The 115,343-nt window shown below is 56.0% G+C and carries 115 protein-coding genes and 1 tRNA gene; 23 read left to right on the top strand and 93 right to left on the bottom strand.

Translation table 11 applies throughout. The features are described from left to right. Positions 1-21: 21 nt before the first annotated feature. A complete protein-coding gene (locus tag HMPREF9238_RS00560) occupies positions 22-837 on the bottom strand; it encodes a lysophospholipid acyltransferase family protein (RefSeq protein WP_016443489.1) in 816 nt (271 codons plus the stop codon). A gap of 156 nt (positions 838-993) precedes the next feature. Here HMPREF9238_RS00560 and HMPREF9238_RS00555 point away from each other — a divergent pair, with 156 nt between their 5' ends. Further along, entirely contained in the window at positions 994-1,704 is a 711-nt protein-coding gene (locus tag HMPREF9238_RS00555; RefSeq protein ID WP_051109740.1) for a 3'-5' exonuclease, read from the top strand. A gap of 60 nt (positions 1,705-1,764) precedes the next feature. Here the strand turns inward: HMPREF9238_RS00555 and HMPREF9238_RS00550 are convergent, their stop codons facing one another. The 5 genes from HMPREF9238_RS00550 to HMPREF9238_RS00530 form a co-directional block, all read right to left on the bottom strand. Next, complete coding sequence (locus HMPREF9238_RS00550) at positions 1,765-2,160, bottom strand: hypothetical protein (RefSeq protein ID WP_016443487.1); 396 nt, start codon at positions 2,158-2,160, stop codon at positions 1,765-1,767. Between the two features lie 82 nt (positions 2,161-2,242). After that, positions 2,243-3,235: an FKBP-type peptidyl-prolyl cis-trans isomerase gene (locus HMPREF9238_RS00545; protein WP_016443486.1), complete on the bottom strand. Its 993-nt coding sequence runs from the start codon at positions 3,233-3,235 to the stop codon at positions 2,243-2,245. Between the two features lie 21 nt (positions 3,236-3,256). Continuing rightward, positions 3,257-3,601 (bottom strand): iron-sulfur cluster insertion protein ErpA, encoded by a 345-nt coding sequence (gene erpA / locus HMPREF9238_RS00540; RefSeq protein WP_016443485.1) that lies wholly within the window; start codon positions 3,599-3,601, stop codon positions 3,257-3,259. Between the two features lie 77 nt (positions 3,602-3,678). After that, positions 3,679-4,728: a glycerate kinase gene (locus HMPREF9238_RS00535; protein ID WP_016443484.1), complete on the bottom strand. Its 1,050-nt coding sequence runs from the start codon at positions 4,726-4,728 to the stop codon at positions 3,679-3,681. Continuing rightward, positions 4,725-6,071, bottom strand: a complete 1,347-nt coding sequence (locus HMPREF9238_RS00530) for a dipeptidase (protein WP_016443483.1) — start codon at positions 6,069-6,071, stop codon at positions 4,725-4,727. The genes HMPREF9238_RS00535 and HMPREF9238_RS00530 overlap by 4 nt, the downstream gene beginning before the upstream one ends. Before the next feature lie 95 nt (positions 6,072-6,166). On the opposite strand from HMPREF9238_RS00530, the gene HMPREF9238_RS00525 reads away from it, so the two are divergent. Next, complete coding sequence (locus HMPREF9238_RS00525) at positions 6,167-6,769, top strand: DUF3043 domain-containing protein (RefSeq protein WP_040316548.1); 603 nt, start codon at positions 6,167-6,169, stop codon at positions 6,767-6,769. Positions 6,770-6,803: 34 nt separating this feature from the next. Here the strand turns inward: HMPREF9238_RS00525 and HMPREF9238_RS00520 are convergent, their stop codons facing one another. Together HMPREF9238_RS00520 and HMPREF9238_RS00515 are read right to left on the bottom strand one after the other, a co-directional pair. Continuing rightward, entirely contained in the window at positions 6,804-7,850 is a 1,047-nt protein-coding gene (locus HMPREF9238_RS00520; protein ID WP_016443481.1) for a quinone-dependent dihydroorotate dehydrogenase, read from the bottom strand. A gap of 86 nt (positions 7,851-7,936) precedes the next feature. Then, entirely contained in the window at positions 7,937-8,443 is a 507-nt protein-coding gene (locus tag HMPREF9238_RS00515; protein WP_016443480.1) for a hypothetical protein, read from the bottom strand. 87 nt (positions 8,444-8,530) lie between these two features. Here HMPREF9238_RS00515 and HMPREF9238_RS00510 point away from each other — a divergent pair, with 87 nt between their 5' ends. Continuing rightward, complete coding sequence (locus tag HMPREF9238_RS00510) at positions 8,531-9,400, top strand: TrmH family RNA methyltransferase (protein ID WP_016443479.1); 870 nt, start codon at positions 8,531-8,533, stop codon at positions 9,398-9,400. Here HMPREF9238_RS00510 and HMPREF9238_RS00505 read toward each other — a convergent pair. The 3 genes from HMPREF9238_RS00505 to HMPREF9238_RS00500 are packed head-to-tail and all read right to left on the bottom strand — an operon-like array spanning position 9,397 to position 11,922. Next, positions 9,397-10,194: an HAD-IIB family hydrolase gene (locus tag HMPREF9238_RS00505; RefSeq protein WP_016443478.1), complete on the bottom strand. Its 798-nt coding sequence runs from the start codon at positions 10,192-10,194 to the stop codon at positions 9,397-9,399. The two genes, HMPREF9238_RS00510 and HMPREF9238_RS00505, sit on opposite strands and share 4 nt — an antisense overlap. Before the next feature lie 28 nt (positions 10,195-10,222). Beyond that, on the bottom strand, positions 10,223-10,366 hold the full coding sequence (locus tag HMPREF9238_RS08725; protein ID WP_016443477.1) for a methionine/alanine import family NSS transporter small subunit: 144 nt from the start codon (positions 10,364-10,366) through the stop codon (positions 10,223-10,225). 2 nt (positions 10,367-10,368) lie between these two features. After that, on the bottom strand, positions 10,369-11,922 hold the full coding sequence (locus HMPREF9238_RS00500; protein WP_016443476.1) for a sodium-dependent transporter: 1,554 nt from the start codon (positions 11,920-11,922) through the stop codon (positions 10,369-10,371). A 158-nt stretch (positions 11,923-12,080) separates the two neighbouring features. On the opposite strand from HMPREF9238_RS00500, the gene deoD reads away from it, so the two are divergent. Both deoD and HMPREF9238_RS08505 read left to right on the top strand, forming a co-directional pair. Next, positions 12,081-12,788 (top strand): purine-nucleoside phosphorylase, encoded by a 708-nt coding sequence (gene deoD / locus HMPREF9238_RS00495; protein WP_016443475.1) that lies wholly within the window; start codon positions 12,081-12,083, stop codon positions 12,786-12,788. 142 nt (positions 12,789-12,930) lie between these two features. Continuing rightward, positions 12,931-13,527 (top strand): DNA-3-methyladenine glycosylase I, encoded by a 597-nt coding sequence (locus HMPREF9238_RS08505; protein WP_016443474.1) that lies wholly within the window; start codon positions 12,931-12,933, stop codon positions 13,525-13,527. Here HMPREF9238_RS08505 and udk read toward each other — a convergent pair. After that, positions 13,480-14,097, bottom strand: a complete 618-nt coding sequence (gene udk, locus HMPREF9238_RS00485) for a uridine kinase (RefSeq protein ID WP_040316410.1) — start codon at positions 14,095-14,097, stop codon at positions 13,480-13,482. The genes HMPREF9238_RS08505 and udk overlap by 48 nt on opposite strands. A gap of 282 nt (positions 14,098-14,379) precedes the next feature. Between udk and HMPREF9238_RS00480 the strand changes: the two genes are divergently transcribed. Continuing rightward, positions 14,380-16,302: an FAD-dependent monooxygenase gene (locus HMPREF9238_RS00480; RefSeq protein WP_016443472.1), complete on the top strand. Its 1,923-nt coding sequence runs from the start codon at positions 14,380-14,382 to the stop codon at positions 16,300-16,302. A 63-nt stretch (positions 16,303-16,365) separates the two neighbouring features. Here the strand turns inward: HMPREF9238_RS00480 and HMPREF9238_RS00475 are convergent, their stop codons facing one another. The 7 genes from HMPREF9238_RS00475 to pdxS form a co-directional block, all read right to left on the bottom strand. Further along, the gene (locus HMPREF9238_RS00475; RefSeq protein ID WP_016443471.1) at positions 16,366-16,890 is read right to left on the bottom strand and encodes a hypothetical protein; all 525 of its coding nucleotides are present in this window, start codon (positions 16,888-16,890) and stop codon (positions 16,366-16,368) included. A gap of 38 nt (positions 16,891-16,928) precedes the next feature. After that, positions 16,929-17,903: an aldo/keto reductase gene (locus tag HMPREF9238_RS00470; protein WP_198009449.1), complete on the bottom strand. Its 975-nt coding sequence runs from the start codon at positions 17,901-17,903 to the stop codon at positions 16,929-16,931. 66 nt (positions 17,904-17,969) lie between these two features. Beyond that, positions 17,970-18,395: a TM2 domain-containing protein gene (locus HMPREF9238_RS09005; RefSeq protein ID WP_016443469.1), complete on the bottom strand. Its 426-nt coding sequence runs from the start codon at positions 18,393-18,395 to the stop codon at positions 17,970-17,972. A gap of 151 nt (positions 18,396-18,546) precedes the next feature. After that, complete coding sequence (locus HMPREF9238_RS00460) at positions 18,547-18,867, bottom strand: branched-chain amino acid transporter permease (RefSeq protein WP_016443468.1); 321 nt, start codon at positions 18,865-18,867, stop codon at positions 18,547-18,549. Next, positions 18,864-19,121, bottom strand: a complete 258-nt coding sequence (locus HMPREF9238_RS08500) for a hypothetical protein (RefSeq protein WP_016443467.1) — start codon at positions 19,119-19,121, stop codon at positions 18,864-18,866. Before HMPREF9238_RS08500 ends, HMPREF9238_RS00460 begins: the two co-directional genes overlap by 4 nt. 11 nt (positions 19,122-19,132) lie before the next feature. Then, a complete protein-coding gene (locus HMPREF9238_RS00455) occupies positions 19,133-19,585 on the bottom strand; it encodes an AzlC family ABC transporter permease (RefSeq protein WP_016443466.1) in 453 nt (150 codons plus the stop codon). A gap of 213 nt (positions 19,586-19,798) precedes the next feature. Then, on the bottom strand, positions 19,799-20,680 hold the full coding sequence (gene pdxS, locus HMPREF9238_RS00450) for a pyridoxal 5'-phosphate synthase lyase subunit PdxS (RefSeq protein WP_016443465.1): 882 nt from the start codon (positions 20,678-20,680) through the stop codon (positions 19,799-19,801). Between the two features lie 90 nt (positions 20,681-20,770). On the opposite strand from pdxS, the gene HMPREF9238_RS00445 reads away from it, so the two are divergent. Then, positions 20,771-22,126, top strand: coding sequence for an aminotransferase-like domain-containing protein (locus HMPREF9238_RS00445; protein WP_016443464.1), 1,356 nt, complete (start codon positions 20,771-20,773; stop codon positions 22,124-22,126). A 531-nt stretch (positions 22,127-22,657) separates the two neighbouring features. Here HMPREF9238_RS00445 and HMPREF9238_RS00440 read toward each other — a convergent pair. The 10 genes from HMPREF9238_RS00440 to HMPREF9238_RS00395 all read right to left on the bottom strand — a co-directional run bounded on the left by HMPREF9238_RS00440 (position 22,658) and on the right by HMPREF9238_RS00395 (position 31,389). Next, positions 22,658-23,404: a hypothetical protein gene (locus HMPREF9238_RS00440; protein WP_016443463.1), complete on the bottom strand. Its 747-nt coding sequence runs from the start codon at positions 23,402-23,404 to the stop codon at positions 22,658-22,660. Further along, positions 23,388-24,083, bottom strand: coding sequence for an ATP-binding cassette domain-containing protein (locus HMPREF9238_RS00435; protein ID WP_016443462.1), 696 nt, complete (start codon positions 24,081-24,083; stop codon positions 23,388-23,390). Before HMPREF9238_RS00435 ends, HMPREF9238_RS00440 begins: the two co-directional genes overlap by 17 nt. A gap of 452 nt (positions 24,084-24,535) precedes the next feature. Beyond that, positions 24,536-24,608: transfer RNA gene (locus HMPREF9238_RS00430), tRNA-Ala, on the bottom strand. Positions 24,609-24,702: 94 nt separating this feature from the next. Then, positions 24,703-25,323: a histidine phosphatase family protein gene (locus HMPREF9238_RS00425; protein ID WP_016443461.1), complete on the bottom strand. Its 621-nt coding sequence runs from the start codon at positions 25,321-25,323 to the stop codon at positions 24,703-24,705. Between the two features lie 17 nt (positions 25,324-25,340). After that, a complete protein-coding gene (rsfS, locus tag HMPREF9238_RS00420) occupies positions 25,341-25,691 on the bottom strand; it encodes a ribosome silencing factor (protein ID WP_016443460.1) in 351 nt (116 codons plus the stop codon). Positions 25,692-25,715: 24 nt separating this feature from the next. Then, positions 25,716-26,330 (bottom strand): nicotinate-nucleotide adenylyltransferase, encoded by a 615-nt coding sequence (nadD, locus tag HMPREF9238_RS00415; protein WP_016443459.1) that lies wholly within the window; start codon positions 26,328-26,330, stop codon positions 25,716-25,718. 74 nt (positions 26,331-26,404) lie between these two features. Next, a complete protein-coding gene (gene obgE / locus HMPREF9238_RS00410; protein ID WP_016443458.1) occupies positions 26,405-27,931 on the bottom strand; it encodes a GTPase ObgE in 1,527 nt (508 codons plus the stop codon). 94 nt (positions 27,932-28,025) lie between these two features. Then, positions 28,026-28,286, bottom strand: coding sequence for a 50S ribosomal protein L27 (gene rpmA, locus HMPREF9238_RS00405; protein ID WP_016443457.1), 261 nt, complete (start codon positions 28,284-28,286; stop codon positions 28,026-28,028). Between the two features lie 47 nt (positions 28,287-28,333). After that, positions 28,334-28,654 (bottom strand): 50S ribosomal protein L21, encoded by a 321-nt coding sequence (rplU, locus tag HMPREF9238_RS00400; RefSeq protein ID WP_040316408.1) that lies wholly within the window; start codon positions 28,652-28,654, stop codon positions 28,334-28,336. 155 nt (positions 28,655-28,809) lie between these two features. After that, complete coding sequence (locus HMPREF9238_RS00395) at positions 28,810-31,389, bottom strand: Rne/Rng family ribonuclease (RefSeq protein WP_016443455.1); 2,580 nt, start codon at positions 31,387-31,389, stop codon at positions 28,810-28,812. Between the two features lie 493 nt (positions 31,390-31,882). Here HMPREF9238_RS00395 and HMPREF9238_RS00390 point away from each other — a divergent pair, with 493 nt between their 5' ends. The 5 genes from HMPREF9238_RS00390 to HMPREF9238_RS00370 all read left to right on the top strand — a co-directional run bounded on the left by HMPREF9238_RS00390 (position 31,883) and on the right by HMPREF9238_RS00370 (position 39,845). Next, positions 31,883-33,424 (top strand): cytochrome ubiquinol oxidase subunit I, encoded by a 1,542-nt coding sequence (locus HMPREF9238_RS00390; protein ID WP_016443454.1) that lies wholly within the window; start codon positions 31,883-31,885, stop codon positions 33,422-33,424. Between the two features lie 19 nt (positions 33,425-33,443). Continuing rightward, complete coding sequence (gene cydB, locus HMPREF9238_RS00385; protein WP_016443453.1) at positions 33,444-34,568, top strand: cytochrome d ubiquinol oxidase subunit II; 1,125 nt, start codon at positions 33,444-33,446, stop codon at positions 34,566-34,568. 107 nt (positions 34,569-34,675) lie between these two features. Next, a complete protein-coding gene (cydD, locus tag HMPREF9238_RS00380; protein ID WP_016443452.1) occupies positions 34,676-36,409 on the top strand; it encodes a thiol reductant ABC exporter subunit CydD in 1,734 nt (577 codons plus the stop codon). Further along, positions 36,406-38,184: a thiol reductant ABC exporter subunit CydC gene (cydC, locus tag HMPREF9238_RS00375; RefSeq protein ID WP_016443451.1), complete on the top strand. Its 1,779-nt coding sequence runs from the start codon at positions 36,406-36,408 to the stop codon at positions 38,182-38,184. The genes cydD and cydC overlap by 4 nt, the downstream gene beginning before the upstream one ends. 11 nt (positions 38,185-38,195) lie before the next feature. Further along, the gene (locus HMPREF9238_RS00370) at positions 38,196-39,845 is read left to right on the top strand and encodes a sensor histidine kinase (protein ID WP_016443450.1); all 1,650 of its coding nucleotides are present in this window, start codon (positions 38,196-38,198) and stop codon (positions 39,843-39,845) included. 25 nt (positions 39,846-39,870) lie between these two features. Here the strand turns inward: HMPREF9238_RS00370 and HMPREF9238_RS00365 are convergent, their stop codons facing one another. From HMPREF9238_RS00365 to HMPREF9238_RS00325, 9 genes are all read right to left on the bottom strand, one after another. Further along, positions 39,871-40,539: a response regulator gene (locus HMPREF9238_RS00365; RefSeq protein WP_016443449.1), complete on the bottom strand. Its 669-nt coding sequence runs from the start codon at positions 40,537-40,539 to the stop codon at positions 39,871-39,873. A 39-nt stretch (positions 40,540-40,578) separates the two neighbouring features. After that, on the bottom strand, positions 40,579-41,487 hold the full coding sequence (mutM, locus tag HMPREF9238_RS00360; RefSeq protein ID WP_016443448.1) for a bifunctional DNA-formamidopyrimidine glycosylase/DNA-(apurinic or apyrimidinic site) lyase: 909 nt from the start codon (positions 41,485-41,487) through the stop codon (positions 40,579-40,581). Positions 41,488-41,499: 12 nt separating this feature from the next. Continuing rightward, positions 41,500-42,234 (bottom strand): ribonuclease III, encoded by a 735-nt coding sequence (gene rnc, locus HMPREF9238_RS00355; protein ID WP_016443447.1) that lies wholly within the window; start codon positions 42,232-42,234, stop codon positions 41,500-41,502. Then, entirely contained in the window at positions 42,231-42,794 is a 564-nt protein-coding gene (locus tag HMPREF9238_RS00350) for a YceD family protein (protein ID WP_016443446.1), read from the bottom strand. Before HMPREF9238_RS00350 ends, rnc begins: the two co-directional genes overlap by 4 nt. A 74-nt stretch (positions 42,795-42,868) precedes the next feature. Then, positions 42,869-43,573: a hypothetical protein gene (locus tag HMPREF9238_RS00345; protein WP_016443445.1), complete on the bottom strand. Its 705-nt coding sequence runs from the start codon at positions 43,571-43,573 to the stop codon at positions 42,869-42,871. A gap of 12 nt (positions 43,574-43,585) precedes the next feature. Then, the gene (gene coaD / locus HMPREF9238_RS00340) at positions 43,586-44,062 is read right to left on the bottom strand and encodes a pantetheine-phosphate adenylyltransferase (protein ID WP_016443444.1); all 477 of its coding nucleotides are present in this window, start codon (positions 44,060-44,062) and stop codon (positions 43,586-43,588) included. Continuing rightward, a complete protein-coding gene (gene rsmD, locus HMPREF9238_RS00335) occupies positions 44,059-44,622 on the bottom strand; it encodes a 16S rRNA (guanine(966)-N(2))-methyltransferase RsmD (protein WP_016443443.1) in 564 nt (187 codons plus the stop codon). Before rsmD ends, coaD begins: the two co-directional genes overlap by 4 nt. 19 nt (positions 44,623-44,641) lie before the next feature. Continuing rightward, positions 44,642-46,750, bottom strand: coding sequence for an ATP-dependent DNA helicase RecG (locus HMPREF9238_RS00330; protein ID WP_016443442.1), 2,109 nt, complete (start codon positions 46,748-46,750; stop codon positions 44,642-44,644). Continuing rightward, on the bottom strand, positions 46,747-48,336 hold the full coding sequence (locus tag HMPREF9238_RS00325; RefSeq protein ID WP_016443441.1) for a hypothetical protein: 1,590 nt from the start codon (positions 48,334-48,336) through the stop codon (positions 46,747-46,749). The genes HMPREF9238_RS00330 and HMPREF9238_RS00325 overlap by 4 nt, the downstream gene beginning before the upstream one ends. Positions 48,337-48,557: 221 nt before the next feature. Here HMPREF9238_RS00325 and rpmB point away from each other — a divergent pair, with 221 nt between their 5' ends. From rpmB to HMPREF9238_RS00315, 3 genes are all read left to right on the top strand, one after another. After that, on the top strand, positions 48,558-48,749 hold the full coding sequence (rpmB, locus tag HMPREF9238_RS08720; RefSeq protein ID WP_072341093.1) for a 50S ribosomal protein L28: 192 nt from the start codon (positions 48,558-48,560) through the stop codon (positions 48,747-48,749). 230 nt (positions 48,750-48,979) lie between these two features. Further along, a complete protein-coding gene (locus HMPREF9238_RS00320; protein WP_016443439.1) occupies positions 48,980-50,506 on the top strand; it encodes a peptide MFS transporter in 1,527 nt (508 codons plus the stop codon). 14 nt (positions 50,507-50,520) lie between these two features. Next, the gene (locus tag HMPREF9238_RS00315) at positions 50,521-52,578 is read left to right on the top strand and encodes a CocE/NonD family hydrolase (protein ID WP_016443438.1); all 2,058 of its coding nucleotides are present in this window, start codon (positions 50,521-50,523) and stop codon (positions 52,576-52,578) included. Positions 52,579-52,708: 130 nt separating this feature from the next. Here HMPREF9238_RS00315 and thiL read toward each other — a convergent pair whose 3' ends face one another. The 11 genes from thiL to hisD all read right to left on the bottom strand — a co-directional run bounded on the left by thiL (position 52,709) and on the right by hisD (position 61,178). Further along, the gene (thiL, locus tag HMPREF9238_RS00310; RefSeq protein ID WP_016443437.1) at positions 52,709-53,707 is read right to left on the bottom strand and encodes a thiamine-phosphate kinase; all 999 of its coding nucleotides are present in this window, start codon (positions 53,705-53,707) and stop codon (positions 52,709-52,711) included. Next, positions 53,704-54,552, bottom strand: a complete 849-nt coding sequence (locus HMPREF9238_RS00305; RefSeq protein ID WP_016443436.1) for a TrmH family RNA methyltransferase — start codon at positions 54,550-54,552, stop codon at positions 53,704-53,706. The genes thiL and HMPREF9238_RS00305 overlap by 4 nt, the downstream gene beginning before the upstream one ends. Positions 54,553-54,554: 2 nt before the next feature. Beyond that, entirely contained in the window at positions 54,555-54,935 is a 381-nt protein-coding gene (gene rplT, locus HMPREF9238_RS00300; protein ID WP_016443435.1) for a 50S ribosomal protein L20, read from the bottom strand. Positions 54,936-54,966: 31 nt separating this feature from the next. Beyond that, positions 54,967-55,161, bottom strand: a complete 195-nt coding sequence (rpmI, locus tag HMPREF9238_RS00295; protein WP_016443434.1) for a 50S ribosomal protein L35 — start codon at positions 55,159-55,161, stop codon at positions 54,967-54,969. Between the two features lie 37 nt (positions 55,162-55,198). Then, complete coding sequence (gene infC, locus HMPREF9238_RS00290; protein WP_040316407.1) at positions 55,199-55,819, bottom strand: translation initiation factor IF-3; 621 nt, start codon at positions 55,817-55,819, stop codon at positions 55,199-55,201. Positions 55,820-56,077: 258 nt separating this feature from the next. Continuing rightward, a complete protein-coding gene (locus HMPREF9238_RS00285; protein WP_016443432.1) occupies positions 56,078-56,749 on the bottom strand; it encodes an SseB family protein in 672 nt (223 codons plus the stop codon). After that, complete coding sequence (gene priA, locus HMPREF9238_RS00280) at positions 56,742-57,458, bottom strand: bifunctional 1-(5-phosphoribosyl)-5-((5-phosphoribosylamino)methylideneamino)imidazole-4-carboxamide isomerase/phosphoribosylanthranilate isomerase PriA (protein WP_016443431.1); 717 nt, start codon at positions 57,456-57,458, stop codon at positions 56,742-56,744. The genes HMPREF9238_RS00285 and priA overlap by 8 nt, the downstream gene beginning before the upstream one ends. Positions 57,459-57,467: 9 nt before the next feature. Beyond that, positions 57,468-58,133, bottom strand: a complete 666-nt coding sequence (locus tag HMPREF9238_RS00275; protein ID WP_016443430.1) for a hypothetical protein — start codon at positions 58,131-58,133, stop codon at positions 57,468-57,470. Then, complete coding sequence (gene hisB / locus HMPREF9238_RS00270) at positions 58,130-58,741, bottom strand: imidazoleglycerol-phosphate dehydratase HisB (RefSeq protein ID WP_016443429.1); 612 nt, start codon at positions 58,739-58,741, stop codon at positions 58,130-58,132. The genes HMPREF9238_RS00275 and hisB overlap by 4 nt, the downstream gene beginning before the upstream one ends. Next, positions 58,738-59,847 (bottom strand): histidinol-phosphate transaminase, encoded by a 1,110-nt coding sequence (locus tag HMPREF9238_RS00265; RefSeq protein WP_016443428.1) that lies wholly within the window; start codon positions 59,845-59,847, stop codon positions 58,738-58,740. The genes hisB and HMPREF9238_RS00265 overlap by 4 nt, the downstream gene beginning before the upstream one ends. 5 nt (positions 59,848-59,852) lie before the next feature. Next, a complete protein-coding gene (hisD, locus tag HMPREF9238_RS00260; RefSeq protein WP_040316406.1) occupies positions 59,853-61,178 on the bottom strand; it encodes a histidinol dehydrogenase in 1,326 nt (441 codons plus the stop codon). Between the two features lie 90 nt (positions 61,179-61,268). Between hisD and HMPREF9238_RS00255 the strand changes: the two genes are divergently transcribed. Beyond that, complete coding sequence (locus tag HMPREF9238_RS00255; RefSeq protein ID WP_016443426.1) at positions 61,269-61,712, top strand: VanZ family protein; 444 nt, start codon at positions 61,269-61,271, stop codon at positions 61,710-61,712. Further along, on the top strand, positions 61,705-61,938 hold the full coding sequence (locus tag HMPREF9238_RS00250) for an RNA-binding S4 domain-containing protein (RefSeq protein ID WP_016443425.1): 234 nt from the start codon (positions 61,705-61,707) through the stop codon (positions 61,936-61,938). The genes HMPREF9238_RS00255 and HMPREF9238_RS00250 overlap by 8 nt, the downstream gene beginning before the upstream one ends. A gap of 48 nt (positions 61,939-61,986) precedes the next feature. Here the strand turns inward: HMPREF9238_RS00250 and dnaE are convergent, their stop codons facing one another. The 25 genes from dnaE to HMPREF9238_RS08490 form a co-directional block, all read right to left on the bottom strand. Then, positions 61,987-65,520 (bottom strand): DNA polymerase III subunit alpha, encoded by a 3,534-nt coding sequence (dnaE, locus tag HMPREF9238_RS00245; RefSeq protein WP_040316405.1) that lies wholly within the window; start codon positions 65,518-65,520, stop codon positions 61,987-61,989. Between the two features lie 37 nt (positions 65,521-65,557). Continuing rightward, entirely contained in the window at positions 65,558-66,475 is a 918-nt protein-coding gene (locus tag HMPREF9238_RS00240; RefSeq protein WP_016443423.1) for an RluA family pseudouridine synthase, read from the bottom strand. Continuing rightward, positions 66,472-66,981, bottom strand: coding sequence for a signal peptidase II (gene lspA / locus HMPREF9238_RS00235; protein WP_051109739.1), 510 nt, complete (start codon positions 66,979-66,981; stop codon positions 66,472-66,474). The genes HMPREF9238_RS00240 and lspA overlap by 4 nt, the downstream gene beginning before the upstream one ends. Before the next feature lie 72 nt (positions 66,982-67,053). Further along, positions 67,054-67,665 (bottom strand): DivIVA domain-containing protein, encoded by a 612-nt coding sequence (locus HMPREF9238_RS00230; protein WP_016443421.1) that lies wholly within the window; start codon positions 67,663-67,665, stop codon positions 67,054-67,056. Between the two features lie 126 nt (positions 67,666-67,791). After that, the gene (locus tag HMPREF9238_RS00225; protein WP_016443420.1) at positions 67,792-68,082 is read right to left on the bottom strand and encodes a YggT family protein; all 291 of its coding nucleotides are present in this window, start codon (positions 68,080-68,082) and stop codon (positions 67,792-67,794) included. A 16-nt stretch (positions 68,083-68,098) separates the two neighbouring features. Then, the gene (locus tag HMPREF9238_RS00220; RefSeq protein WP_016443419.1) at positions 68,099-68,569 is read right to left on the bottom strand and encodes a cell division protein SepF; all 471 of its coding nucleotides are present in this window, start codon (positions 68,567-68,569) and stop codon (positions 68,099-68,101) included. Positions 68,570-68,715: 146 nt separating this feature from the next. Then, entirely contained in the window at positions 68,716-69,426 is a 711-nt protein-coding gene (locus HMPREF9238_RS00215) for a purine nucleoside phosphorylase YfiH/LACC1 family protein (RefSeq protein ID WP_016443418.1), read from the bottom strand. After that, a complete protein-coding gene (gene ftsZ, locus HMPREF9238_RS00210) occupies positions 69,426-70,652 on the bottom strand; it encodes a cell division protein FtsZ (RefSeq protein WP_016443417.1) in 1,227 nt (408 codons plus the stop codon). Before ftsZ ends, HMPREF9238_RS00215 begins: the two co-directional genes overlap by 1 nt. A gap of 238 nt (positions 70,653-70,890) precedes the next feature. Then, on the bottom strand, positions 70,891-71,937 hold the full coding sequence (locus HMPREF9238_RS00205) for a cell division protein FtsQ/DivIB (protein WP_040316404.1): 1,047 nt from the start codon (positions 71,935-71,937) through the stop codon (positions 70,891-70,893). 20 nt (positions 71,938-71,957) lie between these two features. After that, positions 71,958-73,337, bottom strand: a complete 1,380-nt coding sequence (murC, locus tag HMPREF9238_RS00200; RefSeq protein ID WP_016443415.1) for a UDP-N-acetylmuramate--L-alanine ligase — start codon at positions 73,335-73,337, stop codon at positions 71,958-71,960. Then, complete coding sequence (gene murG, locus HMPREF9238_RS00195) at positions 73,337-74,485, bottom strand: undecaprenyldiphospho-muramoylpentapeptide beta-N-acetylglucosaminyltransferase (RefSeq protein WP_016443414.1); 1,149 nt, start codon at positions 74,483-74,485, stop codon at positions 73,337-73,339. Before murG ends, murC begins: the two co-directional genes overlap by 1 nt. An 8-nt stretch (positions 74,486-74,493) precedes the next feature. Continuing rightward, positions 74,494-75,720 (bottom strand): FtsW/RodA/SpoVE family cell cycle protein, encoded by a 1,227-nt coding sequence (locus tag HMPREF9238_RS00190; protein WP_016443413.1) that lies wholly within the window; start codon positions 75,718-75,720, stop codon positions 74,494-74,496. Further along, entirely contained in the window at positions 75,713-77,212 is a 1,500-nt protein-coding gene (gene murD, locus HMPREF9238_RS00185; protein ID WP_016443412.1) for a UDP-N-acetylmuramoyl-L-alanine--D-glutamate ligase, read from the bottom strand. The genes HMPREF9238_RS00190 and murD overlap by 8 nt, the downstream gene beginning before the upstream one ends. Beyond that, complete coding sequence (gene mraY / locus HMPREF9238_RS00180) at positions 77,194-78,282, bottom strand: phospho-N-acetylmuramoyl-pentapeptide-transferase (RefSeq protein ID WP_016443411.1); 1,089 nt, start codon at positions 78,280-78,282, stop codon at positions 77,194-77,196. The genes murD and mraY overlap by 19 nt, the downstream gene beginning before the upstream one ends. Positions 78,283-78,303: 21 nt before the next feature. Continuing rightward, positions 78,304-79,683 carry a UDP-N-acetylmuramoyl-tripeptide--D-alanyl-D-alanine ligase gene (locus tag HMPREF9238_RS00175; RefSeq protein WP_016443410.1) on the bottom strand — a complete coding sequence of 460 codons (1,380 nt, stop codon included), beginning with the start codon at positions 79,681-79,683 and terminating at the stop codon, positions 78,304-78,306. 43 nt (positions 79,684-79,726) lie between these two features. Next, entirely contained in the window at positions 79,727-81,346 is a 1,620-nt protein-coding gene (locus HMPREF9238_RS00170; RefSeq protein ID WP_016443409.1) for a UDP-N-acetylmuramoyl-L-alanyl-D-glutamate--2,6-diaminopimelate ligase, read from the bottom strand. Positions 81,347-81,353: 7 nt separating this feature from the next. Continuing rightward, positions 81,354-83,108, bottom strand: coding sequence for a peptidoglycan D,D-transpeptidase FtsI family protein (locus HMPREF9238_RS00165; RefSeq protein ID WP_016443408.1), 1,755 nt, complete (start codon positions 83,106-83,108; stop codon positions 81,354-81,356). 12 nt (positions 83,109-83,120) lie between these two features. After that, a complete protein-coding gene (gene ftsL, locus HMPREF9238_RS00160; RefSeq protein ID WP_016443407.1) occupies positions 83,121-83,510 on the bottom strand; it encodes a cell division protein FtsL in 390 nt (129 codons plus the stop codon). Then, a complete protein-coding gene (gene rsmH, locus HMPREF9238_RS00155) occupies positions 83,507-84,505 on the bottom strand; it encodes a 16S rRNA (cytosine(1402)-N(4))-methyltransferase RsmH (protein WP_016443406.1) in 999 nt (332 codons plus the stop codon). Before rsmH ends, ftsL begins: the two co-directional genes overlap by 4 nt. Before the next feature lie 96 nt (positions 84,506-84,601). Next, positions 84,602-85,033, bottom strand: a complete 432-nt coding sequence (gene mraZ / locus HMPREF9238_RS00150) for a division/cell wall cluster transcriptional repressor MraZ (protein WP_016443405.1) — start codon at positions 85,031-85,033, stop codon at positions 84,602-84,604. A 263-nt stretch (positions 85,034-85,296) separates the two neighbouring features. Continuing rightward, positions 85,297-85,914 carry a response regulator transcription factor gene (locus HMPREF9238_RS00145; protein WP_016443404.1) on the bottom strand — a complete coding sequence of 206 codons (618 nt, stop codon included), beginning with the start codon at positions 85,912-85,914 and terminating at the stop codon, positions 85,297-85,299. A 2-nt stretch (positions 85,915-85,916) separates the two neighbouring features. Then, positions 85,917-87,023 carry a sensor histidine kinase gene (locus HMPREF9238_RS08495; RefSeq protein WP_016443403.1) on the bottom strand — a complete coding sequence of 369 codons (1,107 nt, stop codon included), beginning with the start codon at positions 87,021-87,023 and terminating at the stop codon, positions 85,917-85,919. Continuing rightward, positions 87,020-87,805: an ABC transporter permease gene (locus HMPREF9238_RS00135; protein ID WP_016443402.1), complete on the bottom strand. Its 786-nt coding sequence runs from the start codon at positions 87,803-87,805 to the stop codon at positions 87,020-87,022. Before HMPREF9238_RS00135 ends, HMPREF9238_RS08495 begins: the two co-directional genes overlap by 4 nt. Then, a complete protein-coding gene (locus HMPREF9238_RS00130; protein ID WP_016443401.1) occupies positions 87,802-88,704 on the bottom strand; it encodes an ABC transporter ATP-binding protein in 903 nt (300 codons plus the stop codon). Before HMPREF9238_RS00130 ends, HMPREF9238_RS00135 begins: the two co-directional genes overlap by 4 nt. A 68-nt stretch (positions 88,705-88,772) precedes the next feature. Continuing rightward, entirely contained in the window at positions 88,773-89,252 is a 480-nt protein-coding gene (locus HMPREF9238_RS08490; RefSeq protein ID WP_016443400.1) for a SixA phosphatase family protein, read from the bottom strand. 77 nt (positions 89,253-89,329) lie between these two features. Between HMPREF9238_RS08490 and HMPREF9238_RS00120 the strand changes: the two genes are divergently transcribed. Then, a complete protein-coding gene (locus tag HMPREF9238_RS00120; protein WP_198009448.1) occupies positions 89,330-89,620 on the top strand; it encodes a hypothetical protein in 291 nt (96 codons plus the stop codon). On the opposite strand, the gene HMPREF9238_RS00115 is transcribed toward HMPREF9238_RS00120, so the two are convergent. After that, positions 89,617-91,227, bottom strand: a complete 1,611-nt coding sequence (locus HMPREF9238_RS00115) for an ABC-F family ATP-binding cassette domain-containing protein (protein ID WP_016443399.1) — start codon at positions 91,225-91,227, stop codon at positions 89,617-89,619. The two genes, HMPREF9238_RS00120 and HMPREF9238_RS00115, sit on opposite strands and share 4 nt — an antisense overlap. 61 nt (positions 91,228-91,288) lie before the next feature. Here HMPREF9238_RS00115 and HMPREF9238_RS00110 point away from each other — a divergent pair, with 61 nt between their 5' ends. The 4 genes from HMPREF9238_RS00110 to HMPREF9238_RS00095 all read left to right on the top strand — a co-directional run bounded on the left by HMPREF9238_RS00110 (position 91,289) and on the right by HMPREF9238_RS00095 (position 96,226). After that, positions 91,289-91,960 carry a queuosine precursor transporter gene (locus tag HMPREF9238_RS00110; RefSeq protein ID WP_016443398.1) on the top strand — a complete coding sequence of 224 codons (672 nt, stop codon included), beginning with the start codon at positions 91,289-91,291 and terminating at the stop codon, positions 91,958-91,960. Further along, entirely contained in the window at positions 91,953-93,281 is a 1,329-nt protein-coding gene (gene tgt, locus HMPREF9238_RS00105; protein WP_016443397.1) for a tRNA guanosine(34) transglycosylase Tgt, read from the top strand. Before HMPREF9238_RS00110 ends, tgt begins: the two co-directional genes overlap by 8 nt. A gap of 9 nt (positions 93,282-93,290) precedes the next feature. Continuing rightward, entirely contained in the window at positions 93,291-94,385 is a 1,095-nt protein-coding gene (locus tag HMPREF9238_RS08485; RefSeq protein ID WP_016443396.1) for a CPBP family intramembrane glutamic endopeptidase, read from the top strand. 146 nt (positions 94,386-94,531) lie between these two features. Continuing rightward, a complete protein-coding gene (locus HMPREF9238_RS00095; protein WP_016443395.1) occupies positions 94,532-96,226 on the top strand; it encodes an AMP-binding protein in 1,695 nt (564 codons plus the stop codon). 59 nt (positions 96,227-96,285) lie between these two features. On the opposite strand, the gene HMPREF9238_RS00090 is transcribed toward HMPREF9238_RS00095, so the two are convergent. From HMPREF9238_RS00090 to HMPREF9238_RS00055, 8 genes are read right to left on the bottom strand one after another with little or no spacing between them, the layout of a single operon-like run. Then, the gene (locus HMPREF9238_RS00090; RefSeq protein ID WP_016443394.1) at positions 96,286-96,693 is read right to left on the bottom strand and encodes a metal-sulfur cluster assembly factor; all 408 of its coding nucleotides are present in this window, start codon (positions 96,691-96,693) and stop codon (positions 96,286-96,288) included. Continuing rightward, a complete protein-coding gene (gene sufU, locus HMPREF9238_RS00085; protein WP_016443393.1) occupies positions 96,690-97,154 on the bottom strand; it encodes a Fe-S cluster assembly sulfur transfer protein SufU in 465 nt (154 codons plus the stop codon). The genes HMPREF9238_RS00090 and sufU overlap by 4 nt, the downstream gene beginning before the upstream one ends. Then, positions 97,155-98,450 carry a SufS family cysteine desulfurase gene (locus HMPREF9238_RS00080; RefSeq protein WP_016443392.1) on the bottom strand — a complete coding sequence of 432 codons (1,296 nt, stop codon included), beginning with the start codon at positions 98,448-98,450 and terminating at the stop codon, positions 97,155-97,157. 13 nt (positions 98,451-98,463) lie between these two features. Next, the gene (gene sufC, locus HMPREF9238_RS00075) at positions 98,464-99,216 is read right to left on the bottom strand and encodes a Fe-S cluster assembly ATPase SufC (RefSeq protein ID WP_016443391.1); all 753 of its coding nucleotides are present in this window, start codon (positions 99,214-99,216) and stop codon (positions 98,464-98,466) included. Positions 99,217-99,227: 11 nt separating this feature from the next. Then, positions 99,228-99,554: a Rieske (2Fe-2S) protein gene (locus tag HMPREF9238_RS00070; protein ID WP_016443390.1), complete on the bottom strand. Its 327-nt coding sequence runs from the start codon at positions 99,552-99,554 to the stop codon at positions 99,228-99,230. Then, positions 99,551-100,726: a Fe-S cluster assembly protein SufD gene (gene sufD, locus HMPREF9238_RS00065; RefSeq protein WP_040316527.1), complete on the bottom strand. Its 1,176-nt coding sequence runs from the start codon at positions 100,724-100,726 to the stop codon at positions 99,551-99,553. Before sufD ends, HMPREF9238_RS00070 begins: the two co-directional genes overlap by 4 nt. Before the next feature lie 12 nt (positions 100,727-100,738). Further along, positions 100,739-102,187: a Fe-S cluster assembly protein SufB gene (sufB, locus tag HMPREF9238_RS00060; protein ID WP_016443388.1), complete on the bottom strand. Its 1,449-nt coding sequence runs from the start codon at positions 102,185-102,187 to the stop codon at positions 100,739-100,741. A gap of 10 nt (positions 102,188-102,197) precedes the next feature. Then, positions 102,198-102,911: a helix-turn-helix transcriptional regulator gene (locus HMPREF9238_RS00055; RefSeq protein ID WP_016443387.1), complete on the bottom strand. Its 714-nt coding sequence runs from the start codon at positions 102,909-102,911 to the stop codon at positions 102,198-102,200. A gap of 317 nt (positions 102,912-103,228) precedes the next feature. Between HMPREF9238_RS00055 and HMPREF9238_RS09110 the strand changes: the two genes are divergently transcribed. Further along, positions 103,229-103,351 (top strand): DUF8730 family Cys-rich protein, encoded by a 123-nt coding sequence (locus HMPREF9238_RS09110; protein ID WP_016443386.1) that lies wholly within the window; start codon positions 103,229-103,231, stop codon positions 103,349-103,351. Between the two features lie 83 nt (positions 103,352-103,434). Here HMPREF9238_RS09110 and HMPREF9238_RS00050 read toward each other — a convergent pair whose 3' ends face one another. The 10 genes from HMPREF9238_RS00050 to HMPREF9238_RS00010 are packed head-to-tail and all read right to left on the bottom strand — an operon-like array spanning position 103,435 to position 114,976. Further along, entirely contained in the window at positions 103,435-104,079 is a 645-nt protein-coding gene (locus HMPREF9238_RS00050; RefSeq protein ID WP_016443385.1) for an NUDIX domain-containing protein, read from the bottom strand. Between the two features lie 9 nt (positions 104,080-104,088). Then, positions 104,089-105,711, bottom strand: a complete 1,623-nt coding sequence (gene murJ / locus HMPREF9238_RS00045) for a murein biosynthesis integral membrane protein MurJ (protein ID WP_016443384.1) — start codon at positions 105,709-105,711, stop codon at positions 104,089-104,091. Beyond that, complete coding sequence (locus HMPREF9238_RS00040; protein ID WP_016443383.1) at positions 105,712-106,524, bottom strand: hypothetical protein; 813 nt, start codon at positions 106,522-106,524, stop codon at positions 105,712-105,714. After that, complete coding sequence (locus tag HMPREF9238_RS00035) at positions 106,517-107,524, bottom strand: copper transporter (protein WP_016443382.1); 1,008 nt, start codon at positions 107,522-107,524, stop codon at positions 106,517-106,519. The genes HMPREF9238_RS00040 and HMPREF9238_RS00035 overlap by 8 nt, the downstream gene beginning before the upstream one ends. A gap of 11 nt (positions 107,525-107,535) precedes the next feature. Next, positions 107,536-108,738 carry a putative cytokinetic ring protein SteA gene (gene steA / locus HMPREF9238_RS00030; protein WP_016443381.1) on the bottom strand — a complete coding sequence of 401 codons (1,203 nt, stop codon included), beginning with the start codon at positions 108,736-108,738 and terminating at the stop codon, positions 107,536-107,538. After that, the gene (gene recN / locus HMPREF9238_RS00025) at positions 108,735-110,402 is read right to left on the bottom strand and encodes a DNA repair protein RecN (protein WP_016443380.1); all 1,668 of its coding nucleotides are present in this window, start codon (positions 110,400-110,402) and stop codon (positions 108,735-108,737) included. The genes steA and recN overlap by 4 nt, the downstream gene beginning before the upstream one ends. Beyond that, positions 110,399-111,238, bottom strand: a complete 840-nt coding sequence (locus HMPREF9238_RS00020; RefSeq protein ID WP_016443379.1) for an NAD kinase — start codon at positions 111,236-111,238, stop codon at positions 110,399-110,401. Before HMPREF9238_RS00020 ends, recN begins: the two co-directional genes overlap by 4 nt. A gap of 8 nt (positions 111,239-111,246) precedes the next feature. Beyond that, positions 111,247-112,080, bottom strand: a complete 834-nt coding sequence (locus HMPREF9238_RS00015; protein WP_016443378.1) for a TlyA family RNA methyltransferase — start codon at positions 112,078-112,080, stop codon at positions 111,247-111,249. Beyond that, on the bottom strand, positions 112,068-112,205 hold the full coding sequence (locus HMPREF9238_RS08835) for a hypothetical protein (RefSeq protein WP_016443377.1): 138 nt from the start codon (positions 112,203-112,205) through the stop codon (positions 112,068-112,070). Before HMPREF9238_RS08835 ends, HMPREF9238_RS00015 begins: the two co-directional genes overlap by 13 nt. Beyond that, entirely contained in the window at positions 112,202-114,976 is a 2,775-nt protein-coding gene (locus HMPREF9238_RS00010) for an HAD-IIA family hydrolase (protein ID WP_016443376.1), read from the bottom strand. Before HMPREF9238_RS00010 ends, HMPREF9238_RS08835 begins: the two co-directional genes overlap by 4 nt. Positions 114,977-115,343: the final 367 nt, after the last annotated feature.

The following is a 115,343-nucleotide window of genomic DNA, read 5'->3' as shown; positions in this document are numbered from 1 at the left end:
TAGGGCCGCTTTCCCTATCGCTTAGTCTTTCTCTTCTTTTAGTTTCTTGGAAAGATCAACAACCTCATCGGCTTCAGTGGGTTCAGGAACGCTCACATCTGGCACTTCGCGTCCACCTGGAGCCTTAGCGCCGGCGGGGACAGGACCGGCAAACTTACCTTCCTTGGCCAGCTGCGCCTTGACATCAGCGGCGTAAAGATCCACGTATTCCTGCCCGGACAGCGTCATAAGGTTATACATGATTTCGTCGGTGACAGCGCGGAGCGTGTATCGATCTTTAGCGAGGCCGCGGTAGCGGGAGAAATCCAGAGGTTCACCAATCACTATGCCCACGCGGTGACGACTGGGGATCTTCTGCCCAATCGGTTGGGCGATGTTTGTTCCGATCATCGCGACCGGGATAACGGGCGCTCCAGATTCGAGGGCGAGTCGGGCAACGCCCACCTTGCCGCGGTAAAGTTTACCGTCAGGGCTACGCGTGCCCTCAGGGTAAATGCCGAACAGCTCATTTTCCTGCAGGCGCGCCAACCCGGTGTGCAAAGCCGCCTCCGCGGCCTTGCCAGAGGAGCGGTCAACCGGAATAGTGCCAACTGCCCGCATGAACTTAGCAGTTGCCTTACCTTTGAGTCCCTTACCGGTAAAGTAGTCGGACTTGCCCATGAATACGACCTCACGGTCGATCATGAGCGGCAAAAACACCGAGTCGAATACGGCCAGGTGGTTTGAAGCGAGAATGGCAGCTCCGGTAGCGGGGATATTCTCTTTCCCACGAATCCAGGGGCGATAGAAAGCCTTCAATAAAGGTCCAAACCCTGTTTTGAGTACCTGGTAAAGCACGCTTTCCTCCTGGTTGGCTTCGAGATGCGACACTAATTGTTCAGTCTAGTACTCGCTTTCACAGTTTATGACGCCTTGGTACCTTCCACTCCATAGTGTCATCTTGCGCCCACCATCCGATACGCTTAGAAGGTTGGTTTTTCAAAGGGATTGGTGATGATGAGGCGCGTATCTGGAAACCGTATAAATCTCGACACGCCACACTTAGCCGAGCCGGCCCTATTCGCTCGAGACGAAGGCAGTGCAAACGATTTCGAGGGCGATGTTTGGAGGCGCGAGTACGTGGTGGTGGACCTCGAAACCACCGGACTTGGAGCCGACTCGCAGATGACTGAAATCGGTGCTGTCAGACTCAAAAACGGCGAGATCGTAGACACTTTTACTACCCTGGTTAATCCGCAAATGCAGATTCCTCCCCAAATCACCGCACTGACGGGAATCACCGATCTAATGGTGGCGGATGCGCCGCATCCAGATGAGGCGATTCGCCAGTTTCTTCACTTCGCACAGCTCGAAAGTAGCATTTTGATTGCGCACAATGCCTCATTCGACTGTGGTTTCTTAACGCGAGCAGCTACCGCCGCTAACGTTGAGTGGCCCTGCCCAAGCGTGGTGGACACCCTCGCACTCGCCCGCGCGCTCCTCCCCCGCCCTCTAGTATCGAATCACCGGCTTGGCACCCTGATGCGCCATTTCAAGATTTCTAACGATTGCGCGCACCGCGCCCTTGCGGACGCTACTGCCACCGCGCAAGTGTTTGCTGGTTTAGTCGCTGAGCTTAGGAAACTTGGCGGAACCGACTTTGCGGATCTGAAAGAGTTACCCTGCTTCGACAACATCTCTCGCTCCCGCACCGATCGCCTCTGAATAACTCTCCTGTATATGACTTGTGGGCGACTGTTTCCAGCCGCCCACAATCAAAATCCGTTACGAAAGTAGTTGCGTTACCGTCTGTTGCAACTCGATTGGGTCAATCGGGTAGTACAGCATCTTTGTGGTGCCCGAGAATTTTGCGATCCACGAATCCTGCTGGCGCGCAAGAATCGTAATCGAGGGAGGCAGGGTGTCGAACTCCACCTCCAAGCGGCGTAAAAGCGCCATTGCGCCGACCTTTTGCGTTTCACCGTCGAGGATGAGGAGGTCGAATTCGCCCTCTTTGTACTTCATTACAGCGCCCTCTTCGGTGGCAGACTCTACCCACTCCACCTTTGGCATGCCTGCACCAGGGCGAATGCCAACCGCTTCGATGACGTTAGCGCGGAACTCGGAATTGTCGCTGTAGAGGAGGATCTTGTTCGTGTCCTTCTCATCCGTTTGAGACATGTCTTTCTCCTATGAAACTAAACTCTGCGCGAGCTACCTAATACTTTATTGTATTGGCCCAGGGAACGGTTACAAACCGACGCTATTGAACGGGGGAAACGTCCATGGCCCCCGTGATATCAACTACGAAGACCATCGCATTTTCTGGATTTTGGGTATCGGGATGGATAACCAGAACGCGGCTTCCAACGTTCATGTTTTCAAACCCCAGCGTGTTCCCAACCGCTCGCTGGGAATAATCCGCTACCCCCATGTCCCAAGTTGAATCTGCCTCATCTCCCTTACCCCACTGAGAGCCAGTGATGTGGTAGCTTACCGCATCGTTCTTGCCGATTTTTGGTCCGTTACCCGCTGCCAGTTCGATGGCCGTGGCCTCGATGGGAGCTTTCACGTCATGGTCAAATGCAATAGTTGGTTTCATTCCCAGCGGACCATCGATTGAAAGCCCCGCAGGTGGCTTGTTATCCGTCACTTTCGCATCTTTGAGGGCGGAGGTGTTGGTGGGATCAAGTTTTCCCACCAGATCAACCACGAATACCAGGGTAGCGCCGCCGGGAATCTTATCTCCTGCACCGGCTTCGCCGTAGCCATAGGCGGCGGGAATGACGAGCTCAACACGGTCGCCCACCCGCTGGCCCGCGAGGCCATGTTTCCAGCCCTTAATGACCTGATTGAGGCTAAATACCAAAGGCTCAGAGTTCTTCCCCTCGGGGGCGCGGTCAAACGTCGAATCAAATACCGTGCCATCCCACAGCATGCCGTGATAGTGCGCAGCAACTACGTCATCAAGGCCAACTTCGTCGCCAGAACCCTCGATGAGTGTTTTTGCAACAACTACGTTAGGTTCTTCGCCTTTGGCGGCTGTGAAAGTTACGCTCTTACCCCACTCGCCACCGATTTCAGGGATCTCCCCATCGTAGTTACGATCAACAGGTACGTCGTCGGCAACGTTGGTGGTGGCCGTAGTCTCACCGGTTTCGCTAGGTTTCGTCTTGTCGGCTTCGTCCGAACAGGCGGAGAGCATGCCTGCAGTGAGGGTGGTGGCCAGGGCTAGGGATACGAGTTTACGTTTCACAATTAATTCCTAAGTAAAGATTTAGTGGAAAGACTCACCGCACGCACAGGTGCCGGTTGCATTCGGATTTTCGATGGTGAACCCCTGCCGCTCAATGGTGTCATAAAAGTCGATGGTTGAGCCGTTAAGGTAGGGCACGGACATCCGGTCTACAATCACCTCAACGCCGTCAAAATCGCGAATGTGATCGCCATCTAGGATTCGCTCATCAAAGTAAAGTGAGTAGATGAGGCCGGAGCAGCCACCAGGAGAGACGGAAACGCGCAGACGCAGATCATCGCGGCCTTCCTGCTCTAGTAGACTCTTCACCTTTGCGGCGGCATTCTCGGTTAGCTCAATCTCATGAGTTGGAAATTCGTCAGACATTTTCTTCCTATCGCTTGTGCGTATCAGTGCTTACTCTAATCTGAACCGTACTGGACTGGCATCTTGCACCACTTGCTTCACCGCTTTCTGATCCACGTTCCGGCCAATATGCGGCTAACGTCACTGTTTGCTTTACTCCTATCAATCACATACGCCTGGTGGATGCCCCACTCGGACAGCTCGTGCTTGGACAAGGAGCTTTCGTGCGTGAACAGGATGCACGGTAACGCGTACTCGGCAGCCAGTGCTGTCAACATTCGAATCGGTGAATCCGCGATGGTTTGCGGATGAAGGGTATCGATAATCCCGACTACGAGGTCGGCCGCAGCAACGTGCTGGCGCAGATTGAAAGCATCTGCCAATACTTCGGGAAGGCCGGTTAGCTGTCCGCGCAGTCCAAGCGCCAGCGCTCCGATTCCAAGCCCTGCACCTGAGCCAACGGCGCGCGCAAAAGAAGTAGAGGCAGGCGCTAACTGTTCCGCCTGGGCAATATCGCTGAACTGCTGGTAAAACTGCGTCAATGCACGCACGGCGTGTTGCCCAACCACATTCAAAGCGTTCCCACCGTAGCCCTGAGCCAGCGTTGAGTCCAACCCCAGTAGCGGGCGTTCGGTAGCACTTGCAACTGCTAGGCTACGATTCCCAATCTTGTCCAGCGCACGTCCGCGCACCTGAGCCAGGAGGTCACGGTTTTCGAACCAGGCAGTGTTCGCTCCGCCCAGGTTTTCCGTTCCGATGGCCGTGTTAACCTCAGCCACGGATGCGAATGCGCACTCAGCAGGTATGCCGGCCAGTTGCATTAGGGTTCCGATTGCACCTATTTCAGGATTATTCGTCAGGCTTTGCGGCAACGTCGTGACCGGATTGGCGGCCGGCTCATCGTGGCCCGCCACCACCCAGGTGGTTTTACCTTCGGGCGCCCAAGCTTCGATGTTGCCCAACTGCTGCCTCGCGCAAACATGCATTCCCCTACTGTCAAGGTTGGTAGCCGCGTGAGCCGGCTCCAGGTCAACCTCTTCCACGGCTATAGCGCCCTGGAAAATGGTAGCGATGATGCTCGCTACATCCTTACTTTCGAGGGTAGCCCGCTCACCGGCAACCGCTACGCGGTTGAAGGTGTAGGTCACGCTTTCTCCGCAAACTTTTGCAGCATTAATGCTTCAGCCAAAATGGCGTTTTTCAGATCGCCCAAATCCTGCGACTCATTTTCAGAGTGCGCGTTAGTAAGGGGATCTTCAACACCTGTGACGATTACCTGCGCGCTAGGAAATTGCTCTTGGAACGTAGAAATGAACGGGATGGAACCACCCACGCCAATGTTTACCGAAGGTACTCCCCACGCCTGCGACAGAGCCTCGTGCGCGATTTTTGCCGCATCCGACTCCAGATCCGCCTGATAGCCGGGGCCAATCTCACCGGGTTCAAACTCCACGACTGCCCCGAACGGACGGTTTTCCATGATGTGGCGCTCAAGTGCCGCCATGGCTTCCCTACCGTCAGTACCTGGCACGGTACGTACCGAAACCTTGAACTTCGTCTCCGGCCAAATGGTGTTTGACGAGTGCGCAACGGAGGTCGCATCGAGGCCAATGATAGACACTGCAGGCTGGGTCCACATGCGCGATGCGAGGTCACCAGATCCGGCAATCTGCACTCCTTCTAGCAGGCCGGCCTCGGCCCTAAACTCTGCCTCGTCGTACACCACATCCGCATCTTTAGAACCGGCAAGACCGGCAATCGCAACCTCACCCATCTCGTTATGGAACGTGGAAATTAGGTGTGACGCCGCAGTAACAGAATCGAGGACTGGGCCGCCCCACATGCCCGAATGCATCGCATGATCGGTCATGCGAACCGTTACGGTTGCATCGATTACTCCACGCAGTGAGGAGGTCAGCGCGGGCTTGCCTGGCTTCCAGTTATCGGAATCAGTAACGATGATGTAGTCCGCTTCGAGCTGCTTGTGGTACTTGGTGAGGAAGTTTTCAAACGAAGGGGAACCAACCTCTTCTTCGCCCTCAATGTAAACCGTTACATTTACGGGGAGTTGATCGCCAAGCAGGCTCAGCGAGCCGAAGTGAACGACAATTCCGGCACCGTCATCGGAAGAGCCACGACCATACAGGCGCCCATCCCGCATTTGCGGCTCAAATGGGTTTCCAATCCACTTTTGTAGGTCCCCGCCCGGTTGAACGTCGTGGTGGGCGTACAGCAGAACGGTTGGGGCTGCCTTGATCATCGGGGTCTTCGCCACAACTGCAGGGGCACCGTCCGTTCCATCGGGGCGCGGTGCGCGCAAGATTTGTGTTTCAAGGCCGAGGCTTTCGAACCTCGACGCCACGTGTTTAGCCGAACGCTCAACCTCTGACTGGTCAAAGGAGGCTGAGGAAACGGAGGGGATACGGATAATATCTTCGAGTTCGCGTACAAACTGGTCGAACTGCTCTTCAAGTCGCTGTCTAATGTTCACCCTCCTTACGTTAAACACCTTGGAACCATTCGGCAATACTGCTATGATCGGCCTGTTATTTAGGCCTTCCGATGCCCTCAGGTAAAGTTGGAATCGTGTTTGGAAAAGAAAAGTCTAAGGATAAGTCCGACGAACAGGCTCACGAAGTAGTTGGCAAGGGGCGCCCTACTAGGACTCGCAAAGAGGCTGAGGCGGCGAACCGTCGCCCCATGATCCCCAAGGATCGGCGCGAAGCTAAGCGCCGGAGGCGCGAGCGCGAAAACGCTATTTGGGAGCGCCAGCAGCGCGCAATGGAAACCGGTGACGAACGCTATATGCCGGCGCGAGACAAGGGCAAGATCCGCCGGTTCACACGCGATTACGTGGATGCGCGTTGGACTCTGGCCGAGTTCGTACTTCCCTCCATGTTAGTTTTGATCATCGCCATGTTCTCGATGATTTTCCTGGCCAGACTAACCACTCCCGAAACCGCCGCACTGGTTGTCCAGGTGGTCACTTACGTCACCTACGGCCTGCTGATTTTCTCGGTGTTCGAATCGATTCTTATCAACCTGCAGATCAAGAAGATCGTGACGCAGAAGTGGCCCAATGAACCGTGGATTCGCAACTGGTTCTACACGTTCTCCCGCATGATCATGCTGCGCAGGTGGCGCCAGCCTCGACCGCAAGTCAAGCGCGGCGAGCACCCAGAAAAGTAGACAGTAATACGAAGCTAGCCCGTTCGTCGCGCACCTAGTTGGCGTAGGCGCCTTCCGCACGGGATTTCGCTATTGCGCGGTTGATTTTTCCCGGCCATGCCGGTCCCTCGTAGATGTACGCGGTAAACGCTTCCAGCAGGTCAGCTCCCGCGTCGAGGTACGCCAAAGCATCTTCAGCGGTTGAGATTCCACCTACCGCGATGATTGTTTGTGTCGGATCTAGCCGTTCGCGTAGCATCCTCACAATCTCTAGGCCGCGCTGCAACAATCTGGGGCCAGAAACCCCGCCCTCTCCCAGCTTGTGGTTTATCGTCGTGTTGGCAGCCACTATGCCGGCGAGGCCAAGTTCTTTAGCAAGATCTGCAACTTCGAGGATGTCTTCGTTGGCAAGATCAGGCGCAATCTTCACAAACACAGGAACGTCCCTACCCGCAGCTTTACGCGCGGCCCGCAAGGTGGTCTCGATGATCGGCTGCAAGGTCTTAGCAGATTGCAGGCTCCGCAGCCCGGGCGTATTGGGCGAGGACACGTTAATGACTAGGAAATCAACTAAACGCGCCAACTCACGAGCGCATATCTCGTAATCAAGCGCCGCGTCCTCATTAGGCGTTACCTTGTTCTTGCCAATGTTTGCGCCCACAACAATCTGCCTACCAAAAGGCGTTGAACGCAGCTTCTTCAGCCGCTGCTTTACAACCTCTACCCCATCGTTATTGAAACCCATCCGATTGCGGATCTCGCGGGATTCGGGAAGGCGCCAAAGCCTTGGTTTGTCGTTTCCTGGCTGCGGGCGGGGTGTTACCGTTCCGATTTCCAAGAAACCGAATCCCATAGCCGCCATGCCTTCAACCGCGCATGCGTTCTTATCCATGCCGGCAGCTAGTCCAAGCCTGCCCTTTAGTCTGCGCGGCAGGAATGTTGCGCCCGCCGGTACGGAGGTGTCGGCGCTGTCAAACACCATACTCATGCCGGCTCTCGTAACCGGGTTTGAGCCGGCAAGTTCAATCGCCTTGATTGCTACTTCGTGTGCTATCTCCGGGTCCGTGTGAACCAGACCGTAATCAAAAATCCACCTGTACACGCCCTTAGCTTACATTGGCGCAACGAGGCGAATGCACAGCGAAGCACTAATGGACATTTACCCCGCGCGCCTGTGACTGGTGGCGATTAATCCCACCAGACCCACCAGCCTTCCCGACCCGGATTCCAAGACGGTCTTATCTTTCTTATTTCGTCGGGGCGGTCAAGCGCGGAGTCTAAGACGAGCTTTTGCTCAAGATGTTCCCACAGGGCATCGCACTCACAGGTGAGTTCATGAAATGGCTCAACGTGAAAATCGGGCGCCCCGTAGTAGACAAATCCCTCGATGCTAACCCGTTCATCGGGGCGGGCGGGACCAATCGCATATCCCACCAGTTCCACTTCGCCCGGATGGGTGGTCGCCGCTTCAAGTAGTTGGAGTGTGGTTGGCCCGTAGTTTTGTCGGCCTTGCAACTGCTGACTGGGCAAGAGTTTCAAAAGCGTCTGTGCGGCCGGCGCGCCAAGACCATGAAATGGCGTAAAGCTTTCGAGCTCCTCGTCTGCCTGATTACTATCCATGCAAGCCATGTATGGCTCCAGAATTCGCTTAATCCCAATTTCGGTAGTCCATCCCCGTTTTTCCTCAACCAACATTTGGTGCTCCTTTCATATGCACGTGTCAATGCTGGCCGCAATTGCCTTGCCCACAGCTTCTAATGCGGGACAAGTGTGGATACGCGGATGCTGGACACCCTGGGGATAAAGCACAGGTGCGATAATGACCAGGTGATTATTCAAGTAAAAGACCTAAGCGATCAGCGGCTTTTGGATTACACGTCGCTCACGGACGTGAAGTTGCGTTCGCGTTTAGAGCCAGAACGTGGTCTTTTCATGGCCGAGTCCAAGAACGTTATTGAGCGTGCCCTGGAAGCCGGATATAAGCCGCGCTCTTTTCTAATTCCGCAAAAGTGGCTTGCTTCAATGCAAGGCGTCCTGGCGGGTTTGGGGCCTGAGGGAGCAGACATTCCCGTTTTTGTAGCCAGTGAGGACGTATTGGAACAAATCACCGGGTTCCACTTGCATCGTAGCGCTATGGCGGCCATGTATAGGCGTGAGTTGGCTCCGGTCCAGGAGGTAATCGCACACGCCCGCCGCATCGCCATCATTGAGGACATTGTTGACCACAAGAATGTGGGAGCTATTTTCCGTTCGGCGGCGGCTCTCGATGTTGATGCGGTGCTAGTGACGCCAAGTTGTGCCGATCCTCTGTACCGACGGTCGGTAAGGGTATCCATGGGATCAGTGTTTCAAGTGCCGTGGACTCGCCTCGAAACGTGGCCAGACATGGGCCCGCTCCACGACCTCGGATTCCACGTTGTAGCGCTCGCACTGGGGGAAAACACGATTCGCCTGGACGATTTTGAGCGTCGCGTTAAGGACAACCCGAACATGAAGGTTGCGTGGGTTCTTGGTTCGGAAGGCTATGGCTTAAAGGAACGTACGATTCGCGCGGCAGACAGTTCCGTCATGATCCCCATGAGTCACGGCGTAGATTCGCTTAACGTTGCAGCGGCCAGCGCGGTGGCCTTTTGGGCGACGCGTCGCCGCTAGGCTAGTTGCGTGTCAATCAGATGCGCGATGACACCCACCGTGTCTTGCCATCCCCCTACCGAAATGGTTTCAAATCCGGCTTTTTTGACGGGATAATCATTGCCCTGCGGGTCAAGGCGATCGCCAACAAAAACGATCTGGTCTTTCGTGAAGCCGGTTTGTTCCATGATTTTAGCCATCCCGTAGGCTTTGTCTACGCCTTTCATGGTGATGTCCACCGAGGTTGATCCGCCCGACCTCACTTCAAGGTCCGGTACTAGCGGGGCAACCGCGTCACGCAGTTTCGCTTTTTTCTGCCCGGTTGGATCCCATGCTCGCTTTGCTTCCAACGCCGCCTGCTGGCCAAGGGCTGAATACGTGATCTGACTGCCACGATCTTCGATGATTTCGCCCGCCGGGTTTTCTTCCCACAAACCTAGCTCTTTCGCGCACTTTTCCAACGTGGCGATAGCGCCCTGTTTTGCCGCTTCGTCGAGGTCGTGGGCGTAGCGCGCTTGCCATCTTCCATCTTCACGCTGGTAGTAGCGCGTTCCGCAGGTTGGCATGAGGTGGAGGCGGCGCAACTGCTCCTCACTTGCATTCAGGTTCGCGAGTAGTTGCGTTTGGAATTGCTCCAGGGTGCCTCCAGAAATCACCAGTACTTCCGCCCTGTCAAGGAGGCGGCGCAACTGCTTACCGACCTCGCTGGGTAAACTAGATTTCGAAGGCGCGAGCGTGTCATCCAGATCGAACACTACGAGCTTTAGTTGCACGACTCCCCCAAATGCAAAAGATGGTGGCAAAACTGCCACCATCTTAAGCGACTAATCGCGAAGCGAAAAACTAGTCGGTTAGCGCACCCGTAGGCTCGCCTTCGATCTGTGGTTCTGGAATATCAGATTTTTGTAGTGCCACCACGGAGGCAACGAGGCCGCCCCACACTACGAGGATGGTTAGAACCATAAGGATGATCGATGCCGGTTCCATGATTAGTCTTCCTCTCCCTTGAACTTGATGACATCTTCGTGCTTGGCCTCACGCCAGGGCAGTTTGGTGAAAACTATCGCCCCTATGACGGCCACTACGATTGTTCCCCAACCAAATATGAGGACGTTGGGGCTTGTTGCGCTCCAATCCCCATATCCTTCCGTAACGTAGCCGATGAGAGCCTGGAACAGCATCACTGCGAGTAGCGCGGGTGTTACGAGGCCAACGATCCAGTCCCACGCCGCGGGGACAGGAACGGACGAGGCAAGGTTCAGGTGCTTGCGCAGTGCCCGCACCTTCGGAACTGCGAAGTAGGCAAGTAGTGTCATCAGGATCGCCGAGAACACGACACCTACGTTATTGATGAATGCGTCCACCACGTCGAGCGTGTTCAGGCCGGTGGTGGTAGAGAATAGGACCACCGAAACTACCCCCGCGACCGCGCCCACAGTAACTGCAGCTTTTCGGGCCGAGTATCCGAACTTGTCCTGGAATGCACCCGACACCACTTGGAGTAGCGACAAAAGTGAAGTGATACCAGCTAGGACGAGCGAGATGAAGAACAAGACGCCAAACAGTGGACCACCAGGCATCTGGTTAATGATTGCGGGGAAGGTCATGAAGGAAAGACCAACGCCCGTAATACCTTCAAGCTCGTTCAGTCCAACGCCCTGCTGATTCGCCATGAAACCGAGGGTTGCAAACACGCCGATACCCGCAAGGATCTCAAACGAGGAGTTAGCAAATCCAGCAACAAGGCCCGTGCCAGCCAGGTTTGCCTTACGCGGCAGATAGGAGGCGTAGGTAAGCATGATGCCAAAAGCGATGGACAATGAGAAGAAAATCTGACTTACTGCTGCAAGCCAAACGTTGGCATCAAAGAGTGCGGACCAGTCCGGAGTGAAGAACGCGTTCAAGCCCTCCAGAGCGCCCGGCAAGAACAGAGCACGCACCACCATAATGAGGAACAGGACTACCAAAAGTGGGAGGAAAACCCTATTCAAACGCTCAACGCCCTTCGAGACACCGCGTCCGAGAATAAAGAGGACGAAGAACCAAAGAACAACCAGTGGGATAAGTATGCTCAGAACCGGCTTAAAGCTGATGAGGTCACCACTTGCCTGCAAAAAGTCCGAAACGAAGAAGCTGGTAGTGTCTTCCCCCCACGCGAGGCGAACCGAATAGATGGCGTACATCATCGCCCACGCCACGATCACTGCGTAGTAGACGGTAATAATGAACGAAACCATTACCTGGAACCAGCCGAGGCTTTCCGCCTTGGAGTTCAGACGTTTAAACGTAAGCGGTGCGGAGCCGCGGTACTTGTGCCCCAGGCTGTAATCGAGAAACAGCACGGGAATACCCACGAATAGCAGCGCGATTAGATACGGGAGGATGAACGCCCCTCCACCGTTTGAATAGGCTACTCCGGGAAAGCGCCAAATATTGCCCAGGCCGATTGCAGAACCAATTGCGGCCATCAAGAAACCATATTGACCAGTCCAGTGATCACGCGAAGCGCTATTTGTCTCGACAGGTCCAGTATTTTCAGACATTTTATCTCCTTGCACTTAATGAGATAAGCAAAACATAGCGCCATACTCGCATTTTTCAACACTCTGTCTCTAAGTGTGAACACTGGCAATCGAAACTGTAATGAGCAACACTATATGAAGGCACTTTTCCATACAGTTAATAAAGAAAGGCAAAACTAATGGCAACACCCCACATCGCCGCAGAAAAGGGAGATTTCGCGCCAGCAGTTCTCTTCCCCGGCGATCCGAAGCGCGCCGAACGCATCGCCCACATGCTTATGGACGATGCCCGCCTGGTTACGGACGTGCGCGGGATGCTTGGATTTACCGGCACAGTTGACGGCAAGCCTCTTTCGGTTATGGGCTCAGGAATGGGACAACCTTCGGCAACCATCTACGCAACGGAGCTCTTTCGCGAATATGGTGTTGAGAGAATCATCCGCGTTGGAACCTGCGGCGGCATCGCTCACAACGTTGCAGTTGGCGACGTTGTGGTTGCTCTAGGCGCGCACACTGACTCTGCAATGAACACCTACCGCCTGCCTGGTCTTCACTTCTGCCCGGTTGCCTCGTACGACCTGATCCGCGCAGCTGTTGACGCGGCGAGCGAAACCGACAACGTTCACGTTGGCACCATCATTTCTCGCGACCACTTTTACCTAACGCCCGAAGGCCAGGTTGAACGCCTGGCAAACTATGGAGTTTTGGGCGTAGACATGGAAGCCGCCGCACTCTATGGAGTGGCCGCCGAGTTCGGCAAACAGGCCCTTACGGTCCTAACGGTTTCCGACCACCTACTCGATCACTCTGGCGACATGAGCGCCGAAGAGCGTGAGACTAAGTTCCAGGGCGCGCTAAAGCTCGCGGTAGCGGCAGCATTTGCTTAAACCTGAACCATAGGGGGGGGCGCCAGGCGGCGCTCCCCTTTTTTGTCCCCACAAGGCTCAAACCCGTCCCCGTCCACACCACCGCCCCCATGCCTTCGTCTGGCTTCCTCGTAGGCTTACTTTTTGCTTGAGAGGAGAAATAATGACTATTCCAAAATGGGCAGATGCCAACGAAGAGACAAGAAGGTACTACACCGACGAGTGGGGACGCCTTCCAGAAAACGACGACGCCGCATTTGAAATGTTAAGCCTGTTAACTTTCCAAGCCGGATTAACTTGGGCGACTGTGCTTTCCAAACGAGAAGCACTTCGCTCAGCGTTTAGCAACTTCAAGGTCGAAGCGGTGGCGAAAATGAAAGATGAGGATGTCGCCAGATTGCTAAAAGGCGATAGCCCAATTAAGAACGAGCGCAAAATTCGGGCGGTTATCCAAAACGCTGGAGCCATCCAGGAGTATCGCAGCACTGTACAACACGAGAAGCGAAAGAACGCCTTTCTAGCCGTGCTCGAAAACTCCGCGGGGAAACCTGGGGGTTGGCCGGTCTACGGCGAGGAGCAAATGACACTGCTTCGCCACTTTTTTAACGACTGGGGGTTTACTTTTACAGGCCCAAAGCTGATTCGAGCTCTAGTGGAATCATTCGATCTCGCCCTTCCCTGGCTACAGGAAGAGCCAATAATCGAGAGCGGTTTAAACACTATGCAGATAGTTGTTGATCCTGTTAATAATCATGTCTAGTGCAACCAAATTCTGCACTCCATCAGGAATAATGATGTCGGCTTTGCGTTTAGAAGGCTCCACGTAGAGGTCGTGCATCGGCTTTACAGTTTCCAAGTACTGCTTTTCGATTGAGTCAATCGTGCGGCCACGCTCAACCATGTCGCGACGTACGCGGCGCAAGATGCGTTCATCGGCATCCGTGTCCACGAACAGTTTGATGTCAAACAGCTCGCAAAGCTGGGGAAACACGAAAAGCAAAATCCCTTCTACAATTACAACGGGTTGAGGCGCGATTTCCTGAACCTCTTCACTGCGGTTATGAATGGTGTAGTCATACACCGGGCATTCGATGGGATTTCCGTCGATCAACTGACGGAGCTGTTCGATCATCAGATCAATGTCGAATGCCGTGGGCGCGTCATAATTTAGGGCTGCGCGCTGCTCATAGGTGAGGCCGGTATGCGACTTGTAGTAGTTATCGAGGTAGACAACCGCAGTGTTACCTTTAAATTCCTTCACAAGCGCCTTAGTCAAAGACGTCTTACCGCTTGCTGTTCCGCCTGCAATACCAATGACGAGCGAACGCACGTTGCTACCCCGATCTGCGAGATTTTTTCTAAGTCTAGTGGATAGTGGCGAAAACGCCCGCATTCACAAACTGCAACTAGAGCATCCATGCACGTGCGCTTGCCTTTAGAAACCAATCTGTGAGACCCAAGCGCCTGCCCCTCCACACAAACTGCCACTATTATGTGAGTTGAATCACACTCGTGCCCGTTAGTCGGCCACTCTTGCCATAATCGTATACGAATATATGTACGACCGGTTCGGCGGAACGGTCCGCCGCCCACAAAGTAGTGAGGAATCATCGTGCAATTTCACCACCATGGTTACGTCTCTGAAAACCCCCGAGTTAAAGTTGCTCAGGGCCTCGGAATCGACCGCCCCGCAGAACTCCCCGATGAAGTTGATGTTCTGATTGTTGGCGCCGGTCCTGCGGGCATGCTGATGGCTGCCCAGATGTCAGTTTTCCCCGACATCTCTACCGCGATTATTGATAAACGTGCCGGCAGGCTCCCTCTTGGACACGCCGATGGAATTCAGGCACGTTCGGTTGAGACCTTCCAGGCATTCGGTTTTGCGCCGGAGATCACCGCAGAGGCCTATAAGATTGTTGAGACTGCATTTTGGCAGCCGGATCCGGAAAACCCGGATCATATTAAGCGTATGCACCGCACCGAAGACGATCCTCATCGCATTTCTGAGTTCCCGCACCTGATCGTGAACCAGGCCCGCGTGCTCGACTACTTCCGCGAGTTTGCCTATAATTCCCCCTCGCGACTCGTCCCAAACTGGGGCTGGTCGTTTACGGGCCTAGAGTTCCACTACGAAGATGAGTACCCGGTTACAGTACACCTAGTTGGCACCGGCCCGGACAACGAGGGGGAAACTCGCACGGTTGCTGCGAAGTACGTGCACGGCGCGGATGGCGCTCACTCCCAGGTTCGCAAAGCCATCGGGGCGCGCCACCTGGGTAACGTTCAATACCAAGCCTGGGGCGTTATGGACGTCCTCGCGAATTCTGACTTCCCAGATATTCGTCTCAAATCCATCATCCAGTCCAAGCACGGATCGATCCTACACATTCCCCGTGAAGGCGGTTACCTGTTCCGCACGTACGTGGATCTTGGCATCGTTGACGAGAATGACAACCACGCGGTGCGCAAGACGCCGGTGGAAGAGATCATCCGCCGGATGAACGAAATCGTTTCCCCATACTCGATTGACGTGAAGAACGTAGCCTGGTGGTCCGTCTACGAGGTGGGCCACCGCGTAACAGACAGATTCGATGAAATCCCCACCGAAGAGGTTGGAACTCGTGATCCGCACGTGTTCATTTCGGGTGACGCTTGCCACACGCACTCGGCTAAGGCCGGCCAGGGTATGAACGTATCGATGCAGGATGCGTTCAACCTCGGCTGGAAGGTCGCGCACGTTTTGCAGGGGCTGGCCCCCGCTTCCTTATTGCAAACCTACACGCAAGAGCGCCAGGTCATTGCACAAAACCTAATCGATTTTGATTCCGAATGGTCAGCGCGTGTTGCGGGCACCTACAAGGGTCCGGGCGCTGATATTCCGATCGAGGACTTCTACTTAGAGACCGGTGAGTTTTCGAACGGTTTCCGCACCGAGTACCCCGAGGGACTTCTGGTTGGTTCGAATACCTACCAGGACTTGGCAAAGGGCTACACGCTTGGCAAGCGGTTCAAGTCCGCGAAGGTTGTGCGCCGGTCGGATTCAAATCCGATTCACTTGGGCCACACGCACGAGGCTGATGGTCGCTGGCGCATATACGTATTCGCTGACAAGGAGCGCGCCGCGCCTTCGGGTACTAAGGTCGCCGAGTGGGCTAAGTGGATGGACGAGTCAGCTGACTCCCCCATTAATAAGTTCACTCCAAAGGATAGCGATCGCGACGCCCTCTTTGACGTTAAGATCATCTACCAGCAGGATCACCGCGATATTTGCCCGGGCGATGTTCCCGCAATCTTCAAGCCCGAAAATGGTCCGTTTGGACTACAAAACCTGGAGAAGATTTTCGGCAAGCTTCCGAAGGGCCTATGGCACGGATTCGATATGCCCGACACTGATATCTGGGAAGAGCGCAAGCTTTCCGAAGACGGTGTGGTAGTGGTTGTGCGCCCAGACATGTACGTGGCTCAAGTTGTGCCACTGGACAAGCCCGAAGAGATCGGTGAATTCTTCTCGAAGATCTACATCGAACAGAATTGAGCGGCATAGTTTTTGGGGGAAGCGCGTTTGTGCTTCCCCCAAACCATTTGGGTAGCATTCCTATTAGCGGAAAGTGATTGAGTTTTGTCCCTTGAGGTCAAGACTGACATTTACATCGTCAATGTCTACGACTTCGCAACCCAGGTCTAGCGTGACCTGTTGGCCGGGTAGTACGGGCGTGGGTGGAAGCTGTATGGCTGCGGACTCCTGTGAGCCAACTATTGGCGCGCTAACCCCGCCAGAGACAACAGAAACCGTGACGTGGTCGGTCCAAAACTCTTCCTCGCTTACGTTTTCTACTGTGATTGGAAGGGTTACAGGCTGGCCGTGATCGCCCATATAGGTACCAAGCGGCTGGGGTTTGCCAACACTAACCCGCACGCCGGCCTCGACTTCTACGAGCTCACCAAACGAAGCTGCCTTTGAGACTGCTCCCCCAGACTGTAGCGGCGATAGCGTCTGTGAAGATGCGGTCGTATTTTGAGTTGAGCCTTTGAGGTTGGAGTCTTGCCCACCACAACCGGCAAGTGCCAGTGCGAGTGAGACCGTGCTTGCTAAAGCCAGTGCGATTTTGCTCGTTGAACCCATAGTCTCCTCTGGTTGGCGCCCACCACGCTTTGCGGGCTCTACGCGAAAAGATGGTCCAGCTTGTCCTTGAGCTCGGGAGTTAGACGCTCCAGAGCAGTTAGTGCACCAAGGTTTTCCTCTAGCTGTTTTGCAGACGAGGCGCCAAGGATCACCGTAGAAACGTGTGGATTTGCCGCAACCCAGGCGAGTGCCAGTTGCGCTGGGGACACCTCGAGTTCATTCGCCATAGCTACCAGAGCACGAACGCCCTTTTCGTGCTTGCGGGCCTCCTCTGCGATCGATTCACGCCCCTTCAGGGTGGCCCGCGACCCCTCGGGAACACCGTCAAGGTATTTACCGGTCAAGATTCCAGAGGCCAGCGGGCTCCAAGTAGTGAGGCCCAGGCCTATGTCCTCATATAGGCGAGCGAACTCGCTTTCTACTTTATGCCTATGGAGCAGGTTGTATTGCGGCTGCTCCATGACGGGTTTACGCAAGTTCCTGCGATCAGCAATTTCGTAGGCCGCGCGAATCTCATCGGCAGACCATTCAGAAGTGCCCCAGTAGAGGGCCTTGCCCTGACTGATCATGTCTGAAAATGCGTAAACAGTTTCTTCAATGGGCGTGTTCGGATCGGGCCTGTGCGCATAAACCAGGTCCACATAGTCCAAACCAAGACGCTCCAAGGAGCCATCAATTGCCTGCATCAAATACTTACGGTTAAGCGTGTTCTTCATGTTCACCATGTCGTGAATTCCCCAGAACAGCTTTGTGGAGATGATGTACTCGTGGCGCTTCCAACCGAGCTCGCGGATAGCCTGGCCCATTATTTCTTCAGATTTACCGAACGCGTAGGATTCTGCGTTGTCAAAGAAGTTCACGCCCGCTTCGGCGGCAATCTGAAGCTGTTCCTTGGCGATACCCGTGTCAACTTGGCTTCCAAACGTAACCCAGGAGCCAAAGCTGAACTGCGAGACCTGTAGGCCCGAGGATCCTAAACGGTTGTACGGCATTGAAGGCAGAGATTTGTTCATACAGCCAATATAACGCGTAAAAGACGGGGGCACCCCAGCTGCACTCCCCGTCTGTTGTGGTTTCTATTAGCGGATGTATGCTCCGGTGGGATCGAAAACAATCTCTTCGGAGGTGCCGAATGCTTCCCCATAGGCCTTGACTGCGGCAATAATCCAGTCCACCAGACCCCAAATGCCAAGCGTCATCCAGTTGCAGAAGAACTTGACGAGACCGAGCCCCACCTGTCCGCGCATGAAACGGTCAACACCAAACCCGCCCAGCAGGAATGCTCCAAGCCAAACGAAGAGGTGCTTGTTCACGCGCTTGTATCCGGCCGCCACGTACGGATCGGCGTACATGTTGGGATATGTCTCGTGGTTTTGCTGACCGGCATACTGCCCGCCAGGCTGCTGGGAGTATGAGGGAGGCGGCGCCTGGTACTGGTTAGAGTAATAGTTCTCGCCCGGGCCGGGCACCTGCCCCTGGTTGCTGTTGTTTTCCGGATAGCTCATTGGAAACCCTCCTCATCTATTCTGCTGCACACCAAGATATAACACTCTTTGAGGTTCTTAGCTCTGCGTGTCTCTCACGCCAGATTGTTGCGTTCAGTTTTGCTGCGCGCTTTGCTCGCATTTACTTGAAGTCGGTCGGCGCGAAAGCTGGTTAGCTAACGAGAGCGAGCACAATCGCGAACACTCCTGTACCCGCTAGGAGCGACCAAAGCACCTTGCGGAAAGTCAGGTGAATACCAAGGGTGGTTATCACGCCTGCAGCCGGAGGCAACCACGATTCCACGCTGGTGAACGTTACATCCTGGAGGGTGAAAATCACGAGGATGAGCATGACTCCTGCCGGCATGGCTGCGCCCAGGTAGACAAGCGTTTGAGAATCACGCACGCGAGTTAAGAAAACGAAAGGCGCCGCGCGCAACGAAAACGTTATGACAAAGACGGTAGCGACAATGCCGATAATATAGCCGGTCATGGCATTCCATCCTTTCTTCCGCCGTCCGACATCGCGGTGACTGGCTTCAGGCGCGAGACAATAAGCAGAGCCACTGTGAGAGTGGCGAGAGCAACGGGCAAGTAGATCGATCCCGGCAGCACGAGCAGGGCCACACCGATCACTGCCGCCAGCGCGAAATCGAAGCGCGCCCGGTTAGCGAGGTAGGCCTCGAGCATTAACACGACGAACAGCGAGGTCAATACGAAGCTGAGAATGCGCGCGTCAATCGGCACAGCCAGTCCGATTAGCGCGCCAAGCGTACATCCAATAGTCCAGGTGGCGTGAGCGAAAACTTGCGTCCACAGCATCCTCTCTCTCCCGTCAGTTCGGCCTTTGGTTTCGAAGCGATGACAGCATAGACCTCATCGGTAAGAGCATGAATCGAATAAATTCTCGCTACCTTGTTTTTAACGAGGTCAAGCGGGAAACTGATCCCGTAAAAAACGTGCCGGAATTGGATCAGGAGGGTCGCAAGCGCTATCGCCGCGATCGGTTCACGCGCCGCGATCATCGGCACTACGAGATATTGCATCGAGCCGGCGTACATGAACAGTGAGAATATGGGAGCCCACCACCAGTCCAGACCCGCGCCCGTGAGAGTCATGCCCATCCCCATGCCGAGGGGAATGTAACCCAGGGTTACGGGGAGGGCGTCTCGGGCCCCCAAAACCAGTGGAGAGTGCGTGGCTGCGGACATACAAAAAACCTATGGTGGCTCTTGCGGCCGGGCAAAACCAGTCCACCACGTGGGCAACGCCACCATGAAACTGCTCACACACATGGAGGGCAAGGCTCCACACCTATCGAATAACGAACAAAAAGTGTGGGGACCAGTTCAGTTACGAACTAGTCCCCGCACCGCTCAACATTCACAATGGGTAATCAAGTTTCAGCAATCACGCCTATCGCGTTACCAGCCGCGTTCGGCAAGGCGGTGCGGCGCAGGTAGATCAGCCACGTTGATCCCAACCATGGCCTCTCCCAGACCGCGAGAGACATCGGCAATGACCTGCGGATCGTCGTAGGAGGCGGTCGCCTTGACAATAGCCACAGCCCGCGCCTTCGGATCGCCCGACTTGAAAATACCGGAACCCACAAACACGCCATCGGCGCCGAGCTGCATCATCATCGCCGCATCAGCCGGGGTAGCCACGCCTCCGGCCACGAAGAGCGGCACTGGAAGCTTGCCCTCGCGAGCTACCTGAGCCACCAGGTCATATGGGGCAGCAAGCTCCTTGGCAGCCACATACAGTTCATCCTCAGTCAGGTTCACCAGCGCCGCGATCTCCTTCTTGATCTTCCGAATGTGCTTGGTGGCCTCCGAGACATCACCGGTGCCGGCCTCACCCTTTGAACGGATCATCGCAGCGCCTTCGTTGATGCGACGCAAAGCCTCACCGAGGTTAGTGGCACCGCACACGAACGGCACGGCGTACTCGCGCTTGCTGATGTGGTTGACGTAGTCAGCGGGGGAAAGCACCTCGGACTCATCCACCCAATCAACCCCGAGCGTCTGCAGCACCTGGGCCTCCACGAAGTGGCCGATGCGAGCCTTAGCCATTACGGGGATAGACACGGCGTTAATGATCCCCTCGATGAGATCCGGGTCCGACATGCGCGCCACGCCGCCTTCAGCACGAATGTCCGCAGGAACACGTTCAAGTGCCATGACGGCCACAGCACCAGCATCTTCAGCAATCTTGGCCTGTTCGGCCGTTACGACGTCCATAATGACGCCGCCCTTCAGGCCGTCAGCAAGCACGAGCTTTTCGGGTTCAATCATGTAACTCATAGTTCCTATTCTCACCCACCTGTGGACTATTGTTAATACCAGTTTTAAGTTAGTTTTTTAGACCACAATGCGAATGCGTCGGAGGATTCCGTGCCATCAATTCCTGCTTCTATCGTTGCAGATATTCGTAAACGCTTGGAAGACGGCTCGCTCACACCCGGTGACCGACTTCCCTCAACGCGCGCGTTAGCTAACGAACTCGGGGTGTCGCGAGGCTCGGTTGTTAGTGCGTATGAGCAACTTTCTGGCGAAGGCATCTTGCTATCCACACCTTCGGGCAGTCGCATTCACCCGGACCTTGCGATCACTGTGCGGACGAGACATTCGCGACTATCTAAGCACGGTGCTACGCCGGTTGTGCCGACCCCGAGTTTGCTTCGTCCCGGCGCTCCTTTGGAAGCTCTCACTACTTCCACTTGGCGCGGGGCCTGGCGCATGGCCGTTGCTGAGCCGCATGCGTACCCAAGCCCGGGTTCGGACCGCCTGCGTTACCTACTTGCCGAGCATTTCCGGCTCACGCGGGCCGTGTCCATCGACCCGCAATCCATACTCATCACCGCCGGCGCCCGTGATGGGCTGCGCGCTACCCTTGCCGCGCTCGCAGCCATGCGTCATTCCAACCAAGCCTCCCCGTTAGAGATGCGCGCGGCCACTTTGCATACACCACCTCAAGGCAACTGCCTCGCTGTAGAAAATCCGGGGTTCGGTTCTCTTCGCGCAGTGCCAGCTTCGATCGGCTGGGAAACAACGTTTCTGCCGACCAGTGGTGACGGCTTGTTACCTAAAGCGTTGCGCGACCTGTCCCCCGACGCCGTTCTCACTACCCCTAATCACCAATTTCCATACGGTTTACAAATGTCGGCCAAGAGGCGGCGCGAGCTCGTGGAGTGGCGCCGCGCCACCCCGGGCGCGTTCCTCATTGAGGACGACTACGACTCTGAGCTACGCGCTACTCACCCCGCCCTCGTGGCGCTGGATCCTGCTGGTACGGTACTGCTTGGCTCATTTGCGAAAACGCTCACTCCTGCCTTGGGATTGGGATACGTCATCGTGCCTCAAGCGCTACGCGAGGGCATCGCGGCCAGGCTCACCCCCGTCTGTGGAATAGCACAAGATGCGCTCGCCAACTTCCTCGCTGCTGACGGTCTGCGCCTGCACACCGCTCGTATGCGCCGCGAATACAAATTCCGTCGCGGCGTTTTTGAACGGATTTTCCCTCAAGGCCGCACCATGGATGGGAGTCTAGGAGCGATCATCGAGCTTTCCCCGAACGTCGAAGAGGAGGTTTTAGCGGACGCTCACGAGGCCGGACTAGCTGTAGAATCACTGGGCAAATACTGGTCGGGGCGAGCTGGCACGCCTGGAATAGTTGTTGGCCTGGGCGCAGGAAGTCGCGAAAAACTAACCACGGCACTAAAGAATCTACGCCAGATCGTGCCCAAGTGAACAACGTGAGTCCTTTCCAAGCAGACTCCAACATGTACTTGGTGTATCGCCCGCGGCAATATGTGGAAAGTACACCTTTGATGCTCACTATCAGGCCAGACCCGGCGTAACGCTTTTTCAAACCTGCCGCCCTCCCGCAATCGCCGTCAACTAATCACGAGACGCAACACTGCCATCACTTGATCTTCCATGAGAAAATGATCGAGTGGACAACGAAGACGATTTCACTGAAACACTACTCCCCACTAGTCGGTAACTGATTTCTCAGTCCAACTAATGGGGAGCAGTACAACGAAACCACGTGTACCTCATTCTTAGGCCACTCCACAAGCCCTGACGCTCACGCATCTCCGCTCTCGATGGTGACCGGTAGCGAAATGGCAGGTCAGCCAAACGCGAGCATCTTGGGCAGGGCCGGTCGAATTTCTACGGCATGATGCACTGGACAACAGGCGGGACTCCTCGCGTGCAAAATCTTGGAATCAACCTGTAAGTCTTGCAGAGCGGAGTATTAACCGTCTACTAGCTTGTCTATAGCCGTATGAAGTTGTTTTTTCGACGGGAGAGCATGAACGCGCTCAACCAGACAATGATTCCCAGGAGCATATTCGCCACGATGAAGAAGAAAGCATTGTTCACTTGATCCCCGAGCCCGATAACAGTGACGGGGATACTAGCTGAATACAGGTTGACTATCGAGTCGCTCGAGGTCACTCCTAATAGCCATTGAGCCTCTGGCGCAACCTTTTTAAGCATCTGCACACAAGCAATCACTGCGAGCAGTATGGTAACCGAAAAAACAAACCAAGCCGATAACAGATAAGGAAAACGGGTGCGAATATTTTTCAATGTGTACGATACGAGCAGCATCAAACCAAGGCCAGTGAATATCGAGACGATATATCCGAGAAGATTAGCTAACTGCACCATCCCATCAACCGATGAGGACTTTGCTAATGGTAGGAGCGTAGCACCATAGCTGCATAGGAGGTAGAAGCAGAGTACGAGCATATTGCAAACAGCTAAACGCCAGCGCGACAAAGAAGAAAGCAAGAGCAAACGATCATCACAAGTGCCAGTGAGCCGAAGCACGGCATCTAACGCATACAGCGTTATCGCAATTTCGAGAAGCATAACGCCAATACCGTATATTTGCTGCACCACTAGCTCATCTGACACAACCCGAACGATTGCTAGAGCGATAATGACCATGATTAACGGAATCATGACCCGCCCATGTTTGGCTGCCAAAAGACGAAAATCAGTCATTCTTAACATGGCCCGATACGCTCCTCTTGTAAGCCAGCTCTAAATCGCCATCGCCGAAATCTCGCAGATGGCTAGCAGTATCATAAGTCAACAGTTTCCCATCTGAAATAAGAACAATCTCATCGAAAATAGAATCCACGCCATTGATCAGGTGAGTACTAAGCAACAGCGGAGCGCTAGGAATACGATATTTCTTGATCAGAGCAAGAAGATGATCTCTCGTGAGCGGATCAACCCCTGCCAGCGGCTCGTCCAACACATAAAGCTTAGGAGCCCTAGACATAATCAACGCAAGATGAAGGCGTTCACTCATCCCTTTTGATAGCTCACTCACTCGGGCTGATGACAAGAAAGAAGCCCCCTCAAGAAACTCTTCAAAAGCACCAGTCCTGAAATCATCGTATCGGCTACGAAACAAATCAACGCATTGCGATACTCGCAACCACGGATACAAAAAAGGTTCATCGGGAAGATAGCTCACCGCTACACGATGAGGAGCCACGATTCTCCCTTGGACCCTAGCAATATCCCCCACAATCGTGCGAAGCAACGTGCTTTTACCGGCTCCATTCGGACCAAAAAGCCCCACCACTCCTGCCTCAGCGCCAATGCGAAAATCATCCAAACGTAGCGCAAGATGCTTGCCATAGCTCACAACCAAGTTCTGCGCTTTAACCACAGCATCCATTGACCTCACCCAACTCGAAACAGTAAAAGCAGACTGAAACAAAAACGAAGAACAATTGCCCCAGCAGCAACAATTGATTTTAAGTGAATTGTTTTGGGCAAACTACCTGCATGAAGCGTCATCTTCGCATTGCAAATAAGGCAAGAAGGAATACTCATGCACACGAACACAACACGAGCAACTCAAAACGCGACTTTCTCGCGCCGTAACAGGCAAAAACCTGCCCTCTACCAACACATCCTGTCCGACCTCGCAGTTAAAGCAAACCAACTCAAAACCCCAGTTTCGCCCACCACAGCAACCAAAACTCGGAATAAAAGCAACACCAAATGTCCTATAGCCCAACTATTACGCGCAATCCCGATATTGAGGCAGAATCAGAGATTTCGGTGCAACCAATGCAAAACAAAACCTGCTGGCGCGTCGACGTATCAACACCAGCGGGCGGTTAGTGGAGCTAAGGGGATTCGAACCCCTGACCTCTTCCATGCCATGGAAGCGCGCTACCAACTGCGCCATAGCCCCTTAAACAAGTAACAACTATACAGAACAACTCTGCCCTAGCCAAACCGGCACCTGTGCGACCGCTCACGAGCACGCCGCTACCGATAAGCGGCGATCACGCCCCTATGTTGTGGCCTACCAAGCGCCAGTACGGGGACCTATCTGCCTGCTCAAGAATCGACCAGTGACAGTTGTCGAGGCCGCGCAAGCCAGACCAGGAACCCGGCGCGATCCCGAGCATGTGGGTAATCCCCTGCGTAATAGCCGAACCGTGCGACACAAACACGTACGTGCCCGGCCCGGTGGACACCACTTCTTTCACCGCTTCGGCGAAGCGCTCCCCCACGTCCTCGCGCGATTCAACTTGCGCTTGCGCGCAATCCCCACTCGAACGCCAGTCGCGATACCACTTCGGGTGCTGGGCCAGCATCTCATCGCGGGTCATCCCTTCAAACGCGCCGAAGTTGCGCTCGCGAATGCGCGGGTCCGCAACCACCTCCAGCCCCACGTGTCTCGAGATCTCCAGCGCCGTATCCATTGCGCGCGAGAGGTCAGATGAAACAATCACATCGGGCTGTAGCGCCGCCACCAAAGGCCCCATCGAGGCCGCCTGCGCCCGCCCCGCCTCATTTAGCTCAATATCAATCACGCCCTGAACGCGACCTCCAATATTAAAGTCCGTCTGGCCGTGCCGCACAAAAATCACGCGAGACTTAGCAAGCGATGCGCCACTCATGGAAGCAACTCAACTCCTCAAAGCTCAAGAACCGGGCAGTCTGCCCACAAACGCTCCAACGCGTAAAACTCGCGCTGCTCTTCCAACTGAACGTGAACCACGAAATCGCCGAAGTCCATAAGTACCCAGGAAAGCTCCTCGCCACTTTCCACGCGTGGGCGCCTTCCCCCAGCTTCTAACACCTTATCGGTGACCTCGTTTGCAATAGCCTGCACCTGGCGACCACTCGACGCAGAAACGATCAAGAACACGTCCGTAAACGGAGTGCGCTCGCCAACCAGGATCGCAACCGGGTTAATACCTGACTTATCCTGTGCGGCCCTAACCGCAACCTGCAGGTACTGCCTCGTCGAATCACTAAGTTCCAAAATCTACCTTCCGGAAATAAACAACTATTGCCGATATAAACCGTACTTATCTATGTACTGCACAACCCCGTCCGGCACCAAATACCACACCGGCTTGCCAGCCTTCACGCGCGCGCGACAATCCGTAGACGAAATTGCCATCGCGGGCACCTCCAGCAAAGACACTGACGCCGGAGGAAGCCCCTTCGCGTTCAGCTCGTGGCCCGGCCTTGTCACGCCAATAAAATGTGCCATCTCAAAAAGCTTGTCTGAATCCTTCCACGTGAGGATCTGTTCCAGCGCATCCGCGCCGGTAATAAAGAAGAGGTCAGCATCCGGCCTCATTGCATGAATATCGCTCAACGTATCAATCGTGTATGTGGTGCCCCCGCGGTCAATATCAACGCGTGAAACCGTGAAGCGATTATTCGAGGCCGTTGCAATCACCGTCATCAAATAGCGATGCTCCGCAGACGTAACCCTGCGGCCCTCCTTGAACGGTTGCATCTGAGTGGGAACGAAAACCACCTGATCCAGATTGAACACGTCCATTACTTCCGAGGCCGCAACGAGGTGCCCATGGTGAATCGGGTCAAACGTACCGCCCATCACCCCAATGGACGGCCTATGATTCAATACCTCGCCCTTCACGTGCCTCACATTCAATCCAAATACCGGCCGCTAACTACTTCCCTATCCTACGGGTTTGAAAGGATGCCGGAAGCGTATACGCATTACTCGTCCGGATCGGTCCAAACTCCGGCTTCACGGTCCATCCAAAGCTCGTCGCGAGCCGCCTGCTTTGCATCCATACGCTCGTGGAAACGCGCCTTGCGTTCGCGCCTGGTCAGGCGCTCGCCGCCCTCAAACCGCATGTCTGAACCGCGTGGGCCAAGCAACTCGGCACCTGTCTCCATGGTCGGCTCCCAATCGAAAATGACACCATCCTCAATGGATCCAATCACCACGGGATCACCAGGCAACGCACCCGCCTGTGCCAAGAGGTCTTCCACTCCCGCCAAACTCAAACGATCTGCCAGGTAGCCAACCGCTTCATCATTTGCGAAATCAGTCTGCAAAATCCAACGCTCGGGCTTGCGGCCTCGAACCTGGAACAAGTCCTGCCCAGCGTGAGAGACCTTGCGAACCGTAATGACCTCATCACGTTCGCGTCCGCCAATCGCCTGCGGACGCAATACCGTGGGTGCGGGCTCGATCTCGGGCATCGAGTCACGATGATCCTGCACCATCTTCGCAAGCGCGAAAGACAGCTCCTTCAAGCCCTCGTGCGTTACCGCAGAAACCTCAAAAACCGGCCAGCCAAAAGCATGTAGCTCCTCGCTTTGCATATGTGCCATATCGCGACCATCGGGGATGTCGATCTTATTCACCACAATCGCGCGCGGACGCTCCCCCAAAGGCACATAGCCTTCCAACTCGCCCAAATCGGAACGATACTGAGCTAGCTCCTCTTCAATCGTCTTGAGGTCCGAAACCGGATCGCGCTCAGGCTCAAACGTTGCCGCGTCCAAAACGTGCACAATCACAGACGAGCGTTCAATATGACGCAAAAACTCGAGACCAAGTCCCTTACCCTCCGAAGCTCCTGGAATCAGGCCCGGCACATCCGCAATGGTGTAGCGAATCTCGCCCGCCTGCACAACCCCCAGATTAGGAACCAGTGTTGTAAACGGGTAATCCGCAATCTTCGGACGGGCAGCCGACATGGCGGCGATAAGCGAAGATTTACCCGCGGATGGGAAACCAACCAGCGCAACGTCAGCAACCGACTTCAGTTCCAGAATGACCGTGCGTTCCTCGCCCGGCTCACCCTTCAACGCAAAACCCGGAGCCTTGCGTTTACGAGAAGCCAATGCCGCGTTGCCAAGGCCTCCTCTACCACCCTCAGCGATGACCACGCGTGTCCCCACCTCGGTCAGGTCAGCAATGAGGGAGCCATCCGCCTCCTTAACCACAGTGCCGATGGGAACGGGAAGCACAACGTCTTCCCCATTGCGTCCCTCTCCGTCTCCCCCAAGACCCGGCGTGCCATTTTCAGCTTTACGGTGCGGAAGATGATGGTAGTCCAGCAGTGACGTGGTTTGATCCGAAACCTCGAGAATCACGTTTCCACCATCTCCACCATTTCCCCCGTCAGGGCCGCCAAGTGGCTTGTACTTCTCCCGGCGGATTGATGCGGCGCCGTGGCCACCATTGCCACCGGTCACGTACAAGGTCACCCTGTCAACAAATGACGCCATAGCTACTCCCCTACACGGCAAGCTTCACAACTTCGGATAATAAAACTATGAGGGTGATGGGAAACCCCGATCACCCTCAAAGTGTTAAGACTAGTTAGGCAGATACTGCCTCAACCACGTTAACGACGCGACGATTGCGCTTGTTCGCGAACTCAACATCACCTGCAACCAAGGCGAAAAGCGTGTCATCCTTGCCGCGACCTACGTTTTCACCAGCGTGGTAACGAGTCCCGCGCTGACGAACTAGGATCTCGCCGGCCTGCACAAACTGGCCTCCGAAGCGCTTGATGCCGAGACGCTGGGCATTAGAGTCGCGACCGTTCTTGGAAGAACCGAGTCCCTTCTTACTTGCCATCTTTCAGCTTCTTTCTGTCAGTCCTAAACCGAGTTTAGGAACACCAACTACTTGATGCCAGTTACCTTGATCTTCGTCATGGGCTGACGATGACCTTGGCGCTTGCGGTAGCCAGTCTTGTTCTTGAACTTGATAATAGAAATCTTCGGCCCCTTGGTGGGCTCAACGATTTCAGCGGTTACCTTAACCTTGTCGAGCTTCGACACGTCCGCGGTTACCTTGTCACCGTCGACCACCATTAGGGGCTGGAGTTCGACAGTATCGCCGGGTTCTCCTGCCAACTTGTCGACGACGACGACATCACCGACGGACACCTTCTCCTGTCGGCCGCCGGCCTTGACGATCGCGTAGACCACGTTGCTACTCATCTCTTAATAGATTACGAATTAATTATGCGTTCGAAGAAACGCACCGACGATCAAGACTACTGCAAACGCGCGTAGCAATCAAACGAATTTGCTCGTTTTGCCACTCACAGGCATGTGGGATTCACCACCGGCGCCACGCGCGTGTCGCCTTGAGTTCAGTTATCCTCTTCTCTACCCGCATTCGGCTGCGCCATTACCGCCCTCCGGGACTTCTTTGCCGGGCGAGCAGAAGCATCTGGCAGCTGAATGTCGTCGAGGCTCACAGCTGCGGGCCTTCCAATCTTTCCGGTCTTCACCGGTTCGGGTAGGTCGAGCTTCACCTTCGGGTTTCCAACCTCCATGGTGACTGCTCGCCGTGGCCGTTTGCGCACCACTACTGCGCCCTCCCCCGAATGCTTTGGAGCTTCCAGAAGTTTCGCGACCTTCGGCCCTGCAGTCAGTTCTTTAGGCTGACTATCCCCGGACGCACTCTTGTACCGCTCTCCTTCCTGCTTAGGGGTATCCTCACCCGCAGACTTTGCGCCAGTCGCCGTCTCGCTAGCATGCTTAGAACCGCGCCTGTTGCCCGACCGGTTGCCAGACTTCTTCGACTTGGTCGCCTCGTCGCTACTCTCTTGCTCCGCAGAAGCATTTGGCTCACTAGCCTCCCTGGCGGCAGACTCAGCGGATCCGCTTCCCAAGTTCTTGTCATCGCGACGCTTACGGTTTCTTTGTCCCCGCCTGCGATCAGACTTCTTCGAGTTCTTCTCCGCCTCTTCCTCGTCATCATGATGCTTCGAGGCAGCCGAGGCCGCGATAGCCGAAAGCGCGGCTTTCACTTCCTCGTGCTTTTGGTCAGATTCCGGTTCTTGTACCGGTTCCGCCTTCTGTTTCTTCGGCGCGATCGGATGGCCAGACTTGTCTTTTTCTACCGGGTTCGAATGGACGATGAAGCCCCGTCCCTCACAGCACTCACAAGGGGTAGAGAATGCCTCCACCAGCCCCTCGCCAACCCGTTTTCGCGTCATTTGCACGAGTCCGAGGGCAGTAATCTCCGTAACCTGGTGGCGCGTGCGGTCACGCCCCAAACACTCCACGAGCCGGCGAAGCACAAGGTCACGGTTAGACTCGAGCACCATGTCAACGAAGTCGATGACGATAATTCCACCGATGTCGCGAAGCCTGAGCTGACGCACGATCTCTTCAGCCGCCTCCAGGTTATTCATAGTGACTGTCTCTTCAAGCGTGCCGCCCGAACCAATGAACTTACCCGTGTTCACGTCAATCACAGTCATCGCTTCCGTGCGGTCGATAATCAGTGAACCACCCGAGGGGAGCCAGACCTTATTATCCATTCCCTTCGCAAGCTGCTCATCAACCCGATGCGAGTGGAACACGTCCTCTCGCTTCGTCCAATGAACCAGGCGATCTTCCAAATCCGGCGACAGCTTCGACACGTACTCGCTGATGGTCTTCCACGTACCAGCGCCCTGCACCGTCAGCGAAGCAAAATCCTCGTTAAAGACATCGCGTACCACGCGAACAGCCAGTTCCGGCTCCGACCGCAGCATTACAGGAGCTTTTTGCCCCTTCTTCTGCTTCTGAACAACCTCGTCCCACTGCGACCGCAGGCGATTCACATCATCGCGCAACTGTTCTTCCGTAGCACCTTCCGCAGCGGTCCGGACGATTACTCCCGAATCCTTCGGCACGATCTTAGACAGCAGCTTTTTCAGACGCGCCCGCTCCTTCTCAGGCAATTTGCGAGAAATGCCCGTCATCTGCCCATCCGGCACCAGCACTAGAAAACGACCCGCCAACGTGACCTGCGAAGTCAGACGCGCCCCCTTATGCCCAATCGGGTCCTTCGTTACCTGCACCAACACGGTGTCGCCAGATTTTAGAGCCTGCTCGATGCGACGCGGCCTGCCCTGAAATCCAAGGGCCTCCCAGTTCACCTCACCGGCATACAAAACGGCGTTACGACCCTTACCAAGATCAACGAATGCAGCCTCCATCGACGGCAAGACGTTTTGTACCCGACCGAGGTAAATGTTGCCCACCATCGTCTGTTGCGTGCGCCGCGCAACGTAGTGCTCAACCAGCAGGCCATCTTCCAGGACGGCGATCTGGTTCAAACCGTTCTTTTCCCGCACGATCATCTCGCGCTTCACCGACTCGCGACGCGCCAAGAATTCCGATTCGGTTACCACCTGGCGACGACGATTCTCCAGGCGCCCTTCCCGCCTTCGCTGGCGTTTTGCCTCTAGACGCGTGGAACCTTTTACGCCCTCAACCTCGTTAGACAGTTCAGAAGCCGAGTCGTCTTCTGCCGAGGTACGCCTGCGCCGACGCCGACGCACCGCCGTGACTTGTTCTTCGTTAGATTCCTGCCCCAAGCGTTGCGAGCGATCATCACCGTTCTCATCGTCATCGAGCGTGGACGAGGCGTCCGACTCTTCTTCCAGCTCTTCTCGGCGCCTGCGCGAGTTGCGGTTACGAGCGGGACGCTCGTCGTCACCCTCACTTTGGATGGGGTGAGAAATGGTCGGGGCCTGAAACAGTAGCGTAGCCGCAGCAGCCACAGGGACCTTTGGCCCTTGCGGAGCGTCCTCATTTACTCCTTGCGCACCCGAGAAAACGGGAGCGCTTCCGCCGTGCGAAAACGGTTCCGATGCGAACCCTTTTTCGGCCCGGTCAGCCTCATTATTATTTTCTGTTGTCACAAGTCTTCTCCAGTTAGCGCAGGGCTCCATACCAAACTCCTGCGGCAGCCGTCTTACACAGACGGAAACCTAAACGGTGCGGCCACGACGGCCTGCACAGGCACTAAACAGGGAGAAAACATCACCTGCACGCGCCACTTTCACGGTATGGTGAAAGCATCTACAAAAGGAATTATCGCACAATATATAAAGTTCGGCCGAATACAGGCGGGCGAGAAACGAAAATGCGCTTTTAAACACCATTTTCACGATCGCAAATTCGCCCCGAGGAACAACGAACGCTTCACGAAAACATTTTTAAGAAACAACAATATTTTCTAATTATTTTTTTGTATACCGTTTTGTTACCTAAAAATGTCGCTGTGAGCCGTTTAACAGGCGCGTTATTGCACGCTTTGTCATATAGAATCTCGATTTGAAGACATTTTCTCTTCACGCACCTTGTTTTCATGCTTAAAGTGGTGTTTAAGACGGGTCGTCGAAAATCGTCGGCCTTAACCTATCAACTCGGAAAGGCGGAAACATGACCGTCCTCCCAGCAGCACTCGATGCAGTGTTTCTGGCGCGGTGGCAGTTTGCAATCACAACTGTCTACCACTTCCTACAGGTACCCCTAACTATCGGTCTGGGCCTGCTGGTTGCAATCATGCAAACCAAGTGGCACAGAAGCGGTAATGAGGTCTGGCTGCAGGCAACGCGATTCTTTGGAAAACTCTTCCTGATTAACTTCGCGCTCGGCGTCGCCACCGGTATTGTGCAGGAGTTCCAGTTCGGCATGAACTGGTCTGAATACTCCCGCTTTGTCGGCGACATCTTTGGCGCACCGCTTGCAGTTGAAGCACTGCTTGCATTCTTCATGGAATCGACCTTCCTTGGCCTATGGATCTTCGGATGGGGCCGCATCTCAAAGCGGATGCACCTCGTTGCGATCTGGCTCGTGGCTATTGGCTCCACACTGTCAGCCGTATGGATCCTCGCTGCAAACTCCTGGATGCAGCACCCTGTAGGCGCCTTCTACAACCCGGCCACCGGCCGTGCAGAACTTGACGGAGCTGGCGGCTTCTTCAAGGTCATCTCCAACCCCGTGCTCTTCCTCGGTTTCACGCACGTTCTTTTCACCTCCCTGTTCGTAGCTGGCACCTTCGTTGCCGGCATCGCGGTGTGGTGGACGGTGCGAGCCGCGAACGCTGGCGAACACGGCGAACAGGAGGCACGCGAGATCTGGAAACCGATCGCAAAGTTCGGTGCCTGGGCCCTAATCATTGCGGGTATCGGCACCATTGCTACCGGCCACTTCCAGGGCGTAGAAATGGTCAAGCTCCAGCCAATGAAGATGGCGGTTGCTGAAGGTATCTGTATGGATACCGAAGGCGCTGCCTTCACCGTCGCAGGCTTTGGGGAATGCCCGCTCGACGACTCGGGAGACATGACCCGCTTCATTACCGTTCCTGGTCTTGCCTCGTTCCTTTCGCATAACTCGTTCAATGCGGAAGTAGAAGGCGTGCGCGACATCCAAGACCGTATGGTAGAGATGCTCAACGCCAACGAGTCGTTCACATCGCGCTACGGGGACGCATCGCAGTACGACTTCCGTCCCCCGTCGATGCCCGTGTTCTACTCGTTCCGCGTGATGGTTACGCTCGGCCTCATTTCGATGCTTCTGGGCCTGGGCATCCTCTACTGGTACCGCGGTGAAAACCTCGCCCGCTCCAAGTGGATGGCGAACTTCGCCCTCTTCTGCCTGCCGTGGCCGTTTATCGGCGCATCCGCAGGTTGGATCTTCACCGAAATCGGCCGCCAGCCATGGGTGGTATACCCGAACATCGCTGGCGCGCTGAACCAGGATCCAGTAGGTGGCGTGCTGCAACTAACCGAGTTTGCCGCATCGGGCACCGTCCCGGCCGGCCAGGTGCTGGTAACCACGGTGCTGTTCACCCTCCTATACGGCGGGCTCGGCGTGATCTGGTTCCTGCTTCTGCGTCGCTGGGTGCGTGAAGGCATGCACGTGCCCTACTCGAAGACGAATGAAGTAACCCCCGACACTCATCTGTCGTTCGGATACTGAGGAAGGATTGGTATAAACAATGAGTTGGCTCAGTATCGTTTGGTTCATTCTCATCGCCGTCCTCTGGACCGGCTACTTGATTCTGGAAGGCTTTGACCTCGGGGTTGGTGCCCTCCTCCCGTTCGTCGCTAAGAACGACGAAGAACGCTCCCAAGCTGTGAAGACCATCGGCCCTCACTGGGACGGCAACGAAGTTTGGCTCCTCACCGCAGGTGGCGCAACTTTCGCCGCATTCCCAGAGTGGTACGCCACCATGTTCTCCGGCATGTACCTAGCGCTGTTCCTCATCCTTGTCCTCCTCATCCTGCGTATCGCAGCGATCGAGTGGCGCAAGATGATTGACTCGGTCAAATGGCGCTCCACATGGGACACCATCCACACTGTGGCTGGCTTCGGCGTTCCCCTACTGTTCGGTGTTGCATTCGCAAACCTCGTCCAGGGCATGAAGATCGAGGTCGTAGACCCGATGACCCTCGAGGCAGTATCTCCCCCGATTACCGACGAAGTGCTCGTACACTCCGTACACCACCTAACGGGCGGCTTCTTCTCGCTACTCACGGTGTTCACACTTCTTGGTGGCGCAACTGTTCTGCTTCTCGCCCTCTCGCAGGGCGCACAGTTCCTGTCGCTCAAGACTGCCGGCCCAGTACATGATCGCGCGGAGGCACTATCTTCCAAGCTCTCGATCATCGCCGCTGGCGTCACCGCGATCTGGGCGCTGTGGGCGGTAATCGCCTACGCCGGCTCCGCCTGGGCATGGCTACCGCTCGTGGTTGCCGCAATCGCCCTTATCGTGTCGGCCGCACTATCGCAGAAGGCTCTCAACAATTCGATGGGCTCGTTCCTCGCATCCTCGGTTGGAATTGCCGGCGCTGTCTCCTTCATCTTCGTTGCCATGGCACCGAACGTAATGAAGTCCAGCATCGACCCGGCGTACTCCCTCACCATCGCGCAGGCGTCGTCCTCACACTCGACGCTCGTCGTAATGTTGACCGTAGCGATCGTGATGGTACCGATCGTCCTCGCGTACACGGCGTACTCCTACTGGGTATTCCGCAAGCGCGTCTCGCCTGAAGACGTTGCAGAAAACCAAGGTCTGCTACCCAAGCAGATCCGCGTTGGAGCGAACTTCCTCAAAGGCTAGATGAAAACACCAAGATGCGGGGCTGACCAATGCACGGTCAGCCCCGCATCTCTAATATAGGATTTATATTCCACTTGAAATCGTAGGAAAGTACAGGATCGGTAAGCGTGAAACCTCTGGATAAACGATTGCTGACATACGCGGCAGCGGCCAAGAGATACATCATTTTCATCACCATTTTTGGCACGCTCACAGCAGTCCTCGTACTCGCGCAAGCAATCTCAATATCCTCAGCTATATCCCCCGTCATATCCGAAGGTAAAAGCCTGGCAGACGTCTATCCGTGGGTGATTACGCTACTTGTAATAGTGAGCGTGCGCGCCGGCTTGCTCTATCTTCTAAACTCACGCGCACACCGCGCCGCAAACGACGCCATTATTGAACTTCGTGAACAGGTGCTTGACCACGTGACCAAGCTCGGCCCGCGCTGGCTAGCTCGCAAGGGCACCGACACAATCACCCTCATAACTCGCGGCCTAGACGACCTGGGGCCATACTTCGTGTCCTACCTGCCGCAACTGCTCATGACGATGACGGTTACTCCCGTAGCACTCGCCGTCATGCTCTACTACGATTTTCTGTCCGCAATCATCGCGATACTCACCATCCCCCTCATCCCGATCTTCATGATCCTGATAGGAAAGCTCACCCAGGAGTATTCCGACCAAAAACTTAAGACTATGGAGAGGCTTGGCTCGCAACTGCTTGACCTCATCGCCGGCCTCGCCACGTTGAAAGCCCTGGGGCGCGAAAATGCGCCTAACAAACACGTACATGAGCTGGGCCAGACGCACGCGAAAACCTCCATGCAAACCCTGCGCGTTGCGTTCCTATCCGGCGCCATTTTGGAGTTCATAGCCACCCTGTCCGTTGCCCTCGTTGCTGTCGAAGTCGGAATGCGCCTGGTTTACGGCAATATTTCCCTCTACGCCGGCTTGATCGTAATCATGCTGGCACCCGAGGTTTACCTGCCGCTTAGGGAAGTTGGCAAGCAGTTCCACAACTCAGCAGACGGGGTGGCCGCAGCCAACGCAGCCTTCGAAATTCTTGAAGAGCCGGTACAGGCTACGGGGACTGTCAAGGCGCCAAACCTTACACACGAGAGCGTCCAGTTTGCAGACCTTAACGTAGCCGCGCGCGGCGCGTGGGCGCCAGCCGGACTTAACGCAACCATCCAAACCGGGAAAATCACCGCTCTCGTAGGCCCATCCGGCGCCGGAAAAACCACCACGGTCATGGTGCTTCTAGGATTGCTCAAACCCACCCGCGGACGCGTACTGATAGGCGGAACAGACCTCGCCGACATCGAACCGTCCTCGTGGTGGCAACAGCACACCTGGGTTCCTCAAGCACCCGCAATCTTGCCCGGAACAATCCACGAAAACGTCACCTTCGGCCTTGACGTTTCCCAAGACAAACTCGAGGACGCCGCACGCGCAACCGGATTTCTTGAAGTAGTGGAGCAACTCCCCACTGGGTGGGAGACTCCGGTGGGACAGGGAGGCATTGGCCTTTCGGTTGGGCAACGCCAGCGCCTTGCGCTAACCCGCGCCCTGCTTGAGCAAACCCCGTGGGTAATACTCGACGAGCCCACCGCACACCTAGATGCGCTCACCGAATCACAAGTTATCGACACCATGGTTCGCCTGCGCGACATGGGGCGGACGGTAATCGTCATCGCACACCGCAAGGCCGTAATTGACGCCGCCGACGCGATCCTAGAAGTCAGGGCGCGGCCGGCCACCAAGCAAGAGATTCAGGACTACCCGCAACTTGCGGAAAAGACTGTCGAACAGTTCTTCCTTACCGAACAGCCCCGACTGTTGGAGGAAACCCGATGAGCCTGTTCATTACCAAGCAAGAACGTGCAGCACTCAAACGGCTCATGCCTATGCTGGAAGTAAACAAGGCGCAATTCGCCCTTGCAGTATTCCTTGGTGCCCTCGGCCTTGGCGCCACCATCGGTCTGGGAGCCACATCCGCGTGGCTCATCGCTCGCGCATCACAGATGCCACCCGTACTCTTCCTCACCGTGGCCACCGTAGGGGTTCGCTTCTTCGGCGTATCAAAAGCCGTGTTGCGATACGCGCAGCGCCTCGCTTCCCACACCGTTGCCATTTACGGCATCGCTGACCTTCGCGAAAACGTGTACCGCACGCTCGCAACAAGAAAAACCGATGCCATCACCAAGCTAAAACGCGGAGACCTTCTCGAGAGAACCGGCGCGGATGTGGATGCTCTGGGAGACCTGCTTGTAAAATCAGTTCTTCCCGCCTGGATCGCGGCAGTAGCCGGTATAGGCACAGTTATCGGAATTGCGTTTTTGTCCCCCTCGGTAGCGCTAGTTTTAGCATTTTGCCTCCTACTATCTGGCGTAATAGGCCCCCTGCTCACCGCTCGCTCAGCGCGCATTGCCCAACTCGCAGAAGAAAAAGCCCGCACTGAACTGGCAAGTGAGGCCCTTACCCTCACCGACCATTACGCCGAGCTTGCGGTGTCAGGAAAAATGCAAGGCGTTCGCGACTCCATCCGCCAAACCCAGCACGATCTCACCCGCGCCAAAGATCAGGCAGCGCGCCCCGCCGCCTTCGCTGCCGCCATTGACGGTATCGCCATGGGGCTGGCAGTGGCCGGAGCAATCGTTCTTGGCATACCGCAAGTGCATGCCGGCTTCGTCTCCGCCGTTGCCCTTGCTGTACTCGTACTCACTCCGCTTTCCTCCTTCGAAGGAACCGCAGAGCTTGGACCGGCCGCCGTGCAACTCATCCGCTCCGCCCGCGCCGCAACCCGCATCGACGAGATCCTCAACACTGAAGAAACACCCAACCGTACAGACATTCCGCCCTCGCAAGTCCCCGTATTGAAAGCAGAAAACCTCTGCGTAGGCTGGCCGGACGGACCCGTAGTTGCCACAAACATCAACCTCGAACTCAAACCCGGCTCCCGGCTCGCCCTCGTTGGCCCCTCCGGCATTGGCAAGTCCACGATACTTTTCACCCTCGCGGGAATGCTGGAGCCAAAATCCGGACGCGTAACTTTGAACGGCGTAGACATTTACGGTACCGACCGTGCAGAAGTTGGGAAACGGGTCTCTTTGACCGCCGAGGACGCGCACATCTTCGCAACCTCCGTGCTGGAAAACCTCCGCGTGGCCAACCCCGCGCTAACCGAAGATGACGCTACTGCTCTACTTGACCGATCCGGATTGCATGAATGGCGCACCAACCTTCCAGAAGGTATATCAACTATCCTTGGCTCTGGTGGCACCACAGTTTCAGGGGGCGAAAGACGGCGCCTTCTTCTGGCAAGAGCTCTCGCAGCGCCGGCGCCCCTCCTCCTCATCGATGAGCCGGGCGAGCACGTCGATAACCACACCGCTGACAAGCTAATCCGTGACCTCCTAACCGTAGATGACAAAAGCCGCGACCTGGGGGTTCTTGTTGTAACCCACCGTCTCACTCCCCTAGACCAAGCGGAACAGGCAATGGTTATCTCGGCAAAGAAGGGCGAACCCGCAACCATAACCGCACGCGGCACCCACGCTGAACTCGTGGCGGGAAACAGTGCATACCGCTGGGCGCTTGCGCGCGAAGGCACTTTTGAAACCTCCAAATAGAGGCAATCGTCATGTTTGATCTTTTCCAAACCAACTCGTGCGACACCCTGGTAAACGCAACCTCATTCCTCGAAGCTGATCCCAAACTGGAAGGCAAACTCGAAGACCTGGTTCACCAGGTGTGCGCTCTCACCGAATCTGCCCACTCCATGTTCGCTGTCCAAGACGTGTGGGGATCCCCCTCACTCCTCATCTCAAATTACACGCGGTTTGAAAACATGGACGCGGCAGCAAAAACGTTTCTGCGCCTAATCGCCGCAAACATTCACCCCGACTCCCCCATCATTATCAATGAAATTAACGCCGACATTCTCCATGCCGGCACTACCCTTGATGTAAGTCGCATCATTGGCGTGCCCGTACTGCTGCGCGACCAGATACTTGGCCGTCTTGTAGTTATTGACAAGGTTGACCCATACACCGAAACCGACCTCCGTATCGTCACCCAAATCGCCAAAACCATCAGCCTCGAAATAGACGTCTCCGAACTGTCACGGCGCGTTGAGCAAGACGAACGCTGGATAGAAACAAGCCAAGCGGTGACCCAAGCCCTCTTCGATGCAAGCGAAGACGAAGGACTTGAACCTGTTATTTCCGCAATCGAAAATGGCCTTCATGTAGACACCGTTCTCATGGTCCTGCCGTCCGTGGGCGACACGTGGGTGTGCGAATCCGCCACCGGATACAAGGCCCAAGACCTGCTGGGCACGGTTTTCCCAGAGGACGGACGCGCCAGGTTTGTGCTCTTAGAAAAGGCCGGAATGGTTGTTGAATCCTTCTCTGCCGTGCCGAACGTGAAGGTCGAGCCAATGCGGGAATTCGGCCCCGCCCTCTACGCTCCCCTACTAAAACGCGACGAAGCCGTCGGCGTACTCATACTTTTACGCAAAGAAGGCGGCATTGCTTTTGACATGCCCGAACTTCGTTTTGCCGAAGGCGTAGCCATGCAAGCCGCCTTTGGCCTCGAAGTATTTGAAGCTCGCCACATTATAGAAACGACTGCGCTCACGCACGAGCGCGAACGAATCAGTGCTGACCTGCACGATTTCGCCATTCAAGAACTTTTTGCAGCCGGTATGCAAATCACCACCGCGAAAAACGAGCTTGAGAATATCAACGCCAGCGATGAGGTGAAACAGTATTTAGATGGTGCCCTTGACGCAGTTGATAACTCCGTTGCCCAGGTTCGCGCAATCGTGCAAGACCTTAAGAATGAAAACGATGGAACCAACGTATTCGAACGGATCCAGCAGGTCACTTCACTGGCGCGAAGATCGCTCGGTTTTGCCCCCTCATGTATTGTAAAAATTGATAATCAGCTCATCACCGATGTGCAAGATCCGCTCATTAAACAAGTGGAATTCTTATTCGACGACGAACTTGCCAATGACATCACCGCTTTCGTGCGCGAAGGACTCTCTAACGTAGCTCGTCATGCCCATGCTGATGCAGCTGAAGTTATTATCGATCTACACACTCAGCTTGAACCTGAAATCAAACTAGTAATAAGCGACGACGGAGTTGGGATCAACCCGAACAGGACACGAAATTCGGGGCTGGCAAATCTATACAAGCGCGTGCATAAGCATGGTGGCACAATGAGCGTTGAAAGACGGGCAGACCGTGGCACCACCCTCAAATGCGTTATGCCCGTGGCATGAAAGCGGCGCCTGTAACCACCGCAGTCTAGGGCGAGGGGTGTGTGCGCCACGGCGCTGTTTGTTGCCCGGCTGCCCACGCCATGACCTGAGTGCGCCTCTTCAAACCCATCTTTGACAGCAACGAGGTGATGTGATTCTTAACTGTTTTTTCAGAAATGCCCAGTTGCTCACCGATTTCCGCGTTCGTCATTCCCTTGGAGATCAGCCCAACAATGCGGCGCTCTGCGGGCGTCAGGGCTGCCAATATATCGCCCTCATTATCGGCCTTGCGGGTGATGATCTTCTCATCCAGTAGTACCTTGCCTTCATGAACCAAACGGATTACGCGAGTCACTTCAGCACCGCGTACCTTCTTCAGGATGAATGCCTTCGCTCCCGCGTCACAGGACTCCGCAAGCGCCTCGTCATCGTCAAAAGACGTTAGAACAACGCACTTCGTGTCCGGAAGCGCTTTCTTCACATGATTCATGATTTCGATGCCCGTACCATCAGGTAGCTGCAAATCAACCAACATCACATCAAGCGAGGTCAAGTCTGCCCTGGTTATAGCGTCTTGCACACTGCCAGCTTCCGCAACCACCTCAAACCCTTCGGTACGGCCGATAAGTTCTGTAATACCGTAGCGAACGATTTCATGGTCATCTACAACCATCACGCGGATGGTTGAGTCGGTATCTGAGTTCTTCATTGTCATCGGATCATCCTATATGAACATGGCCGTTGCTCACCACGGTTAAAGTTCGGCGAGCCGGTCCCGACGTGGCCGGGATCGGGACTGACACACGGGGCAAAAATGATGTGAACGACCCCCAATTGTCACCTTAGCAATAGACGCGCCGCAGCGCCTGCAGGGTTGGCCAGTGCGCCCATAGACCGCCAGAGAACGAGCGAAATAGCCCGGCTCTCCGGCCGTATTTACGTACAGCTCATCAAAAGAGGTTCCGCCCACCTCAATCGACCTGCGCATTACGGCCTCAGCCTCTTCTAAAATGTTGCGCAACTCATAAACTCGGACATTCTTTCCCCTGCGCTTGCCGTGCACGCCAGCTGCAAACAGCGCCTCATCCGCATAAATGTTGCCAATTCCAGAGACTACCTCCTGGTGTAAAAGAAGATTCTTCACCGGGCTTTTTGACGCGCGGATCTTCTGTACTACCCGGCCCGGATCAAACGCTGGATCCAACGGATCACGCGCAATATGAGCCGCGGACTGTGGGATCGCGTTCAAGGTGGCACCTTGACCTGCCAGCGCCCCATCCGGAGTGGGAATATAATCACATACTTCGATTCGACCGAACGTGCGTTGGTCCACGAATGAGAGCACGCGGCCGTTACTCAAAACGATTCTGGCGTGCTCGTGGCGGTAGCGCGGGCGTTCATCATCGCTTAGTCGCAGTTGCCCCGACATTCCCAAGTGAAACACGAGGGCATTCCCACTATCGAGCTCAGCCCACAAAAACTTGCCTCGGCGCGCCAGCGCCTCCACCTTTTTATCCCGGATAGCTTCTTCCAACGCCGCAGGACCACCCGGCTGGTTGCGCGCTGTGCGCTCGCCCCACACAGTTACGTTTACAGCTGTTTGTCCCACGATATGGGGAGCTAAGCCCATACGGATAGTCTCTACCTCGGGAAGTTCAGGCATTACTTGCTCCGGCTACTCGGCGCTACTCGAATCGTCTTCACGCAAGCGGAAATAGGCCGCCTTTGCTGCACTTGAGTTCGCGGTTTTCTTCGACGTGCCTTCTCCCTCGCCCATCACAACCCCACCAATGGACACTGTGGCGCTGAAAATACGCGCATGATCTGGACCCCGGCTCGTAGTTTCATACATTGGCTCCCCCAGGCCTGCCTGCGCGGTGTACTCCTGCAACGTGGTCTTGTAATCGGATGAACGCCCTAGCTCAACCGCATCTGCCAAGAACGAACGCAAATGCTCTTCAACCACTTTGCGTGTGGGCTCGAGACCATGCGACAAATACGTCGCTCCGATAAGAGCTTCAACCGTGTCACAAAGGATGGAATCGCGACCGCGCCCACCCGTCAGATTCTCCCCTTTCCCCAACAGAATGAAATCACCGAGGCCAATATTTCGGCCAACTTTTGCCAAAGTCACCTGCGAAACTATGGCCCCCCGCATGCGCGACAACTGGGCTTCGCTGCAGGTGGGGAACTTGCGGAAAAGATGTTCCGTCACGATGATCGACAAGACGGAGTCGCCCAGAAACTCCAGCCGCTCATTATGCGGCAAATCTCCCTGTTCATAGGCAAATGAACGGTGCGTCAAGGCAAGTATTAACAGTTCCGGATCCAGATGAATACGCCAGCGCCCCAACAGATCTAGAGGATCACCAACCTCCCAGTGATCCTCTCTTGATTTTTGTTTACTCACTTGTCATCCTGCTCGAGCAGTGCCGCAAGCTTAGCGAAACGCGGATCAATCACCTCGTGCATGTGGTTGCTCGGCAGATCCTCCCACTTCTTACCACACACATCGCAAAGCCCCCTGCAATCAGGCTTGCACAAAGGTTGAAACGGGAAGCTCGTCACAATCGCATCCCTAAAAATCGGCTCCAGCGCAATTTCATCATCATCCAAGACGTCGAGGTCTTCAACCCCCTCTTCGCCATGCTCCTCACGCATACGCGCAATGGCTTCGGGCGTAAAAAACATCTGCGAGACTTCCGTGGTCTCCACGCTTTCAATCGGTTCTAGGCATCGCACACACTCAGAACGCACTTGCGAGACCGCGCGCCCCGCAAACAGCACCCCCTCAACGAGGGAACGAACCGTGATGTCAACGCTCACCACAGACCCGGGAACAACCTCCATTACAACCGTGCCAAGGTCATCCGGCGCTTCCATATCAAGATGAAAACTACGCTCCTGATCCGGCTCTGCGGGCAGCGTGCGAATATCCAAGATCGCACCATTAAACTGGCGATCAGCCATCGCTAATCCCTCCAAGAAAAGTACCTAAAGCTAGATAATGTGCCCTTTTGCGCAGGGCCGCGCTGACAGATATTTTAGCGCCCAGCGCGGCGAGCCTCCTGGCGAGACTCGATTGCGTCCTGGCCGGCATGAGTCTGATGTGCAATACGATCAATCGCGATCGCAAGCGTTTCCAAAGAATCCGCGCAGTACTGATCGGCGTCCTCAGCAAGTTCCACAGCTTTTTGGTGCGCCGAGCTCACAATCTCTTCAGCGCGTTCCCGCGCCTGCACAGAAATGTTCTCCTGTGCGATTAAAGCCTCGGCCTCGCCGCGCGCCTGCTCAACGATCTGTTCGGCCTTCTCCTTAGCTTTCGTAACCAGATGCTCCGCCTCCGCTGCGGCGCGCTCACGAACAGACTCGGCATCTTCGCGCGAACGCTGCGCCAAATCATCAGCTTTTACACGCGCATCCTCAACCATGGCATTAGCCCTGGCGTTGGCCTCATTAATAGTTGATTCGGCTGCCGAATCCGCGCGTCCCATCACCGCGTCCGCATCCGCAACCACAGCGTCGGCAGCTACCAAATCATCGGGTAGAGCCTGACGCGCCTGCTCCAACAAGTCAAGAACCTCCGCCTTGTTTACCAGCACGGAAGCGCTCATCGGCAGTGCGCGCGCGATCTCAACTAGATCTTCAATCTGGTCAAGAGCCGCAATCACCGTGGAAGGGCCGTACACGTCGTCAATAGGCTGCCCCGCCTGCGCATCCTGCAGATCATCCGAGTAAATATCGCTCATGATTTGGCCCCCTTAGCCACGAATCTTAGTTTCCAATGTTTCTTGCACGCTTGCACTAACCATAGATGAAACATCACCGCCGTTAGCCGCAACTTCTTTAACAATCGTTGAAGAAATATGGGCAAGTGCCGGGTTAGTGGCAAGCAGGATCGTCTCAATATCGCCAAGCTCGCGATTAACCGTAGCCTGGGGAAGCTCAAACCCCGCATCAAGGGCGGAACGAAGCCCCTTCACAATCACGTCCACCTCGTGCTCAACGCACCACTTCGCCAGTAGCCCGTTAAGCGCCCGCACTTGCACGCTCGGAATATCAGCCGTGCTCCGCTTGGCTAGCTCTACGCGTTCCTCGATTGAGAACCAGTATTTTTTGGACAGATTATCTCCCACGCCAACAATTACTTCGTCAAAAAGGTTCGCACACCTTTTCACAATGTCGAGGTGACCGTTTGTGAACGGGTCAAAGGAGCCGGGAATTACTGCGCGTGTCATGCTTCCACGCTACCTGTTGGCATGGAAAATGTTAGGAACCACACCATGGTTTCACCCCATTTTCGACTCGATTCGCGCCGGTACGCTACTGGCCACTGCGGCTCGGGAGTGCGGGCTGACAGTTCGACCACAACAAGAGCGTCATCCTCAAGAAATCTCTGCAAATGCGCAAGCACGTTTCGTAGCTGGCCCGCATCTATGTTGTAGGGGGGATCCAGGAAAGCCAGGGTGAAAGAGTGGACGGTTTCAAACTTTGCGGCGTCAGCTCGCACCACCTGCACGTTTGAAAAACCATTCTTATTCACATTGCTACGCAGCGCTTTCACGGCAGCAGCGGAGTTGTCCACCAAAGTGACACTGGCAGAGCCTCGCGAAAGCGCTTCCAGCCCCAGCGCGCCCGAACCAGCGAACAGGTCCAACACCCTAGCACCATCAACCTCATCCCAACTTTCTAAACGAGAAAACAGTGCCTCTCTAACCCGCTCTGACGTTGGGCGCGTACCTGCGGCAGGCACATCGAGTCTGCGTCCCCCAAACGCTCCTGCAACAATCCGTGTCATACGCAAAGCCTACGCGATATCATGACCGTTCCATCCACTCAGCTGCCTCGCCCATCCGGTTCGCCGCCTGCAGTAGTTGCGGGTAATCCCTTAAATCGTTGTCCTCCTCTAGTAGCTCACCGGCGTAGGTACGCGCAGCCTCAATAATCGCCCCGTCGCGCGTCACGCGCAGTGCTTTCAAGGAAGTTCGTACACCCGATTGATTCTCGCCAAGCACGTTACCTTCCCGGCGAAGCTTCAAATCAGCCTCCGCCAACGCAAATCCATCCGTGGTCGAGGCGAACGCTTCTAAGCGTTTCATAGATTCTGGAGCCAAACCCGTGCGGTGGTGCGCCATGCAAATAGCCTGCTGGCCACCGCGGCCAACGCGTCCTCGTAACTGGTGAAGTTGAGACAATCCGAACTGCTGGGCATCCAAAATGACCATCATCGAAGCTGCGGAGATATCCACGCCCACCTCAATAACTGTTGTTGTTACCAAAATGGGAGTGATCCCGTTATCAAACCGCTCGATTGCTACAGTTTTCTCACTTGCACTCATGCCCCCGTGTAGCAAGCCAACCTTCACGCCACCCAACTGGGGCAGGATGGCGAGCATTTCGCGAGTGTCCACCACGTTAGCTAACTGCGAATCATCACCATCGGTGGAATCGATTCGCGGTGCCACCACGAACACGCGCCCACCCGCCTCAACTTCTTCGCGAGCACGCTCCCACATGCGCTTGTTCCAAGCCGCGTTCGTAGCATCAACGAGGAAAGTTTGGACCTGTTTGCGGCCCGTCGGTAACTCGCGGATGGTGAGGGCGTCTAGATCTCCAAACACCGTCATCGCGATGGTGCGCGGAATTGGGGTGGCCGTCATGGTGAGCATGTGCGGCACCATTTGCCCACCCGCGCGCAGGCGGTCGCGTTGGGAAACTCCAAAGCGATGCTGTTCGTCCACCACCACAAGACCCAGGTTGGAAAACTGTAGCGAGTCTTGAATTAGAGCGTGCGTACCCACAAATACGGCCGCCTGGCCAGAAGAGGCTAGCGCAGACACATCGCCGCGATGCTTCGACTTCGACGATCCCGTTAGCAGTTCCACCGGGACGGGCAACATTTTTGAAAGTGACACCGCGTGTTGTGCCGCAAGCACTTCGGTGGGAGCGAGGAGGGCCGCCTGGTATCCTGCATCTACGGTAGCCGTCATTGCCAAGCCAGCCACTACAGTTTTCCCCGCCCCAACATCAGCCTGCAACAGCTTTTGCATAGGGTGTTCGCCCGCCATATCCGCTAAGATCTGCCCAAGAGCCTCTTCCTGACCGCTGGTCAAGGTAAACGGTAGTTCCGCCTTGGCCTGAGCAAATGCCTGCCCCGCCTCAATACGCGGGGCTGTATCTTTCTTCGCACGCGCTCGACGGCGCAGTAAAGCTGTTTGCAAGGTCAGAGCTTCTGCCCATCTGACGGTGAGTTTTGCGCGCGTGACTTCTTGATCGGACTGCGGATCATGCAACTGAACTAGCGCGTCCGCATACGCCATAAGGTCGCGATCTTCTCGCAGCTTCATCGGAATCGGGTCGAGGACGTCACCGGGTTGTACCATCGCGGTAATAATCTTCGCCGACTTAGAGGTAAGCCAGCTTGGGCACTTCGAGTTCGCCGCGTAAATCGGGATTGGTCGATCCACACGATCCTTCGCATCGCCGCGCTCAAACCGTTCGAAATCTGGATGTGTAAGCTGGAGACGCCCTCGATACGACGACACTTTTCCTGCAAACAAGTGCGACGAGCCGGGAACCAGCATCCGCTCATGCACCGACAGCGCGCCCGGGTGGCGCGCGAAAAAAGTTGCATTAATGTTCTTGTAGCCATCCGTCAGCTCAACCGACAGCCGCACACCCCCGTTGCGGTTACGCACCATCTGCGCAGACTCCACCTGAGCCAGCAAAGTCACGTCCTCTCCCTCATGAATCGCGGCGAGCGGGGTGAGCTTACCCCAATGCCCGTAGCGGCGGGGGAAGAACATGAGTAGATCCCCTGCGGTTTCAAGCCCGAGGGAGGCGATCTTCTTGGCCGTGCGCGGCCCGAGCACGCGATCTAACGGCGAATCAAGAAGTTGTGGCTTGCTAGGAACAGAGGCACTCATCGGTTTACCAACACCACCTGCGTGCGATTATCGCGCGCATATTCCACGTACTGCGTGGCTCCACGATCATCCAGCGCCATCTCAATCGAATGGCGTAAAAGCATATCCGGTTCCGGCGCTATCATCACTACACGCTCAAGACCGTATCCAACCAACTGCTTCAGTGAAAACGACACCGCCTGCGGATCCGCTTCCTCTAGTACCGCCACGCGCGCCTTCGCCGCCCTTGCGGCCGAATCGAGAAGATCGCGAGTGATCTTGGCCGTGCGATCCCCCACCTGCGGCATGAATATGGGTGCTGCCTTCGCGGCGAGTACGCTTACCACCACGTCCGAATAAGGCGGCGTATCACTCACTACAAAAACCTCAGCAGACTTAAGCGCAAGCTTTTTCGCGCGCATCGCAACCTCGGCGGCTTCCTCATCACCTGGGACCACAAGGCTTACCCTGGAGGGAGCTGACAGCATGAGCTCAGAAATCAGCACTGCGTCTTGACGGATCGGATTCAAAATTACGTGCGCGCCAGTGGAGGCAACTTCCTCTAAGAAATGCTCATTCCGAAGCAGAGCAATAACCCGCACAGTTTCAGGCCGCTGCCATGTGGGGCGAGAAAGGTACAAAACGCCCGACTCCTCTTCTTGCACCGCCAGCTCGTCATAGCCGATTAGCTCGCCATAACGCGCATCCTTAACCACAATGTTGCGCGTCCATCCCACCTTTGGTAGCACAGCAGAAGGATCTGACGTGTCAATGTGAAACCGCCATGTGCCCATTCCAAGCTGGTCCGCACTGCCCTGCATTGAGTACCGATATCCCCGTTCATCTAGACCCGCACGAAACTCCGCTAAATCCTCTGCCATGCAGTCAAGGTGAAAATCGACGGAGAACTGCGCACCTTCGTGCGGCGATTCGGCTGTTTTCGAGATTCTCGTGGACTGCGCGAGCGAACGCATCATGTCACGGGCAACTTCAAGCGGAGCAAGCGAGTTCTCATAAACCGAGTGCAGCGCTGAAATCATCACTGCAAACACGCACGCACCTGGGTTGATCCACCCGCTTGTGGCATCAATTAGCGCATCTTGCACCACCATCGACGCGCGCCCAACCATCATGTGCGCCGCATCAATCGGATCCGGCGTATCCAACGCCACCTGCCGGGCCGCCACAGCCATCTCCATCAGCTCTGGAGCAGGTGTTGAAAACGCATCCTCCACTGTGCGCGGAAGAGAAGCCAAGAATGCGCGCATATCAATCGGCCTGACTTCATTTCCCGCCGATGTAGCAGCCAAAGCCGCAATTACACTGGTAATTAAGATGCCCACATGGCCCGCGGACCCCGCCCGCGCATACACGGTCAGCGCCTGGAGCACGGCGCCGGCCGACTCCACCTTTTCATTGGAGCGCTGCATTAACCGTTTTATAGCTGCGAATGAGCGTGCCGCGTTAGCGCCCGTGTCAAAATCCGATCCGCCAAGCGCATTCAAGTCATCCAAAAATGGGGCGAGGGTATCAAGAGCCTCGCTACAACGGTCAACAAACTGAACAATATCTTGCCCACTAAGTGAACAACGGTACTGGCTGGTCATAGTCAAATCGTCTCATAAGACACGGACAAAATAAGTGAGCTAAACCCCGCACGAAAATCATACTGTGGTCCACTAGACACAAAAACGCGCTTCGATAGTTGGCAAAGGGGCCCGCATTTCGATAGTCTAAACAGGTTGCCTGAGGTGCGCCTACCTGCGTGCCTCAGCAGTGTTCAAAATGAACAGTTGTATGAGACTTATCTAGGAATCGGAGATAAACCGTGGCTTCTAAGTGCGACGTGTGTGGCAAGGGACCCGGCTTCGGCAAGAGCGTTTCGCACTCCCACGTGCGAACCAACCGTCGTTGGAACCCCAACATTCAGCGTGTGCGTGCAGTCGTTAATGGCACCCCTAAGCGCCTCAACGTATGCACCACCTGCATCAAGAGCGAGCGCGTTACCCGCGCTATATAAGCTACCGCTCTTACTGTGTTCGCCCTCGAAAGAGGGCGAATTTTTATACCATCGGGCCCTGCTCATCTTGAATTCCTTAACAAGACGGCAACATCTTAGCTGTTGATGCAACGGGCCAGTTTGTTATCCTAGCGAATGATGATCCCAAGCTTAGGAGGACATTTGGCGCACTAATCCGTCATTTCGCGCGTGCTCCCTCGCGTATTCTCTATGGGAATTAAGGATTATTTATGTCTGACCAGAACTCTAATTCGGTGGTCTCCCCTTCTACGTCTATTTCTGAAGCGCGCAAACAAGACCGAAATGTTCGCGCCGACACGTCATTTTTTGGCCATCCTCGTGGATTGGCAGCACTTTTCAATCTGGAGCTGTGGGAACGTTTCTCATATTTAGGTTTCCAAGCTATCTTGGCTCTCTACTTCGCCGACGCTATAGCCTCAGGAGGACTAGGCTATGATCAGCAAACCGCATCTTCTGTGGTAGCAGCATACGGCGCTCTAGTTTATTTGTTGGCCCTCGTTGGTGCTTGGATAGCGGACCGAGTTGTCGGTACGTATCGCTCCGTTCTATGGGGTTCCCTCCTTATTGCCAGCGGACACATTTTTATGGGAATCCCCCGAGAATTCGCAACCTGGGTCGGTTTAGCTCTAATTATTCTCGGTACGGGCCTATTGAAGCCAAATGTCTCGACAATGGTCGGAGAGCTATACGAGCAAGGCGACAGACGGCGCGACGCAGGGTTTTCAATCTATTATTCCGGAATCAACATCGGCGCTTTCTTGGGCCCGCTCGTTGCTGGTTTTCTTGGTCAAACCTACCACTGGCACCTTGGATTCTCAGCGGCCGCAGTGGGGATGATTATCGGAATAATTTTCTTCATCCGCGGACGTTCCTCGTTTGCTGGGAAGGAAAGATCACAACGAATCCAAAACTCCTTCGAATTTGATGCAAATTTTTGGAAAACCACCGCGGCTGCTACCACAGCAATTGTAATTGGCCTCGTTTTTTTCTTCGCCACCGATGCCACTTTGGGAACGCTGGTGAACCTGGTAACCGGAGTTTCTGCGTTAGTTCCTTTTGCTTTTATTATCTGGATGGGACGTTCGGATTCTGTTACCCCTACGGAAAAACGCAATCTTTTGCCTTTTTCCTTGTTGCTTATCGCCCTCGTGGCATACAACCTCACGTACTTCCAGACAGGGAACACTTTGAATTTCCTGGCCCTGGAACAAACTTCAAACACGATCGGAGGTTTTTCCTACCCATCCACCTGGTACATATCTTTAACTGCAATCGTCGAGATCATAATGGGACCTGTTCTTGCCTGGATCTGGGTAAAACTTGGCAACCGGCAGCCTCATGTGGCTTCTAAAGTTGGCATGGGTACGATGCTGGGTGGTGTTGCATTTCTAATGGTCGCACTCGGTCAAACCTTAACCCCACGTGGCGCCCTTATGTCGAGCATTTGGATGGTCTCTTGCTATGTTTTCCTCGGGCTTGGAGATTTGATCTTGCAGACCTCCGGGATGTCCGCAACCACGAAGCTCGCACCGCGCGCATTTGCCTCTCAAACTATGGCACTTTGGTTTGCCGCAATGGCACTAGCGCAGGGTATCCAGGCACAAATCGTTAAATTCTTTACATTCGAAAATGCCGCATTTTATTTCGGTATTCAAGGAATCATCATCGTGGTTTACGCAATACTACTTATGGCTCTAACACCGTGGATGCGCAAACGTATGAAGCACGTTGTCTAGGAGGCGACTCAAACATGAAATACATTGAGCAGTTCCCCTTTGAACATGAAGTGATAGAAGAGTGGATCCCTTTATCTGATGGAACAAAACTTTGGATGAAGCGTTGGATGCCACAGACCAATCATCCAGTACCTGCCATTTTGGAATATCTACCATACAGGGCCGGAGACTGGACAGCCCCACGCGATTACGAACGGCACCCTTTCTACGCCGGGCATGGCTATGCTTCGATCCGAGTCGATATTCGAGGCCACGGCAACTCCGAAGGCGTACCGGGAGACGAGTACAGCCCTCAAGAACACGCCGACGGCGTTGAAGTGATCAACTGGATCGCACAACAGGATTGGTGCACAGGCAATGTGGGGATGTTTGGCATTTCCTGGGGCGGCTTCAACTCGCTTCAGTTGGCTGCACTGCACCCAGAACCGTTGAAAGCAATTGTCACCACCTGTTCGACAGACGATCGTTACGACAACGACGTGCACTACCTTGGTGGGTCGATGCTGGGTGTTGACATGCACGCATGGGCTGCCACCATGTTAGCCTTCGAGTCACGCCCCTTAGACAAACGTGTTTGGGGTGAAAAGTGGCGAGAGAAGTGGGAGTATCGACTAAACCGAATGGAGCCATACATCGACACGTGGCTGAGTCACCAAAGAAGAGACTCCTATTGGGAGCACGGCTCCGTATGCGAAGACTACTCCCAAATAAATGCTGCTGTTATGGCTGTAGGTGGCTGGTACGACCCATATCGAGACACTGTATTGCGTCTTTGCGAACACCTTTCAGCGCTTGACAAAAATGTTAAAGGGCTACTCGGGCCTTGGTCTCACCAGTATCCCGATCGTGATCTACGCCCCGGACCGCATATAGATTTTCTAAACGAGACCCTACGCTGGTGGGATCACTGGTTAAAAGAAAAGCCCAATGATGTGGTTAATGAGCCGTTGTTGCGTACTTGGATAACAGATCCGATTCCACCTCGTTCCGTCTACGATGAAATGCCTGGACGCTGGGTTGCTGAAACCAGTTGGCCGTCCCCAAACATCGTGCCAACCACTCTCAACTTCGAAAAAGGCTGTATAAACACGGTAAAAACTAATGCTGGTCATGTTATCGTCGATTCTCCTCATGATACGGGACAAGCTGCAGGACGGTATTTCCCCTTTGGAAATGCAGCTGATCTACCTGTAGACCAGCGAGCTGATGATGGCAGATCGGTAACGGTCGACTTCGAAGTAACTGAATCGTTCGAGATCTTGGGAAATGCGAAGTTAAAAATGCGTGTGAAAACCCCAGCTAGCGGGGGGCAACTATACGCGCGTTTGAACGACGTCTCACCCGCGGGTGAATCAACGCTGGTAACTCGTGGAGCACTTAACCTTAGCTCACGCGAAGGTCGTGACAAGGCAGTTCTAATGCCCACGGATGAATGGGTGGACGTGGAGTTCGCGATGACTGGAATTGGATATCACTTTGCGGCTGGCCACGTCCTGCGCATTGCAATCTCTAACGCTTACTGGCCGTGGATCTGGCCACAACCCGATTCGGGTGTGATCACCCTCGATCTAACCGGTTCTCATATCGAGCTACCTGTCCGGCCGATCCCCGCTACTGGTAGCGAACGCGCGAAGCTTGATGCCGCTATTCATTTCGACGAGGCAGTGCAACCCGTGCCATTGGACGTGAAATATCCGGAAGCTGGACTGGCCGGATCGCGCAGGCCAGAACGGCTTATCTGCACCGATGTAGTTGCAAAAACTACCCTACTGCAAGTGGATCCCGCATATGGCGGTACCCGCATATATCCTGACGGGTTGCACTTTGACGAGGACTCAGTAGAACGATATTGGATACAGTGGGATGACCCCACCACGGCGCGTACAGAGTCGCAGTGGCGGATCAAGCTAGAACGCCCAGAACTTGACTGGCAAGCGCGGGTGGAAGCCGATACCCGTATTACTTGTGACGACGCCAATTTCTATACTGAATCAGACGTCAAATGTTACGACGGCGACGAAAAGATTTTCGCAAAAGTTTGGAAGCGTACCATTCCAAGAGAAGCTTCCTAACCCCCTACTGGATTTTCAGTTGAATAACCACCTTAGGTGGTTATTCAACTGAAAACGTGAACGTGACAACACTGGCACTTCTGGAACCGACCACCGTACTTGCTCTGCATGATGATCAGGAGCAAATACATCATCTTTGCAAGTGATCCCATCCACCAGCCGGATACGGCTCGTCATCAAGCATGACCGTTCCTACTTCCCCGCCGGTCACGTCACCGATAATCCTGAACGGGGGCGGCACGTTTATATCCGACGGGAACGTGGCCAGCAGCGCGTGATCTTCTCCGCGATTGAACAGTCCTATCTTCTCGACCAGTTCACAAGTATTAAGTTGCCCCACGTCCAGGTGTTTTAAAGCAACATCGAGCCACGGCTGGTGTTCATCGACAATATTTTTCAAAAGTGACCTAGACAATCGCATTGAAACTTTCGATGCTTTCGCAATCCGCGACAGGTCAATACCAAGACCATCTGAAACATCGATCATTGCAGTTGCGCCCGCGTTAGCAGCTATAGGTCCCGCCTGGAGCGGAACCTTAGGAACCCGATAGAACGAGAGCGGATAATGATAGAATCCAAGCGCTTCTGCGCCGCGGAGGGCAGGGTTTACCACATGGTTTTGTAGCAACGCCAATCCAACGCCACTAACCCCAATATCGCCCGCGTAAGCGATTACATCACCCGGCTTTGCTTGTGCACGCGTCACGAGGCGGTCACAATAACCAAATGCAGTGACCGCCAATGTGAAATCTCTCCCGCTCGTGATATCGCCTCCGATAACTCCTGCACCAGTTTTCGCTACCTCACTACCGAAGCCCGAAACAACCTCGAGGATCCAATCCTCATCGCTTCCAGGAGGAATAACCATTGCAACTACGAGGCCCGAAGCGCTACCCCCACACGCCGCAATATCAACGAGATTCTGCACAGCAGCCCGCGCCCCAATCTCGCCCGGAGTGAACCAATCGCGCCGGAAATGTTGCCCCTCTACGAGGGCATCCGTTGTAACGAGAAAACTCCCCTCCGGTGCCGCAACCAACGCGCAGTCATCACCTGACCCAAGCATTGTGCGTACGCCTTCGGGGAGTACCTCGCGCATCCGCGCGATCAACTGTGCTTCGCTGCTCATATCCGCATTCTATGGCGCGCCTTTGCCGTGGCAAACAGGCAAATCGCCGCAGCTGCTGACACGTTCAAAGACTCGGCGTGCCCGCCCAGCGGAATCGACACAGAGTGATCAAACACCGCATCATTGAGCTGTGTAAACCCGTGCGCCTCGTTACCAAACACCCAGGCAACGGGTGCGGCCAGATCTAAAGCCTCCATGCCATCTTGGGCGTCAAACAAGTTCACGCTGCTGTGCCCGTCCGCCGCAATCAGCGACATCTTCCGCGCCTTCACCCACTCCGCAACCTCTTCGAAGCCGACGTTCACAATGGAGGGCAAGTGAAAAACTGAGCCGGCCGAGGCGCGCACAACCTTCGGAGACGAAATGTCCACCGTTCCCGAGCAGGCGATCACAGCATCCGCCCCAGCTGCATCAGCGGCGCGAATAATGTTACCCGCATTACCCGGATCCTGCGTTTGCCCCATAATCACAATAAAATCCCAATCAACCTTGGGCAAACCATCGGTACGAAAATCCTTCACCACAGCGGCAACCCCCTGCGCGGAAGGTGAAATAGCCTTCGCAACCTGATCCGTCATCGGATGAACCCAACGAGTTGCTTTTAAAGCGTCACGCAAAAGCTGCGGATCGCGCTTTTCTACCTCTCGCGAAATGTAAACATCCACCAGGTCCTTGCCGCAAAACCGCACGGCCTCGCGAACCGCCTGAGGGCCTTCCACAAGAACTTCACCACTACGCCTACGTGCCGAACGCCCGGCCAATGCTGCAACCTTACGAATGCGATCCGCATTCGGATTGTCCAGCAAAGCCGGGCGTTTAGAACGTGGCTGAAAACCAGCCGACATGCTTAGTTCTTCGGAGCGTTAACGTCTGTTGGAAGAGCAGCCTTAGCGGTCTCAACGAGAGCCGTGAACGCCTTCGGATCCGAAACAGCGAGCTCAGCAAGCATCTTGCGGTCAACCTCTACACCAGCCAGGTTAAGTCCCTGGATGAACCGGTTGTACGTCATACCGTTCTCTCGAGCCGCTGCGTTAATACGCTGGATCCAGAGGCGACGGAAGTCACGCTTGCGGGCGCGACGGTCACGGTAGGAGTACACCATTGAGTGGGTAACTTGCTCCTTCGCCTTACGGTAAAGGCGGGAACGCTGACCGCGGTAACCGGATGCGCGCTCAAGGGTAGTGCGACGCTTTTTGCGCGCATTGACAGACCTTTTAACTCGTGCCATGAAAGTCTCCTGTTAAATCTAAAACCGCGGGCTACATACCCAGTAGGCGGCGAACGTTCTTCTCATCTGATTTTGCAACTACCTGGTCGCGCGAAAGGCGACGGGTGCGGGTAGAAGGCTTGTGCTCCAGGAGGTGACGCTTGCCAGCCCTCTCACGCATAAGCTTTCCGCTTCCCGTAACGCGGAAACGCTTCTTCGCACCGGAGTGCGTCTTCATCTTCGCCATGTTTTTTCCTTTTTCTACTAGTCAAATGCGGGGAGCTCTAGTTGCCAGACTTTGCTGATCTCTCAGCTTGACGATCCCGCTTTGCTTGGCGCTCAGCTTCACGACGGCGGCGCTGCTCACTCTTTGCCTCAGACTTCTTACGAGTTGGAGCAAGAACCATCGTCATGTTGCGACCATCTTGACGCGGCTTAGACTCCACCACGCCAAGTTCAGCAACATCCTCGGCCAAACGCTCGAGCAAACGAATACCCATTTCCGGGCGAGACTGCTCCCGGCCTCGGAACATGATCATGACCTTTACCTTGTCACCACCATTTAGGAACCGCTCAACGTGACCCTTCTTGGTCTCATAATCGTGATCGTCGATCTTCAGGCGGAAACGGATTTCCTTCAAAACCGTGTTCGCCTGGTTTCGACGCGACTCACGTGCTTTCTGTGCAAGTTCATACTTGTACTTGCCAAAATCCATCAGTTTTGCAACCGGTGGACGCGCATTCGGGGCAACCTCAACTAGGTCAAGGCCCGCCTCTTCAGCTAACCGGAGGGCGTCCGCCACACGCACAACGCCGACCTGTTCTCCTTCAGGTCCCACGAGGCGGACCTCTGGGACTCGGATTCGGTCATTAACACGAGGCTCGTTGATAAGTTGCTCCTTCAATAGTTCCCTGGTGACACGAAGAGGGCCTTCGCGCCATCAGCACACGAAGACCCCGAAAGACACGACAAACTGCCGCACTATTTACCCGGTTCCGGTAGCCAAATGGTTTTCCCTCAACGAGGTTGAAACCCAGGTGGGATTACTCCGCTTGCTGTTGGCATTCATATGAACGCCTACTGGTTGAGACTTCCGCTCAACAAACAACTGACAGTTTACCAAATTTGGCGTTGTGATAACGAACTGCGCGTATGGAGTCCGTCACGCCTGCGTCACTAGGGTTGGCACTATTTCCACCAGCTCCGCAGCCGGACGTAGCCGGGGCGCCGCTGCAATCCGCTGTAAATCGCGAGTGAGGTCCTCTTTGGAGGCTCCCTGCACAATACCAACTGCTACCCGTAGCGTTGCGCCGGCGCTGGGCAGAGGCTTTACAAACGCGATACGCGGGGTAACTAAGCGGGCAAGCTCCTCTAGCAGCTCCCTATCCTGCCAGGCCGGAAGCCACCTATCCCCGTGTGCTAACGCTACGGTGGCCGGCCGCGGGATACGGATGCCAGTTTGGCCCTCGTCAATCACAAGGCGCCCGGAAGCCTGAGCAACCGCGAGCATCGCTACCCGGCGCGCCGGCATGGGTATAGGTCTTGCGGCACTATCCCAGCTTTTCATTGTCTCCGCGCTGGTAAATGCGACGACGGCAGGCCCCTGATCCGTGTCCGTGAGCGCGACATCGCCGTCTTCACATGCCGCGCCTTCCACTACGGCGGGCACCAGCAGGCGTTCATTTTCAAGAGCCTCTACCAAGGAAACCAGGCGCTGCGCGGGATCGGGTAGGGCCAAAGCGGTTGCCGTTTGCGGGAGGGTTTGGCCCGCCTCGTTAGCGTTAACCGACTGACTCAGTCTTGCCTGTAGGCTCTCAAATGAGTGCTTAGGCACTGGCAACCTCCAGGGCCTGTTCCAAAGTGAAAGCACCAGAATAGATCGCTTTGCCAACGATCACGCCCTCCACACCCTCATCTTGAAGGGGCATAAGCGCACGAATGTCGTCCAGCTTAGATACGCCACCCGAAGCAATCACCGCCGCATCGGTATGCGCGCAAACCTGCTTGAGTAACTCAATGTTAGGGCCGGTTAGCGTACCGTCCCTGGCAACATCGGTCACGACATAGCGCTGACAGCCGGCTCGGTCTAAAAGTTCGATCATTTCGAACAGGTCACCGCCCTGCTTGGTCCACCCTCGCGTTGCGAGCGTAGTACCACGAACGTCAAGACCCACCGCGATGCGGTCACCAAACTCACCGATCAGGCGCTTAGTCCACTCGGTGTTCTCAATCGCTGCGGTGCCGAGGTTCACGCGCCGCGCTCCAGCCCGAAGCGCCCGATTAAGCGACTCATCGTCGCGAATACCGCCCGAAAGCTCAATGTTGATATCCACGCTCGCAGCGATTCTATGCGCGAGTTCCGCATTGGATCCGCGCCCAAATGCGGCATCTAAATCAACCATGTGGATCCACTGCGCGCCTTTAGCAGCAAAGTCTGCCGCAATCTGCGCCGGATCGCCGTAGAACGTCTCAGTTCCAGCTTCGCCTTGATGTAGGCGCACAGCGCGGCCATCCACAATATCGATAGCAGGTAGAACAATCATTTTGCCCTCTTAAGGTAGTTTCGGAAAACCAAAGCCGCGCCCTTTCGGAACGGGACGCTCCGTGGCATGCACCGCATCGGGGTAATCCTGCGGGCGAGACCTACCGAGCAGGAGGTCTTCAGCGCGAATATCAATCGAGTTGATCAACAGGCCGGCAGGAATGGCTTCCTCCGGCTGGCCGTTCACATAACGTCTGGCATACACCGATCCGGCAACCAGTGAGTCTTCCTCGGCCAGCGTAGACACAACAGCTACCACCCCGAACTTAGAAAGTTTAGAAATCACCTTCGCGAAACGGTCAACTTCTTCTGGCATGGGGCGTTCTTCACCCAGCAGGCTCGCGAACTCCTCTTCCCCATCATCGGGATCCAACTCAAGGTAGAGGACGATTTGGTGATCGATTGGCACGATCCACCTGGCAATCTTATACATGCCGAGCATTCGGGCAACTGCGGAGGCTGGGCGCAGGGGCGCGAAGATGAGGCCGATGCGCTGCGTGCCCTGTTCCAAATGCAAGCTTTCATCAACCGGTTGATCCGGGTCGACCTCTTCCTGCGTTACCTGCTCGTCCTCCGTGCCGCGATCATCCGGTTGCGGGGCTGGTTCATCCGTATCAGATTCTTCCATTCCCGCAATGATGCGTTCGAACTCCTCGTCAATGTTGCCTTCGCTCACAACGCGCCCTTGGTGGACGGAATACCTGAGGTGCGCGGATCCATCTCGACAGCTGCGCGCAACGCCCTCGCCAACGCCTTAAACTGCGCTTCAACGATATGGTGCGGGTCGCGACCACGAATCACGTCCACATGCAGGCAAATGCCCGCGTTGTATGCCAGGGACTCAAAAACATGCCGAGTCATTGCACCCGTGAAGTGGCCGCCAATGAGGTGATAAATCTGCTCGTTTGGTTCCCCCTCATGCACCACATACGGGCGTCCTGCAAGATCGACTACTGCCCGGGCAAGCGCCTCATCGAGCGGCACTGTGGCATCGCCATAACGGCGAATCCCACTCTTATCACCCAGCGCCTGCTTCAGCGCCTGGCCCAAACAAATCGCGGTGTCTTCAACCGTGTGGTGAACGTCTACCTCAATGTCGCCTTGGGCTGCGATCGTCAAATCAATCAGCGAATGCTTCCCGAGCGCAGTCAGCATGTGGTCATAGAAAGGCACGCCCGTACTGATTTGGGTTTTGCCTGTACCATCCAGGTTCAACTCGACTCGAATCGTAGACTCAAACGTTGAGCGCTCCACGACGGCCGTACGCGGATTCGACAGTCTCACAAGACCTCCTCTAATGCCGCTCGGAAACGAGCGTCTTCCTCATCAGTACCTACACTAACCCGAAGATAGCCTTCCGGGCCCACAACGCGAATCAGAACGCCTCTGTCTAAAAGTTGCGCAAATACGCGCTCGCGATCCGCAAATTTACCAAACAGCACAAAGTTAGCGTCCGAATCTGCCACGTCCAGCCCCTTGCTACGCAACCAGATTACGAGGTTGTCGCGGGTGGCGCGCATGTGTGCAACCTGGCTCATCAGCTCTTTCGAATGTGACAAAGCGGCGAGCGCCACCGCCTGCGTGGTGGCAGACAGGTGATACGGCAGACGAACCCTCATGACATGGTCAACGATTTCGCGGGCGGCCGCGAAGTATCCGAGGCGCAGTCCGGCCATGCCGAATGCTTTGGACATGGTGCGGCTGACAACGACGTGGGGGTATTCGTCGAGGAGGGTAAGCGCAGAGGGGGTACCTTCGCGGCGAAACTCCCCGTAAGCCTCATCAATCACCAAAACCGTGTCGGTTGGCGCCCCGCCGATCACGGGCCCACTACCGCGCGTTAGGTCGGCAAGGAGGCGGGCCTCTTCCAGCGTCAGGGCCGTACCCGTCGGATTATTTGGCGAGGCAAGCACCAAGATTGACGGGCGCGTACGCTCAATCTCAGCCTCTACGTGGTTGAAGTCAAGTTTGAAGTCCGCAGCGCGCGTACCGGCTACCCAGTTGGTGCCGGTATCGCGAGCGTACTCGTGGTACATCGAGTAGGTGGGAGCAAAAGACAGTAACGTCCTGCCCTCGCCAGCGTAGGCCTGCAACAGGTGCAACATAACCTCATTGGAACCATTCGCCGCCCAAATGCGTTCTTTTTCGACAGTTACGCCCGCTTCCTCATACAGGTAGTTAGCTAGTGCGGCGCGAAGTTCCATGAAATCACGATCAGGATAGCGATTCATGGTAGGCAGAACCTCAGCCACACCCTCCAGAACCGATTTGATAACGGCCGGCGCGGGCGGGTATGGGTTCTCGTTTACATTTAGGCGCACAGGAACGTCGAGTTGCGGCGCGCCATAGGGCTGTACGCTAGCGAGTTCTTCACGAAGAGGCAAGGTCATGGCGTCTACTCCTTGGCGATGAAACGTTCGATAGCGGCCTCGCCGTGAGCGGGCAAGTCTTCACTATTTGCCAGCGCTACCAGCGGATCGGTAAGGCTCAAAAGCGCTTGCTCACTGTACTCGATCTGCTGAACAGACTTCAAGAAAGCGTGCACGTTCAAGCCTGATGCGAACCGCGCCGTTCCACCGGTGGGCAGCACGTGGTTAGAACCGGCAATGTAATCGCCGAGGGGAACCGGCGAGTATGAGCCCACAAAGATAGCTCCCGCATTACGGATCTGCTTGGAATCATCATGAGCGTTTTCCGTTTGGATCTCCAAATGCTCCGCCCCAAACGCGTTTGCCACAAAAATCGAGTGAGCAAGATCTTTGGTGAGCACAATCGCTGACTGGGGCCCGCCCAGAGCCATCTCAATGCGCTGAGCATGCTTCGTCTGCGCAACCATGCATTCAAGCTCTGCCTGCACCGCCCGGGCGTGAGCCACAGAATCCGTGATCAGAACCGAGGCTGCCGCCGGATCATGCTCGGCCTGCGAAATCAGGTCTCGCGCCACGAAGCGCGGATTCGCCGCCTCGTCGGCAATAATAGCTATCTCTGTAGTGCCCGCCTCCGCGTCAATACCAACCACCGACTTCACGGCTCGCTTCGCCGCCGCAACAAAAATATTGCCCGGCCCCGTGACCACGTCAACAGGCTCCAACACACTACCATCGGCCTCGTCGGTGAACCCATATGCGAACGCGGCGATCGCCTGCGCGCCTCCCATGGCATAGACCTCATCAATACCCAAAAGTTCACACGCTGCCAAAATAGTGGGATGAGGCAGGCCGCCGAACTCTTTTTGCGCCGGGCTTGCAATCGCAATCGAATCCACGCCCGCAACTTTTGCGGCAACCACGTTCATAACTACCGAGGAGGGGTAAACAGCCAAACCACCCGGAACGTAGAGGCCGACTCGCTGCACCGGGATCCACCGCTGGCGCACAAACCCGCCGGGCACTACCTCAACCAGGCGTTCCATGGGTAGCTGCGCCTCGTGCCCAATCTGATTGTTGCGGATCGAGATTTCCAAACCCGCGCGCACCTTCGGATCAAGCCCGGCCAAAGCATCTTGCAAAGCAGACCTCGGCACGCGAATGTGAGCGGGATCCACCCCATCAAACTTCGCGGTCCACCTGCGAACAGCCTGTCCCCCGTGAGCGCGCACGTCCTCAATAATCGGCATAACTTTTTCTAAAGCGCCGTCGATATCAAGAGAAGCGCGCGGAAGTTTGGCAGAAAGCTCACCTGCGCTAAGCGAAAGGGCACGCAGGTCAAGTATGTTCATCATGCCTTCTACTTTAGGGTTTTTACGCCGTACATGCGCCGGCGGACAAAAACGTGAAACACATTTGCGCGCCTCACCTGGCATAATGAGCGCATGAGGATAAGGCCGCGTCACGCACACGACACCCCCGAAATCAACTACTGGTGGGTAGCTGTCTTTGCCGTAACGTTTACCGCACTGTGCTGGATTTTGTACACGCCCGCCACCGCCAACACAAGCGGCCTGCTAACAAACCTACTCAGCCACATCGATGAACTAATTCCAGCCCTCAACATCAGTGAAACAAGCGGCGCAGACAAAATCCTCCATTCCAGTGCCTTCGCCACAGTGACGGCTGCCGCCCTGCTAACCGGATGGCGCCAAAACATCGTCATTGGGCTCTCCGCCATGCACGCCGGCTTGTCAGAACTGATCCAGGCCTACTTCATCCCAGGACGAACCGGAGACATCCTCGACATCGCGGCTGACGTGGCCGGTATCCTCATCGCGTGGCTGATAGTGGCGCTACTAGTTAAGAAAGAGAAAACCAATGAGTGAGCGCGAAATCCGAGTTCGCGGCGAAATCCGCCTGGGCCAACTGCTTAAGCTCGCAGGATTAGTAGAAAACGGCGGAGAGGCACGCGTGGCCATCCAGGAAGGCTACGTCAGTGTGGACGGCGAAATAAACACGCGCCGTGGCGCTCGCCTCAAAAATGGACAAGTGGTATCCATAGACTACGGCGGTGAAATCGAATCCGTGATCGTTTGCGCCGAAGGCGAATAACCCAACGATTTTGTGGTCGCACCAAGCAATGAGCCACCACTTTTTGGATCAGCGCAGCACGCCAGCTCCAAGTGCCGCCTTCAAATCCGCAAAGAAAGACGTATTCGAATCTACGTTATACGACGAATCAAACTGCACCAATGCGGGCTGCTCCCCCGGCCTTAAAATCCGCAGCTGAACCGGACAAGGCCCCGGATAACCGGAAATAATGTTCTTCAAATCGGTTAGCACCGGTTCCGTACACCTGTGAGCTGGAAGCTCTAAGACGACGGGCGCATTACCATTCTCACCCAATTCCAACACGGTCATAGACACGCCGTTAATCGTGCGCTCACGGTCGCGTTCCTTCACTCTACCTTCCACCTGCACCACAAGGTCGGTGGCAAGGATATGCGAGATCGACTCGTAAGAGCGGGGGAAGAACAGCACGTCGATAGAACCAGACAGATCCTCAACCGTGACTATCGCCCATAGCTCACCCTTGCGAGTGGTTTTTACATCGACCTTTGTGACGAGGCCGGCGACCTTCACAGTTTGGTTATCCATACTGCCCTCACCGTGGACGATACCGCCAATCGTCATGTCCTGGTAGCGAGCTAGTGCACGGTGAATGCCTGAGAGTGGGTGATCCGAAACGTACAGGCCGAGCATGTCGCGCTCATACTGAAGCTTCTCACGTTTTGACCACTGCGGGATGTCAGGGATCTCCACCCGGAGCACCGACGCGCTTTCTTCTCCCATAGCCCCAAATAGGTCGAACTGACCGATCGACTCGTTACGTTTCAACTTAACGGCCGAATCCACGGCCTCCTCGTGCACCGCCACTACCGCCCTGCGGTTGTCTTCGAGCGTGTCGAACGCCCCTGCCTTGATGAGGGACTCGATTGTGCGCTTGTTACAAACCCGCACGGGCACCTTATCTAGGAAGTCCGCAAAAGAAGTGTATGCCCCCTTCTCGTCTCGCGCTTCCTCAATACCGTCCACAACGTTTGCACCCACGTTGCGGATTGCGGCCAGGCCGAAACGAATATCGCTGCCAGCCGGCGTGAAGTTTGCTGCCGACTCGTTCACGTCCGGCGGCAAAACCGTGATGCCCATGCGGCGACACTCGGAAAGGTACAGCGCGAGTTTATCCTTCTTATCGCGATTAGAAGTGAGGAGGGCGGCCATGTACTCGGTGGGATAGTTCGCCTTGAGCCAAGCTGTCCAGTAGGACACTAGGCCGTATGCTGCCGAGTGCGACTTGTTGAACGCGTAGTTCGAGAAAGGAACGAGGATGTCCCACAGGGTCTTCACCGCGTCCTCGGAATACCCTCGTTCAATCATGCCTTGGTGGAATGGGCCGTACTCCTTGTCGAGGATCTCCTTTTTCTTCTTGCCCATCGCGCGGCGCAACAAGTCTGCTTGCCCCAGCGAGTACCCGGCTACACGCTGGGCGATAGCCATAACCTGCTCTTGGTACACGATAAGGCCGTAGGTGGTGCCCAAAATATCTTCGAGCGGTTCGGCTAGCTCGGGGTGGATAGGCACGATCTGCGCGCGCCCATTCTTACGGTCCGCGTACTTGTTGTGCGAGTCTGCACCCATCGGGCCGGGGCGGTACAGCGCGCCCACAGCTGAAATATCTTCGAAGTTGTCCGGATGCATGCGCTTCAACAGCTTTTGCATGCCGTCACCATCAAGCTGGAACACGCCGAGGGTGTCACCGCGTGAAAGTAGCTTGTAGGTATTTTCATCGTCGAGACCAATTTGGTTTAGGTCGGGGCGTTCCTTGCCGTTCTTTGCGATATTGTCGAGCGCATCCGAGATCACCGTAAGGTTGGTGAGCCCCAGGAAGTCCATTTTTAGTAGGCCCAACGTTTCACAGGTGGGGTAATCAAACTGGGTGATGATCGCTCCGTCCTGCGGACGCTTCATGAGCGGAATAATCTGCTCGAGCGGCTCCGAAGACATGATCACCGCGCAGGCGTGCACACCCCACTGACGGGTTAGGCCTTCAATACCTTTAGCAAGCTGAACCACCTCGTGCGTTTCCGCGTTCTCCTGGTGGAATCGGCGAAACTCCGCGGCTTCTTCATACCGAGGATCTTCCGGATTAAAAATGCCGCTTACCGAGATGTCCTTACCCATCACCGACGGAGGTAGGGCCTTGGTCAGCTGATCTCCCAAGTTAAACGGCTTATCCAAAATGCGCGCCGAGTCTTTCAACGCCTGCTTGGTTTTAATCTTGCCGTAGGTAATCACCTGCGCCACGCGATCCGAACCATACTTTTCGGTCACGTAGTCGATTACCTCACCACGTCTGCGCTCATCGAAATCGACGTCAAAGTCCGGCATCGACACGCGTTCAGGATTCAAGAACCGTTCGAACAGGAGGCCGTGGTTAAGCGGGTTGAGGTCGGTGATCTGCATCGCGTACGCTACCATCGAACCCGCACCGGAACCACGGCCGGGCCCGACCCTAATGCCTTGCTCCTTCGCCCAGCGGATGAAGTCAGAAACAACGAGGAAGTAGCCAGGGAAGCCCATCTGGGTGATAACCCCAACCTCGTACTCGGCCTGCTTGCGAACGTCGTCAGGAACGCCGCCCGGGAACCGGTAGTTCAGACCTCGCTCAACTTCCTTTACAAACCAAGAGGTTTCATCTTCTCCGGCAGGAACCGGGAAACGCGGCATGTAGTTGGCGCCCTCACCAACCGTGGTGAAGTGAACCTCGCAACGCTCTGCGATCTCCAGGGTGGCATCACACGCATCGAGTGCATCTTGCCAATCTCGGCGCATCGATTCGGATGAGCGAATGTAGTAGCCCGAGCCGTCAAAACGGAATCGATCCGGATCTGCCAGCTTCGAACCGGAGTTGATGCAAAGGAGCGCGTCTTGAATATCCCGATCTTCAGCGGTCACGTAGTGCGCGTCATTGGTGACAATCTTCGGTGCCTTGAGGTGGTCAGCCAGACGGAACAGATCTGTGCGTACGCGGCGTTCGATCTCAATGCCGTGATCCATCAGCTCAATGTAAAAGTTATCTTTACCGAAGATGTCTTGTAGCCGACCAGCCGCCGAAACCGCTTCATCCCACTGGCCCAGCCGGAGCCGGACCTGCACCTCGGATGAAGGACAGCCCGAGAACGCGATCAGGCCCGAGTGGTGGCGTTCCAACAGTTCCATATCGGCGCGTGGCCACTTACCCATCTGCCCATCAAGCGAGGCGCCCGATCCCAAGCGGAAAAGATTGTGCATCCCCTCCGTAGTTTCAGAAATAAGGGTGAGGTGCGTGTACGCACCCCGAGCGGAAACGTCATCGTCCTTTTGTGACTCATCGCCCCAACGCACGCGCGTTTGATCAAAACGTGAAGTACCCGGCGTCATGTAAGCCTCGAGACCAATAATCGGCTTCACGTCGTGCTTCTTCGCCGCCGCATAAAACTCGTAGGCTCCAAACAGGTAGCCGTGATCCGTGATTGCGATTGCGGGCTGGCCAAGCCGCGCAGCCTCCTTAACCATGGGAACAATTTTGGATGCCCCATCGAGCATCGAATACTCGGTGTGATTATGAAGGTGAGCAAACTGTGGAACGGACATAGGGTCAGTCTATGCCAGCGATCATCCCGAAGAAACTTCAGGCTGGGTTGCGAAGCTGTTCTAAAACACGTTCCAGATCCGGCGGGTACGGGGCGCTAACGCTCATTCTTACCGCCGTGCGCGGGTGTGTGAGCTTGAGTTCCATCGCGTGAAGCCACTGACGCTCCAACCCCAACTGCTGCGCCTTACGCTCATCCGCACCGTAGAATGTGTCTCCGATCAAGGGAGCGTTAATGGACGAAAAATGGACGCGAATCTGGTGGGTGCGCCCTGTCTCCAACTCTACCTGCACGAGCGTGGCGCCGGGCAAATACTCCAACACCTCGAAATGGGTGATAGCCTGCCGGCCCGTAGCAACAATGCCCATGCGCCATTCCTTTGACGGGTGCCGCGCAATCGGAGCGTCGATTGTTCCTTTGGCGGGCTCCAAATGCCCACTTACCAAAGCGTGGTAGATCTTATCTACTGAACGGTCCTTAAATGCGTGCTTCAATTTGGTGTAAGCAAGCTCAGACTTAGCTACCACCATGGCGCCCGAGGTACCCACATCCAAGCGGTGCACAATGCCCTGGCGTTCCGGCGGACCCGACGTGGAGATGCGATAGCCTGCTGCCTCCAAGTTGCCAATCACCGTTGGCCCGTCCCAACCCGGGCCCGTGTGTGCCGCAACCCCCACCGGTTTGTTGACGACAACAATGTCCTCATCATCGTAAAGAATGTCCATGCCAACCACCGGTGCGGAGGCCTTTTCACGCGCCTGCATGTTTACCGAAATCATTTGGTCAGATTCCAGCCGCTGTCCTTTTTTGGCGCCAACCGAATCAACTTCGATCTGTCCAGCTTCAATCATTTTGCCCACAGCGGAGCGCGATAAGCCCAGCATTCGCGACAGGGCCACGTCTATTCGCTCCCCAACGAGGCCGTCGGGAACCGGCAAGAAGCGCGTGTTATTCACTGCTGTTCACCGTTCAAATCTCGCGTGAAAGGAACTTCCAAAACTGCCAGCAAGAACATTACGGCTGCCGCAACCACGATGTAAATATCCGCAACATTACCCACAAACCAACCGTTCCAATTCAGAAAATCCACCACGTGGCCCATGCCAAACGAAGGAGGTTGAATCAGACGGTCAATTAAATTACCAATCGCCCCGCCAAATAGGAGCGCCAAAAACACTAGCCACAGTTTGGAAGAAACCTTGCGGACACTAAACAGGATCACGATAACTATGACTAGCGCTAAGACCGTGAAAACCCAAGTGGCATTGTCCAACAACGAAAATGCGGCGCCGGGATTATGAACCAGCTGAAAACTGATGAACGAGCCAATAAACGGATCAATTTGGTTGGTGGACAGGTTATTCAAAGCCCAGACCTTACTCAGCTGATCCGAAATCACCGCAAAAATGGCGACCACGTAAAAGATGATTCGGGTCTTAAAACCTTGCTTCCCCTGTTGCATGTGATAACCCCTGGATAACAAGACAAAGCGGGGGCGATACACATCGCCTCCGCTTTGTCGGAAAGTTAAAGACTAGTTGGCAACTTCCGAGAGGAAGCTCTGCAACTGTTCGCGCAGACGAGTGCGGTACTCAGCTTCAAAGCTCTTCAGCTCGTTAATCTTACCCTCTAGCAGACCGCGATCAACGTCAAGCTGGTTGAGGATCGAATCGCGCTTGCCTTCTGCCTCTGCCACGATCTTGTTGCCCTCTTCACGAGCCTCAGCGATGATGCGTTCGCCTTCCTGGCGGCCGTCGCGCACGTACTCGTCGTGAACGCGCTGGGCCAAAGCAAGCATCGAAGTTGCATCTTCCGGCGCGGAATCCGGGGCCGGGGTTGCTGCCACAGCAGGTGCCGGTTCTGGTTCGGGTTCCGGCTCAGGTTCGGGCTCCGGCTCGGCTTCCGCAACCGGTTCAGGAGCAACCGGTGCGGAGGCGGCGCTAGCCTCCGACCCCTCAAGCTCTCCAACGCGAAGCTGCGCTGCTTCAAGCTTTTGCTTTAGCTCCGTGTTCTCAACCTGGAGGGCGTAGATGGTTTCAACTACTTCGTCGAGAAACTCATCAACCTCAACCTGGTCGTATCCCTCACGGAACTTTACCGACTGGAAAGTCTTATTCAAGACATCCTCTGTCGAAAGCAGTGCCATTTCTTCACCTCTATATCTAAACGGTATTTGCAAAGCGCCCGCTTCAGACAAACGATTTGGTCCCCAGCGCACGCAGGCAAACTTTTTCTATCTCATAGACTACAGAATTTCATTGTAAGTGTGCACCTACATGAGCAATCTCGCAATTTCTCCCAAAACTACTACACCTGCGAACAGGACAACGAAGCCCACGTCAAGTGAAATCTCTCCCAGCCGCAACGGAGGAATATAGCGGCGCAGGAAACGCAACGGCGGATCTGTAAGAGCGTAGATAACATTTAGGAGCACGAGAAGCACGCCGCGGGGTTGCCACTGGGGGCTGAAGAACTGAACCCAGTCAAAAACCAGCCTGATCAGTAGCACCAGCGTGTAAATCGAGACTAATAGCGATATTGCCTGCCCGATATACCAAGACAAGTGTTAAAACCTACCTTTAAAAACCCAGGCCAGACTTGTTCGCAAAAAGCGGTTCGTTTGCGAACGCATTCTTTTGCTGACCTTCCTCGACCTTCACAGATTCTGGGGTAAGGAGCAAAACTCCCTCCACAACCTGCTCCATTGAGCCATTCAGAGCAAAAGCAAGACCGGCTGCAAAATCAACGATTCGGCGGGCCTCGGCCTCATTCATCTTTGAAAGATTAATGATGACCGGAACGCCATCACGCATCGCGTTACCAATAACTTCAGCATCCGCGTAGGACGTGAGAGTCACGGACACGATGCGACTGATATCCAGGCTCGTACTCTTTGAAGGAACGATTTCAGGACGAGGAAGCTGGGCAATTGGCTCCGGCTCAGAAAAGTTGGGACGGGAGAACTCGGGTTCGTCAAAAACTTGCTCATCGTCCTCGTCATACCCACGCCATCCAAAGCGTTCCATCGCACGGTTCAGCGCATCGCCCATGTCATTCCTCCCAAGGCAACAAAAGTTAGAGCCACTATTAACGTAATCGAGTTAGAGCAAAATATATGTTTTTAAGGCGGCGTGTCACGTCCCCACGAGCTTTTGGGCCAACATCTCAAAGCGGCGCCGTCCCCCAAGCTGCACGGCTAGTCGAGGAGCACCCAACCTATTTGTCTGCCACACCTTGGACTTCGCCTGTAGGAGTTCAAATCATGCGATTCAAGCGTGCACGTATCGTCAATCTCTACCTCGCCCACGTGCTCCAAGTCGCGCAAAACACAAGCTCGAACATCGAGCGAGCGGGTGCCCCACCGCGACTTAGCGGCCATTTCTGGGCGCACAGACACCGCCTGAGCGAACACGTCCTCGCCAACTTCATAGCAAGCCGCGCAAATGCAAGGGCCTACCGCAGCCGTTATGTTGCGGGGCGAGCAACCCATGCTAGTCATCTGCGAGACAGTCTTTGCAACGATGAAAGCCTTCGCACCTGCTCGCCCCGCGTGTACCGCAGCTACCACACCTGCGGCCCTGTCGAACAGCAGTACGGGCACGCAATCCGCCACCTGTACCGCCAGCGCGACACGGTCTTTAGTGATCACTGCATCGGCAGTGACCGAGTTATCCAGGCCGGCATCTTCGGAACCGACCACGCTCACGATGTCGGAATGAATCTGGTTCATCCACACCACCGGCGCCCCAATCGACTCGCAAAGCGCCTGCCGGTCGGCAAGCACAACGCTACGTGGTGCACCGGTATTCAAACCATAGTTAGGCCAAGAGAGGGCCTGCCCTACTTGCGCCGGGTTCGTTACCGCCCTGCTAAAGCCATAGCGAACCCGGCTACTGGAGCTCGTCATTAACGCAGGAAATCCGGGAGATCTAGCTGATCTTTCGAATCATCTTCGTCGAAAATGCGGGGAACTTCGAAGCGCTGAGAAGAGGGCTCTTCTGCCGGTTCGCTACGCTTTGGCGCAGCTGAGGGGAAGTTCGATTCGCGCGTTGGCGGCTTCACTTCGGCGCGGTGCGCCGGCTGAGCCGTGGGCAAAGAACCAAGCGGGCGATCAGAAGCGGGTACCTCTATCGGCTCCGCAGCCTGGACGGGCTTGGCTGGCATCGCTGGCGCCGGTTGCGCATGTGATTCTTCCTCGTCAAAACCAGCGGCAATAACGGTAACGCGCATCTCGTCGCCAAGCGAATCATCGATGACGGTGCCGAAGATGATGTTCGCCTCCTCATGGAGGGACTCACCAATGAGTGAGACAGCGGCATTGATCTCAGCAAGACCCATGTCCGAAGCACCCTGCACATTGATAAGAGCGCCATGAGCACCATCGATACGAGTTTCTAGAAGCGGAGACGAAATCGCGGCCTCGGCTGCCCGCAACGCGCGATCCTCGCCCTGCGCGGTACCGATACCCATAAGAGCGGTGCCCGCACCTCGCATAATCGTATTCACGTCACGGAAATCGACGTTCATATCGCCCGCAACCTTAATGATGTCAGTGATGCCCTGCACGCCAGAACGCAACACATCATCAGCAATGCGGAAAGCGTCGAGGTAGGACACGTTCTTGTCGGCAATCTGCAACAAGCGATCATTGGGAATGATGATAAGCGCATCAACTTCCTTGCGTAGATCCTCAATCCCCTGCTGCGCAACCTGACCGCGACGGGGGCCTTCAAAAGCAAATGGGCGGGTAACGATACCCACCGTCAGAGCATCAAGCGAGCGCGCAACGCGAGCCACAATCGGAGCGGCGCCCGTACCCGTGCCACCGCCCTCGCCGGCGGTAACGAACACCATGTCAGCGCCCTCAAGCGCCTCCCTAATGGCGTCCTCGTTCTCCTCGGCCGCCTTACGGCCAACCATCGGATCAGAACCGGCGCCAAGGCCGCGCGTTAGCTCATCTCCCAGGTCAATCTTGACTTCTGCGTCCGACTGCAAAAGTGCCTGCGCGTCCGTGTTCATCGTAATGAATTCAGCGCCCTTAACACCGGCACTAATCATGCGGTTAACGGCGTTACAACCGCCGCCGCCCACACCCACGACCTTAATAACGGATTGGTAGTGTGCCTCGTTCACTCGTGATCCCCTTACGTCTGTCTCGCCTGACCTAAACCTATAGTTGAAGGTTTAAGTTTTGGCTCATCGTTGCACGCAGAAGATAAACGCGTTTGACCTCAGTTTCAAACACTAATACGGGCGTGTCGCAAGCTATTTTCTAAGCGGTGCAAAAACCTTCAATTTTCGCGATAGAACAGCCCAACGGCTATCACAACGCAAAGCCTGAAATAGGTTCTTTGCAACGCGAGCGCTAATGCTACGAAGTTACCGGCCGGGCGGGAGTGGACACATCATAGACCTGGGCGGGACGCTGGTCGAGCAAAAGCTTAAGCACCTGCGCTTTCAGCTCTGATTCAGTCTCATCTCCCCACTTGATGATGCGTCCGTCCAGCGTGCGCATCTCCACGCTCGCCGGATACGCCGTATAAACGCTCACCTGCTGAGCAAGCTCTGCGGGCAGACTGTCCTTCACCGTTGCCACACGCGCAACAGCAACCGCCCGTTGCTCTTGTGACTCGATCTTAACCTCTACCATCGGCAAGCCTTCGGGCGCATCGGGCGAAGACCGCAACACCACGCCCTCGCGGTCAATTACGGAGTACCCCTTATCGTTTTTCTCCACTGCAATGGGAGTGCGCACCGTAACTTTCACGTTAAGGCCGTCGGGCCACGCGCGCGTGATCCGAGCCGCGTCTACCTGCGCGATACTCTCAACTTCGCTTTGTGCAGCAGCCATCGAAATGCGCGGTAGCGGCACGCCCACAAAACCAGCCAGTTTCTCTTGCACCACCTCGGTGCTCACGTCTTCACTCAGGCCCGAAACGTTGATTTTCGAGGCCGTTAGCGCGAAGAACGGAGAGAAGAAAACTGCCCATACCACACCGGCTGCTACCGCAACTACTGCAAGCGCGATACCAACGCGGGTAAGGATGGCGCTGCGGCGAGCACGTTTCATTTCCGTGCGACGCTCATCCAAGCTGATCGTGTTCTTCTGCGAGCCAAAAACCTCGGTAGCACGACGCGAGGTGAAATATTTTTGTAGCCCAGTATTGCGCGAGGTCTTGGGGCCACGCGCCGAAGTAACGGACTTCTCGGAAGGCTTTTGCCGGGCAGGTACTTGGCGTGACGCTTTTGCATGAGTGAACCGTTCTCGGTGCAAACGAGGCGAAGATTTTCGTTTTTCGCGATTGCCGCCCACAGCTTTTGCAGTCACAACCGCATTTGGTTCTTGCGGTGAGGAGGGAGAACTTCCCGGCTGCTCAACGTTAGAACCTCGGTCCGCATGCTCATTGGACCGAGGCATGTTTGGCAACCCTGGGCGTCTCACTGATTGGCGCTCCAACAGTTCAAAATAACCTCACCCATGGCTGTGATGCTACCGGCTCCCATGGTGATAACTAAATCGCCCTCCTGCGCTTCATCAGCGATCGCAAGCGCGGCTTCGCGCATATCGGGAATGTAGTGGGCCCCGGGAACCTGGTTAGAGATGAGCTGCGATGTTACGCCCTGAATCGGATCTTCGCGAGCCCCAAAGATATCGGCGATATACAGCTGATCAGCCAGGTGGAAAGCCCGCGCAAACTCATCCGCAAAAGTTTTGGTGCGCGAGTACAGGTGCGGCTGGAAAAGCACCAGCACGCGGCCATCGCCTGCTTCCACGCGGGCTTGACGCAGTGCCGCCGCAACCTCGGAAGGATGGTGCGCGTAGTCGTCCACCAAGACTTTCCCCTGCACTTTTCCACGCAACTCGAACCGGCGTCCCGTACCTTTGAACGAGTGCAACGCGCTTGCCATGCGCTCCATCGGCACGCCCAACTCGATGCCCACCAGAAGCGCACCGGTGGCATTTTCCAGGTTGTGCGCCCCGCCCACATTCAATGACAGTGCCACCTCTTCTCCCGCAAAACACACCGTCGCGCTCGCGTGTGCGGGAGCTAGTTTCGCATGGTTAATCGCCGCGTGCTTTTGTGCATGCCACAGTGCGTTACTTTCGCCCAGCCCACCGTAGGACCAGACCCGCCCGCCCAGCTGCGAATAAACCTTGCCAAGCCTTGCCGCGCCCTCATCATCACTGCACACTATAAGAAGACCACCGGGCACGATCCTTTGCGCGAATTTCAAGAACGTTTGTTCAAACTCTTCGCGCGAACCATAGTTATCCAAATGATCCGGTTCCACATTTGTTACGAGGGTTACCCTGGGACTGTAGTTCAAGAACGACTTATCGGATTCGTCGGCCTCCGCCACAAAAACCGAAGAGACACCCAGGTGCGCGCCCGTATTAAAGCCCGTCACAACGCCGCCTACCGCGAACGAAGGATCCACCCCCGCTTGGGACAGCGCCGCCGCTAGCATCCCCGAGGAGGTTGTCTTTCCGTGTGCTCCGGCAACCGCCACGAAATCCATCCCCGCAGCTGCAAAAGCAAGCGCCTGGGAGCGGTGCACTACCTCCTGGCCGCGCTCACGCGCGATCGCGAGCTCAGGATTTGACTCGCGCACAGCCGTGGAGATCACCACGCGGGCATCAGCGGGCACGTGGGCGGCCTCGTGGCCCACAAAAACCTTGATTCCAAGTGATCGCAAGTGGTCTAGGTTCTTCGAATCTTTCGCATCCGAACCACTCACAACCTCGCCTTTAGCGTGAAGCAACTCCGCAACCACGGACATGCCTGCCCCGCCAATCCCGATCAGGTAAAAGCTCATTAGATCTGCCCCCTACATAGGACCGACTCAACCAAATCTGCAACGCGATACGAAGCGTCTACGTGTCCAAGCTTTGCGGAAGCGTGGGCCATATCCGCCAGGCGCTTGGGTGAATCAAGTAACGGTACCACGAAAGAGCGGACGATCTTTTCCGAAAAATCAGCATCGTCGAACAGCATTGCACCGCCCTTACGCACGTGCTCGAGCGCGTTCAGTTTCTGCTCCCCATTTCCTATCGGAAGCGGAACGTAAACCGCCGGCAATCCCAGCGCCGTGAGCTCAGCAACCATACCCGCACCTGCTCGGCCAATGACCAGATCCGCAGCCGCGAAATAGGTTTCCATATCCATCGCGTATTCACGCACAATCCACTTGCCCGCAAAACCGCTAGCCGCAACTGCCTCGGCAACGCCTTCTGATTTTCCCTTCCCCGTCAAATGCAAAACCTGGTGATCTGCCCCGAATACTGCACCTGTGCGAACCATCACCTCATTCAAGTGCACAGCTCCCAAAGACCCACCCGTGATCAGCATGGTCGGCTTAGCCGGGTCGAGCCCCAGCAGCACGGCGGCCTGCTCGCGCCGGTTCACCTTGCCCTCTGGTGTAGCTCGATCTTTAGCCAGTTGCTCTATAGGCGCGCGTAGAGGCAAACCCGTAACTTCTGTAATCCCCCGGCGGGCTTTCAACCTGGTTTGTGGGAACGTCAATGCAAGCGCCGGCGCAAAACGGGCGCCAAGCTTGTTGGCCAAGCCCGCGCGCGCATTCTGCTCGTGAATCACCACGGGGATGCCGTGAGCGCGAGCCGCCAAATACGCGGGTGCCGACACATAGCCGCCAAAACCAACTACGGCCTCAATGGCCTCGCTCTTAATCAACCGTTCAACATCACGCACTGACTTTGCTAAATCGGGACCGAACGTCAAGGCTGCCTTGTTTGGACGCCGCGGCGCCGCGACCTTCTTGATCGTGTGAAGCGTAATGTCAGCCGCCGGCACCAAATCTTTCTCCAAGCCCGAGGCCGTGCCCAAAGCCTGTACTTCGATCTCGCGATCCCGCAAAACCGACGCCACTGCCAGCAGCGGGTTCACGTGCCCTGCGGATCCACCCCCGGCCAGAAGAACCCTTGCACCCGCGTTAACCGACGCCATTTCAACACCTACTTTTTTGAAGGCCTGCGAAATAGGGTGCGCAAGCCAAACGCTTTTTCCATGCCCGAATCTTTTCGCGCAAAACTCAATACTATTCCCAGGCCACCACAGGTGGCCACAAAGGCAGAACCCCCCGTTGAAATCAGCGGCAGCGGAACCCCAATCACAGGCAGTACCGCAACTACCGCCCCCATGTTGATGATTGCCTGCGCCGCGATCCACATAGTCACTCCTCCAGACACGATGCGCGCAAAATCATCGGAGTGATACAGGGACAGGCGGGTCAGGCCATAGATCAGAACCGCGAATGTGACAACCACAAACACCGTTCCGATAAGGCCAAGTTCCTCACCCAAAATCGCAAAAATGAAGTCCGTGTGGGCCTCGGCCAGGTAGTTCCACTTCTCTTTGGAAGCGCCCGGCCCCACACCGGTAAGGCCACCCGAGCCCAGTGCCCAAAGAGCGTGGTCAATCTGCTCTGGTGCTGACGGGTTGGGAGACTTCCTAAAGCCTGGTATCACGGAGATTACGCGTTGCAGGCGCGACTGGTTTTGGAAAACGGCGAATGCGGCAACCGGAATGAAAGCCAAAATGGCAATGCCAAACCATTTGCCAGGAACGCGTGCGGCCGCAAGGCAACCCGCAGCTAGAGCCACCACAACGAGGGCGGTGCCAAGATCGTGGCCGAGCAGAATTCCGGTGAGACCGACCGCGAGGGGAACGCCCACGTTGACCGCGATATGCATAAAGTTAGTGCGATCCAAATTCAACTTAACAATGACCCAGCCAATAAACAGGGCCAACCCGACCTTCAAGGTCTCCGACGGCTGAATCAGGAACGACACTCCAGGAATCATGATCCAGTTAGTGTTACCACCGGATTCAACGCCGAGAGGAGTAGCCACCAAAAACTGCAGGATCAGCGTTGCAATAAACACCCAGGGAGCGGCGCGAAACCAAAACCGGTCGGGTAATCTCATAGCGATAAAGAGAACAAAAACTCCAAATGCCATGATGAGAAGGTTACGAAGATAGGCGGTGTACGGGTTCTCCCCCTGCGATATAACGCGCACAGTTGACGCCGAAAACACCATCACGAAGCCAATCGTGATCAGGCAAATGACCGGCACCAAAATCAAGTAGTAGGTGGTGACGGGAGAAGGCTCAGCGCGGGTTCCCGTTCCAAACTGGAGCTTCGGGATACGCCTGGCGCGGGTCTTCAACTTCTCAATCACCAGGTAACTCCTGCGGGGTTTGCCACGCCTCGTCCAAGCGTGCAACGGCCTCGCGGAACACGTCCCCGCGCTCAGCGTAGCTCTTGAACTGGTCCCACGACGCCGCAGCGGGAGCCAACACAACCGTGTCGCCCGGGCGTGACAAGGCTACGGCCTCATTGACCACGGAATACATCCAGTCTTCATGCCCGTCTACAACTACATGCGGGATTTGCGGGGCAACGTCTTCAAGCGCGTTAGTGATTGGCGTTGGATCCGCACCAATCACCACCACCCCACGCAAGGCGGGAGCAACAGTTTTCACGAGGGAGTGGAAGTCCTGCCCCTTAGCATCGCCGCCCGCAATCCATATAACTGTCCCCGGCGCGAAGCCAGACAAAGAGGCAGCGGCGGCGTGCGCGTTCGTGGCCTTCGAATCATCGATCCAAATCATGTCAGCTACCTCGCCGATCACTTGGCGCCGGTGTCCAGCCGGGTGGAATGAACGCAAGCCTGCGCTTACGGCATGCGAATCAATCTCCTTCTTTGCATACGCCCCGTAGGCTCTAGCCAGTGCGATTGCGGCAAGCGTGTCTTTGATGATTGCGGCAGAGGGGGTCGGGCCCGCGAAGTGCGCAACATCGTCCAGCGTGGCGAGCGCGGCGGCTTGAGTATGCCGCTTCGGCACAAAAGCGCGGTCTACGATGAGCACCTCACTTTCATCTTGAGCGAGGCCAACCTGGGACACTGCCGGAACGTCAAGAGCATAGCCGATAGCGCGCGCCCCTTCGATCACCTCGGCTTGCATAACCATGTTCTCCACGGTTAGATCTGCTGCGTCATAAACACAGGCCACGCGCGTGTTCGCATACACCCGCGCCTTCGCCTTCGCGTACTTCTCCACACTGCCGTGCCAGTCCAGATGATCCGCATCCACGTTCAAGCAGACCGACGCTACTGGCTCCACGGAGTAAGTGGAGTAAAGCTGGAAGCTGGAAAGCTCCACGGCCAACACATCCACGTCCGCATCCATCACAACGCTGACAATCGGTGTGCCAACGTTGCCGACCACGCGTACGCGCTGTGAAGCCGACTCTAAAATCGATCCAAGGAGGCCAACCGTGGTGGTCTTCCCGTTAGTTCCGGTCACGGTGAGCCAGGCGATATCTTTACCCAAGTACTGCTGAATCTGCCAGGCTAGTTCCACCTCGCTCCACACCGGCAAACCCAGATTTCGTGCCACTTTAAACACGGGTGAATGCGGAGCAACCCCGGGAGAAACCACGACAAGGTCGAAACCATCGGCAAGAGCGCTGGCTTGCTCGTCCTCGCTGCCAATAACAAACTGCTGGCTACCCGATTCGAACGCCGCAAGGCCTGCAGGCGCCTTCAAATCGAAGCCAACCGCCCGCACCCCCAGCCGATCCAAAGTATCCATGACCGCGCGGCCCGTAGTTCCCAGGCCTATGACCGCGACCTTAGATTCCAGCCAACTCACAGCCCAGACACCCATTCAGCGTAGAACAGCGACAAGCCCAGCACGGCAAACAGGCCCGCGATAATCCAGAATCGGATCACAATCGTAATTTCTTTCCAACCCAGTAGCTCAAAATGGTGGTGCAACGGGGCCATTCGGAACACGCGCTTACCCGTCATCTTGAACACGCCAATCTGAATCACATCAGACATCACGATAATCATGAACAGGCCGCCAATAATGATCGCGAGGAACTCTGTTTGGGTAAGAATCGACATTCCCGCAAACGCTCCCCCCAGCGCAAGCGAGCCGGTGTCGCCCATGAAGATCTGTGCTGGAGCAGCGTTCCACCAGAGGAAGCCAAACGCAGCGCCCACAATCGCCGCAGAAGCTACCGCAAGACCCAACGAATCGCGCACCTCGTAACACACGGCAGCGTTCGCAACCGCTACCGCACAAGACTGGTAGTACTGCCAAATCGCGATCACCGTGTAGGCGCCGAAAACAAACATTGACGAGCCCGTGGCCAGACCATCGAGGCCATCTGTCAAGTTCACCGCGTTAGACCACGCGGCCACCAGGAAGTTCGCCCACAAAATAAACAGGATCACGCCCAGCGCAGTACCCGCGAACGCCAGGTTGGCCCAATCAAGATCACGCACAACCGAAATCTTCATCGACGCTGGAGTGTTCCCCCTCGCATCGGGGAAGCTCAGCGCCAGACCGGCAAAAATCGTTCCAACTGTTAGCTGGCCGAGGATCTTTGCCGCAGGGTTGAGACCGAGAGAACGATGCCGCTTGATCTTAATGAAGTCATCCAAGAAGCCGACCACGCCAAGTCCGACAAACAGGAACATCAACAGGGTCGACGACAGATCGGGAAGCCGTCCAATCGCAAGATGCCCAACCAGCCAACCAATCAACGAGGCAGCAATAATCACGACACCACCCATAGTTGGCGTGCCGCGCTTCGTAAAGTGCTGGGTTGGCCCATCCTGGCGGATGAACTGCCCGTACTCTTTACGAATCAGTAGCTTAATAAAAGCCCTGGTGCCCAACAGTGCGATGACCAATGACACGGCCGTCGCAACGACTATGGCTACCACGTTTAAGACCTCCGGTTCTAACTATGCTAAAAACTCGTCGGCGATTTTCCAGACCCCCGAACCATTCGATCCCTTCAAGAATACGAAGTCTCCGGTTTGAACCAAATCACGCAACTTTGCTCCGGCCGCTTCCGCACTCTCAAAGTGATAGACATCAGCCTTCCCAAGCAGGGGCTCACCGATGGGCCCAGCGCCCTGTCCAACGGTAATCAGCACATCAACGCGGGCCTCGTCAGCCAAACGTCCAACCTCGCGGTGCAGAGACGCCGAACTCTTACCAAGCTCTAGCATGACGCCGAGCACAGCAATGCGCCGCGCCGCGTTCTCGCCGAGCTTTCCAAGCACCTCCAGGCCCGCCTTCATCGAATCTGGATTCGCATTATACGAATCATCAATGACCGTGATGCCGCGCGTTTTCGTGACGTTCATGCGATGCGGGCTTTGCGCGCGTAGCGAATTGAGTGTGTCCACAATTTTTTGCGGATCAAGGCCAAGAGTAAGACAAACACTGATAGCCGCAAGCGCGTTGGATACCTGGTGGCGCCCCACGAGGCCAAGCCGGACCTTCTTTAACACGTCGCCGGCCTCGAGATCGAAAGTTGCGCAAGATGAATCGTCAAGCTTCACGTTAACGGCGCGTACTTCCGCGTCCGATTTGCCCGCTGCGGAGAAGAATAAAACCGTGCCCTTGGCGAGTGACTGCATGTCGCGAACATGCGGGTCATCCCGATTCAAAATTGCCGTACCACCCTTGGCGAGCCCCTCCACAAGCTCCGCCTTGGCGTGCGCCAGAGCTGGAACCGAGCCGAAACCACCCAGGTGCGCCCTGCCTACCGCCAGCTCGACTGCAATATCAGGCGGAGCGATCTTGGATAGATATTGCAAATGTCCGGGGCCAGAAGCACCCATCTCCAGCACCAGGTAGCGCGTGTTTTCGTCCGCCCGCAAGACCGTGAGCGGCATACCAACCTCGTTATTGAACGAAGAAACCGGGGCAACCGTGGGCGCAAACGCCTGCAAGATTCCTGCCGTAAGATCCTTGGTGGTGGTCTTGCCAACAGAACCGGTGATTCCCACGACGTCAATGTCGCCCGCCTCGCGAAGCTTTTTCAAATGGGCCTGCGCCAGCAAGCCCAATGCCTTCGTTGCATCCTTCACCACGATCTTGGTCAGGTTCTGCGGGCCTGCGTCTTCGCGCATCACAATGGCCGCCACAGCACCGCGCTCGAGAGCAGAATCAAGATAGTCGTGACCATCAGCATGCTCACCCACGCGCGCAATGTACAAAGATTCCGGCGTCACCTCACGCGAATCTGTGTACACGCCGCCGGAAACAACCGTGTTATCACCAACCAGGCGACCGTCTACGATCTTCGCGATCTCATCTGCTGTGTACCTCATTCGCCTCTCCATCTAAACGCCGTGACACGTCCTCGTATCAGTATTACTGAAAATCTTCCCACGTTTTGCTAATCGTTCGTAACTTTGGGCACGCCGTTTTCTCTTCACCACCAACTTCGCCCAACTGGTTCTGCACGGAACGCTTCGAGACAGCTACGCGCGCCTCTACCCGATCGTCCAATACGTGGGCTTTTTCCCCAACCATCTGGATGGTCTCATGCCCGCGCCCCGCAATCAGGACCGTGTCATCCGGGCTGGCTGCGAGCACGGCCTCGTGAATCGCGCTCTTGCGATCATCGCTCACCCACGCGCTGCGGGCCCGACCTGCTACACCTGCGAAGCCAGCGGCAACCTCGGCGCGGATCTGCGCCGGATCCTCCCCGTAAATGTCGTCATCAGTTAGCACCACGTAATCAGCTGAAGATAGCGCCGCCGCGCCCATCACCGGGCGCTTGCCGCGATCGCGCTCCCCCGTTGCTCCAAACAAAATCCACAGGGATCCCGGTGTTACCGGGTCAAGTGCTGCGCACGCGCTCTTGATCGCATCGGCGGTATGGGCAAAATCCACTATTACCAGTGGCGTGGATGAGGAGCGTTCGGCCACCACTTCCATGCGGCCCGGCACGCCCGGAGTGCGGGCAAGCTCCTCACACACGCTACTTGCCTCGAACCCCAAGCTGACCAGCACAGCCAAAGCAGTCAGTTCGTTTTGCACGTTAATCATTCCCGGTAGCGGACAGTGTAGGCGCAGATCAGCTTCGCCCGCGCGGATCGTCACATCCGTTCCCGCATCCTTTTGATTAAGCGAGTGCGAAACTACCTGCCAATCGGCCGCAGATTTGGTTGCTACCGTCACCGTGGGAATACGCACCATTTGCGCCAACCGCTCACCCCATCCGTCATCTATACAAATCACGGCTCGCTTCGAAAAATCGGCGGCAAACAGGCTGGCTTTTGCCTCGAAGTAGCTTTCCATCGTTTTGTGAAAGTCCAAATGATCGCGCTGTAGATTCAAAAACGCGGAAACGTCGAACTTTAGCCCCGCCACGCGATACAAACTTAGTGCGTGGCTCGAGACCTCCATAACCACGTTCTGCGCGCCCCGTTCCAGCGCCCAAGCCAGAACGCGATGTAAAACTGGGGCTTCCAGGGATGTGCGCGCAGAGGATACGTGCACCTCACCGAGCGACACTCCTACCGTTCCTATCAGTAACGTTGGCCCCGACAGCGCCGCCAGCACATGATGCACAAAGTGCGCAGTAGTGGTCTTGCCGTTTGTTCCCGTGATTCCTACGACGCGCATAGATTTACCGGGATTGCCATACACCAGGGCGGCAGCCAAACCCGCGAATACGCGCGGGTTGCTAACCCGTAGCATCGCGATGTCCTCCATGCCTGCAAGCATCGAAATCCCGGCAGCATCTGTTACAACCGCAACGGCTCCAGCCGCAATAGCTTTCGCTGCAAACTCTGCGCCGTGGCGCTTGAAACCAGGAATTGCAACAAAAAGGTCTCCGGGCTGCACATCGGTGGAGTCAAGGGTAACGCCGGTAATCAGCGTCTCGGCGGGCCCGCTATGAACCGTAGTATCCAGGGCGCGGGCCAGTTGGTGCGCGCTGATTCCAGTAACCGAGCTGGGACGTAAATCTTTTAGTTCATGCATAACTGTCCTAAGGCTTCATCGGGTAAAGCACAGCCTCTTCAGACGAGCCTGGAATACCCAGATTTTGCACCGACTCTGTAACGATAGATTTGAACAGCGGGCCGGCGGACTGCGCGGCAAGAATCCCCTGTTTAGGCAGGTAGAGGAGCACTGAAACTGCAATCACTGGCTTATCGGCAGGTACCACGCCGGCGACCGTCGTTGCCGTGCCAATCGTCAGCCCGTTCTCGAAAATCTCAGCAGTACCCGTCTTGGCAGCAATACGGTAGCCCTCGACGTTGAACGTGTAGCCGGTGCCCTCCTCGTCAGCTGTTGTTGACTCCAGCATTGTCAAAACCGTCTTCGCGGTGTTCGCGTCGAGCGCTCGTACGGGTTCGCGCGGCGGCGCGGCCTCGTAAGTGCCATTAGGACTAGTCCATCCCTCGATCAGGCGGGCCGGCTGATAAACGCCGCCGTTGGCAAATGCAGCGAGCATACCGACCTGCTGGAGTTGGGTCACTGCATATCCCTGACCAAACATGGTGGTGTAACGCTGGCGCCCATCCCACTGCGACGGCTCTGCCAAAATGCCGGGGGCCTCACCCGGCAAGCCAATATCGATCGGCTCCCCAAAGTGCATGGCCTTCATAAGCTGATAGCGTTCCTCGTCAGTCACCATCGAACCGACCCGCACGGTTGCGGTGTTAGAAGATTCTGCGAGGACGCCCGTTGCCGTAAGCGTGTAGTCCGGGTGCTCATGCGAATCCTGGAACTCTTGTCCGTCCGGCGTCGTGTACTTGTATTGGGCCAACACGGGCGTGACGGGCGTGATCTTTGCTTCATCGAGGGCGGTGGCGAACGTCAGAATCTTGCCGATAGAGCCGGGCTCCACCGAGTATTGCACGCTCTTAACCGGTTGAGGTTGGGGCGAAATTGGCTTGTTCCCCGATTCGGCCATGGCCAGAATCTTTCCAGTTGAAATCTCTTGGACAATGGCGCTTCCCCACTGAGCCGAATAGGTCTCAACAGCCTCGTTCACTATCTCTTCAGCCGAATGCTGCAGATCCAGACGCAGCGTGGTGTGCACGGTCGCACCCTGCACAGCTGGTTCGGAAATAGTTTTACCACCGGGAATCACTTCGCCATAGGGCCCATACTCTTGGACCATCCGACCAGGCTCGCCCGTTAGTTTCCCGTCCTGCGTTAGCTCAAGACCGGAAGAGCCTTTGCCCTCGGCATCAATAGTTCCAATAATCGGGGCTGCGACCGTGTCGTTGGGATATACGCGCTTGTAGGAAGGCTCCCACTCTATGCCATAAATCTGAAGCGCCCGAACTTTGCGCCAGGTTTCAACGTCAACGTCTTTCTTCAGATAGTGATACGTGGAGTTGCCAATCAGCTGGCCTCCCACCTCGGCCTCATCCATTTGCAGAACCGGAGCGAGCTTTTGCGCCACGTACACCGGGCCTACCCCAATCTGGGTGCGGTTACCTTCGTCATCAATATCCCACACCTTGGTATTTGCGATATTCACCTGGTTTACCGCAATGTGGTAGGTCTCCACTGTTGTTGCAAATGTGCTTCCGTTAGCATCTACAATGTCGCCGCGCCTCGGATCAATCGTTGCCGCGTGCATGCGCACCGACCTGCCCTGCTCAGCCAGATCAGCGCCCTGAATTATCTGCACATTAATCAGCTGAAATGTGATCGCAACGAAAAAGAAGACAGCAATACCAAAAAATACACGTGTCGCCGTTTGCGAGCCGGCCTGCGATTTACTCACCTGGCCTCCTAACTAACGAACGGCTACGAGCCCGCCCTCTACACTACCTTCACTCAGTTTAATGAAACCCGCCTGACCTGCAGGGACCATGCCCTGCGCGTCCGCTGCCTTCTGCAACGCTGCCGGAGATGAGGCCACCTGCAACTTCTGCCGCAACGTTTGCGTCTCTTCGGTCAGCTGAACAAGCTCCGCACGCGAGTCACGAATCTCGTACGCGGTTTGCGCCATTTGAGTGGTGATAAACAGGTTCACGGCAAGTACCGCGATCAACACCAACGCAACGATAGCAATCACGGGGAAAGCAGCTCGCGGCCCCGCCTCGGACGCGATAACGCGAAGAGGAGGACGTGAATGCTCACGCCTCGGCGCAGCCGGCCGCGTTCTAAGAGCGCTCGACGTCATTGGGAGCTCCTTTTATCTTGCTCGTTGTATGGGGTGTTGAGTTGGACGGCGCGCAAACGCACCGATTTGGCTCGCGGGTTGATCGCAACTTCTGCCGCCGGCGCTTGAATAGCTTTCCTGGTAAGAAGCTGTAAGGGCGCCTGCGGCTCCTCGCTGGGCCGAATCGGTAAACCCTTGGGCAACTGCGGGGGCGTAGAACCTTCTTTAAACAGGTGTTTGACGATGCGGTCTTCGAGGGAATGGTAAGACTCCACCGCCAGGCGTCCCCCAACTCGCAAAGTTGAAAGCGCGGCGGGAAGAGAGCGTTCTAAAATGGTGAGCTCATCATTTACGGCAATGCGAAGCGCTTGGAAAGTGCGCTTGGCCGGATGGCCACCCGAACGCCGCGTGGCCGCAGGAATCGCTTCTCGAACCAGTTCAGCCAACTGCGCTGAATCCATAAGCGGCCGCTGCGTGCGCGATATGACGATGCGCTGAGCAATCCGATTAGCGAACCTCTCTTCGCCATAAACTCGCAGAATTCGCGCAAGCTCAGCTTCACTGGCAGACGCAAGTAAATCTGTAGCACTCATTCCGCTAGTTTGATCCATGCGCATATCAAGGGGTGCCCGGCGCGAATACGAAAATCCGCGCTCATCGTCGTCAAGCTGAAGGGAAGAGACGCCCAGATCCAAGAACACCGCGTCAACCTCATCCAAGCCGGCTCTTGCAACAACATTTTCAATCTGGTCATAAGTAGCTAGGACAGGGGTAAAGCGCGAACCGAACTGCGTCAGGCGCGCAGCGGCAAGCTCAATGGCACGCGGATCCCGGTCAATACCAATTACCGAGGCCTTTGGGAAAGCCTTGAGCACCGCCTCGGTATGGCCGCCCATGCCAAGCGTTCCATCCACAAGCACGCCGCCACCAACAAGAACCGGTTCCAACAGCTCAAGAACTTCGGATACGAGAACGGGATCGTGCAGTTCACTGATGGCTTCAGGTGAAAGCTCCACGACGGCCCCTCTCATCACTACTAGTTCAGCCAGGACTCCCACCGCGTCCGCCGCCGGGGAAGTGACTTCGGATTCTCGGTTGGAGACCAGGATGAACTAGAACATTCCCGGAATAATCTCGTCGGCAGTGGACGAGAAGACCTCTTCTTGATTCTCGAGGTACATCGCCCACTGTTCGGCGTCCCAAATCTCAACTCGCGCGCCAGCTCCTATGACAGCCAGATCGCGAGTCAGCCCCGCATAGGTGCGCAGGTTTTGCGGTATCGTGATTCGCCCTTGCTTGTCCGGTAACTCGTCAGAAGCGCCCGAAAGCATGACGCGAACGTAATCGCGCGCTTGCTTTGAGCTGAGCGGAGCTTGCCGAAGCTGGTCGAACATGCCTTCGAACTCGGACTTTGGAAACGCGTACAGGCACCTGTCCTGCCCCCGCGTCAACACCAGCCCCTCGAAAAGCTGTTCACGAAACTTTGCGGGCAAGATCACGCGCCCCTTCGGATCTAGCTTTGGCTCATAAGTTCCCAGGAACACGTTTCACCTCCCCGCCACAAACCACATCTACACGGTTGTCACCACTTTACCCCACTTTCAACCCCATGTGCAGACTATTTCCACGTTTTCTTCATATCAGATATAAAGAAACCTTGAAACTAAACGGAAAATTAGCGGTGAAAGAAGGTGGAGGGATTTTCTGTGTTTCTCGTCAATTTTGGGAATCCATGTGCATAAGGTGATAAAAAATGGGCTGAGAGGAAATCCTCTCAGCCCATACCGGGACCGTGGCGAAAGTGGAGCTACAGCCAACCGCGATCGCGGGCAATACGCGACGCCTCGTAACGGTTGTCTGCCCCTACCTTCGCTATAGCTGACGAAATGTGGTTGCGCACGGTTCCCTGACTTAAGCCCAGCAGCTCCGCTACGTGTTTGATCGACCCACCCGGAAGGGCAGCACGTAACACGTCCGCCTCACGCTCCGAAAGCGGGGAACGCGGCGTAAACAAAGACTCTTCCGCGAGCGCCGGGTCTATGACGCGCAGACCGCGATGAACGCGCCGCACCGCTTCAGCGAGTTGTGATGATGGTGTGTCTTTGACAATAAAGCCCAGCGCTCCAGCTTCTAGGGCGCGTTGCAGGTATCCGGGGCGGCCGAACGTGGTGACTACGAGAACGCGCGCGAGAAGGTGAAGTTGCGATACTTTTTCGGCAACTTCGAGACCGGTCAGGGACTCCTGTCCCATTTCTATGTCCAAAAGGAGCACATCCGCTTCCTTTCGGCGCGCAATGTCTAATGCCTCGTTTCCGGTTGCGACGTCGGCGACAACCTCAATGTCAGGTTCGAGAGCGAGCAGAGCAGCCAGCGCTCCGCGCACAAGGTGTTGGTCGTCTGCGATTACAACTCGGATTGCTTCCACCGTCAATTCCTCCCCGCCATACGTACCGCAACCGTTGTGCCATTATCACCGGTAATGGCAACGCTGCCTCCGGCTTCTTCGACTCTGCGCTTCATGCTCGCAAGACCAGATCCGGCCGCGCCAGCTTGCTCCAGGCCTCGCCCATTGTCAGAAATTGTTATGTCCGTGGGCGTAACGTCTATCGTGCAGGAAGACGCACCCGAATGACGGACGACGTTGGTGACAGCTTCACGCAGCACCCAACCAAAGAGGTATGAGTTCACGCCAGCGAGGCGGGCTGACTCTTCTGGAGCCGGAGACTGGACGGCGATCCCCGCAGTTTGTAATGCCCTCCTTGCCGCCTGTATTTCGCAGGCAAAGTCAGGGATGCGGGTGCGAGTTACCGCAGCACGAACTTCGGCGAGGGCAACCCTTGACAGGCCTGCGATCTCGTCAAGGCTGTCTTTGATTGCCGCCGTATTTTCGGGCTGGCGTTCAGCTAGCTTTGACGCCACGTCCGCCTTCAAGGAAAGTAAAGTTAGGGTTTGCCCCAGCAGGTCGTGTAGATCAGCTGCAATTTCTTCTCGTTCATGAGCGATAGCAACTTCTGCAGCCAAGGCGTCTCGACGCTCAACTTTTTCGGATATGAGCGCGATTGGAAGCATTAGGATTGGTGAGAAAATCGCGTGGGCGAGCCATATTGCGAGCACTGATTTGTTCGGTGCAAATAGTAACGCGAGGACGATGCAGGCTATAACCAATATGGAGGCCAGCCAAATCCTTGACGGTCCGCGCAGAGTGAAAACCACGATGGCAAACATGTAAGGAAAGAACACGTAGCTGTACAGCGGGCTAACAAAGATAGCAAACCCGACTATGGGAATACAGAGCACCGCCCACCAGAATGCCACACGCCAGCCGACCTCTCCCACTGGCCAGCTGTTCAAAAACCCGTTGGCCACCGGATACATCAAGGCGAACATAATGAGGAAGAAGAACCCGAATGTGCGCTGCGGATTCGGCATATCATCGGTGGCCAGTGAAATGATTGGGAAGAGTAGGAAAATCAGCCAGATGGAAGCGTATGCAGTGTCAGTCCAGCTGAAGTTGGCTTTGCCGTTAGTTTTCATTGCCTCTCCAACGTCCTGCTGCGTAGCAGCGCGGTTGCTACAACAAATAGGACCGCCCATACCAATATATTAACGATACCCATCCACCCCTCGTGCTCTACGAACCAAGGCTCCTGGGAGACGCTTTGAAACCCATCAGTTAGCCAGTAACGCGACAGCGCAGCAGGACCGTACATGGGCGTGAACACGCCGATCTTCAGCATTGTTTGCGAGATCGGGGCGAACATGTTGCCAAAAAACGCTAACGGAACGAGGGCAGTTGCCGCGATGGATACGGCCGTTGGAGAGCGGAACGCGTACGCAACTGCGGAACCGTAAAACGTAAACGGAATGGATGACAGGCAAGCAAACAAGAAGCTGGTTACCCATGCCTTGCCACTCATTTGCGATCCCGTTAAGAATCCTGTGAGGAATACTGCCACTACCGGAAGCACAATACTGATCACGGCGGGAACAATCAGCCCGGCCACCTGCTTCCTCCGGGTAAGTGGGGTGAGGGCTAGCTGGCGCGACCATCCGGTGTTTGATTCCACCACCGTGGTACCAATCTGACCAACCGCCCCGGTTATTCCACCGTAAACAGCCATGGATATCATCACGTAGGCCGCGAGGTTTCCGTGCGCCAGCTTCACTTCCATGTCCGCCAAGGTGGCACCAAACACCAGGTAGAGGACGACCGGCAAGCCAATACCAAATGCTAGTAGTGACCAATCTGAAAGTAGGCGTTTGACGTTATACAACACGTACGAGTCCGGGCGGGACGCTACTAGGGAGGTGCTCATTTTTTGTTCCTTTCCGTCAGCTCAAAGAACGAGTCTTCAAGCGAAGCTGAACTAATACGAAGATTCGTTGCTCCGGCTTCTAGCAAGCGCCGCGCCACACTGTCTGACAGCCCCGTTGAGATTGACAGTTTTTGGCCCTCCATGTGAGCACTGAGCACTTCTGGCCACGCCAGCACCTGATCCAAATTCAAACCGTCTCCGACCTGAGATTCCACCTTGGTGCCAGCAACCAGACCCCGCACCTCATCAACGGTTCCGTCAGCTACAACCTCGCCCTCATTCATAAAGATGACGCGCTTAGCAAAATGTTCTGCTTCTTCCAGATAGTGGGTGGCGAAAATGATTGTGCGCCCGCGCTCGGCCTGCATCTCCATCGAGTTCCAAAAGTCGCGGCGGGCACACGGATCCATACCCGCCGTTGGCTCGTCTAAAATAAGCAGGTCAGGCGCTCCCAGCAGGGCCAATGCAAACCGGATGCGCTGCATTTCGCCGCCCGAGCATTTTCCAACCTTGCGCCCAGCAATACCGGCGAGATTGGTCTCTTCCAACACCTGCTGTACCGGGATGTGCTGCGGGAATGTTGCCGCAACCTCGCTTACCGTGTCGCGTACCGACACGTTTGACAACATGCCACCCGTTTGCATTACCGCTCCCACCAAAGACTTAGCAACAGCTTGTTTTGCGGGAAAGCCAAACAGGCTCGTGTTACCACTATCGGGCTTGGTGAGCCCCACAATGGTGTCGATCAACGTGGTTTTACCAGCCCCGTTCGGGCCGAGGATCGCGACGATCTCTCCACGCTCAATCTCGAAGGACACGCCTTTCAGAGCCTGCACTGACTTGAACGATTTAGTGACTGATGCAACCGCGACAGCCGGGGAAATCACATTTGCTTTCATACCTCAACTACACCAAGGGCGCGTTTTTCGAGCCCCTACCTAAAGTCACAATTTCGGCATTACAAAAGTCACTGAGCGGGCGTGACAATTAGATCTTTGAGGATGGCGCTGGTCGGCTGTAGCCGGGTCATGTCAGCAACCTCAAAGACGTACGCGGTGGCGGTTGGGCAACCTCGCTTGAGAATGAGATCAACGTCCTGGCCCGCCGTTATCAGCATTGCCGCGTACGGAATGGTGGGCGCGTGCCCGACCACCATCACCGGGCTGGTTAAGGCGGAAATGGATCGCAACAGATCGTATTCATCCGCGTAGTAAAGCTCGTTCAGTTGGAGTAGCTGTGCACCGCTCTCACTCGCCACCGCTTGCGCAGTTTGTACAGCCCGCACAGCCGGCGAGTGCACGACCATGCCACCAGCCATGTAGTCCTTCACCCTGAGGGCAAGTTGTTGCGCCTGAACCTGGCCTGTCTTCGTCAACGGACGCAATTCATCGCGCGTACTACCGTGACGCGCCTGTGCGTGACGAACCAGAATCAGCGTTTGCCCCATGACTCAACTCTAAAAGATCGCGCAGCGGTTTTGTGGCGCAAATCGTGTACCCACCCAGTGAACTATAAGATTGAGGCGTGAGTGAAAAGCATTTCCACGTCTGTTCAGCCCGCCAGTGTACCGAGGTGGCCCGCTGGGCGGTTATCTGGTCTAATCCAAAGATCCACGCCGCGCGCGAAAAAACTTGGCTGGCGTGCGAGGGGCACCGCGATTTCCTCACCGAATTCGTCAGTCTACGAGCTTTCCCTCACCGCGTTGTTCCAATCAGTGAAGTTGCCCCCGCCACATCTCCCTCCCCCAAGCCGGTAGACCCCCGCTCGCTCACCGCCGAAGAGCGCGCGAGTCTGGGCGTGGACAACCAGTTTTAAGTAAGGGTCACGAGCTCGAGGTAAGAGTCATCCCACAAATCCTCATCCCCATCGGGAAGTAGGAGCACTCGATCCGGCTCCAGGGCTTTCACGGCACCCGGATCGTGCGTTACGAGCACCACCGCTCCCTCGTATGTCTTTAGGGAGTAGAGGATTTCTTCACGCGAAGCCGGATCAAGGTTGTTTGTGGGCTCGTCAAGAAGCAAAACGTTAGCAGCTGAGACCACGAGCGTGGCGAGGGCGAGCCGGGTTTGCTCACCACCGGACAAGACGGAAGTAGGTTTGTCCACGTCCTCGCCAGAGAACAGGAACTGGCCAAGCACGTTGCGAACTCGCGTGTCATCGAATGCGGGCGCGGCCGCAACCATCGTCTCCAGCACGGTTTTGTTTGGATCTAGCGTCTCGTGTTCTTGTGCGTAGTAGCCGAGCTTCAAACCGTAACCGGCCTCGACCTCACCGGTATCGGGGGTTAGAGCTCCTGCCAGGATCCTCAACAGCGTAGTCTTACCCGCACCATTCAACCCAAGCACTACCACTTTGGAACCGCGGTCGATGGCCAGATCAACACCGGTAAACACCTCGAGCGAACCGTAGGTTTTCGAAAGCGAGGACGCACGCAACGGCACCTTTCCGCATGTAGCGGGCTCCGGGAAACGCAGACGTGCCACCTTTTCTACCTGCCGCACCGGCTCTACACTCGCTTCAAGTTCTTCTGCGCGGCGAAGCATCTGCTGAGCAGCAACCGCTTTAGTTGCCTTCGCCCTCATCTTCTCACCTTGCGCGCGCAACGCTTCCGCCTTCTTCAAAGCTGTGGCCCGCTGGCGCCTGCGCCGCCGCTCATCCTCTTCTCGTTGCTTCAAATAAAGGTCCCAGCCCATGTTGTACTGGTCTACCACCGCGCGGTCCGCGTCCAGGTGCATAACGTGGTTCACAGTTTCACGAATCAGCGCCACGTCGTGAGAGATGATTATCATCCCGCCCGGATACGTCTTCAAAAAGTCTCGTAACCATATTAGAGAATCATGATCGAGGTGGTTCGTAGGCTCATCGAGGAGCAAAACTTCAGCCTCGGAAAACAGGACGCGCGCAAGTTCAACGCGGCGACGCTGACCACCGGAAAGCGTACCGAGGGGGCGCGACAGCTGATCTTCACTCAAACCGAGCGAGGACGCGATCTGCGCGGCTTGAGCTTTGGCCGCGTAACCACCCTGATTGGTGAACTCTTGATCCAAGCGCACATACCGCTCCATCGCCTTTTGCTGGCGCGCCCCTTCCAGGGTGCTCATCTGCATTTGCGCTCTCTCGATCTTTGCAAGCAACTGATCAATGCCTCGCACCGATAAAATCCGATCCAGCCCCTTTTGCTGCGGATCAGCTACGCGCGAGTCCTGCGGCAAATAAGCGAGGCTACCGCGGCGCACTACAGTGCCATCAAACTCGGCTTCACCTCGATCCGGCTCGCCGGCTAGCATGCGCATCGTCGTCGTCTTGCCGGCACCGTTGCGGCCCACCAAGCCGATCCGCATTCCCTTATCCACATGGAAACTGGCGCCTTGCAAAAGAGTGCGCGGACCAATCCGCACAGAAAGGTTCGAAACATTAATCACAATAACCAGTGTAAATGGGCGACGAATAGAGTCTAAACCGGCCGTGTAGTATGTTTACCGCGTGACTGTAAACAGTGTGAAAACCCCCGAACCGCGCGTGTATGACATTGTCGCGATCTCTTTCGTTGCCCTCCTAATCCTTTCGAATATCGCGGCAACTAAACTCATCGGACTGCATATCGGCCCCGCACTTCTAGTATTCGACGGCGGCGCCGTACTGTTTCCTCTCACATACATCCTGGGGGACGTGCTGGCGGAAGTTTACGGTTTTGCACGCGCGCGTCGGGCCATCCTCGCCGGCTTCGCGTTCTCTATCCTTGCCGCTCTTACCTTCCTGATTGTCGGCGCAGCACCTGCCGGCCCGGGCTATGAAAACCAGGATGCGTTCAACGCCGTACTGGGCTTTGTGCCGCGCATCGTAGCTGCCTCCGTCCTCGGATATCTAGCCGGTCAGCTACTCAACTCGTGGGTACTTGTACGCATCAAAGCCAAGTGGGGTGAACGCCACCTGTGGGCGCGCCTTATCGGATCTACCCTGGTTGGCGAATTCGCCGACACCCTGATTTTCTGCACCGTTGCGTTCTATGGCGTGATTACGGGCGCGGAATTTTTGAACTACCTATTCGTCGGCTACGTGTATAAAGTCGCAGTTGAGGTCATTCTTTTGCCCGTTACCTACCGAGTGATCGGTTGGATCAAGCGCATCGAAAGCTACGAGGAGTCCCATGTCTAACGCGCCAATCACGCAGGCTCACCGCGAGCGCATCGAGGCTTCGCGCGGCTTCAAAGTTGCGGCGTGGTTGGATGAAGTCCAGGTTGAAACCGACGACGGTCCGCGTCCGCTGGGACGTGTTGGCACGCTTCAAACCGCGCACGGCTCGATTGAAACGCCCGCGTTCATCCCGGTTGGTACCCTTGCCAATGTAAAGGGCGTGCTCCCTGAGATGATGAAAGAGCTCGGCGCGCAAGCCCTACTCGCAAATGCTTACCACCTTTACCTGCAGCCGGGCGCGGATATTGTGGAGGCCGGAGGCGGCCTCGGCGAGTTTATGAATTGGCCCGGACCCACATTTACGGATTCGGGCGGTTTCCAAGTTCTCTCGCTTGGCTCCAACTACAAGAAAGTTCTCTCGCAAGAGTTTGCCGGCAAAAAAGTGACCGCGGAAGATGAGGCCGCGGAGGCTGTTCGCCGCAACCGCGCCGCCGTAGACGACGACGGGGTGGTGTTCCGCTCGCACATTGATGGCGCTAAGCACCGGTTTAACCCCGAAATTTCGCTCAGCATTCAGCATCAGTTAGGGGCGGACATCATGTTCGCCTTCGACGAGCTCACTTCCCTATTGCACCCCTACGACTACCAGGTTGAATCCCTTGCCCGCACTCACCGCTGGGCGCAGCGCTCCCTCGATCAGCATTGGCGCCTCACCGCCGAAAATCCCGACAAGCCGTACCAGCAACTTTACGGCGTTCTGCAAGGTGCGCAGCACAAAGATTTGCGTAACGAAGCGGCGCGCACACTCACCGAAATGCGCACCTCGGTGGACTTGGAACAGCTGGGCATTGATGGCGAAGGCTTTGACGGCTTCGGCCTGGGCGGTGCCCTCGAAAAAGAAAAACTGGGGCTGATTGTTTCGTGGTTAACCAGCGCGCTACCAGACAATAAGCCGCGTCACCTGCTCGGGATTTCTGAACCCGATGACTTTTTTGCCGCGATTGAAGCGGGGGCAGACACGTTCGACTGCGTCAACCCCTCACGAGTAGCCCGCAATGCAGCAATTTACACACCATATGGCCGCGTTAACATCACGAACGCGAGGTTCAAACGCGATTTTGGTCCCCTCGCCAACGGATGCGGCTGCTACACGTGCCAAAACTATTCAACCGCGTACGTACACCACCTTTTTAAAGCTCACGAGATACTGGCAGCAACGCTTGCAACCATTCACAACGAGTGGTTTACCGTTCACCTGGTAGATAATATCCGTGAGTCCATTCGAAACGGCGACTATACGGAATACAAGCAAGAAACCCTTGCCCAATTCTACGGTAACTAGGAGGCCAGTTTGCTTCACCTACCACAAATCCAACCGCGCGAAGCCGCTGAATACCACAAGCTTTCCGCCGGCCCGGACAGGCGCTGGTACCGGCCTCTTCTTGCCATCGCGATCGCGGCGATGGTCTTCCTTGCCCTATCAACCATCGTGACGTTGCTGCCACTTGCTGTGCCCGCGCTCAACAGCCCCGGATACCAGAAGCTGTTTACCGGTGAAATCGACGCCACGGATCCGGTAGTTTTCGCAGTCTTGATGCTCAGCATTGCCACCTTGATTCCTGCTGTATTAGCTGGCGTGGCATTCGGCGCGCGCACCGGTGTGGGCTACTTCTTCTCGGTTGAAGGCCGTCTACGCTACAAGTGGTTAGGCGTTTGCTTTGCCATTGCGATACCGATTTTCGCACTCGCTTTCATTCCGCTGAGTTTGCTTGAGGGCACGGAATTCAACCCCGGACCACAACTGGCGATCCTCCTCGTGCTCACCCTCGTGTTAGTTCCTTTCCAAAGCGCGGCAGAAGAACTCACATTCCGTGCCGGGTTCCTCCAAATGTTTGGATCGTGGATTCCAAACCGCTGGGTTTCTTTGCTCGTGGCCACCCTGGCTTCCGCCCCGGTGTTCGCGCTCCTGCACGGTTCGCCGGACGTGTGGATCCTCGCGGACCTGGTCGTGTTCTCTTTGTGCGCGGTATTCCTCATGTGGTACACGGGCGGCGTTGAGGCTGCTGTTGCCATGCATGCTTCCAATAACATGGTCATCTTTACCATCGAGGCGTTCTCTAACACTTCCGATTCCCTCATCAGTGAGGAAACGACGTCCACTCCTGCTTCATTCTTGGTTTCCACCGTCATCATGGGCACGGTTACCGCCGCCCTCGCTTTCGCGGCGAAGAAGGCAAAAATAACCCGAATGCACGACCCGAGCAAGACGCCCCAGCCCGACCCCGTTTACCTGGCCAACGAACTCAACAAGGGGCGTTTCTACCCCGAGTGGCAAAGTCTCTACCCGCAGTGGGTGCTGATCCAGCGCGGCATTGTTGCACCTGCGCCTACTGTGCAGCAGTCAAGCACACCGAACGGGCAAGACCTGCCGGGTTACTTCCAGTAGAACTATCCGCCTTGTTCCAATGCATTTTGCCCGCCCGATTGGGGCGGGCAAAATGCTCCGTGCCAGCGATTTCAGCGCGATATATTATGCGCAGTGCAATAACTTACGCTAGCGTAAGATAAGAGCGTAGTTCCTTTAGGAGAATCATGTCGAGCATCACCGAAATGGCGCGCAAACACTACGAAAAAGGCGTGCCTTACGAGATTGCGGAGCCAGAGACCTCTCTCTACAAGATGTTAGAAGAAACGGCACAATTTTACCCGACTAGGCCCGCAACTCAGTATTTCGGGCAGGAACTTACCTACGGTCAGTTGAAGACGGAAGTAGACCGCGCTGCAAACGTCCTGCGCCTTGCCGGAGTTCGCAAAGGGGACGCCGTTTCCATTGCACTACCAAACTGCCCGCAACACGTGATTGTGTTCTACGCCCTCATGCGCATTGGTGCGATTGCGGCCGAACACAATCCGCTTGCGCCAAAATCAGAGATTGAACAGCAGATTAAACGCCACCACGGCCAAGTAGCCGTCGTGTGGGAAAAATCTATCTCCAAGTTCGATTTTGGCCCCGGTCACCAGCTGAAAACAGTGTTTACCGTTGACATCACCCGCTACATGCCGGTCACCAAGAAGACAATGCTGGCACTGCCCATTGCCCCGGCCCGCAAAGCTCGCGATCAGATGCGCCTAGCGGCCCCGGCCGGAACGCTGTCTTGGGATGACAAGGTGCGTGTGGCCAGCCCCATAGATCCGTCAACGCCGCATGCAACGGGCTTAGACGTAGCGGCTATACTGCATACGGGTGGCACTAACGGCATGCCCAAGTCGGTTCCTTTGACCCACAAGAATATCGGATCTAACGCGAACCAGAACCTATCGTGGGTATACCGGCTCCATGAGGGTGCGGAGAACTTCTTCTCCCTCCTGCCCTACTTTCACTCATTTGGACTTTGCTTCTTCCTAGTCTGCGCCGTGAAGTACGGTGCTTGCCAGATTATGCTCCCCAAGTTCGACGTTGACATGGCTTTGGAAGCACATTCGAAAACACCAGTAACCTTCTTTGTTGGCGTCCCGCCCATGTTTGATCGCGTCGAAAAACGTGCACGCGAAAAGAAGATCGACATTTCCTCGATCCGCTACGCGATCAGCGGTGCTATGCCGTTACCTGCGGACGTTGCAAAACGGTGGGAAGAGGCCACCGGCGGCTACATTATTGAAGGTTACGGCATGACCGAAACCTCACCCACCATGTGCGGTTCCCCGATGACCGGGCAACGCCGCCGCGGGTCCCTGGGCCTTCCATTCCCCTCCACGCAAATGCGTCTGGGCGACCTTGAAAATCCCGATATTGAGCCAGCCGAGGGCGAACCGGGCGAAATCCTCGTCAAAGGCCCGCAAGTGTTTTCCGGCTACCTCGACGCGGATGAGGACAACGCGCAGGAATTCACTGCCGACGGCTACTTCCGTACCGGCGACATCGGCGTGGTCGATGATGGGTTCGTCTACCTAGCAGATAGGCGCAAAGAACTAATCCTGTCCGGCGGGTTTAACGTTTACCCCACGCAAGTTGAGGAAGCGATTCGTTCAATGCCAGGGGTCAAAGACGTGGCCATCGTGGGCATGCCCGTTCCAGGCGGCGAAGAGGTGACCGCCGCCCTCGTACTAGATGAAGGCGTTGATAACATAACGCTTGAGGACGTGCGCGCCTGGGCAGAAAAGAAGATTTCCCACTATGCCCTCCCCCGCTCTCTAGCGATTGTCACTGAACTGCCGCACTCACAGATCGGCAAGATCATGCGCAGAGTTGTGAAAGATCGCCTCATGCAAGAGCGCAACCGCAAGTAAGCATTGAGGAATTAGTTTTGGCTCCGCATATGCGGAGCCAATACTATGCGTAGCTCAAGCTACACGTTAAAACCGATTGCACGTAACTGTTCGCGCCCGTCCTCGGTAATACGATCCGGGCCCCATGGCGGCAACCACACCCAGTTCAAAGTAACGCCACTTGCCACACCGTTCAACATCATGCGCACCTGGTTTTCAATCACATCCGTAAGCGGACAACCCGCAGACGTGAGTGTCATGTCGATGTTCACGTGGTCGTTTTCATCAATCATGATGCCGTACAGGAGGCCCAGGTCAACGATGTTGATACCAAGTTCAGGGTCAATTACGTCCCGCAGGCAGTCTTCAACCTCCTGCGCGGTAAGCTGTCCGAGGCTCTCGTGATCCACCGTAGCGCTGTCCTCTTCAGGTACGACCTCCTGGAAGCGCTGCTCCACCGGCTCAGGATTGGCCATGGGGTTACTCATTTTTGATCCTCCAATGCGACTCCTGCCTTCACCAGCGCATCTTTTAACGCGTACCAGCCCAGCAGTGAGCATTTAATACGGTTTGGAAACTTAGCTGTGCCCTCGAATGCAGCGCCGTCCTCTAAACGGTCAAGAAGTTCGTCAGAAACGCCTTTTCCGCGCGAGTGCATCATAATCTCAAAATCTTTGTACAGCTGTGAGATTTCGGCGATCGACTTTCCGTCTATAAGCTCTGCCATCACCGAAATCGAGGCTTGCGAGATCGAACACCCATCACCTGTCCACGTGTAGTCAACAAGTTCGCCATCCTTCACGTGAACGCCGAGGGTGATCTCGTCTCCACACGTGGGATTAACCTGGTAGGACTGCCCATCCACATCCGCAGGAATATCGCCCTCGCCTACGCGCCTACGCGAATGGTCGAGGATGACCTGCTGGTACAAAGTTTCCAAGCTTGACACTTACATTCCTCCAAAAAAGCCGCGAACCCGAGATAGGGCGTCACCGAACCGGTGCACTTCATCAAGCGTAGTAGTTAGTGCCGCCGAAGCGCGATTCGATGAGCGCACGCCAAAGAACTTATGAAGCGGGATCGCGCAGTGGTGCCCCACCCGCACGGCAACCGACTCCGAGTCCAAGTACTGGCCCACGTCGTGCGGATGCACGCCGGCAACAGTGAATGCCACCACGGCAAGGCGATTCTTCGTGTCGGATGGGCCAAGTAGCTGCACCCCATCAGCGTTCGTAACCACATCTAGTAGCGCCGCCGTGATCCGCTCTTCATGCGCGGCGATACGATCCATCCCCACCTCGCTGAGGAATTCGAGCGCCACCGCCCAGCCCACCGCCTGAGCCACCGGCTGTGAGCCGGCCTCGAAACGGTTGGGCGGCGGCAGGTAGATCGCATTTTCCATCGTCACATTAGCGATAACGGAACCACCCACCAATACCGGAGGCATTGCCTCAAGCAAATCGTAGCGCCCCCACAGCGCACCCACACCGGTTGGCCCCAGCATCTTGTGCGAAGAGAACACGGCGAAGTCAACACCTAGTTCACGCACGTTTATAGGCATATGAGCAGATGACTGGCACGTATCTAGCAGTACAAGCGCACCGACATTGCGCGCTGCAGCCACAATCTGCTCTACCGGGGACACGGCGCCCGTAACATTCGATGCATGCGTGAAAGCAACCAGCTTGGTGCGCTCGTTGATCACATTCAGCGTTTCGAGGTCAATACGTCCATCTGGAAGCAAGTCGAGGAACGCGAACTCTGCGCCCGTTCGGGCTGCAAGTTCTTGCCAAGGAAGCAGATTGGCGTGGTGCTCAGCGCGGGTGGCAACGATTCTATCTCCCGGCCCCACCCGGAACCTCTCCGTCTGTGCCCCTCCCATACCAGCGGACGCGTTAGACATCGCGTAGGCAACAAGGTTGATCGCCTCGGTTGCGTTCTTTGTCCACACGATCTCACAGGCGTGCGCCCCCACAAATTTCGCAACTGTTTCCCGCGCCGCTTCGAACGCTCCCGTAGACTCATCACCCAGCATGTGAGTACCACGGTTTACGGCCGCGTTGTGCATCCGGTAGAAGTCAGCCTCAGCCTCGATCACCCTAAAGGGCTTTTGCGACGTAGCTGAAGAATCAAGATAAATGATCGGCTTACCATCACGTCCAGTGCGTCCAAGAATGGGAAACTGCGCACGCAGATCCTCCACTTCCTGAGCAGAAAGCGCTTTGGTAAGCCGATCAGTTGTCATCAAAATCTCCGGACTAGTTATTCAGATAGCGGTCGTAGCCTTCTTCTTCAAGACGGTCAGCAAGCTCCGGACCACCCTCGTCAACAATGTGACCATTAACGAACACGTGCACAAAATCCGGCCTAATGTAGCGCAGGATTCGCGTGTAGTGCGTAATCAAAAGAACGCCGAGGTTCGACTTGTCAGCCACCCGGTTCACGCCCTCAGAAACGATGCGAAGCGCATCAATGTCGAGGCCTGAGTCGGTCTCGTCCAAAATAGCGATTTTCGGATTCAGCATTTCCATCTGCAAAATCTCTAGACGTTTCTTCTCACCGCCCGAAAAGCCCACATTAACCTCACGTTCGGTGAACGCCGGATCCATGCGGAAGTTTTCCGTAGCTTCCTTCAGCTCTTTCACCCATGAGCGCACCTTTGGCGCTTCGCCGTCAATAGCGGTCTTGGCGGTACGCAGGAAGTTCGACACGGTCACGCCCGGAACTTCAACCGGATACTGCATCGCGAGGAACAGGCCAGCCTGAGCCCGCTCGTGCGGATCCATCTCCAAAATATTCACGCCGTCAAGCAGAGCTTCACCGGAATCAATCTGGTATTTCGGGTGCCCCGCGAGCGCGTACGCAAGCGTGGATTTACCAGAACCGTTCGGCCCCATGATCGCGTGCTTCTGTCCAGAGTTAATGGTCAGGTTCACGCCTTTGAGGATGTGCTTCATTTCCTCGCCGGTATCTACGCTGACGTGTAGATCCTTGATTTCAAGGGTAGTCATTTAAGTTTTCCTTACTCTACTTCCAGATCAACCAGAACGTTCTGGCCTTCAAGCTTCACGGGATAAGTACGCACAGTTTCGGTCACAGGTAGCGTGGCCTCTCCCGTCTTTAAGTTGATTTCAGCGCTGTGTGCCCAACATTCCACACATGCTTGCGAGATATCGCCCTCGGACAAAGACACGTCCGCATGGGGGCACGTATCGTCAATCGCATACCAGTCACCTACCGTGTCACGAATGATCGCGATGGGAAGTTCCTCTCCCGCCTCATTCGTCAGTTCGACCATGCGAGCCTCGCCCGCTTCTAGATCGGCTGGGCATGCAACTTGGAAACTCATCGCGACACCAGCTTGTCCATCGAGCCGCCCTGTTCGAGTTCAGCTTCGATGGCCTCCATGAGGTGCTCCTGCACGGAAGGCACGCCGATCTGGTTTACCAGTTCGCCGAAGAAGCCCAGTACCACGAGGCGACGCGCATCACGTTCTGAGATGCCACGTGCCATCAGGTAGAACAGCTGCTCGTCGTCAAATCGGCCCGTTGCTGAAGCGTGGCCTGCCCCCTCAATTTCACCATTTTCGATTTCGAGGTTTGGCACGGAGTCGGCGCGCGCCCCTTCGGAAAGCACGAGGTTGCGGTTCAGCTCATAAGTGTCAGTTCCGTCAGCGTTTGCGCCGATCAGACAGTCACCGACCCAAACTGCTTGAGCGTCATCACCCTGAAGCGCACCCTTGTAGGTGACACGCGAGTAGCAGTGCGGCTGCGTATGCGCGATGAACGGGCGGTGTTCCAAATGCTGGCCGGTATCTACAAAGTAAAGCCCGAACATCTCGATGTTGCCGCGCGGGGACGTAAACTCCGTATCTGCACTTAGGCGCACCAGGTCTCCGCCCAGCGTGACTACCACATGGCGTAGCTGCGTGTCGCGTCCGGCTCGCATGCGGTGGTTCGACGCGTGCGTTGCGGTATCTGCCCACTCTTGGAGGGAAACTACCGTCAGCTTTGCCCCATCCCCCGCATCGATTTCCACGGTCTGGTTTAGCTTGCCGCTACCCTTGTGGTTGATTACCACCACGGCCTCGCTAGCCTCATTAGCGCGAACGTAGATTCGCTGACTGCGGGGCGTTTCGTCATCGTTTGAGATGTTGATGAACACGGGCTCCGAAAGAGCCTTACCCTTAGGAATTTCAATGAGGTTTACCGAGTTCGCACGGACCCAAGATACAACTGCGGTGCGGTCCCCCGGAGCCAAAATCCTATCTAGATCAAAGTCCTTCGCGTCTACAACGCTTACCGAAACCTCGCTCGGAGCAGTCACGGAAACCGGCAGGTCTGCCTCTGCGTAACCAGACTCTTCAAACAGCGACTTGATGCGCTTGATAGGCGTGAAACGCCAGTCCTCTTCGCGTCCATTTGGAACCGGAATATCAGCCGGATTGAAGGAGCTGGGGCGATCCGCTCGTGACGAGTAAGTCGCCTGAGTGCCCGCGCCGTGTGAATGGGCCCTAGCCATTGCGTTCGACACTTAGCCCACCGATCCTTCCATCTGTAGTTCAATCAGGCGGTTAAGTTCGAGCGCGTACTCCATTGGAAGTTCGCGCGCGATCGGCTCCACGAATCCGCGGACAATCACCGCCATAGCTTCGTTTTCTTCCAGGCCTCGCGACATCAGGTAGAACAGCTGGTCTTCAGAAACCTTCGTCACGGTGGCCTCGTGGCCCATCTCTACATCGTCGTTACGAACGTCAACATACGGGTACGTGTCGGTACGCGACTCCTTATCAACAAGGAGGGCGTCACAAAGGACGTTCGACTTCGAGTGGTGTGCCTTCTCATCAATTTCAACGAGGCCACGGTAGGAGGCGCGGCCACCATTACGAGCAACCGACTTCGCAACCACGGTGGAGGACGTGTAGGGCGCCATGTGATGCATCTTCGCGCCCGTCTCCTGATGCTGACCTTCACCCGCGAAACCAATGGAGAGCGTCTCACCGCGCGCGTGCTCACCCATGAGGTAGCAAGCCGGGTACTTCATGGTTACAGCGGAACCGATGTTGCCATCGATCCACTCCATCGTTCCGCCCTCTTCAACAACCGCGCGCTGGGTCACGAGGTTCAAAACGTTGTTAGACCAGTTCTGAATAGTGGTGTAACGAACGCGCGCATCCTTCAGAACGAAGATCTCCACGATCGCGGCGTGCAGCGAGTTCGTATCGTAAATCGGCGCAGTACAGCCTTCCACGTAGTGAACGTAAGAGCCTTCATCCGCAATGATTAGCGTGCGCTCAAACTGGCCCATAGCTTCGGTATTAATACGGAAGTAAGCCTGGAGCGGAATCTCTACGTGTACGCCCGGCGGCACGTAAATGAAGGAACCGCCAGACCACGCGGCGGTATTCAGCGCTGCGAACTTGTTGTCACCTGCCGGTACAGCCTTGCCAAAGAAACGTTCGAACAATTCCGGGTGTTCTTTCAAACCCGTATCAGTGTCGAGGAAGATAACGCCCTGCTTCTCCAAGTCCTCCTGGATTTGCTGGTAGACAACCTCGGACTCATACTGGGCGGCCACACCCGCAATCAGACGCTTACGCTCCGCATCCGGAATGCCAAGACGCTCGTAAGTGTCCTTAATTTCCGCAGGTAGGTCATCCCACGAGCTTACCGGACGATCGGAGGGGCGAACGTAGTACTTGAACGAATCGAAATCGATGTCATCAAGGTTTGGGCCCCACTTGGGAATCGGTTTCCGCTCCCATGCCTTGAATCCCTTGAGGCGGCGCTCAAGCATCCACTCGGGCTCTTCCTTAATGCTCGAAATATGACGAACAAGAGCTTCAGTTAAGCCACGCTCTACGTTGGCGCCGTACACGTCGGTATCGTGCCAGCCGTACTGGTACGCACCAATTGAGTCGATGATCTCGTCATCGGTGCGCGGCTTGTCTTCACCTCGTTCAACTTTCGTTGTAGTGGTCATTAGTTCCTTCCTAATTCGAACGCTCTTGCATTCGATCTCCACCGTGACGCCAGCCGTTTCTTCGGGTCAGCGCCGCAACTGGAATGTGCGTCGTACACACATGCTCGCCCCCTGCCAAAGTGGCAAGTCGCTGCACGTGCACGTCTAGCAGGCGTCCAATCGCCTGTGTCTCTGCCTCGCATAACTGCGGGAATTCTTCAGCTACCCCCAGGATTGGGCAGTGCCCCTGGCACAGCTGAATAGCGAAGTTCCCGCCCCCAACGTCGCGCACGCTCGCCGCGTAGCCATCCTGAGTCAGGGCGTCTGCAAGCGCTACCGCGCGCGCCCTCGGATCTCGTCCCGCAGCGCGCACCACGGGCGCATACTTGCGCTCAATTTCACGAGAGCGAACCGCAGCGAAGTTCTCGATCGCTTCTACCCCGGCAGTTTGCGCGAGGTAAGACATTGCCCTCGTTGCAATTTCCGAATAGCTATCATGCAGACGTTCATGAGCAACGTCGGTAGCAATGTAGTGTCTGGCCGGACGGCCGCGCGACCGCCTTGTCGATTGCGGCTGCTCCCGTTCAGCGATCTGCCCAGACTGTTCTAAAGTAGTGATATGACGGCGCACCGCAGCGGTTGTAAGTCCTAGAATTTTAGCGATAACTGAGGCCGTTACCGGGCCCTTCTCAACTATGAGGTCGAGGACGAGTTCGCGCGTCCCCTGATCTACTGGTTCTGCCAAGGCGCCCTCCCTTCAAGGCCTTATTCGCACGCCGGTGTTGCTTCTTGTAACCGACTTTTGCAAGTCTACCTTCTTTAAGCAACATCTTCATTACGTAATAGACCAAATGTTGCACCGCGCCGCAGATCACACCCAATAATGCGCGAAGAGAGGCCGTTTCGACAGGCGAGAAGAGCCACACCCGCCAACACCACCCGAAAGTCCTATACCTCTAGGGGTATATCTGATATGATTTTGGGACTTTAGAGGATGAGTCCGAAAGAACTCCCAGAAAAGGATAAGGCTGAACAGAAGAATCCCCGAGCTTAGGAGCATACATGTGTAGCCCGATTCGTTGCGCAAAGTGTGGCAAGACTACCTGGACCGGTTGCGGACAGCACGTCAATGAGGTGAAGGCGATGGTTGCCGACTCTGACTGGTGCACCTGCAACGAGAACTAATCAACTCAGCGGTGCGCGGTTCCCGTTCTAATAACGGCACCGCGCACTTTATTTGCTCCGGCACTACGGCAGTTGCTGCCGAGCTAGTTGCGCAGTTTGCGGCTGAACGGCGACCTGAGCCACGGCGCGTGAGCGGAACGCAAGCACTTCCAGTCCTGCGTACGAGCAGACTGCGCCGCCAAAATCCCCACCACTGCCGAGGGATTATGTAACCTGCCGTCGTGGATGGCCGCGACCGCCTCGCGCATCGGAACCCACCGCAGCTGCATCGCGGCCTCTTCATCGGTTCGTTCGAACCGCTGCCCCGCCGGAACTTCCCTAACATTGCGCGCTAGGAAGATCCGCAGTCCCTCCGTGGTTCCTCCCGGCGAGGTGAAATAATCGACCAGCGTATGCCACGTGTCGGCCTCAAGATCAGCTTCTTCATACAGCTCACGCTTAGCGGCCTCCACCGGCTCTTCACCTTCAATATCAAGCAAACCGGCCGGGATCTCCCACAAAGTGGCTTGCACCGGGTGGCGGTATTGGTCAACCAATGCGACCTCAAGGTCACCCGCCCCCTCGCGAAGAGCCACAACCGCCACCGCCCCAGTATGTGCCACGTAGTGACGCGTCACCACGTTTCCGGGAGTTACTTCGACGCGGTCCTCGTCCATGTCAAACACCGCGCCCGTCCATACGCGTTCGTGCGAGCGAACCGGCCTTTCATCCCTGCGATCAGCAATCATGACAACCTCCTAGCTGTCGTCTTCCTCCATGGATTGAAGCAAGCCAGTAAGGACTGACTTCTTTCCTAACGTGTACACCGCCCCTATGAGGATCGCGAGCCCCGCAAAGCCGGCCCCAACCACGGCGAGAACGTGCCCAAAACCTTCACCTAAACATGAAATATACGTTGTTGCCAGGGTTCCGAACACTGTTGCGAGGCTGAGTGGAACAAGCGAGCGCGCAGCCGCTCCCAGCAGATCACTCATGCCGTGGCCCTGCGTGACTCGGTGAATCGAAACAAGTACCCCTATCGCCGCCACCGCCATGCCAACCGAGTGACCGCCACTGATGGCGCGCAAAGTTGCGCCGCCGTCCCCTTCCGCTCCTACGAACACGAGGACAAACACAGCTTGCGCCGCCGCGACCGTCACCCAACCAACGGCCGCCACCAGCCAGGCCAGGCGCGGATGCGAAAGCGCGTAAAGCACGCGCTGGCCATAGAACAACAAAGAAAACCCGATGAGGGCCGGAGCCATGATCGTAAGGGCAGAAGCCATGCCCGGAACAGGCGTAAGTAGTTCGAAGAACGCCTGCGCCACCGGCGCCATTATGACCAATAAAGCTGAGCCGAGCAGTGCCGCAATCAGCACTTTTTGCATCGCCCTCGCACACGTTGCTTTGAACTTGTCTGTGCAACCGTTTGCCCCCTGTTCAGAAAGCAGAGGAAACGCTGCTGTTGCAACCGGATATACCGCCACAGCATAGGGTAGCCAGTACACCGCTTGCAGGTACTGGAACACTGCCACCGTTCCCGAGGCGCCGTAGGAGCGCATGAGCCACAACGAGACGACAACCGCAAGTTGTTGCGCCACCAATGCGCCCAGGCCAGAAGCCCCCAGGCTTATCGCCCGGCGCCGCTCATCGACTTCAAGCTGCAGTGTGGGACGAAAACGAAAGCCCACACGATAAGCAGGGATAAACAACGGTAATGATAACGCCGCCACCCCCAAGGTTGTGCCCCAACCAAGTACCTCAACAGCCGCATGAGGAGGAGCTTGGTCGCGCGCAGGATTCAGTAGCGCATAGCCCACGAACGTTGCGATCACTGTCAAGGACGACAGTGCCGGGGCGATTGCCGGCCAGAAGAACTTCTTGTGTGATTGCAACACGCCCGTTAAAACTATTGAAACCCCGTATAGCGGAATTTGCCACGCAAAAATCTGCAAAAAGCGAGTCACCAGTGCCTGTTGATCTGCCACGTTGGTATCTGCGGGCACAGGTAGCGTCTGCGCGATCCACGGAGCGGTAAGAAATACAACTACCGCCACAACCGCCAGTATTAATGTCACCCATGACAGGAGGGCAGAAGCCACGCGATTAGCGTAGTGGGAACGGCCCTTCGCAACGTGCGCTGAAAGTAGCGGCACGGTTATGCCAGCAAGGGCTCCGCCTACCACTATCTCGAAAATAATGTTCGGAATCTGATTAGCTGATGCGTAGGCACCCGCTGTCGCACCCGATCCAACCAGAGCGGACTGCGTGAGCCAGCGCAAGAATCCAATCAAGCGCGAGGAGAGAGTCGCAATTGCGATCACGCCCACGGCGCCGGTGAGGACGCCCCGCAGTCTTACACGCCCGCCCGAAGCCGCCATCTACTTAGTTTTCACGCCCAACTCATCGAGCGCTGACAGCACCTTTGAGCTTTCGATAAACTTCGAGAAAGACAAGACTTCACCCGCTGCTATTACGCCGAGTGTAAGCGCGGCCATTCCTGTTCTAAAAGTGCGAGAGGACGGGACTATCGCGAGCATACCTACCTGCAGCCCGAGCGCATTTGCGCCAACATCCCCAAGCATCGTCTTACCCGCTAGATCAGTGGGCGCGCTTCCGGCGATTGTGCCCAAGGTTGCGCCAAACGAGCGAGGACTCACCCGGCCAGTGGAAGCCACCAGAGAGCACGCGACACAAGCCTTTAGAGCCCTTCCTGGACGCAGGTCGAACAGGTTCGCAATGTTCGCCGAACCAGCCACAATAATCGAATCAATCACCCAGTCGTAAAACCCGCGATCATAGCGTTCACAATGCACCAGCGCGTAGCCAGCAGCAGATGATCCTATAGCTGCCACTTTCACCGCACCCGTGGTTAACTCACCACGTTTTAAAGCCTGGAAGTGGCCCGCCAGGCCTTTAGCCTTTGGAGCTTCCTCGCGCAGATCCTCAATATCATCCACGAGGCCGGCGTTAGCTGTCGTGGCCAAAGCGGTAGCCGCAGCAAAATCACGCCGGGCCACAGCTGAACCAATCAGGGCGGTAGCAGCCCCTATACCCTCAGACAGGCTAACCTGCTCACCCGTATGGTTTGTGCGTTGCAACGACGGTGCTGTACGAATCACGTTCGTAATGATTGCCGTCAACGCGGCCGCACCCACACCGCCGGCAAACGCTATAGCAGACCTACTATTCACCGGTAGTCGCCTCCGTCTGTGTCGGTTGCGGTTCCTCGGCCTTAGCCTGCGGCAGAGGCGGCACCAACTCGGTTGCTGTTGACGCTGTGCCATATGCACGAGCCGTGTAGTCGGCACTCAACAACGAAATCACAGTCGAAGCATGCCCCATGGAGGTACCCACCGAGTCAATCGAAGTCACCGCCACGCCCTGGCCGCGAACCAGCGAAATCAAAGAATCCGAAGCCGAAGCATCCCCAACCACGACACCTGCAGAAGGCGCCTTAGCAACCATTCCTGCAACCGCAACCAGCATCTGCGAGTCAGGTTTACCTGCCTGGTCATCCTCTGCGCCAGCGTCATTAGCTGCCTGCGTAGCAGCGGTTTCCCCATCCTCGACAACCGGGCGAGAGCCAACAAAAATAATTGAGTCAGACACAACCTGATCTGCTTCAAACGAAAGCAGAGCGTTATCAGCGTCAGCGAGAATCTCCCGAAGCAACTTGGTTTCGTCATTAGTCTTCGTGATGATTTCCAAGAGCGCCTGCGCCAAAATATCTGCCGCTGGAGCCTCCGCTGGGATCTCGCCCTCCAGGTGCGTGGCAACCGGACCGGCCAACGAGTCGCGGAACTGCGTCATCTCGTCCGAATACCAAGCATTCGTTAGCACAACGCGCTGATTCACAACGCCACCAGCAACATCGATGTACTTGGCAATCCCCTCAACATCCTCAGCAGACGTATCTTCCGTTGACACAATCGCGATCTTGCGATCCTTTAACGTGCCCGGCAAAACCTGCTGCACCGACTGCTCAATCCACGCGTTGCGGTCCGCAACATCGGTGCGCAGCCGCTCAATCTCTACAGAAGTACGCGCCTGCGACTCGCGCAAGACCTCAACTTGACTCGTCAAGCCAGACGCAATCGGCCCTTGCAACGGACCCGCGCCGAGCACCACTCCAACCGCAAGTGCTAAAAATACTGAAATCAGTGAAACCAAATGGTACCTAAAATCGACCAATGTTCCTCCACTCACGTAAGGGGCGCACCCGGCGCCAAACCAAGCCAGCCGCGCACGGCGTCAACGATGCCAGAAAAATAAACTGCCACAATCTGCAAAAAAGTTTGTCCCGCAGGTGTAACCGCAAGCGCAATAATCAGAGCCAAAATACCCGCACCTGAAAGCATAAACAGTTGGAACGAAGAAATTCGCGTCCGATAAATCCGCGATACTCCCTTCGCGTCCACCAGCTTCGGCCCCACTACCAAACGCGTAAAAAACGTGGAAGCCATGCCAGAACGACCCTTATCTAAAAACTCCACCAGCGTGGTGTGGGTACCAAGAGTAACAATCAGGCTTGCGCCTTTAGCGTCACCAAGGAGCATAGCCGCGTCCTCCGACGTGCCCGTCGCGGGAAACACCACGTGTTCAACACCGATACGTTCCACTCGCTCCAAACCCGGAGCCGTTCCATCGCGGTATGCATGCACCACGATCTCAGCACCACACGTCAGCGCTTTATCCGACACCGAGTCCATGTCCCCAATAATCATGTCGGGCTTAAAACCGGCCTCCAAAATCGCGTCCGCACCGCCGTCAACACCAACCAGCACAGGACGATAATCGCGAATGTAGGCCTTCAAAAGAGCGAGGTCTTCCTTGTAGTGGTATCCGCGCACAACCACCAGCATGTGGCGGCCCTTGAAGTTCGTCTTCACATCGGGAATGCCAACCGCGTTTAACAAAAGATCACGTTCGCGCGCCAAATACTCCATAGTGTTCGCAGCGAACGCCTCTATCTGGCTCGACATGCCATCGCGCGCAAGCTCCATCGCCCGCTCGTTCAACTCCGTGGTTTGCAGAACACCCTGCGCCACGAGCTTATCGCCAGCAAACACGGAATCACCATCAATGTTCACCGTCTGTCCCTCATGCAAAGTCATAATGTCTGGGCCAAGATCATCGATCAGAATAATTCCGGACTCAAGCAGAATCGACGGGCCCAAATTGGGGTAACGGCCCGTGGTGGACTTCGCGGCATTTAGCACTGCCACCGGTTTGGCGGCAACTAAAGACTCAGCCGCCACGCGGTCTATATCCTCATGATCAATAACCGCGATCTCGCCCTCTTCTAAACGACGCGCCAGCTTCTTTGTGCGCTCATCCACGCGCACTCTTAAGCCTTCGCCGGGCAGTTCCACCTGGTTCTTAGCTTTTTTGAAAAAACGCTTCACACCCCTGATTGTGCCACCTTTACCTCAGAACGTAGCTCAGCGGCATGCGCGCGCGCCGTTTCTGACGACTCCGACCCGGACAGCATGCGCGCCAGCTCCACAATCCGATCTTCTTCTGTGAGGCGGGTCACTTCAGTAGTGGCGCCTGTCTTCGTGATCAACAAGTGACTGTCCGCCCATGCCGCAACCTGCGCCAAGTGGGTAACCACCAGCACCTGCCGATCCCGGGCGAGCCGGGCCAGACGCTTCCCCACCTCACGCGCCGCTCGACCACCCACGCCCGCATCCACCTCATCAAACACGTACGTCAAGTGGGTTGCGGAAGCCTCGCTTTGCTCAGCCAGTACCACCTCCAATGCCAACATCACGCGGGAAAGCTCACCACCGGATGCACCACTTCCTAGCGGCGCCGGATTCGCGTCCCTATGCGCTTGCAAGAGCATTTCCACGTCCTCCAGGCCGTTAGGGCCCGGCTTTTCGCGCTCTTTGAACTCCACGAGCAGACGCGCATCTTTCATCGACAAGCCCGCGAGCTCAACATCCACAAGTTTTTCCAGCCTGCGTGCGAGCCTGTGGCGTTCATTAGAAAGCTCTCGGCCTATCTCAAGCACCTTGGCCTGCGCCCGTGCAAGCTCCGCCTTCAGTTCCGCCATGCGATCATCACGCCGCTCCAAATCATCGAGCCGAGCCTCGGCCTCATCCGTCCACTTCAACAGCGCAGGGATATCAAGGGCGCGTCCGCGAAGCAAGGAGGTTATGGCCCGGCGGCGCTGATGTACGTATTCCAGACGAGACGGATCCGCATTCAGCCCCTCCAGATACTCGGTTAGGTCATCGCGAACCGTCTCTAACTCAACAATTTGCGCGTTTAAGCGCCGCGAAATTTCAGAAAGCTTCGGGTCGAGCCCCTCAAGTTTGGATACCTGCCCAGCAGCCAAGCCAACGGAGTCTACGGCCCCTGTGCCGTCTTCCCCCACCAGAGCGCGATAGGCAAGAGCAAGGCCAGTACGTAGTTCCTCCACATTCGTGATGCGCTCAGCTTCCAGGCGCAACGCCTCGTCCTCGCCCGCAACCAAGTCAAGGGCGCGCACTTTCTGCACCACCGGGCGTAGTTGCGCAATCTCCGCTTCGGCTTCGTTTAGACCTTGAACAAACTCATCAAGGGTCCGCTTCGCCTCGACAGCTTTATTCCAGGCAGTCTTATAGCTCTCAACTAAGCCAGCTTGGGAAGCTGCACCGAACTTGTCTAAAAACTCGCGTTGGGCGCGCGGCGAACGCAACTCAATCTGAACAGATTGGCCGTGGATGACCGCCAGATTGGACGCGAGGTCTTCAAGCAGTGAAACCGGGGCGGGGCGACGATCCACATATGCCCGCGAGCGTGATTGCGTTACCTTTCGAGAAACAACAACTGTTTCGTTTTCAAGATCAAACTCGCTAAGCACATTCGGATCGATCGTGAATACGCCATCAACCACGGCCTGTGACTGGCCAGCCCTGATCTTGGAGGAATCTGCACGCTGTCCAAGCAGAAGCTGAAGTGACCACAACACCATTGTTTTCCCTGCGCCCGTCTCGCCAGTGAGCACCGTTAATCCGGGGGCAAACTCCACGTGTGCAGACTCGAGGACGCCCAGATTCTCAATGTGGAGTTCTTCGATCAAGACTCCTCCACCCCCAGCCGCCGCCAACCGGAAACTGGAAGGTCGAACTTAGCCACTAAACGTGCGGAGAAAGGCGTGTCAGACAGGCGAGCAAGCTTTACCGGTACCTTGGACGGCCTGCACAGAATTCGCGTACCCGCCGGAACGGTGATGCGGCGGATACCATCGCACCACACCTCGATATCCGCCCACTGGCGCTTCAAGATTGACACTTCGAGTTCCGAATTTGGGCCAACCACCAGGGGTCTTGTAAACAAGCCGTGAGCGGCCAGCGGAACCATTAGCACGGCCTCCGTATCAGGCCACACCACCGGACCGCCCGCAGAGTAGGAATATGCAGTAGATCCCGTGGGAGTAGACAAAATAATTCCGTCAGCTCCATACGTGGAAACACCCTGCCCGTCCACCCCGATACCAAAGTGGGCCGGATGCGCCAGGTCAGTACGCATAATTGCGGCCTCGTTAATCGCCCAATCGTGCTGCACGCTGCCGTCCGGCATGTGTACGTCGAGCTCCAGCGTCATGCGCTCTTCCACCGCGTAGTCGGCTGCAGCGACGTGATCTACCAGTGATTCCAAAGAACTTACTTCGGCTTCGGCCAAAAAGCCCATGTGCCCAAGGTTTACGCCTAAAAGGGGAACCGAACGTTCCCGCGCCGCCTGCGCCGACCATAAGATAGTGCCGTCGCCTCCGAAGACGACAACCAGCTCCACAGCCTGGTTTGAATCCGCGCCCACAACAGCGATTTCACGATCCTCGAGTGCTGTTCGCATCCGGGATGCCAGCTTGGCTGCGTCTTCACGCTTGTCGTTCACGATCATCATGATCGAGCGCATTAAGGCTCCTAACTTAGGTGGGTACCGGCCGGACCGTTAGCAATCGCCTGTGCAATCCGATCATCCAGATCCACCTGACTGATTGCTGTCGGATGCTCCGACTTCAACGCCACGAAATATTCGACGTTTCCTGCAGGGCCCGGAAGAGGACTGGCCGCTAAACCGTAGGTTTTCAATCCCAGCTCACTGGCCTTATCCAAAACCTGACGGATAGCGAAGTGATGCAGTGCCGTATCCCGGACCACGCCCTTCGCCCCTAGCTTATCCTTGCCCACCTCAAACTGCGGTTTCACCATCAACAAGAAATCAGCGCGGGGATCCGCCACTTCACACAGGGCTGGGAGCACCAAAGTCAAAGAAATGAATGAAAGATCCGACACCACAACCGTTGGCGGCGGTGCCACATCTGTAGCCTTCAAGTAGCGAACGTTTGTCCGGTCTTTCACCTCAACGCGGGGGTCGGACTGAAGTCGCCACAGCAGCTGGCCATAACCAACATCAACTGCCACCACTTGCGCGGCTCCGGCGCGCAAAAGAACGTCGGTGAAACCACCCGTTGACGCGCCGGCATCGAGACAACGCTGACCGGAAATAGAAGGAGCAAGATCTCCAAGAATCTCCAGCGCCCCGGCAAGCTTATACGCGCCTCGAGACGCGTAATCAGGAGCGGACGTCTCATCAACGATCAGAGCCTGTGCCGGATCCATCTGCCGAGCAGGCTTGGTGACAACCTCCCCATCTAGTTTCACAAAACCAGCATGGATCAGTTCTTGCGCTTTCGAGCGAGATGGCGCGAGCGAACGCCGCACCATCTCCGCATCGATTCGTCTTAGGCGTGCCACTGCTCTGTCCCGCCTTCAAGCTGGGCAGATAGCTCCGCCTCAGCTTGCTTCAGCTTCGCAAGGCGCTGAGCTAGAGGTAGGTTTTCAGCCTGCTCCCAGTCTTCCTCCCACTGCTCTAGATTCACTCAGACTCCTGCGGCTGCTCGTCCTCATCCTCAAGGTGGCGAGTCTCTTCGAGTAGTTCCTCCAAGTCTTCTTCGCCAGGGAGGAACGCCGAAACAGATTCCACATCCACCTTCGCAAGTTCCTCTTCGCTCACATCCGAAGCCGGCATTTCGTCCAACTCAGCTTGTTCTTCTCCTACCGTTTCTTCCCCTTCGGGGGCAAGGGACTCCAAGATTCCTGCCGGATCATCGTTGTCCACAACAGTGATTGGCGGACAAAACACCTTTGCATCCGTTTCGCGAGCGTACTCCCAAGCAGCTGCAATGAGGGCGCGGTAAGAGTCGAGGGTAACCGTGGCGCCATCTTCACTAAGCTGAACGCCATCGAGGGTCAACCTGCCTGCCACGACCTTTGCGATCTGACTAACGCCACAACTCCAAGTGCCGTCACGGTGGTGACGAGGACGTGGGTGCGGCTCATTGAGGCCGCGCATGTCGGTGTGTACAAGCTGGGGACGCAGACCGCGATCAGCGAGGATCACCGAGCGAGCGTCGTGGACACCGGTGAGCACGTGCATCGACGGGATCGAGGCTGAAAGCGCTCCAGCGACATCGGTTTCCAGCCTGTCGCCAATGGCGATGGCGTGCTCTCCCCCCACCATCTCAATTGCGCTGCGGAAGATAGCAGGCAATGGTTTGCCCGAAACCTTAGGCTTCTTGCCAGTCGCATAACGCACTGCACGCACGAGAGCGCCATTTCCCAGCGCAAACCCACGCTCGGTTGGTAGCGACCCATCCATGTTGGTTGCGTAGTAGGCAGCTCCGTTGGTGATCGCGTACGCAGCTTCAGACAGCTCTGCCCATCCCAGGCTCTTATCGAGCCCCTGCACTATCGCTTCCGGGTTGTCATCTGCCGAACCTACAATCTCAAAGCCGCCATTAGTAACGGCTTCACGCAACCCCTCGCCACCAATGACAAGTACCTTTGCCCCCTCCTCGAGGTCTTCACCCATCAGATTTACCGCGTCCATAGCAGAAGTCATGACGTCCTCAGGCTTCGCTGGGAATCCCAGATCAGCCAGCTGAGCGGCCACGGCTTTCGGCGCACGTGAGGAGTTGTTCGTCACAAACGCGTGTTTCATACCCGCATTCACAGCTTCAGAAACACTCTGGGACGCATGTGCAACAGGCTTACTACCGTGGTAGCAAACGCCATCAAGGTCAAGCAGAAGCGTGTCGTAGCGTTGCGATAGTGGTTCATCAGAGCCCTTCAGATCCGAACGCAGATCATCCACATCCGATTCCGCCAGCATCTTAAGGTCAAGGATGTCGTTATCTTCAGGAAGGGCCGGCATAGAAGCTTCAACTTCATCGGCCTCTTCAACGCGTCCCAGCGAACGCAGATGGTCGGCCTGCGCGCTCATCAAACGGCCACGCAACTCATCTTCCGCGTCCGGACCCAACTTAGCCAGAGCATCCTCAACGAGTACCAGAGCTGTGTCTTGCTCTCCCAGATCAGAGCGGGCGCCTGCCGCGACAAGGACGAGCTCAACCTGCTCCGCCACGTCAAGCTGCGAAAGATCCGTCTCGTCAATGAGCTCGAGAGCCTTTTCTGGTTTTCCGAGGCCACGCTCGCAATCTGCTTCAACCGCGCGGAGGGAGAAATCATTACGCATACGGCGCACTGCACGCACTTCACGCAATGCCTCCTGGTAGCGCTCGGTTGCGTACGCGGTGAGGGCGGCGGCCTCGCGCACGATATCAACGCGGCCGGCACGGCCAACTGCTGCTTGAGCGTACATGTAGGCACGCTCGGGCTCCATATCGATTAGCTGGCCAGCCATAACGAGGAGTTTCGCAACCTCTTCTTGGCTGTGAGCACCTAAAGTAGCGAGCGTCTCGTATGCCGCAGCGTCAAGTTCTTTGCCTTCCAAACCTTCCGGGATGGGCAATCCCTCGATCTGGTTGTTGCGCTCAGCAAACTCGTCATCGAACTTGTCATAGGCTGCCGCTGCCGCATCGTATTTATCTTCGAAACGGTTAGGACGATCGCTGCGGTTCCGATCAGAATCAAAGCTTCGACGCCCACCATCTTCGCGATTGTAATGAGGAGCTCGCTCATCCCGCTCAAATCTGCGTCCTCCGCGGTTATCGCGGCCAAAGTCTCGTTCGCGCCTATCGTCACGATCGAACCGGCGACCAGGCCGATCATCCCGAGTGAACTGGCGCCCTCCACGGTCATCACGCCGGTAATCCCGCCCGCGTCCCCTAAAGTCACGTTCGCGGCGGTCAAATCTGCGGTCCGAACGACCATCGCCCGAGAAGTTGCGATCATCGCGGTCGAAACGGCGACGTGGGCGGTCCTCATTCTCAAAGCGACGGCTTCCACGGTCATTGCGGCGGAAGTCGCGATCGCCGCGCTCGAAACGTCGTACTCCTCGATCATCGGAGTCAAAACGACGGCGATTGTCATCACGGCGGTATCCGCGATCGTTGTCGAAGCGCCTTCCGCCACGCTCGTCACGATTAAACTGGCGCGGGCCGCGATCATCCCTGCGGAAACCGCGATCATTGCGCTCGAAGTTGCGCTCGCGCCTGCCTTCAGCGTTGTTGTCCCGGTCAAACCTTCGACCACGGTTAGCGAAGTCTGAGCGTTCGCCCTCGAACCTGCGTCGACCAGTTTCGCCCCTGTCTTCGAAGCGTCGTCCTCTGCTACCAAATTTTTCTTGACGCTCGCTACGCCACTGCCTGTTATCGAAGTTCCGGTCATTACCGCGCTGGTTTTCGCTCATTATTCCTCTTGTCTCCCACAGCCTGTCAGGCTGGCACTCTCCTACCTCAGGATTGTGCAATCTTCATCATACCGACTCTAGGTTGTCTGTTAGCGTTGATTTTTGGTGAGCTATCGCGCTTAAGGGCTGGACGGGAAGGACAGGTGTTGTGGTCCTCACCCCTGTGCCCGTTTGTGTGCTTGCTTGAGGGTGTGCCTGTTGCCCGCGTGTGTGTTTTTGGGTGTGTTTTGGGGCCCTCACCGTGTTGGTGGGGCCCCAGAACACTTTATAGAGTGGTTGCGGTGGTTTCCTACTCTCCCACACCCTACCAGGTGCAGTACCATCGGCGTTCACGGGCTTAGCTTCCAGGTTCGGTATGGAATACTGG

The sequence above is a fragment of the Gleimia europaea ACS-120-V-Col10b genome, assembly GCF_000411155.1.
In the GTDB taxonomy this organism is placed as follows: domain Bacteria; phylum Actinomycetota; class Actinomycetes; order Actinomycetales; family Actinomycetaceae; genus Gleimia; species Gleimia europaea_B.
The sequence above is the reverse complement of the archived record's forward strand: the minus strand, read 5'-3'. Positions and strand labels throughout refer to the sequence as shown.

Coding starts and splice junctions, on each gene's coding strand:
- HMPREF9238_RS00050 (WP_016443385.1), bottom strand. CDS start 104,079: ATGATTGCTGATCGCAGGGATGAAAGGCCGGTTCGCTCGCACGAACGC.
- HMPREF9238_RS00435 (WP_016443462.1), bottom strand. CDS start 24,083: ATGGATGCTGTGGTTAAAGCGCAGAACTTGGTTGTGAGCTATGGCAAG.
- HMPREF9238_RS00070 (WP_016443390.1), bottom strand. CDS start 99,554: ATGAGTTTCCAAGTTGCATGCCCAGCCGATCTAGAAGCGGGCGAGGCT.
- murJ (WP_016443384.1), bottom strand. CDS start 105,711: ATGGCGGCTTCGGGCGGGCGTGTAAGACTGCGGGGCGTCCTCACCGGC.
- HMPREF9238_RS00130 (WP_016443401.1), bottom strand. CDS start 88,704: ATGAAAGCAAATGTGATTTCCCCGGCTGTCGCGGTTGCATCAGTCACT.
- HMPREF9238_RS00555 (WP_051109740.1), top strand. CDS start 994: ATGATGAGGCGCGTATCTGGAAACCGTATAAATCTCGACACGCCACAC.
- HMPREF9238_RS00425 (WP_016443461.1), bottom strand. CDS start 25,323: ATGAGTGGCGCATCGCTTGCTAAGTCTCGCGTGATTTTTGTGCGGCAC.
- HMPREF9238_RS00265 (WP_016443428.1), bottom strand. CDS start 59,847: ATGACCTTGCCTCTTCGTGAAGAACTCGCTAGCGTACAGCCCTATGGC.
- sufC (WP_016443391.1), bottom strand. CDS start 99,216: ATGACTACCCTTGAAATCAAGGATCTACACGTCAGCGTAGATACCGGC.
- HMPREF9238_RS09110 (WP_016443386.1), top strand. CDS start 103,229: ATGTGTAGCCCGATTCGTTGCGCAAAGTGTGGCAAGACTACCTGGACC.
- HMPREF9238_RS00515 (WP_016443480.1), bottom strand. CDS start 8,443: ATGTTGGTTGAGGAAAAACGGGGATGGACTACCGAAATTGGGATTAAG.
- HMPREF9238_RS00215 (WP_016443418.1), bottom strand. CDS start 69,426: ATGACGAGCTCCAGTAGCCGGGTTCGCTATGGCTTTAGCAGGGCGGTA.
- HMPREF9238_RS00080 (WP_016443392.1), bottom strand. CDS start 98,450: ATGACAACTGATCGGCTTACCAAAGCGCTTTCTGCTCAGGAAGTGGAG.
- HMPREF9238_RS00370 (WP_016443450.1), top strand. CDS start 38,196: ATGTTTGATCTTTTCCAAACCAACTCGTGCGACACCCTGGTAAACGCA.
- HMPREF9238_RS00330 (WP_016443442.1), bottom strand. CDS start 46,750: ATGAGTGCCTCTGTTCCTAGCAAGCCACAACTTCTTGATTCGCCGTTA.
- rplT (WP_016443435.1), bottom strand. CDS start 54,935: ATGGCACGAGTTAAAAGGTCTGTCAATGCGCGCAAAAAGCGTCGCACT.
- HMPREF9238_RS00395 (WP_016443455.1), bottom strand. CDS start 31,389: ATGGAGCCCTGCGCTAACTGGAGAAGACTTGTGACAACAGAAAATAAT.
- HMPREF9238_RS00090 (WP_016443394.1), bottom strand. CDS start 96,693: ATGAGTAACCCCATGGCCAATCCTGAGCCGGTGGAGCAGCGCTTCCAG.
- HMPREF9238_RS08505 (WP_016443474.1), top strand. CDS start 12,931: ATGACTATTCCAAAATGGGCAGATGCCAACGAAGAGACAAGAAGGTAC.
- murG (WP_016443414.1), bottom strand. CDS start 74,485: ATGGCGTCGGTTAACGCGGGTGCAAGGGTTCTTCTGGCCGGGGGTGGA.
- mutM (WP_016443448.1), bottom strand. CDS start 41,487: ATGCCTGAACTTCCCGAGGTAGAGACTATCCGTATGGGCTTAGCTCCC.
- HMPREF9238_RS00320 (WP_016443439.1), top strand. CDS start 48,980: ATGTCTGACCAGAACTCTAATTCGGTGGTCTCCCCTTCTACGTCTATT.
- priA (WP_016443431.1), bottom strand. CDS start 57,458: ATGATTGTTCTACCTGCTATCGATATTGTGGATGGCCGCGCTGTGCGC.
- HMPREF9238_RS00550 (WP_016443487.1), bottom strand. CDS start 2,160: ATGTCTCAAACGGATGAGAAGGACACGAACAAGATCCTCCTCTACAGC.
- HMPREF9238_RS08725 (WP_016443477.1), bottom strand. CDS start 10,366: ATGGAACCGGCATCGATCATCCTTATGGTTCTAACCATCCTCGTAGTG.
- HMPREF9238_RS00255 (WP_016443426.1), top strand. CDS start 61,269: ATGAGGATAAGGCCGCGTCACGCACACGACACCCCCGAAATCAACTAC.
- hisD (WP_040316406.1), bottom strand. CDS start 61,178: ATGATGAACATACTTGACCTGCGTGCCCTTTCGCTTAGCGCAGGTGAG.
- HMPREF9238_RS00350 (WP_016443446.1), bottom strand. CDS start 42,794: ATGGCTGATCGCCAGTTTAATGGTGCGATCTTGGATATTCGCACGCTG.
- HMPREF9238_RS00305 (WP_016443436.1), bottom strand. CDS start 54,552: ATGTCGGCTGGTTTTCAGCCACGTTCTAAACGCCCGGCTTTGCTGGAC.
- murC (WP_016443415.1), bottom strand. CDS start 73,337: ATGAGCTTTTACCTGATCGGGATTGGCGGGGCAGGCATGTCCGTGGTT.
- HMPREF9238_RS00205 (WP_040316404.1), bottom strand. CDS start 71,937: ATGCCTCGGTCCAATGAGCATGCGGACCGAGGTTCTAACGTTGAGCAG.
- HMPREF9238_RS00500 (WP_016443476.1), bottom strand. CDS start 11,922: ATGTCTGAAAATACTGGACCTGTCGAGACAAATAGCGCTTCGCGTGAT.
- HMPREF9238_RS00475 (WP_016443471.1), bottom strand. CDS start 16,890: ATGGGTTCAACGAGCAAAATCGCACTGGCTTTAGCAAGCACGGTCTCA.
- HMPREF9238_RS00455 (WP_016443466.1), bottom strand. CDS start 19,585: ATGTCCGCAGCCACGCACTCTCCACTGGTTTTGGGGGCCCGAGACGCC.
- HMPREF9238_RS08495 (WP_016443403.1), bottom strand. CDS start 87,023: ATGAAAACTAACGGCAAAGCCAACTTCAGCTGGACTGACACTGCATAC.
- lspA (WP_051109739.1), bottom strand. CDS start 66,981: ATGCAACAGGGGAAGCAAGGTTTTAAGACCCGAATCATCTTTTACGTG.
- cydC (WP_016443451.1), top strand. CDS start 36,406: ATGAGCCTGTTCATTACCAAGCAAGAACGTGCAGCACTCAAACGGCTC.
- HMPREF9238_RS00020 (WP_016443379.1), bottom strand. CDS start 111,238: ATGCGCTCGATCATGATGATCGTGAACGACAAGCGTGAAGACGCAGCC.
- HMPREF9238_RS00325 (WP_016443441.1), bottom strand. CDS start 48,336: ATGACCAGCCAGTACCGTTGTTCACTTAGTGGGCAAGATATTGTTCAG.
- dnaE (WP_040316405.1), bottom strand. CDS start 65,520: ATGTCCGTTCCACAGTTTGCTCACCTTCATAATCACACCGAGTATTCG.
- HMPREF9238_RS00135 (WP_016443402.1), bottom strand. CDS start 87,805: ATGAGCACCTCCCTAGTAGCGTCCCGCCCGGACTCGTACGTGTTGTAT.
- HMPREF9238_RS00250 (WP_016443425.1), top strand. CDS start 61,705: ATGAGTGAGCGCGAAATCCGAGTTCGCGGCGAAATCCGCCTGGGCCAA.
- HMPREF9238_RS00365 (WP_016443449.1), bottom strand. CDS start 40,539: ATGACAATGAAGAACTCAGATACCGACTCAACCATCCGCGTGATGGTT.
- HMPREF9238_RS00315 (WP_016443438.1), top strand. CDS start 50,521: ATGAAATACATTGAGCAGTTCCCCTTTGAACATGAAGTGATAGAAGAG.
- HMPREF9238_RS00230 (WP_016443421.1), bottom strand. CDS start 67,665: ATGGCACTGCTTTCGACAGAGGATGTCTTGAATAAGACTTTCCAGTCG.
- murD (WP_016443412.1), bottom strand. CDS start 77,212: ATGGGTGTCTGGGCTGTGAGTTGGCTGGAATCTAAGGTCGCGGTCATA.
- HMPREF9238_RS00510 (WP_016443479.1), top strand. CDS start 8,531: ATGCTGGACACCCTGGGGATAAAGCACAGGTGCGATAATGACCAGGTG.
- cydB (WP_016443453.1), top strand. CDS start 33,444: ATGAGTTGGCTCAGTATCGTTTGGTTCATTCTCATCGCCGTCCTCTGG.
- rpmI (WP_016443434.1), bottom strand. CDS start 55,161: ATGGCGAAGATGAAGACGCACTCCGGTGCGAAGAAGCGTTTCCGCGTT.
- HMPREF9238_RS00390 (WP_016443454.1), top strand. CDS start 31,883: ATGACCGTCCTCCCAGCAGCACTCGATGCAGTGTTTCTGGCGCGGTGG.
- sufB (WP_016443388.1), bottom strand. CDS start 102,187: ATGACCACTACAACGAAAGTTGAACGAGGTGAAGACAAGCCGCGCACC.
- sufD (WP_040316527.1), bottom strand. CDS start 100,726: ATGGCTAGGGCCCATTCACACGGCGCGGGCACTCAGGCGACTTACTCG.
- HMPREF9238_RS00175 (WP_016443410.1), bottom strand. CDS start 79,683: ATGAGGTACACAGCAGATGAGATCGCGAAGATCGTAGACGGTCGCCTG.
- HMPREF9238_RS00170 (WP_016443409.1), bottom strand. CDS start 81,346: ATGCATGAACTAAAAGATTTACGTCCCAGCTCGGTTACTGGAATCAGC.
- thiL (WP_016443437.1), bottom strand. CDS start 53,707: ATGAGCAGCGAAGCACAGTTGATCGCGCGGATGCGCGAGGTACTCCCC.
- HMPREF9238_RS00460 (WP_016443468.1), bottom strand. CDS start 18,867: ATGACCGGCTATATTATCGGCATTGTCGCTACCGTCTTTGTCATAACG.
- obgE (WP_016443458.1), bottom strand. CDS start 27,931: ATGGCGTCATTTGTTGACAGGGTGACCTTGTACGTGACCGGTGGCAAT.
- coaD (WP_016443444.1), bottom strand. CDS start 44,062: ATGACACGCGCAGTAATTCCCGGCTCCTTTGACCCGTTCACAAACGGT.
- HMPREF9238_RS00220 (WP_016443419.1), bottom strand. CDS start 68,569: ATGGGCGATGCGCTGAACCGTGCGATGGAACGCTTTGGATGGCGTGGG.
- rsmD (WP_016443443.1), bottom strand. CDS start 44,622: ATGACACGGATTGTTGCAGGAGCGTTTGGGGGACGCAGACTCGATGTG.
- HMPREF9238_RS00505 (WP_016443478.1), bottom strand. CDS start 10,194: ATGGTGGCAGTTTTGCCACCATCTTTTGCATTTGGGGGAGTCGTGCAA.
- HMPREF9238_RS00345 (WP_016443445.1), bottom strand. CDS start 43,573: ATGAGCGATATTTACTCGGATGATCTGCAGGATGCGCAGGCGGGGCAG.
- erpA (WP_016443485.1), bottom strand. CDS start 3,601: ATGTCTGACGAATTTCCAACTCATGAGATTGAGCTAACCGAGAATGCC.
- HMPREF9238_RS00010 (WP_016443376.1), bottom strand. CDS start 114,976: ATGAGCGAAAACCAGCGCGGTAATGACCGGAACTTCGATAACAGGCAG.
- HMPREF9238_RS09005 (WP_016443469.1), bottom strand. CDS start 18,395: ATGAGCTATCCGGAAAACAACAGCAACCAGGGGCAGGTGCCCGGCCCG.
- pdxS (WP_016443465.1), bottom strand. CDS start 20,680: ATGAGTTACATGATTGAACCCGAAAAGCTCGTGCTTGCTGACGGCCTG.
- HMPREF9238_RS08490 (WP_016443400.1), bottom strand. CDS start 89,252: ATGGGGCAAACGCTGATTCTGGTTCGTCACGCACAGGCGCGTCACGGT.
- HMPREF9238_RS00095 (WP_016443395.1), top strand. CDS start 94,532: ATGTCGAGCATCACCGAAATGGCGCGCAAACACTACGAAAAAGGCGTG.
- ftsL (WP_016443407.1), bottom strand. CDS start 83,510: ATGACGTCGAGCGCTCTTAGAACGCGGCCGGCTGCGCCGAGGCGTGAG.
- rplU (WP_040316408.1), bottom strand. CDS start 28,654: ATGAGTAGCAACGTGGTCTACGCGATCGTCAAGGCCGGCGGCCGACAG.
- deoD (WP_016443475.1), top strand. CDS start 12,081: ATGGCAACACCCCACATCGCCGCAGAAAAGGGAGATTTCGCGCCAGCA.
- rpmA (WP_016443457.1), bottom strand. CDS start 28,286: ATGGCAAGTAAGAAGGGACTCGGTTCTTCCAAGAACGGTCGCGACTCT.
- HMPREF9238_RS00440 (WP_016443463.1), bottom strand. CDS start 23,404: ATGTTAAGAATGACTGATTTTCGTCTTTTGGCAGCCAAACATGGGCGG.
- HMPREF9238_RS00470 (WP_198009449.1), bottom strand. CDS start 17,903: ATGAACAAATCTCTGCCTTCAATGCCGTACAACCGTTTAGGATCCTCG.
- tgt (WP_016443397.1), top strand. CDS start 91,953: ATGTCTAACGCGCCAATCACGCAGGCTCACCGCGAGCGCATCGAGGCT.